Here is a 112,892-nt window from a genome sequence, read left to right on the forward strand (position 1 = left end):
CAGGAACCCGGTGACGCCGGCGGCCACGACGACCGCGAGGGCCGCGACGATCGCGGTCACCTTCGTGCGGTTGCCGCCGCCCCCGCCGCCGCCCTGCGCGGGTTGCGGAAGGCCCGGCGTGTCCCACTGCGTCGGCGGCTGCGGCGGCTGCTGTGCGTAGGGGTTGGGCTGCTGATAGCCGGGCTGCTGGTACGGGTTGGGTTGCTGGTACCCCGGCTGCTGGTAGGGGTTGTTCTGGTCCTGCGGGTTCTGCTCGCCCCCGGGCGGCTGCTGTCCTGGCCACATGGGAGGCCACCTTAGTGGCGCCTGTGCATCGGTTCGGTCACCGACCCTTGTCAGGGACGTAGCAAGAGACGTAACAAGTGGAACGGTCCCGGTCAGGAGTCCGTCGGTGTGAACACCCGTACCGTGCTCGGGATCTTCTCGGCCGTGGCCTGCGGAACCTCGTCCTCCACGCCCTTGGCGCCGACGACCGACCAGGAGGTGAAGCCGCCGGCGGAGTTCGTGAACGCGCATGGGGGCAGGAGAGCGCCGGCCGGGGGACGACACCGATCCGCAGCACCACGCGAACCCCTACCGGCAGCCGGGATACCAGCAGCCGGAACGCATGGATACGACGATCACCACGCGGCTCTGGTCAGTGGTGGCTACTCGTGGGTAACATGCCCGGCATGAGCGCAGACCAGATGTCCATCGGCGAGATGCTTGCCGCCACGGTGCCCATGGCCCGGACCCTGAACCTCGAGTTCCTGGAGACCACGCCGGAGAAGGCCGTGGTCGCCCTGCCGGACCGGAGCGACTTCCACAACCACGTGGGCGGGCCGCACGCCGGGGCGATGTTCACGCTCGGTGAGTCCGCCAGCGGCGCGATCGTGCTGGCCGCGTTCGGGGACCAGCTCTCGCGCGCCGTGCCGCTCGCCGTCAGTGCCGAGATCGCCTACAAGAAGCTGGCGATGGGCGCCGTGACCGCCACCGCGACCCTCGGGCGGCCCGCCGCCGAGGTCGTCGCCGAGCTGGACGCGGGGCAGCGCCCCGAGTTTCCCGTGTCGATCGAGATCCGGCGCGGCGACGGGGCGGTGACCGGCGAGATGACCGTTCTGTGGACACTGCGTCCCAACGGCTGACGGTCGCTGCGGTCGTGCGTGATCCGGTCAGGCCGCGAGCGGGTGCCGGTCGGCCGTGTCTCCCTCGGCCGTCGCCACGAACTCCTTGAGCCAGGCCAGGAATTCGGGGCCCAGATCCGGGCGGTCGCAGGCCAGCCGGACCACCGTGCGCAGATAGTCCGCCTTGTCGCCGGTGTCGTAGCGCAGCCCGTCGAAGACGACCCCGTGCACCGTGCCGCCGGCGGCGAGTTCCTGGAGGGCGTCGGTCAGCTGGATCTCGCCGCCGCGGCCCGGCGGGATGCGCTCCAGGATGCCGAAGACCGCGGGGTCGAGAACATAGCGCCCGATGACCGCGTAGGTGCTCGGCGCATCCTGCCGCGACGGCTTCTCCACCAGGCCGGTGACGCGGACGACCCCTTCCTCCGCGGCGGGCGCGACGGCCGCGCAGCCGTAGAGGTGGATCTGCTCCGGCGGGACTTCCATCAGGGCCACGACCGTGCCGTCGTGGCGGTCGCGGACCTGGAGCATCCGGCTGAGCAGGGTTTCGCGGGGGTCGATGAGGTCGTCGCCGAGGAGCACGGCGAAGGGCTGGTCGCCGACGTGGCGGCGGGCGCACAGCACCGCGTGGCCGAGGCCGAGAGGTTCGCCCTGCCGGATGTGGTGGATGTTCGCGAGCCGTGCCGGGTCGCGAACGGCGTCGAGGCGGACCGTGTCGCCCTTGGCGGCGAGCGCCTGCTCCAGCTCGAAGGCGTGGTCGAAGTGGTCCTCGATGGCCCGCTTGTGCCGGCCGGTGATCATCAGCACGTCGTCGAGACCGGCGGCGGCCGCCTCCTCGACGACGTACTGGATGGCCGGCTTGTCGACGACCGGCAGCATCTCCTTGGGTGTCGCCTTCGTGGCGGGCAGGAAGCGGGTGCCGAGCCCGGCGGCCGGTACGACCGCCTTGCGCACGGTGCGGGCCGGGGCGGGCGCGGCGGGGGATGCGGACGTGTGGTGGGGGGCGGTCATGCCGCTCATGCTGGCCGACGGGGATGAGAGCTTCCCGGGAGCAGCATGGGAGCGGCCTGTGCGTTCGGCGGGGACGGCGGGGGACGGCATGGCCCGGTGCGAAGGTTGAAGATTTCGTGCGCCAACCACCCTCGCCCGCACACAACTTGGCACCTCTCGGTTCGTGATATCGAATGCGGGCGCGGATACCGCCGGTAACTTATCTGAATGCTCGGTGTTTTGAACTTCGGTCACTCGAACTTCTTGTTCCCTGTGATTCGAATGTGCGAAAGTGAGCGCCCCCTGGTGACCGCCCAGTATCTGGCGCGGCATAGGTATGCACCAATCACGCACCTGCTTTTCCGACGTACGTGTTTCCCCGCGCGTCCGCGGCTTGGAAGGAAATGGTTCCGTGCAATCCCCTTACCCCCCACGACCCCCCTACCCGCCGCGGCCGGGAGTGAGCCCCGGAGAGTCCGACCGTAATCTCGTCGCGCAATTGGGCGGCGCCGACGGCGGCGCCCGCGCGGTCGCCCTGCTGCTGGCCCGGCATTGGCGGGCGACATATGACTACGCGGTCATCTGCCTGGCCTCGTCTTCCCGGTCGGCCGAGCTCGTGGCCGCCGCGGCGTTCCACCGGATGCTCGGCCGCGCGAACGGCGGTGCCGTACGTCCGCAACTTCTCGCCGCCGTGCGGGAGACGGTGAAGGACTGGGCCGCCGAGGACCGTATTTCCGCCGCTCTGCCGGAATTGGGCAAACCGACCGGAGGGCGCGGTCTGCGGGCGGCGCGCGGGGTCACTGCCGAAAGGCGCCGACTCGCCGAGCGCGCATTCCAGTCCCTTCCCGGAGCCTCCCAATGCCTGTTGTGGCACATCGAGGTCGAGGCCGAGCCCATATCCGTACCGGCCGGTCTGCTGGGCGTGGACATCGGCCGTGCGGCGGACGCGCTGGCACAGGCCCGCGAACAATTCCGGCAGGGCTGCGTCCGGGCCCACCGGGAACTCGCGCCGGGCAAGGAATGCCGCTTCCACAACCGCCTCCTCGACGTCCCCATCCGCCGTGGCGGCGCCCTTCTGCCGGATGTCCATCAGCATCTGATGGCGTGCCGCTACTGCCGGCACGCCGCCGAGCAACTGAGCCATTTCGACGGCGGCCTGGAGACCCTGCTCGCCGAGGCCGTGCTCGGCTGGGGCGCCCGGCGCTACCTCGACTCCCGCCCCGGCCGCGGCGGTTCCGTCCAGTCACCGGGCCCCCGTGCGCGCGGGGGCCGGCACCGCCCCGCACCGGCCCGCCGACGCATCGCCCCGCGGCGGCAAGCGAAGGCGGTCGCCGTGGTCGGTCTGGCCTCCCTCGCCCTGCTCGTGACCGTGCTCGCCGCCCGCGGCTGGTCCAGTGACAACGGTGTCCCCGAGCCGACCGTCACCTGGGGCGCCCCCAGCGGCCACGACACCACCCCCTCGGTCCGGCCGGCCCCCGCGAGCTCCCCGTCGGCCGCCTCGGCGACCGACCCCGTGCAGACCGGGCAGGGCAGGCTCCGCAGCCTGCGCGCCGGGCTCTGCCTCGACCTGCACGGGAACACCGCCGCGGACGGTGTCGCCGCGGTCCTCGCGGCCTGCTCGACGGCCGCCTCGCAGCAGTGGTCGTACCAGGACGACGGCCTGCTGCGCAGCCTCGCCGACCCCACGCTCTGCCTCGCCTCCGAACCCGGCGAGGGGCCGGTGGTCCTGGCCGGCTGCCTGGTGCATGCCGGAGAGGTGCAGTACGACCTCACGGCCCGTGGCGAGATCCTGCTGCGCTGGCACAAGGACCTCGCCCTGGCGCCCGGCAAGGACAGGCGTGTCGTGGTGGTGGACCGGGACGGCTCCGAGCAGCAGGGGTGGGTGCTGGAGACGGTGGATTCCGCGGGTACGGGAGAGTCGCGGACGAAGAGCGGGACGCGACAGGAGGGCGGCGGGACGGCGGAACCGGAGGAGAAGGCGGAGTCTGCGAAGCCGGGGGAGCCGGGCGAGGAGGGAGGGCGGTTCCCCACCCTCCCCGCGCCGTCAGCCTCCGCCGGGGAGGAGGGCCGGCCCGACGAGCAGCCCCCGGAGCAGTACGCGCCGCGAGTGGCCCAGGTCGGCCACCACGATGACCCCTCGCCCGCGCCGGATCTCCCGGCTTCGTCCGACACGGATCTCCCGGCCTCGGCCGACCCGGCCCGTCCAGTGGCGGTCGATCTGCCCGCCGCGGTGTCCGACAAGCCCGCAGCCGTCGCCGCCGCCCCCGCATCCGTCGTCCGCTGAGCGGCAACGGGGCCGTCCCGCCGGGGCGGCCCCGCACTCCTCGCTCCCGGTTCCGTTTTTCCGCCGCGCCCAGGGCGTTTCTGACTGAGTGTCAAGTCCGGTCTGTCGCATAGTGCGTGCACATCGTCGTGCCCGCACACCGAAGGAGTGACGGCTCATGACCGACACCGTCTCCCGGCGATCCGCCCTGCGTCTGCTGGGCGGTGCGATCACCGTCGCCGCGGCGGCCACCGGCGGACTCACACCCCCCGCCCACGCCCTGGACAGACCCGACCGCGGCGCGGGCCCCCGCGTCGAAGGCATCCTCGCCCGGCTCACCCTCGACGAGAAGATCAGCCTCTTGCACGGCGCGACCGACCCCGCCTCCCTCGGTCAGGCGGGCTATGTCCCGGGCGTCGCACGTCTCGGCATCCCCGCGCTGCGACTCGCCGACGGCCCCGCCGGTGTGCGCGTCGCCAAGCAGGCCACCGCCCTGCCCGCTCCCGTGCTGCTCGCGTCCGCCTTCGACCCGGAGCTGGCCCGCCGCTACGGCCGTGTCATCGGTCACGAGGGCCGGGCCCTGGGGCAGGACGTCCTGCTGTCGCCGATGGCCAACCTGATCCGCACGCCCTACGCGGGCCGCAACTTCGAGACCTTCAGCGAGGACCCGCTGCTCACCGCCGACCTGGTCGCGGCCGAGATCGAGGGCATCCAGGTCGAGGGGCTCGTCGCGACCGTCAAGCACTACGCGCTGAACAACCAGGAGAAGGACCGCATGTCGATCGACGTGCGCGTCGACGAACAGACCCTCCACGAGGTCGAACTGCGCGGTTTCGAGGCGGCCGTCGAGGTCGGCACCGGCGCGGTGATGGGGGCGTACAACAAGGTCAACGGCGTCCACGCGTGCGAGAGCAGCACGCTCCTCACCGGCATTCTGCGCGAACGCTGGGGTTTCGACGGCTGGGTGATGACCGACTGGTCCGCCGCCCACAGCACCCGCACGGCCCTCGCCGCGGGCCTCGACATGGAGATGCCGGACGACACCTACTTCGGCACGGCCCTGAAGACGGCCGTCGAGAACCGCAGCGTGCCCGAACACCACGTCGACCGGTCCGTGCGCCGGGTCCTGTCGGTCATGGACCGCTTCGGCCTCCTCGACGGCACCGCACCGGCCCGCCCCGAACGCGACCCGGAGGCGGGCGCGGCCGTCGCCCTGGAGGTCGCCAAGGCGGGCGCCACCCTGCTGCGCAACGAGCACGGCACCCTGCCCCTGTCCGACGGCACCGTCGCCGTCATCGGCCCGACCGGCGCCCTGCCCTTCGTCAGCGGCGGCGGCAGCGCCCATGTCGTGCCCGACCACGCCGACAGCCCCCTCGACGCCATCGAGGCACGCGCGGCGGCGGACGTGACGTACGCACTCGGCGAGGACCTGTACGGCAAGGCGATCCCCGCCGCCGCCTTCAGCCCCGCTCTCGACAGCGAGGGCCACCAGGTCGCGGCCGGTGAGGAATGGACGTACGACGGGACCCTCACCCTCGCCGACGCCGACGAGTGGACCCTCGTCCTCCACTGCACCGGCACGCCGCCGTCCCGCCCCACGGTGCTCCTCGACGGCGAGGACCTCTTCCCGGTGCAGCCCGGCTGGGCCGAGTACTCCGCGGGCGGCCTCGTCTCCGCCGCCCCCGACGGACTGGTCGTGCGCCGCAGGACGGTCCGACTGGCCGAGGGCGCGCACACGGTGCGGATCACCGCGCGGGGCGGCGACAGCGGGCAGACCTTCCGGTTGCGCCGGATCACCGGGGCCACCCGGGACGCGGACGTCGCCGAGGCGGTGGCGGCGGCGAAGGGGGCCCACCAGGTCGTGCTGTTCGCCCACGAGGACGCCACCGAGGGTCAGGACCGCACCACGATCGCCCTCCCCGGCCACCAGCAGCGGCTCATCGAGGCCGTCACGGCGGCCAACCCGCGCACGACCGTGGTCCTGAACACCTCGTCCGCCACCTCGATGCCCTGGCTGGAGCGGACAGGAGCCGTGCTCCAGATGTACTACTCGGGCCAGGAGGGCGCGGCCGCCACCGCCGCCGTGCTGTTCGGCGACACCGACCCCGGCGGCCGGCTCACCCAGTCGTTCCCGGCCGACGACGACCACCACCCGGTCGCCGGGGACCCGCGCCGCTATCCGGGCGTGGACGGCACCGAGGAGTACTCGGAAGGCATCCACATCGGCTACCGCTGGTACGACGCCGAGGGCGTGCGGCCGCTGTTCCCCTTCGGGCACGGGCTGTCGTACACGGCCTTCGCCTACGAGGACCTGACCGCGGACGCCACCGGGCGCGGCCTCTCGGTGCGCTTCACCGTCCGCAACACCGGCCTCCGGGAGGGGATCGCCGTGCCGCAGGTGTACCTGGGACCCTCCCCGCACCTGCGACTCGACCAGGCCGTCCGGGTGCTGGCCGGCTACCGCCGGCTCGCCCTGCGGCCGGGGGAGCACAGGCGGATCACCGTGCGCGTCGCCGTCCGCACCCTGTCCTCCTGGGACCCCGAGCGCCATGACTGGGTGCTCGGGACCGGGCGCCGGGACGTATGGGTCGGGGCGTCGGCGGGGGACCTGCGGCTGCGGACGCGGGTGCGGGTGATCGGGTAGCGGCCGACCGCTCGCGGACGGTCTACCGGGGCCGTGTGCAACCTCCGCGGCTCGGTCGCCGTCCCACTCAACGGGTAGGCTTTCCGGGGCGTCCGTTCGAGCGAGCGGACGCCCGGATCACAGGACTGGGGAGGAACCGGCGGTGCACGTCCAGGAATGGCTCGAGACCGTACCCGCGGTCAGCATCTACCTGCTGGTGGGCCTGGTCATCGGGCTGGAGAGCCTGGGCATCCCGCTGCCGGGCGAGATCATCCTCGTCTCCTCCGCGCTGCTCGCCTCCCAGCACGGCGACATCAACCCCGTCGTCCTCGGCGCCTGCGCCAGCGCGGGCGCGGTCATCGGCGACTCGATCGGGTACGCGATCGGGCGCAAGGGCGGACGGCCGCTGCTGGCCTGGCTCGGGAAGAAGTTCCCCCGGCACTTCAGCGAGGGGCACATCGCGACGGCCGAGCGGTCCTTCGAGAAGTGGGGCATGTGGGCCGTCTTCTTCGGCCGCTTCGTCGCCCTGCTGCGGATCTTCGCGGGGCCGCTGGCGGGTGTGCTGCGGATGCCGTACTGGAAGTTCCTGATCGCCAACGTGCTGGGCGGGATCATCTGGGCGGGCGGTACGACGGCCGTCATCTACTACGTGGGTGTCGTCGCGGAGTCGTGGCTGAAGCGGTTCTCGTGGCTGGGGCTGCTGGCGGCCGTGCTGATCGGGCTCACCTCGATGCTGGTGCTGAAGCGGAAGGCGAAGAAGGCGACGGCCGCGCACGAGGCGGCCGAGCCCGAGGTCGTCCCGGCCGCCGACTGAGGTTCACGGCGTCCCGTGCACCTCGCTGTGGGCCTTGGCGAGGTCCGCGTACAGCGTCCCGTTCAGGGTGACCCCCTCACGTTCCTCCTCCGTCAGCTCACGGCGGACCTTCGCGGGTACGCCCGCCACCAGCGACCCCGGCGGCACCTGCATCCCCTGCGGCACCAGCGCCTGCGCGGCCACCAGCGAACCCTCGCCGATCACCGCGCCGTTCAGGACCGTCGCGCCCATCCCGATCAGGCAGTCGTCGCCGACCGTCGCCCCGTGCACCACCGCGTTGTGCCCCACCGACACCCGCTCGCCGATGCGCACCGGGAACCCGGGGTCGGCGTGCAGGGTGCAGTTGTCCTGGATGTTGCTCCGCGCGCCGACGGAGATGCTCTCGACGTCACCGCGGACGACCGCGCCGTACCAGACGCTCGCCCCTGCCGCGAGCGTCACGTCCCCGATCACCGACGCGTTGGGGGCCACGAAGGCATCGGTGTCGATCTTCGGTTCTCTGCCGCCGATGCCCGTGATCAGCGCCTTGTGCGTCATGGCCGTCGCTCTCCTCGTCCGTCCTCGCTCCTCCCCGCACCGTAGGCGATGCCGGGCGGGAGAGTGTCGGCGGGGCCGCGCCTCACCCGTCGGGGGCGAAGCCGGGAGGCCCGACCCGGCCGAGAGTGACGGACCGACGAGATGCCGGGGCCGGAGGGGGCGCGATGACCTCGTTCGTGGATCTCACCCGCCCCCTGGCGGGCCGTGTCGGCCGCCAACTGGTGGTCGTGGGCGTCCTGGACATGGCGACGCGGCTCGCGGCGCAGGCCTTCCTGACCGCACTGCCCATGCTGTTCGCGATCGCCTCCTTCTCGCCCGCCTTCGTGCGCGACGAACTCCGCAGAACGCTGCGTCTGCTGCTCGGCGCCGGGGGGCCGGTCCTCGGGCAGGTCGACGAGGTGTATGCGGGCGGCGGCCAGATGCGGGAGAGCTGGGGCCTGCTCGGGGTGCTCATGGCGCTCGTGTCCGCCACCGCCTTCAGCCGGGCGCTGCAACGGCTGTGCGAGCGCTCCTGGCATCTGCCCCGCTCCGGGCTGCGCAGCGTCGCCTGGCGCTGGGGCGCATGGCTCGTGGTCTGGGTCGGGGCGCTGATGTTCCAGGGCCTGACGCGCGACGGCTTCGGGGCGGGACCCGTGCTCGGGGTGCCGCTCCAGCTGACGGGCGCGTGTCTGCTGTGGTGGTGGACGCAGCACCTGCTGCTGGCCGGACGGGTGGGCTGGCTGCCGCTGCTGCCCGGCGCGCTGCTCACCGGCCTGGGGGTCGTCGTCTTCTCCAGCGCCTCCGAGCTGTGGCTGCCGCGTTCCCTGCGGCTGAGCGTCGAGCGCTACGGGCCGCTCGGTTCGGTCTTCACCCTGTTGTCCTGGCTGATCCTGTTCTTCGCGACGGTGGTGGTGGGGGTTGCGGTGGGGCAGGTACTGGCCCACGACGAACGGATCGGGCGGTATTTGGGGGTCGCGCCGCCTACGGAGTGAGAGGGGGGAGCGGGTGGTGGTCGGGGCGACCCGGCCCCGGTCCGGCGGATCTTCGCCTCGCCTCAGGCCGGGTCCGCCGTGCCCCGGCCGCCGCGGACCGCCTCGGTCAGAACCCGGTGAACCCCGCGTGGCTGTCCCGTGGTGCGGCCGAGCAGGCCGCCCGGCCGCGAGCCGCCCGCTCCTCAGGGGGGAGAGGGGAGTGCCTGGTTCCGGTCCGGCGACCTCACTGTGTCGGCGCTACCAGTGGTGGCCCGGCCGGCCTTCGGACCGGCTCCCGGGCCGTGTGAAGCACAGCCCCGGACGGGCGGCGGGACCGGTCCCGCCGCCCGGGTCGCCTGCGGGGGGTGATGTGGTCCGGTGGAGCGGGCCCGAAGGTGGTGCCATGGACCCCTCCACGCGGCAGCAGCGCAGGCTGGCACGCGCTTCGCTGGCGGCTGCCACGGCGTCGGTGATCGTCCTGGCCGTCTTCGCGGGACTGCGGACCTTCGCCCTGGCGGCTGCGGGAATTCTCGGCACGGCGGTCACCGCCGCGGCCGTCTGGTGGGCTCTCACCCGGCGCAGGGTTTCGCGAATGCTCGCCCTCCTTCTCGCTGTGGCCGCACCGGTGTGGATGGTGGTGGAGTACACCAGCGCGCATCTGGCCTGGGTCGTCGCACTGGCCGGGGCGCTGTGGGTGTTCGCGGCCGGCACCGGGCAGCGCGCCCTCTGGCTCGCCGGTGCGCCCGTCCCCATGGCCGAGCGGCCGGCACCGACGGTCCGACAGGCAGTGCTCATCATGAACCCGCGCTCGGGCGGCGGAAAGGTGGAGCGCTTCGGGCTGGTGGCGAAGGCCGAGGCCCTGGGCGCCCAGGTGCGGCTCCTGGAGGGGCCCGGTGAGACCGATGTGGCCGAAGTGGCGCGCAAGGCCGCGGCGGAGGGCGCCGACCTGCTCGGCGTCGCCGGCGGGGACGGCACCCAGGCGCTGGTCGCCGAGGTCGCCGCCGCGTTCGGCCTGCCCTTCCTGGTGATCCCGGCCGGTACCCGCAATCACTTCGCTCTCGATCTGGGCCTGGACCGCGACGATCCCGCCAAGGCCCTGGACGCGCTCCGGGACGGGGTCGAGATCCGGGTCGACCTCGGTCGCGCGGGCGGTCGCCCCTTCGTCAACAACGTGTCGTTCGGCGCCTATGCCGAGGTCGTGCAGAGCCCGGCGTACCGGGACGGCAAGACCCGCACCACCCTGGAACTGCTCCCGGACCTGCTTCTGGGCCACCAGGGGGCCCGGCTCACCGCCCAGGCGGGAGACACGGCCTTCATCGGTCCGCAGGCCCTGCTGGTCAGCAACAACCCCTACGGGACCGGGGACATCGCGGGTCTCGGACGCCGGTCGCGTCTGGACGGAGGAGAACTGGGCGCGGTGGGCGTCGAGGTCGCCAACGCCGTGCAGGCCGTCGGCCTGCTGCGCGGACGACGTGCCGCCGGGCTGACCCGGGCGACGGCGACGCAGGTGGTCGTCGGCGCCGACCGGCCCGAGATCCCGGTCGGCGTCGACGGCGAGGCGCTGACGATGCGCGTGCCCGTGCGCTGTGAGGTGCGGCCACGGGCGCTGCGGGTGCTGGTGCCGCGTCGGCGCCCGGGGATGCGCCCGTCCCGTCCCCGGCTCGACTGGCGCGAGATCGTCCGGTTGAGCCTGCCTTCGTCCCCGTCCCGTCCCCGTCCCCGGCACCGGGCGTCGAAGAGCTGAACAGCCCTGCATCGGTGCTCCGTGAACCTCGTGGGCCCGGGGTGGCCATAGGTGGCCGGCGACCAGATGATCAGGACGTCGAGGGCGATGATGATCACCGACCACAAGGGGTAGTACGGCGAGAAGAAGAAGTTCTGGATCGCGCTCAGTCCCGCTACGGCGATCCCGACGGTCCGTGCCCATGTCTTCCCGTTGAACAGGGTGAAGGCCGCCGCCAGGACGACGACGCCGGCGATGAGATGGGTCCGGCCCCAGAAGCTGACGTCGTAGTCGTAGGGGTAGTCGGGCACGTCGTCGTAGAAGTCGTCGTCCATGATCACGGCCGTGCCGACGACCACCTGGTACAGGCCGACGAGGAACAACATGCACACGGCGAACACGATCCCGCCGACCATCACCGGCCTGATCTGCGGCTGCGGTGTCGCCGTGCTGGGGCTGTTGTGCCGATGTCTGCTCCGCCATGTCGGGCATCTCCTCCGGGAAGACACGAGCATGGTGCGGCGGTCGCGGCCGGGGTTCACCCCGGACGGATGACTCCGGGGACCCGTCGATGAGGAGAATGGTGGGATACCCCGAACCGCGGCAGCGGAGGTGACCTCCCATGGGAACGGCAGACGAACAGCCGGGACCCGAGCGGGGTGAGGCACGCGCCGCCGGTGGTGACTTCGAGATCCGGATCAAGGGCCGTGTCGGTGAAGCCCTTCGGACGGCTTTCGCCGAACTGACGGTCACGGTCAACCCGCCGGAGACGATCCTGCACGGCGCCGGGCTCGATCAGGCGGCCCTGTACGGGATTCTGGACCGCATCCAGGCCCTCGGCCTGGAACTCGTCGAGGTACGGCGGCTGCCCCGCGGTGGCGGAGCGGGCGACCCCTGATTCCAGTAGACGTGCCTAGACAGTCTTCACCGACATTCTCCAGTGCCGGGTGGAATGGCCGTATCGGTCTTTGCCATACCTGTGCCCTGCTTGCACTGTTGGTAGGTACCGCCTACCGCGGAGGAGGTGAGGGACATGCCTGCGGTGCTGAGGAGCGAGGGGAGACAAGCGCAACGGGCCGTCCGGTCGGCGGACCCTCGGCGAGTGGCCCTGCTGCACGGGCAGTTGCGTGCCCTCGGCGGAGACGGGCCGGGTGCGGACAGGGTGGTGACGGCATGCCTCATGTGGGTCGCCGACACGCTCGTGGACATCGCGGCCGCCGTGGGCGACCCGCGCAGCGCGGGTGTGTTGGTGGACGAGGCGTCGGCCGTGCTGGCCGCCCTGGCTCGGGACGGTCGGGGGCGCCCGGATGCTGTGACACCGACCGCTTCTCTGACGGAGCGTGAACGCATGGTCTTGGTTCGGTTGCAGGACGACGTGCCGCTGCGGCAGATCGGCTCGGATCTCTTCATCTCGTTCAACACGGTGAAGAGCCACGCGCGGGCGCTGTACCGGAAACTCGGTGCCTCTTCGCGTACCGAGGCGCTGGAACGGGCGAGGGAACTACGGCTCCTCTGAAGCCGACGAGCCTGAACGAGGGTCACAGCAGCTCGAGTTCGCGAGCTCGCCGTACCGCGGCTGACCGCCGTGTGACGGCGAGCTTCCGGTAGACGCTCTTCAGATGCGTCTTGACCGTGTTCGCGGACAGGTAGAGCTCCGCTGCGATCTCCTCCGTCGTCATCAGCTGCGCCAGCCGCTGCAACACGTCGTGCTCCCGCGGGCTGAGGGCCTCGACGGGCGGGCGCGGCCGGTCGTCGCCCTCCCGGCAGCCCGTCACCTCGGCGGGGGCCCCGGTGCGTTGCAGCGGGACCGCACGGTCCCGGAACGCGTCGACCGAGGCGGCGCACGCCTGGCGGACCGACCGGCGGAGCCCCTCGGGCAGCCAGTCGGCGGTGTCGACGAGGGCGTCCACGGACCGGGGCGGCGGCGGTGCGCCGCTCTCCACCACGGTGACGAGCCTGGCCACGAGCGAGGCCATCCCGGCCACGAAGGGGTCGGGCACCGAGTGCAACGCGGCGTACGTCCGGGCCACTTCACCGCGAGCCCGGCCCGGCTCACGCCGATTCAGGCAACTCCACGCCCGGACGAGGTGCAGTGCGGCCAGCGACGGGTCCTCGGGCATCGAGGCCGGCAGCGGTGGCCGCTGGGCCTGCCCGGCGAACTCGTTCGCGGCCCGGGAGCGCCCGCGCACCGTCTCGAGGAGGGCCAGCTCGGCCAGGCAGCCCCGGCGCAGCACACTGTTCTCGGCCGCGCCGGCGGCCCCAGCGGCACCAGCGGCCTTCAGACCGGCAGTCAGGGAGGCTTCGGCCGCTTTGAGACTGCCCTCGCGCAGTTCGGCGCGACCGCGGAGGGAGAGCTGGAGCGCTCTCAGCTCGGGGTGTTCCACCAGCAGGGCGCGCGGCACCTGGGCGAAGAGCCGCTCGCCGTCCACGGTGGCCGCTCGCGTGGCCCGTGGATCACGGCACCGGTCCTTCGCCATGCGCACGACCGCGGCGCAGAGCCGGCAGCGCGCGATCCGGTCGGCCTCTTGACCGGGGAGTTCCCCGATCAGCCGGTCGGCGAGGTCGAGCGCCTGTGCGCTCGCGGGTTCCTCACCGCGATGCAGGGAGGCCGCCGCGGCGACCAGGGCGCGTTCGGGGCCGTACGGCTGCGAGCCGGTCTCGAGGAGGTCGGTGGGTGTCAGGCGCCCGAGTTCGCCCGGCAGCCGGGTGCTGGTGAGGCCGAGGACCTGGCCGATGGCCAGATGATGCACAACGAGACGACAGACGTGGTCCCAGTCGCCCGCGAGCAGTGCGTGCCGGACCGCCTCCGCGACCAGTCCGTGCTCACCCAGCCACGCGGCGGCCCGCCCGTGGAGGCCCGGGACCGTCCCGGGCGCCTCGTGCCGCAGCCGTACCCGCAGCACGTCGGCGAACATCCGGTGGCAGCGGTACCAGCCGTTCCCGGCCGACTGGAAGAACGAGTTCTGCCGGACGAGGGCAGGGAAGCGGTCCGCCGCGTCCTCGCCCGCGAGATCGACGGCCAACTCCACGTTGAGATGGTCCAGGATGCTGGTCCTGAGCAGGAGTCGGCGCGTCACCGGGTCCTGACCGTCCAGGATCTCCTCGACGAGATAGCTGACGACGGCCTCGTCGTCGCCCGTGAACTGCGTGACGAACTTCTCCGGGTGGGGGTGCTCCTCCATCGACATGGCGGCCAGACGCAGGCCCGCCGCCCAGCCGTCGGCCCGTTCACGCAGCGCGGTGACCAGCTGCTGGCGCATCTCGATGCCGTGCTGGGCCAGCAGCGTGGCCGTCTCCCGGTCGCTGAAGGCGAGGTCCGCGGTGCGCAGTTCGGTGAACTCCCCGGCCAGCCGGTGGCGGTGCAGATGCAGGGGCGGGTCCCGGCGGGAGAGCACGATCAGGCGCAGTACGAACGACGTGTGCCGGAGCAGCCCGGCGACCCCCTGGGCCACCGGCGAGCCGCTCTCCGGCTGGAAGTCGTCCAGTACCAGGACGACGGGTTCTTCGCGGCCGGCCAGGGCGGTGGTGAGCGCGGCGACCTGACGGGGCCACTCGGACGCGGGCGCCCGGGCGGCGATACCGTCCGCGGGCTCAGCGGCGAAGGGGACCGACCCGGGGGAATCCGACAGGGGCAGGTCCACGCCTGCCTCGCGCAGGGCCGCCCGTACCCGGGACCAGAACACCTCCGGCTGTTCCTCCGTGCCGTCGCAGGTGACCCAGGCCACCGGACCAGGTGCGCACCCGGTGTGCGCCCACTCCACGGCGACCGCCGACTTGCCCGCTCCCACGGGCCCCACGACCACGGTCAGCGGTCGCAGGACACCGCGGGAGATGCGGCTCGTCAGGCGGGGCCGGGGCACGAGCCATGGTGGCAGGGGAGGCACGCCGACCCTGATGGGCGGGGCGGCCGGCGGGGACGCGGTGCCGGCGTCCGACAACCGCCGCTGCGTCCACTCGTCCATCGCGCCACCTCGTCTCGAAGCCGGCTGGTGCACGTCAGACGAGTGTGGCCCCGGCCCTGAGGGAGGCGCATGGCGTGTGCCTCATCTCACCCGGGTGACTTTTGTTCAATGCCGGATGATCAGTGGAGGGCCGCGATCAGCTCCTCCTCCCGGTCCTTGGTCAGCGACGTGCGCAGCACGGTGGGGTCGAACGGGCGCAGCGCATCCCGCACCCGGTCGGGGGTGGAACGCCGTACGAGGGCGAACACCGCGGCCCGGCCCGGCTCCAGCGTGCCCGCGATCTCCTTGATGAACGCGTCGTTGATGCCGACGTCCGTGAGTTTCCCCGCGACCGCGCCGGTGGCCGCGCCCACAGCGGCACCGAACACCGGCATCAGGAAGATCAGCCCGAACAGCGACCCCCAGAGCGCGCCGCCGGCCGCACCCGCCCCGGTGGGGCTGAACGACTGCTTCACATGGATCTTGCCGTCCTGGGTGCGCCAGGCGAGCGCGGCGTCCTCCAGGTCCAGCAGCTCCTGCCTGGACAGCTGCTGCGACAGGCGCAGCACCGCTTCGGCCTTCTCCCTGTCGGAGAAGCCGAGTACGACGAGATCGGTCATCAGGACCTCCTGGTCTTGCGGCCGGACGTCCGGCCTCGATGGCTTTGTTCCTCGGCTTCGTCGAGCCGCGCCACAGCGGCGGAGAGCTCCGCGGCCACGGACTCCAGGACCTCCTCCGTGAGGAAGCCCTCCGCCACGGGCACGCCGCCGGCGTCTCGGATCGCCTCCCGCAGGCGCTTGGCCCACCGGTGCTCCAGCAGCACGCATCCCGCCGCGGTACCCGGGTCCGTCTGCTGCGCGAGGTCGCGGATCTCCTCCAGGGTGAGACCGAAGGCGTTCCCCTCGGACAGCGAGGGGAACGTCGCCTCGGCCTCCCGCAGCGTGTCGCTCGGGATACCGAGCAGTGCGGCCACGGTCGCGCCCATGCCCTCCGCCTGGTAGTCGGCGGTCACGAGGTCGCCCCCCGGCTCCTTGAGCACGAAGAGCAGGTCGAGCACCCGGATCTGACCGGTGGACTCCAGCACCGCGAGCTCGTCGACGATCCTTCCTTCGAACTTCGCGTCGGGCCCGAACTCGACCATCAGCAGTTGTACCGGCCCGATCCCGGACATGGCCGCTCCCTTCGACGTCATGGCACTCCATCCAGCCGCGCCCCGCACCGGCGCGCGTCACCCGCCGCAGGTGAGGGCGGGACAGGCCCCCGGAGCAACGGTGGGGGCGGAGGTGCGATGCCCATGGACCAGGACGAGGCGGCACAGGAGGAAGCGTCGGCCCGCGCCCCCGACGACAGCGAAGTACGCCGGCTGCGCGCCGAGGTCGACGAGCTGCGGGGCCGTATCGCCGGTGAGAAGCGGCGCCGGGCCAGGCTGCAGGCCGCCCGCGGTGTCGTCGCCGCGGTGCTCGTCGCGCTCGTCGCGCTGCTGACGGTGACCTCGGTCATCGGCGTGTGGGGTGCGCGGACGGCCCTGAAGACCGACCGCTGGACCGCGACCGTGGGGCCGCTGCCGGAGAACCCGGCCGTGAACGCGGCCGTCTCCACCTATCTGACGGACCAGATCTTCGACCGGCTCGACGTCGAGCAGCGGTTGTCCGAGGCGCTGCCCGACCGGGCGTCCTTCCTCGCCGCACCGGTCACCGGCGCGGTGCACGACTACATGAAGGACATGGTGTCGAAGCTGATCAGGACGGAGCAGTTCCAGGACCTGTGGCGGGCGACCAACGAGTCCGCGCACGGGCGGATCATCGACGTGCTGGAGAACCGCGACGAGAACGTCCGCGTCGAGGGCGACCGGGTCACGCTGAACCTGCTGCCGATGGTCAACAACCTGCTGGTCGCCCTGGAGGAGCGCCTGCCCACGCTGTTCGGCAAAGAGCTGGACCTGCCCACCCTGTCGTCCGGAGAGGTCCCGCCGGGGCTGCGCGACCGGGTCGAGAAGGCCCTGGGCGTCACGCTCCCCGAGGACTTCGCGCAGATACGGCTCTACGATCGCCAGGAGCTCGGCCGGCTCCAGGACGCCGTCGTCCTGTTCAAACACGCCCTGGTCGGCCTGCTGATCGGCACCGTCGTGCTGCTGTCCCTGGCTGTGTGGGTCTCCCCGAACCGCCGCCGGACCGTGCTCCAGTTCGGGCTGTGGCTCGTCGTCTTCGTGACGGTGCTGGCGAGCGTGCTGCGCGCCGTGCGGGACCAGATCCTCGGCCAGATCCCGGAAGGCGTCTACCGCGACGGCGTACGAGCGGCTCTGTGGACGGTGTTCACCACCCTGCGCGAGCGCGGCGACCAGCTCCTGTGGCTGGGTGTCGCCATCGCCCTGCTCGCCTGGCTCATCGGTCCGGGCCGGCTGCCCGTGGGCCTGCGCCACTACGGCGCCCAGGGCGCCCGGGCCACCGGCCGGTTCGCCGCGAACAGCGGCCGGCGCCTCTCCCAGGGGAACACGGTACGGCCGTGGATTCGGGACCACGCCGACGTCCTGCGCGTCACCGGGATCGCGATCGCCGCGCTCGTCGCGCTCCTGCTGTCCTCCTGGACGGGCCTGCTCGTCGCGGGCGTCGTCCTGGCGGCGTACGAACTCGCCGTCACGCTCCTCGCGCGCGCCGGCGCCTCACCCCCAGCAGGTGAGGCGCCCGACAGCGGCCCCGAACAGGCTGGCGCCGCCTGACATGCCTCGGGGCAGGGAGGAAGCGGATGAGCGCGCGGACGAGCGGTGAACGGATCGGTGCGACCGGCGACGAAAGCGGTCGGTGGCGACTGTGGGGACCGTATCTGAGCGAGCGTCAGTGGGGCACGGTCCGCGAGGACTACAGCGACGGGGGTGACGCGTGGTCGTACTTCCCCCACGACCACGCGCGCTCCCGCGCCTACCGCTGGGGCGAGGACGGCCTTGGCGGCCTCTGCGACGAGAAGCAGCGGCTGTGCCTGGCGCTCGCCCTGTGGAACGGCCGCGACCCGATCCTGAAGGAACGTGCCTTCGGACTCACCAACAGTGAGGGCAACCACGGCGAAGACGTCAAGGAGTACTACTTCTACCTCGACAGCACTCCCAGTCACTCGTACCTGAAGTACCTGTACAAGTACCCGCAGGCGGAGTTCCCGTACACCGATCTCGTGGCCGTCAACCGGGACCGGACACGGCAGGACCTGGAGTACGAACTCCTCGACACCGGCATCTTCGACGGCGACCGCTACTTCGACGTGACCGTGGAGTACGCCAAGGCGGCGGCCGACGACGTGCTGGCCCGTATCACCGTCGCCAACCGTGGCCCCGACGAGGCGACCCTGCACGTGTTGCCCACCCTGTGGTTCCGCAACACCTGGTCCTGGTCCGCAGGCGAAGAGAAGCCGCGGATGAGCGCCGTCGGCGGCCCGGGAGGCACGGCCGTCATCCGTGCCGAACACCCCGGACTCGGCAGCTACGACTGCCGGTTCGATGCCCAGGTGCCGCTGCTGTTCACCGAGAACGAGACGAACAACGAGCGGCTCTTCGGCGTGCCCAACGCCTCCCCGTACGTCAAGGACGGCATCGGCAGGTACGTCGTCGACGGCGACGACAACGCCGTGAACCCTCAACAGACGGGCACCAAGGCCGCCGCGCACTACGTCCTCACGGTCCCCCCGGGCGGCGCCGGGACCGTGCGCCTGCGCCTCGCGCCCTCGGGCTCCTCGCGCACGCTGTCCCGCGGCTTCGACACCGTGTTCAAGAACCGGATCGCCGAAACCGACGCCTTCTACGCGGAGCTGACCCCCGAGGGCGCCGGTGAGGACGAGGCCCGGGTCATGCGGCAGGCGCTCGCCGGGATGCTCTGGACCAAGCAGTACTACTGCTTCGACCTGGAGACCTGGCTCGGCGAACACGGCATGGACCCCTGGAGCCTGCCGCGCCACGGCATACGCAACCGCGAGTGGTTCCACATGGTCAGCGACGACATCGTCTCCATGCCGGACAAGTGGGAGTACCCCTGGTTCGCCGCCTGGGACCTGGCCTTCCACACCGTGGCTCTGTCGGTCGTCGACATCCGCTTCGCCAAGGAGCAGCTCGAACTCCTCCTGCAGGACTCGTACCTGCACCCCAACGGCCAGATCCCGGCGTACGAATGGAACTTCGCGGACGTCAACCCGCCGGTGCACGCCTGGGCCGCCTACTTCGTCTACACGGTCGAGGAGCGCATCACCGGCCACGCCGACCACGCCTTCCTCGAACGCGCCTTCCAGAAGCTCCTGACCAACTTCACCTGGTGGGTCAATCGCAAGGACCCCAGCGGCCGCAACGTCTTCCAGGGCGGCTTCCTCGGCCTCGACAACATCGGCGTCTTCGACCGCAGCGCCCCGCTGCCCACCGGCGGCAGCCTCGAACAGGCCGACGGCACCGCCTGGATGGCCCTGTACTGCCAGTCCATGCTCCAGATCGCCGTCGAACTCGTCGAGCACAACCCCGCCTACGAGGAACTCGTCCTGAAGTTCGTCGAGCACTACCTGTGGATCGCCGCCTCCATGGACCGCGTCGGCGACCTCGGTGACGAACTGTGGGACGAGGAGGACGGGTTCTACTACGACGTGCTGCGCCTGCCCGACGGACAGGCCGTACGGCTGAAGGTGCGCTCCCTGGTCGGCCTGCTCCCGCTGTGCGCGGCCACCGTGTTCCGCCCGGAGCAGCTGGCGAAGATCGCGGGCCTGGGGGAGCGGCTGCGCCGCTTCGCGAGCCGGCACCCCTCGCTCTCCGTGACGCTCGCCTCGGCGCAGGCCGGCACGGCGGGCGGGCCACGCCTGCTGTCCGTCGTCGACGAGAAGAAGCTGCTCAGGGTGCTGGGCCATCTGCTGTCCGAGGACGAGTTCCTCAGCCCGTACGGCATCAGGTCCCTCTCCCGCCACCACGCCGAACACCCTTACACCTTCTGGGTGCACGGCGAGGAGTACCGAGTCGGCTATCTCCCCGCCGAGTCGGACACCGGCATGTTCGGCGGCAACTCCAACTGGCGCGGACCCGTCTGGTTCCCCGTCAACGTGCTCGTCGTCCGGGCTCTGCTCAACCTGTACGGCTTCTACGGCGACGAGTTCACCGTCGAGTGCCCGACGGGCTCCGGCACCCGGATGACGCTGTTCGAGGTGGCCCGGGAGATCTCCGACCGGCTCGCCCGGCTCTTCCTGCGCGACGAGGACGGGCGTCGGCCCGTCTACGGTGGGCAGCGCACATTCCAGGACGACCCGTACTGGCGGGACCTGCTCTCCTTCCACGAGTACTTCCACGGCGACAACGGCGCCGGCATCGGCGCGGCCCACCAGACCGGCTGGACCGGCCTGGTCGCCGCCCTGATGACGGTCTTCGGCCGTCTCACCCCCGGCGACTTCCACGCCGTCCCCGCAAGGAGGACGAAGCGATGACCGGTGCGCTGCCCGCCCAGCCCGTGGACCACGAGGTGAACATCCGCGTCTGGCCCGAGGGGCGGGCCGGCGCCCTGCCGCAACGACGCGCTGCGCGTGGCCCTCACCGGAACAGTCCCGGACCTCGGCGAGGAGGAGATTCGCAGGGTCCCCCTACTGCGTCCGCCGCCGAGAACTTCCACTTGCGCTCTGCGACGTCGATCCGTTTGAGGAACCGGGTGCACCCGCACCGCCAGGACCTCCTCGCAGTGCGAGCGGTTGAAGATGCCGTTCTCGCCGCGCCGCGGCAGCCGGCGGGCACAGCGCCAGAGGTGGTCGTGGTCGAGTTCCTCGGTGGAGGGCACCCTGAAGTTCGCCACGTGGACGCCGGCGGCGGCTGGCTGCCGGGAACCGCCACGGGGTGCTGATACGCCTCCACTTCCTGGACGCCGGCGGCGTGGTCGGCAGGCAGCGCCACCCCGGTGCCGCACCCGTAGCGGATCGATGGACTTCGCGATCCGCTCGGCCCTTTTGTCCGTCATTTCCCGCTGCCCCAGGCCCGCTACGACTCCGAGTCCGGCTCCACCACGCACAGGCCCCAGATCACGAAGCCGTACAGCGCGATCAGGGTGAGCGACCAGAACGGGTAGTACGGGATGGAGAGGAAGTTGACGATGACCAGCAGCGCGGCGATGAGCACGCCCATGACCCGCGCCCACTTGGCGGTGGCCGCGAGGCCGATGCCCACGAGCACGGCGACCGCGCCGAGGACGAGATGGATCCAGCCCCAGCTGGTCAGGTCGAACTTGAACGTGTAGTTGCGAGTGGTGAGGAAGACCTCGTCGTCCGCGATGGCCATGATGCCGCGGAAGATGTCGAGGGTGCCGCACATGATGAGCATCACGCAGGCGAAAGCCGTCAGTCCGCCGGCCGCCGCCCGGACGCCCGCCGAGCGCTGGTGTTTTGATGTCGAGGTGGCCATGACAGGGCCTCCGTCTTCGGGGTGGCCGCGGTGTGCGGCCCTTCGCCCATGGTTCCTACTCCGGCACCCACGCCCCCGACGTCACCTCGCATGGGTGATGACGAATGATCAGGGGCCGCCGACCATGGCCGGGTTGCAGCACTCGGAGCCGCGCTCAGGAGCCACCGGGGTTCAGCAGGGCTCAGGAGCCGTAGCCCAGGAGATCGTCATGGCCGTACCCCCCGTCCCCACCTCCGGGGACCGCCCGGCACTGTCGCGGAGGACCGCTCGGCGGATCCTCGCCCCGCTGGCGCTGGCGCAGTTCATCTGCAGCTTCGCCGGCTCGAACATGAACGTGATGATCACTGACATCAGCGAGGACCTGGACACCAGCGTCCAAGGCGTGCAGACCGCGATCACGGTGTTCCTGCTCGTCATGGCCGCTCTGATGATCCCGGGCGGAAAACTGACCGACCGCTACGGCCGCAAACGCTGTCTGGTGACCGGCCTTGCCGTCTACGGCGTCGGCGCCCTGCTCAGCGCGGCCGCCCCCGGCCTGGGCGTGCTCATCCTCGGCAACTCGATCCTGGAGGGCGTCGGGACGGCGCTGCTCATCCCGCCCGTCTACATCCTCATCACGCTGCTCTTCACCGAAGTGACCTCCCGTGCCCGGGCGTTCGGTGCGGTCATGGCATTCGGCGGCATCGGCGCCGCCGCCGGACCGCTGATCGGCGGACTCATCACCTCGGCCCTCAGCTGGCGGGCGGCCTTCGTGTTCCAGGCGCTCGTGGTCGCGCTGATCATCGTGCTGTGCCGGCACGCCGAGGACCCGCTGCCCGCCGACCCGGCCCGCGTCCTCGACACCGGCGGGGCGGTCCTGTCGGCCGTCGGACTGATTCTTCTGGTGATGGGAATCCTGGCCACCGACGACAACGGCCGGCTTTCCGCCGCCCTGCTCCTGGCCGGCGGGCTGGTGCTGGCCTGGTTCTTCCGCCGGACGGTGGTTCAGGAACGCTCCGGCCGTGAACCGCTGCTCTCCTTGAGCCTGTTCCGCAACCGCGTCTCCAATCTGGCCCTGGTCACCCAGCATCTCCAGTGGCTGCTGCTGATGGGCGTCTCGTTCACGGTGGCCGCCTACCTTCAGGTCGTGCGCGACTACGACGCCATACGCACCGGAGTCGTCTTCACGGCCGCCACTCTCGGTCTGCTCGCCTCCTCGCTCGGCGCCGAACGGTTCGCGAAGCGGCGGGAGCAACGCACCCTCGTGATGGTGGGCTTCGCGGTGTCGGTCTGCGGCATCGGGGTGCTCGTCGGCATGGCGGACGGCACCACGAGCGCCTGGGCCTTCACCCCCGGCCTGCTGATGATCGGCCTGGGACTCGGGGTGATGCTGACGCCGTCGGTCAACGTGGTGCAGTCGAGCTTCGGGGAGGACCGGCAGGGGGAGATCTCCAGCCTGTCCCGCAGTGTGTCCAACCTGGGCTCGTCCGTCGGTACGGCGGTCGCCGGCACCATCCTGGTGGCGGACCCCGCCTTCGGCGCGTACGCCGCCGCGATGATCGTGCTCGGAGTCGTCGGACTCGGAGGACTGGGCACCGCCGCGCTGCTGCCGCGGGAGAGGGGCGCACCGGCGCGTACGCGGGGGTGACCGGTGCCGGTGCGGGACGGATGGACGGCCGGCGCCCCGCCGCCGGTGGCCGTCCGCTCCTGCAGGCGCGACGCTCGCCGATCGTCCGTCAGAAGCGGTGATAGTGAACCGAGGTGGCGGTCAGCGCGTCCTGGACCGACGCGTGCCGGCGGCTGAACGGGATCCAGAGCAGGCCCACGGGCAAGCCGATGCAGAGCACGGCCCGCAGCAGGGCGCGAAGGACGCCGAGCAGCCGCCCGTCGCGGGTGGTGACCCGCAGGCCCAGCAGCCAGAAGCCGAGGGTGCCGCCCGTCGAGGTCCAGGCGAAGGTCAGATAGAGCACGGCGACGGCCCAGCTGAGCACGCCCTTCAGCCAGGTGGAAAGCTCGGGGATGCGCAGCGGCGGCCCGGTGACGAGCAGCCGCAGACCGCCGAAGGCGAGTTGTGCGGCGAGGCCGATGCCCGCCACCGCGAGTGCGTCGACCGCGGCCGCGAGGCAGCGCGAGACGACCCCCGCCGGGTCACCCTGCGGCGGCACCGCCCCGCCCCGGTCCTCCCGCGTCACGGCGGGCTCACGACGCGGGCCCGTGACCGTCGGCCCGCGCCGGGTCCGCGCCGGGTCTGTGCAGCAGCCGGTCGGCGACCCGGTTGACCATCCGGTCGGCCCGCATGCTCCGCGACCGAAGCGCGTCGACGCTCTCCTCGGCGATTCCCCCGCTCGTGTCCCGCACGATCCGGCCCAGGTCGACCTCCTCCAGGACGGCCCTGGTGAGCGCGGCCAGATCGATACGGGCGAGCACGGCGTCGATGTCGACGCGCGCGACGACCGGAGCGGTGTCCAGCCGCTCGGCGACCCGGTCCACGTCCACGCGGTCGGCGACCCGGTCCACGTCCACGCGGTCGGCCACGCGGTTCACGTCGACCCGGTCGGCGACTCGGTTCACATCGATCCTGGCGGCCAGGTCGTCGAGGTCGAGGCGGTCCACGACGGCCGCCGTGAGCGTCCGGATCAGCCGGTCGGTGACGGCGCGGGCGGCCCCCAGAGTGCGGCACGCCACACGTCCCGCCAGGTCGAGGGGGTTCAGCATGCCGCACCAGGTCATTCCGTCACCGCACCACGGCGCCGGCAGGGCCGCCTCATCCGTCGCGGGTGAGGCGCGCGGGCGGAGTGCGTCCGGGTGGGGCGAAGATCACAAGCCCCCGACCTCATGCGGAGGCCGTCCGGTCAGTACCGTGAGCGGGTGCTGAAGCGCAAGAACACGTTCTCGTCCTGGCGGCGCCGCATGGCGCAGCGTGCCGTCCACGCGGGCTGGGCCTGGGTGCAGCGCACGGGTTCCGTGACCGCCGAGCAGCCGGGTCGCTTCCGCTTCGGCGCGATGGGAACGAGTACCAGACTCGCCTTCCCGCTCGGCACGGTCTTCGGCGAGCCGTGGATCCACCTCGGGTCCCACTGCATCGTCGGCGAGCAGGTGACCCTGACGGCCGGACTCATGCCCGACCTGGACCTCGGCCCCGACCCGATCCTGCGGATCGGGGACGGAGTGGTGCTCGGCCGGGGCAGCCATGTCATCGCCGACACGACCGTCACCATCGGCAGCGACTGCTACTTCGGACCGTACGTCTATGTGACGTCGACGAACCACTCGTACGACGATCCGCACGAGCCGATCGGCAAGCAGTGGCCGCGCATGGAGCCGGTCGAGATCGGGCCGGGGTGCTGGATCGGGACCGGTGCCGTGATCCTGCCGGGGGCCCGGATCGGGCGGAACGTGGTCGTCGCCGCGGGCGCGGTGGTGCGGGGTGTCGTGCCCGACCACGCGGTGGTGGCGGGGGCCCCGGCTCGGGTCGTGCGACGGTGGACGCCCGAGGAGGGCTGGCAGCCGCCGCTCCGGACGCCGGCACCGGTGCCGCTGCCCGAGGGGATCACCCCGGAGCAGCTGAACGCGCTGGCGGAACTGGACGAGGAGACCGCGGCGAGGCTCGCCGAGCTGGACTGAGCGGGCCGCTCAGCCGGTCGCCAGGAGCAGCGTGCCCACCAGGGCCAGGCCCGCGCCCGCCGCCTGGACCGCGTGCAGCCGTTCGCTGAGGAAGCCGCGGGCGGCCAGCGCGGTCACCACCGGGTAGAGCGAGGCGAGTACGGCGGCCACGGTGACGGGTCCGAGCTGGGCGGCGACCGCGTAGGTGCCGTTCGCCGCGACGTCGGCCAGGCCGATGAAGGCCAGGGCCGGCAGGGAGGCCCAGGGGAAGCCGGTCGGGGGGAGGGCCGGGTTGCCCCTGCGCACGGAGGTGTACAGGGCCGCGCCGCCCACCGCGACGTTCGTCACCCGCTGGACGAAGAGGGCGAGGAACAGGCCGGTCACCGTCGTCGACGCCTCCGCGATCAGCGCGAACACCATGCCGAAGCCGAGGGCCGCGACCAGGCTGAGGACGATCGCCTCACGCTGCACGGGAGCGCCCCTGAGCTGCGGACCGCCCGCGAGGACGACGCCGAGGACCGCGACCGCGATCCCCGCGAACTGGGTCGGGCCCGGGCGTTCGCCGAGGAAGAGACCCACCCCGACGGGGACCGCGACGCTGAGGGTGCCGAGCGGGGAGACGACGCCCATCGGGCCGAGCGCCAGCGCCTTGTAGAAGGAGATCATGGCGACCGGGCCGACGACGCCCGCGGCGAACGCGAACCACAGGCGCGGTCCCGCCTCGCTCCAGCCGCCCGTGGCGACCACGATCGCGCCGAGCACGGCCGTCGCGATCGCCTGTGAGACGACGACCACCGTGAGGGCGGGGGTACGCCGGGTCAGCAGTCCGCCGCCGAAGTCGGCGAGGCCCCACAGGAGGCTCGTGGCCAGGGCGAAGAGTGCTGTCACGGGGTGCCTCGCAGTACAGTTCGATGAACAATGCGGTTCACCCCACCGTAGTTCAACAACGTGCACGCTGTCATACAAAATATTGGACGTGAAGTGTCGGACCTCGACCTGCTGACCCAGTCCCTGGCGCGTAACGTCAAGCGCTGGCGGACCGAGCGCGGCTTCACCCTGGACGTGCTCGCCGCGCGTGCCGGGGTCAGCCGCGGCATGCTCATCCAGATCGAACAGGCCCGCACCAACCCGAGCATCGGCACGGTGGTGAAGATCGGTGACGCGCTCGGCGTCAGCGTCACCACCCTGCTCGACTACGAGCAGGGCCCCAAAGTGCGGGTCGTCCCGCCCGAGCAGGTGGTGCGCCTCTGGCACACCGACGCGGGCAGCTACAGCCGCCTGCTGGCGGGCACCGAGGCGCCCGGCCCGCTGGAGATGTGGGAGTGGAAGCTGATGCCCGGCGAGAGCAGCTCCTCCGACCCGCACCCGGTCGGCACCGTCGAGATCGGCCACGTCACCGCCGGGGAACTGACCCTCACGGTCGACGGGGCCGAGCACCGCGTCCCGGCCGGTTCCAGCGTCACGTTCGACGCCAACGCGGCCCACACCTACGGCAATCAGGGCACCGAACCGACGGTGTTCGTGCTGGCCATCTCGGTCCCGCCCGCCCCCTGAGACACCCGGCGGGGCACGGTCGTACGGCTGTTAGCGTGCCGTCATGGACGCACCCATCGGACACTTCGACCACGCCACGCCCGCCCCCGACTGCCTCGACGAACTGACCGCGCCCGTCGCGGACGCCGTACGCCGCTGGAGCGGCAGCGTGCCCGCCGAGCAGATCGTCTACGTCGACACCGACCCCCAGTGGGCCGACACCGCCGTCTTCGTGGAGCACTACGGGCGGGAACTGCTGGAGCGGTCGGCGAACTGTGTCGTGGTGGCGGGCAAGCGCGGCGGCGAGTCCACGCTCGCCGCGTGTGTCGTGCTGTCCACCACCCGGGTCGACGTCAACGGCGCCGTACGCCGCCAACTCGGCGCCCGCAAGGCCTCGTTCGCCTCGATGGACATCGCCACGGGGGAGACCGGCATGGAGTACGGCGGCATCACCCCCGTCGGACTCCCCGCCGACTGGCCGCTGTTGGTCGACTCGGCCGTGGTCGACCTGCCCTACGTCCTGGTCGGCAGCGGGCGTCGGCGCGGCAAACTGCTCGTGCCGGGCAAGGCGTTCGCGGAGCTGCCCGGCGCGGTGGTGCTCGACCGGCTGGGGATCTGAACTCAGGCCGCCATGTGGTGGGCGAGGGCGAGATGCGGGTCCGTCTCGCCCGGGAGCGGGGCCGGATCGGCGTGCACCAGGGCGGCCGTCAGGCGCGGGACGGCGTGGACCAGCGCGTGTTCGGCGTCGACGGCGATGGCGTGCGCCTGCCGCACCGTCGCGTCGCCGTCCACGACGACCGCCACCTCGGCGCGCAGCCGATGGCCGATCCAGCGCAGCCGCAACTCGCCCACCCCGCGCACCCCTTCGACCTCCGACAGGGCCCGCTCGGCCCGGTCCACCAGGGCCGGGTCCACCGCGTCCAGCACCCGCCGGAACACCTCGCGCGCCGCGTCCCGCAGGACGAGGGCGATGGCGGCCGTGATCGCCAGCCCCACGATCGGGTCGGCGAGTTGCAGGCCCAGCGCCGAACCACCGGCGCCCAGCAGCACCGCGAGCGAGGTGAAGCCGTCCGTGCGGGCGTGCAGTCCGTCGGCGACGAGCGCGGCCGAGCCGATGTCCCGGCCGACGCGGATGCGGTAGCGGGCCACCCACTCGTTGCCCGCGAAGCCCACGAGCGCCGCGACCGCGACCGCGGGAACCTGCTGCACGGGGCGCGGATCGAGGAGCCGCTCGAGCGCGGTCCACCCGGCGAACGCGGCCGACGCGGCGATCGTCAGCACGATCGCGATGCCCGCCAGGTCCTCGGCCCGCCCGTAGCCGTACGTGAACCGCCGGGTCGCCGCCCGCCTGCCCACGAAGAAGGCGATCCCGAGCGGCACGGCGGTGAGCGCGTCCGCGGTGTTGTGCACGGTGTCGCCGAGCAGCGCGACCGACCCGGACACCGCCACGACCCCGGCCTGCGCCAGCGCCGTCACGCCGAGGACCACCAGCGACACCCACAGGGCGCGCATGCCGCGCGCCGATGACTCCAGGGCCGGGTCGAGCTTGTCGGCGGTCTCGTGCGAGTGAGGGGTGAGGAGGTGCTTGAGGCGGTGCCGGAGGGATGGCTTGTGCCCGTGCCCGTGCCCGTGCCCGTGCGGGGCGTGAGTGTGCTCATGGCCGTGTGCGTGGGGGTGCCGGTCGCTCACGTGCAGACCCCTTCCGGTGCGTGCGGTGGACGTCCGCCGCCCACTGCCGCCATTATGTGCGTATGAGCGCACGCATGCACCTATCACCTGCGCATCATGCGCACCCGCGTACCCCGGGCGACGAACAGTTCGCCCTGGCCGCCGAACTCCTCGCCCTCCTCGGCGACCGCACCCGCCTCGTCCTGCTGCACTCCCTCGCGGACGGCGAGGCGGACGTCACGACCCTCACCGAGGCCTGCGGGGCGGCCCGGCCCGCGGTCAGTCAGCACCTGGCGCGGCTGCGGCTGGCGGGGCTGGTGACCACACGCAAGGAGGGCCGGCGGGTCATCTACTCACTGCGCGACGGGCATCTGCGCCGCCTGGTCGACGAGGCGCTGAACGTGGCGGACCACCGGATCGGCGACCGGCCGGTGCACGACTGAGCCAGTGACTCAGCGGTCGGGGTCCATGCCCAGGTACTGCTCGGCGAACGCGAGCGCCGCCGCCGGGGAGGCGAAGAGGCGGCGCAGACGGGCCTGGGTGGTCCCGGCGAGATACGGATCGCCGGACGAGGTGCCGTGGTAGATCTCCGACAGCCACCAGGAGAACTCCTGGTAGTCCCAGACCCGGCCCAGACAGGCTTGCGAGTAGCGGGTCAGGCCGCTGGAGTCGCCCTTGGTGAGCTGGGCGACCAGCGCGTCACCGAGCAGGAAGGCGTCGTGCAGGGCGAGGTTCATGCCCTTCGCCGCGATGGGCGCGGTGAGATGGGCGGAGTCGCCCGCGAGGAAGAGACGCCCGAACACCATCGGTTCGACCACGTAGTTGTGCATGTCGAGGACCCGCTTCTCGATCAGGCGGCCCTCGGTGAGGCGCGGGGCGCCGTTCGCCCCCAGGCGCTGCTGCAGCTCCGACCACACCCGGTCATGCGACCAGTTGTCCGGGTCGTCGCCGGGCGGGCACTCCAGGTAGTAGCGGGTCACCTCCGGGCTGCGCGCCATGTGCCCGGCGAAGCCGTTGGGGTGGATGCCGAAGACCACGCAGTCGTTGGAGGGCGGCGCCTGCGCGAGCAGCGCCAGCCAGCCGATGCCGTAGTCGTGCCGGGAGACGAGCGCGCGGTCCGGGGTGAGCAGAGCGCGGGTCACGCCGCGCGCCCCGTCGGCGCCCACCACGAAGTCGCAGGGGATCAGCCGGTCTTCGCCGTCGGCGTCGACGTACTCCACGACCGGGTGGTCCGAGTCCAGGTCGTGCAGCCGGACGTCCCGCACGCCGAAGCGTATGGAGCCGCCGCGGACGTCCGCGTACTCGTGCACCAGGTCCGTCACCAGCAACGGCTGCGGATACACCCAGTGGTGACGGCCCGTCAGGCGGGTGTACTCGAAGCGGTACCGTTCCCCGCCGAGCCGGAACTCGCACTCCGTGTGCCGCTGCGCCCGCTCCAGCAGGTTCGCCGCGAGACCCCGCCGCTCCAGGCCGCGTACCGCCCACTCCTCCAACACCCCGGCCCTGGGCCGCTGTTCGATGAACGTACGGGTCTCCGTCTCCAGGACCACGCAGTCGACGCCCACTGCCCGCAGGATGGCGCCGACCGTGAGACCGGCCGGGCCGGCGCCGATGATGACGACCGGCTTGTGGAGCGGGAGCGCCCCGGTGGGGAAGGGGGAGGCCTCAGTCATCCGAGCATTATGTCCGCGCCCTGCGCCGCCCGGGAACGGAGTACCGTGGAAATCCGGGTGACGGGGTGAGGTGGGTGGGTGGTCGCGTGGGTGCCGGCGGACTTCTACCGCGCCGTCGACGACGGCCTCCAGTGCACGCTCTGCCCCTTCCGCTGCTGGCTGCGCGACGGTGACACCGGCGCGTGCAAGGTGCGGCGCCGGGAAGGTGATCGGGTGCTCACGGCGGCCTGGGGCACGACCGTCGAGCACTGGTCCACCGTGGAGCGCAAGCCCCTCTACCACTTCCGGCCCGGCCTGCCGCTGCTGACCCTGGCCCCGCCCGGCTGCTCGTTCCGCTGCGACTACTGCGTCAACCATCGTGTCTCGCAGTACGGCAGGGACCCGGACAGCCGAGTCGCGGCCCACGAGACGGACGTCGAGAAGCTGGTCGCGGCCGCCGCCGAGCGGGGCGGCGGCCTCGCCCTCTCCTACTCCGAGCCGTCCCTGGCGGCCGAACTCACCCTCGAACTCGGCGCCCGCGCAGAGCCGTTGGGCGTCCCCCTGGTGTGGAAGAGCAACGGCTTCCTCACCCCCGAAGCCGTGCGGCGCGTGAGCCCGGTCCTCGCCGCCGTCAACATCGACGTCAAGGCAGCCGACGAGGACGCGCACCGCCGACTGACCGGGGCGCCGCTCGGCCCGGTGCTGGAGACGCTGCGGCTGCTGAAGGCCGCCGGGGTGTGGGTCGAGGTGAGCACGCCGCTCGTCCCCGGCACCAGCGCCGAGGACGAACAGCTCGCGCGGATAGCCGAGTTCGTGGTTTCACTCGGCCCGGACACGCCCTGGCACCTCCTCCGCTTCACCCCCACCTACCGGCTGCGTGACGAGCGGCCCACGCCGCCCCAGCGGCTCGCGACCGCGGCCCGCATCGGACGGGACGCCGGACTGCGGTACGTGTACGTCGAACGCGCCCTCGGCGCCGGGGGACGGGCCACCCACTGCCCGCGGTGCGGTGTCGAGGTGGTGGCCCGAGGGGTATGGGGGCAGACGGAGAGCCGTCTGCGCGGCGGCAGTTGCCCGGCCTGCGGGGAACGGATCGCCGGGATCTGGACCATGGACGAGAGGGGTGGGGCATGAGCACCGAGTACCGCTTCGTGGAGGACCTGCCGGACCTGATCGACGCGTCCGAGTACGACGACCATCCCGACGGACGGCTCGTACGGCTGCGCATCAGCTGGGACGAGCAGGGGGTCGAGGTGCTCGGGGACGCCTTCCGGCCGGACATGCTGGAGGCCTTGCTGGAGAGGATGGGGCCCGAGGCGGTGGAGCAGATGCTCTGCGGGTGACCTGGACCGCCTAGAGCCTTCCCAGGATCTGTACGAGCACCCGTCGCAGCTCCTCCCCGCCCGGCTCCGGTGCCAGCACCCAGGTGTCCGGCCCGTCCGGCGGCACCGGGTGCCGCGGATAGTGGACCCGCAAGGCCAGCGCACCCGGCACGGGCAGCGGCGGCTCGTGGACATGGGTCAGCAGCAGGGTGCGGGGCTCGCCCGAGTCGACCGCGGCCAGCGCGCGTGCCGCCGCCCGGGCCAGCCCCGCCGCACGCACCGGGTCGGCGGGCTCGGGCAGCACCGGGGTCCACAGCCGGCGCAGATCCGACGCCGACGTCAGCCGCGCGGGCGCCCCGCGTCCGTCGAGGCGCACCAGCGCCACCGCGCGGTCGGCCTCCAGCAGCGCCGCCGCCAGCAGATGCGCGCACAGCCGCAGACAACTCCCCACCTGCCCCTGGGCCGCGGCCCCGGTGTCCAGGACCAGCACCGCGTCCCGTTCGGTCCACGGCAGCCGCCCGCGCCGGGTGCGGTACAGCAGCGCGTCCTGCGCCCACAGGGCGTTCAACAGGGGTGCGGGCAGCGCCATTTGGCCGGGCACGAGGCGGTCGGGCGGGCCGTGGCGGGCCCACTGGGCCGGAGCGCCGGCCGTGGTGGGGCCGGGGACGTCGTCACCGAGGAGGACGGGCAGCCGTGCGGGCAGGTCCGGGAGGCGGGCGGCGGCCTCCGCGGCCGACGTCCACGGTCCGTCCGCGAGGCGCAGCGGCAGCGCGGGGTCCTCGCGGACCGCGTCCGGCCCCAACAGGGCCAGCAACGGCAGCAGTTCGCGCTTGACGCGGTCGAGGGCGGCGGTCAGTCCCGCGGTCGTGACGGAAGGCCGCTCCGGCTGCTCGGCGCTGCCCCGCAGGCCCCACTCCAGTGTCGTGCGCAGTTCCTGAAGAGGGATGCCCGGCGGCGGGACGTAGCGTGCGTCCCTCGGCAGCCGCGACGCCACCAGTGCGCTGAGCGCCGGATGCGCGGAGCGCGGCCAGCCCAGGTCACGCAGCGCGCGGGCGGCCGGGCTCTGGTGCACGAGCCGTCGCCCCGCCGGGGGCGCAGGCCGCAGCAGCGCCGAGATGCCGGCGAGCACGTCCAGCGGGACGGCCGCGTCGACGGCGGCGGCCAAGGCGCCCAACTCCGCCAGGTAGTCGGGGGGTTCGGGCAGCCGGGGGCCCGGCTCCGTGGCCTCCGCGGAGGTCCGCAACTCCCATACGACCGTGCGTCCGCCGCTGTGGGTCACCACCAGCCGGTGGCCGTCCCGGTCCCAGCGCACCGCCCACACCGGCCCCTGCCCAGGGCCGCCCTCCAGGGTCATCGCCACCGTGCCCCGGCCCACGTCCCACACCTCGACCACCGCGGTGTCCGCACCGGGCCCCGGCGCGGCGAGCAGCGAACCGTCCGGCGACCAGGCCAGTGCCGGTGCCCAGCCGCGCCCGCCCGGCGCGCCGAACTCCCGCAGCACCCGCCAGGTGAGCGTCGACCACACCACCGTCGGCCCCTGCCCGGCGGGCGGGGTCGCGGCCAGCCGGCTGCCGTCCGGCGACCAGGCGACGCGGGCGGCGAACGCGCCCGAGGGCAGCGCCAGCCGCCGGGCCCGCTCCCGACGCGGCATGTGCCAGAGCATGACCGCGCCGAGGGTTCCGGCCGCCAGCGTCGTCCCGTCCGGTGACCAGCAGGGGCGGCCCGTGCCCTGCGGAAGATGCAGGCTCCTGCGCTGGTGCGCCGGGGCGCCCCGGGCGTCCAGGACGTGGACGAACAGGTGCGTCGGCGCGGGACCGGGCTCGGGCACGACGAGCGTCGCCGATCCCTCGGCCGGCGCCGGGCACCAGGCGGGGGCCTGGCCGCCCTCCAGCACGGCCCGGATCTCCCCGCTCTCCAGGTCGAGGACGGTCAGCCCGGCCTGCCCCTCGCGTGAGGCGCAGGCCAGCAACTCCGGTGCGGTGGGCGACAGTTCGAGGTCATGCGCGCCGCCCGGTCCGGTGACTGCGTGTGCCTGTCGGGTGGTGTCGATTCGGCTCGGGGTGATGCGGGCGGTGTGGCTTCGGCCGGTGTCGCTTCTGTGCGTGCTGTTCCGGCCGGAGCCGGTTGGGCCCGTGCCGCTCCGGCCGGTGTTCCCTCGGTCGGCGTCATCTCGCGTGGCGTCACCTCGCGTGGTGTCGCCTGGGCCGGCATCGCCTTGGCGGTCCTCGGCCCGGGCGGTGTGCAGCGCGGCGAGCGAACCCGGTTCGGTCTCCAGCACCCACCGGCCGTCCCGCGCCGACACCGCGACCGCCGGAGCCCACAGCCCGTCGCCCCCGTCGTGCAGCAAGGTCCGCCCGGTGACCCGCGGCGCCCGGTCCCGCAGCGCCGGCAGAGCCCGCCCCACCGACCGGCACATCGCCGCGGCCCAACTGCGCAGCAGCACGCCCACCCGGCGCTCCGCGCGATACGGGGCCGCGTCCGGCAGCTCCCACAGCTCCGTGCCCGCATCGGCGGTGCACAGCACCCGGCCCGTCGCCGAGATGCTCAGGTCGCGCGGCGCGGTGACCCGGGCGGGCAGGTGCGCGACCCGCTCCAGCGCGCGGTCGAGGACGAGCAGTGCCTCCCGGTCCGTGGCGGCCACCACGAACCGCCCGGTGCGGCTGAAGCCCAGCCCCACGACGGCACCGGGGACCGGGGCGTCCGCGAGGGCCCGGCCGGTGGCGCGGTCGACCAGGTGCAGTCCGGCCGCGTCGGCGAAGACCAGCGCGTCCCGGTCCGGCGACCAGGCGAGGGCGGTGATTCCGGTGCGGCCGGTGCACGGGGCGAAGTCCATCCGCACCGGCGAGACGCTCCACAGCTGGAGCGCGGTGGCGGTGGCCAGGCACAGCTGGCGGCCCTGCGGGTCCCAGGCCAGGGCGATCACCGGGTCGACGGTCGGCAGCGGGGACGAGACGAGGGTGCCCCGGTGATGGACCAGCACCCCGTCACCGGCGCAGGCCACCCACAGCCCGTCGGGTGACACCGTGAGCGTGTCCGCGCCCGCCGGCACCGGGAAGCCGTCGTCGGCGAGGGCCCCGCTGTCCCCGTCGTACACCTCGACCCGCCCGGCGCGCAGCACGAACACCTCGCCGCCGTCCGGTCCCCAGTCCACGGCCGCAGGCAGTCCCTCGCCGGGCGCCGACCACAGCACGCGCCCGGTGTCGTCCCGGCAGCTCAGGAGACGGTCGCTGAGATGCACGAACGCCGTGCCGTCACGGGAGAGTCCGGTGCAGGGCCCGGTGCCGGCGAGGGTGAGGAGCCTCCGGGGCGCGGGCGAGGCGGTGCTCTCGGGACCGGCCGTCACGGACGCCCCGCGCGGCCGGACCCGTCGTGGAGGCTCGCCGCCTCCGCTCTGCCAAGCCTTCCCGCGGGGCGTTCGCCGAGTTCTGCGGTCATCGGTCCGGTACGGCTTTGCGTGGGGCCTTCGTCCAGTTCTGCGGTCACCGGTACCGTGCGGCTTCCCGCGGGGTGTTCGCCGAGTTCTGCGGTCGTCGGTCCGGTACGGCTTTGCGTGGGGCGTTCGCCGAGGCCCGCCGTCACCGGTCCTCCGCCCCCTCCAGCGCCGCCTGCTCGAACAGGCGGGCCGCCTCCAGTAGGTCGCCCGCCGAGCGGTACGCCTCGGCCGCGGCCTCGTGGTCGCCCAACGCCCGCAGCCGTGCGGCCCGTTCGAGGGCCTCGCCGGGGTCCTGGCGGGATGTCGGAGTCGCTCCCGCGGGTGCGCCGCTCGCGCCCGCCAACGCGGCCAGGGCGTCCAGGAGTTCCTGGCCCGCCTTGGACAGCCCCGTGGAGACCTCGACCGGGTCCGGCGGCGCCCACAGGGTCCACAGCGGGACCATCGGGGCGAGCGGGAAGCGGTGCCGGCCGCCGTGCCAGCAGACCACCGCGGAGGTGCCGTCGAGGGCGAACAGCCGGGTGCGGGCCGTGGGCGGCAGCGGGGGCGTGAGGGTGTGCCCGGACTCCAGGTACAGGCTGCCGGGGCCGATCCGGTGCAGCGGCACCCCGAAGGGCAGGTCACGGGCCAACCCGGCCGGCTCCAGCAGCAGATGGTGACCGGGACCGGGCAGCAGGAAGCCCGCCTCGCCCAGGACGCGCCCCGGCAAGTACCGCCGTAACAGCGGGAGTTCGTCGTCGTGGACCAGGACCGCGTCGACCGAGGTGGCCGCGTGGGTGTCCGCCACCACGCGCACCCGTACCGTCGGCACTCGCGCGCCCTCCGGCAACGCGTGGGACGTGGACGCCGGTTCGGGGGCCACCCCGATCAGCTCGGCCGGTATCGGGGAGGGCGTACCGAGCGGCTCCAGTCGCAGCGGCGGGCACTCCTCGACATCGCCGACCAGCCACAACTCGCCGTCGGGCACGGGGGAGTACAGCAAGGCGTCATCGACGGGAGGGCGCAGCCGTACGTCCAGCAGCAGTCGCTCGCAACCGGCCACCGGCCGGCACACCGCGGTCCGGGGCAGCGCCGACAGCGCCACGACAAGGGCGTGCGGGAGCTCCTCGGGCGACGTCAACGACAGCACCGTCACCTCGTGTTGAGAGGCCTCCGGACTGTCCAGGGGGCGGGCGCGCACGACGAGCGTCGACACCTCCACGCCGAAGGCCAGCGCCTGGCGGACCACGGAGGACAGCAGTTGCGGAGCTGCCAGTACGTGCAGGGCGCGGTGGGTGGCGGGGCCGGGCGGTGACAGGGGGAGGCGGGCGACCAGGTCCACCGTGTCGAGGCGGGGCCAGGACAGCACCTCCGCCAACTGGTGCGGCCCGCCGTAGCGTTCGGCGAGCGCTCCGTGGCCGAGCAGCGGCCGGGGCTCGCCGCCGTGCAGCGTCAGCAGGTCGGTGCCGACGGCCGGGCCGATGACACTGAGCAGCCAGACGGCCCCGCCGCCCGGCTCCGCGTGACAGCTCCACTCCGCCGCCCCCGCCCGGTGCAGCGCCTCGATCGCGCCGAGGACCCGGTGGGCGGCGGGAAAACGGGCGGCGACCCGCCAGTCGACGGCGGGCGAGGAGGTGTACGACACCGGCGGCACCGGTAACGGGGGGTCCTCCTCCGGCGGGCGTGCCGGGCGCACGCTGAAGGGGACGCCGTGGTCGTGGGCGCCGTTCGCCTGGTGCGGCGGCCTCGGATGGGGGCGGGCCGACGGGGTCTGGGGGGCGGCCGGTGAAGCCGGTGTCGGTGCTCCGCGGGGTGCGGGGCGCGCCACGATCGGTGTCGCCGGGGTGCCGGGGGAGGGCGCGCTGTCCGGGGTGATGCGGTTCAGGAGGCGGCGCAGGGGGCTCTCGCTGCGTTCCATGGCTCAGGGTCCTCCCGCCCGGCCGGAGTCCGCCGCGACGTCCGCGGTGTCCCCCGTCTCGACGGGCGGCCCGGACGGCAGCCAGGCCGCGGAGCCGAGCCGCTCGGTGGCCCACTCCCGCCAGCGGTTCAGGATGTCGCTGCCGCCGCCCTGGCCGTCGTAGGCCGCGCGGAAGAGCCGCGCGCCCCAGTCGAACCGCTCGACGCGGTCCGCGGCCTCGACGCCCCAGTCCAGCATCAGGCGGCGCTCGGTGCGCACGGCCAGGGACGGCAGCCGGGCCTCGACGCGGGGGAAGAGGGCGAGGAGGGGGCCGGGCGGGCCGCCGCCGAGACGGTCGGCGAGGGCGCGGGCGAGCTCCAGGCGGAGCTGCTGGGGGCCCTTGCCGATGGTGTCGGCGGCGGCGAGCAGCCGGCGGGCCGGGGTGATGTCGCCGGCCAAGAGCAGTTCCCAGGCGGCTTCCAGCCGGCGCCCGCGCTCCTGCCAGCAGCGGGCGGCGAGTTCGGGGCGGCCGAGGAGCCGGTAGCAGTGGGCCGCCTGCTCCGGGTGGCCGGCCTGCCGGTAGGTACGCGCGGCGTGTTCCAGGTCGCCGGCGCGATGGTAGGCGTCGGCCGCCGACCACTGCCAGCCGAGCAGGTCGTAGCAGCGGGCGGCCTCGGTGTGCGCCTGGATCTCGGCGTAGCAGCGCGCGGCCTGGAGCAGCAGCCGGGTCCGCCGGCTCATGTGGTCTCCCGCTCACCCGGCTCGGGACCCTCGGTCTCCTCGTCCTGTGTGTGCCGTGGCGTCTGCGGCGTCGGATCGTGTCTCTGGAGGGGGCGTTCCTCGAACGGAGAGATCTCCTCGACGTCCGGTCTGCGCGCCACGACCTGTCCCAGCTCGGCGCTGACCCGGTCATGCTCGGCGTCATGGTCGGGGCCGGAGCCGGCGCCGATGTCGTCCACCTGGAACAGCTCGACCTCTCCGGTGTCCGCGTTGAACCGGAACCGCACCCGCACCCGCATCGATCAGTTCTCCATCCCGCGTCAGTGCCCCATGCCGCCGGAACCCGCCCGAGTCGGTTCCGGGGCCAGTGCCCCCTGCCGTCGGAGTCCGCAGCAGCCGGTCCCCGAGTCCAGTTCTCCATGTCGCCGGAGTCCGCCGCAGCCGGTCCCCGAGTCCAGTTCTCCCTGCCGTCGGAACCCGCCCCAGCCGGTCCCGGTCAGTTCTCCATGCCGTCGAAGTCGATCTCGAACTCGATGTCGATGCCGCCGTCGGACTCCTCCTGCCGGATGCCGGTGGCGCCGTGCTGCCGGGCGAAGTCGAGCAGCGCCCGCTGATAGGCCGTCGCCAGCACGCCGTTGACGGCCCGCAGGCCGTCCTGGCCGAGCCGGGTGATGCGCTCGTGGTTGCGGGCCTCCAGGTCGGCCCGCACTCGCTCGCGCTCCTCGGCCAGCCGGGCGCGCGCGTCGTCGTCGGCGGCCTGCTGGAGCCGGTCCTCGGCCGCGGCAGCCGCGGCGGTCGACTCCCGGCTCGCCTGCGTCCGCAGTCGCCCCACCAGCTCCTGCGCCCGGCGTACGGCGTCGGCCTCGGCGACCTGCTGCGCCTCGCGCTCGGCCACCTCGCGGGTGCGTCCGGCGAACCCGTCAGCGTAGTACCGCCCTTCACCGCTGCCGGTCGCCCGGTCGCGGACCGTGCCGCGCAGCGTCTCCGCGGCGTGGCCCTCGACGGTGACCTGGTCCTCCAGACGGGCGGTCACGACCAGTTCGCCGGTGGCGGGGTCGTAGCGGACCCGGCCGTCCGTCAACTCCAGGACATGGCCGCCTTCTTCGGTCCGCCAGCCGTCGGCCGTGATGAGCGTGCGTTCGAAGACCTGGCGGGTGGCCTGCCCGAGGGTGCCGCCGAACGGATGGCGCACCTCCAGCTCGCTGACCACGGAGTCACTGGCGCGGGCACGGCGCTCCAGGGCGAGTTCCCACGCCTCGACGACTTCCCTGGTGGCCTCGACACGGACCCTGCGCGGATTGCACATAGAGCTGCTGTCCCCCTGATTGCGCGGCCGGGCGCGGGCGCCCGGCGGTGTGCGTCAGCCCTGGTCCAGCAAGGCCAGAGTGTTGTCGATGATACTCGCGAGCTCCCTCTCGCCCTCTCTGTTGCCCGGAACCGCACGCCGCAACTCCAGCCTCAGGGCATTGAGTTGACGAAGCACGTGTTCCACGGAAGCGGGCGGCGACCCGGCCGAGACCTGGCGGCCGAGCACCCGCGCCTCGGAGACCAGGCGTTGTACGGTCCGGGCGGGCTCGTCGGGGTCCTCGGCGGGGCCGCCGGTGCGGCGGCGTACCGCCTCCTGTACCACCGGCGCGTGCGCCGGGTCCGACCAGAAGTGTTCCAGCGGCCACAGGTCGGCGGGCTCGGCCCGCACCCGCTCCTCCCGCAGCGCCGCGGCGGCCACCAGCCGCAGGCCCCGGATGATCCGCCGGTCGGACAACGTCACGCCCTGGCCGAGGAGTTCACGGACCAGCTCGGCGTACTCGGGGGTGACCACGCTCAGATCGGCGTGCGCCAGCTGCCGGCCCAACCGGTCCAGGGTGGCCGGGTCGATCCAGGCGTGCTCGTCCCCGGCGGACGTGCCGCGGGCGAGCGCGGTGCCCTTCTCCAGGAGCTCGTCCAGCCGGTTAGCGGCCACCGGCGGGATCGTCAGCCGCAGCAGGAACCGGTCGGCGAAGGCCAGCAACGAGGGGTCCTGCGGGAGGGAGTTGGCGGCGCCGACGAGCGTGATGAGCGGGACCGTCTCCACGTCGTGGCCGTTGTGGAAGACCCGCTCGTTCATCACCGTCAGCAGCGTGTTGAGGATCGGGCTGCCGCTCTGGAAGATCTCGTCGAGGAACGCGACATGCGCCTTGGGCAGCATGCCGTCGGTGCGGAACCGGTACTGGTCGCCGTTCTGGAACGCGGGCACGTCCACCGGCCCGAACAGCTCGGCGGGTTCGGTGAACCGGGTCAGCAGCCGCACGAAGGGACGGCTGCCGAGCCCCGCCGCGAACCGGCTGACGAGGTCGGTCTTGCCGGTGCCGGGCGGCCCGAGCAGCAGTACGTGCTCGTGCGCCAGCACCGCGACCTCCAGCAGGTCCAGGGCGAGCCGCCGCCCCACGAAGTGCTGGTCGATGCTGCGGCCGAGCGCCTTGAGACGCCGTACGGCGTTGAGGTCGTCGCCACTCCAGGTGGCCGTCGCGGTGGTCATCGGCGCTCCGAGATCATTTCCAGGCGGCCCTGCTGGAGCCGCCCTACGAGCCAGCCCAGCCGGCGGGCGTCCGGTTCGATGCCGTGCATGTGACGGCCGACGAACGCGTCCCGCATCAGGGAGCGCAGCTCGTCGCCGTTGCGGCCCGCGGTGGCCTCGGCGATCAGCTCCAGCACCTCGTCGTCCAGGGAGATGTGATAGCGCCCCGCGTGGTGGCGCAGGATGGCCCGGCGGGCGGTGACGTCGGGCAGTGAGATGGCGATGGAGCGGAACCGGCTCGGCCGCAGCAGCGCCTTGTCGATGATGTCGATGCGGTTCGTCGTGCCGATGACCAGCATCGGGACCTCGGGCCGGAAGCCGTCCATCTCCGTGAGGATCTGCGCGACCACGCTGTTGCCGGCCCGGCTGCCGCCGTCGGGACGGTTGCTGCGCTCCATGGTGATCGCGTCGATCTCGTCGAAGACGATCACGGAGGGCGCGCTGCGCCGCGCGGACGCGAAGATCTCCCGCACCTTGCGCTCGCTCTCACCGACGTACATGTCGGTGACCTCGGGTCCGGACACCACCTGGATGGTGGCGTTCATGCCGTTGGCGATGGCCTTCGCGAACAGGGTCTTACCGGTGCCGGGCGGGCCGTAGAAGATGATGCCGCGCGGGACGAGCTCGGAGCGCACCTCCTCCATGTCGTCGGGCAGGCTCTGCGCGCCGCTGATGATGGCGAGGGTCTGCCGGATCTCGTCCTTGACCTCGTCGTAGCCGCCGATGTCGTGCAGCGTGACGTTGGGTACCTCGAAGTGCGAGGACTGCTGTGCCTTGAACGTCAGCAGCGTCTCGCGCAGGTCCTGTTGGGTGGCCCGCTTCGGCTGGGTCCGGTGCTTCTCGTGCGCGTACCGCATGGCCTGCCGCAGGCGTACGGGGTTCATGCCGGCGACGTGCTTGTAGAACTCGCGCGGCTGGAACCCCTCGAAGGTCTCCGCCTCCTCCCGCGTCACCAGCGCGGCCCCCAGCAGGGTCTCCGCGGACTCCGGCGTCTTCACCTTCGGCGGCAGACCGCTCAGGGTGACGCGGGCGCTGAACCGCTCGGCCAGCACGTCCGGCAGCGGCAGGGTGGGGTCGGCGAAAGCGAGGACCAGCTGGTCGGGGAAGGCGTAGAGCAGCTCGACCAGTTCGCGTGCCTCCGCGTGCCGGCCGATGTCGGCGCTCCCGGCCAGCAGATCGAGGTGGGTGAGGACGATGACGTCGCCCTCCTTCAACTCCTCCAGCTGGGCGCGGAGTCGGGCCAGCCGGCGCTGGCGGGTGTTCATCGGGGCCCCGTTCATGTCGCCGACGGGGTCGCCGGAACTGCGGCCACCGCCCTCGCCCTCCGTGGAGTCGTCGTCGAGCCGGATGCCGCGGCACTCGGCCAGCGTGACCATCTCCTCCCACAGATGGGTGACGATCAGCTTCTCGCTGATGACGAGGACGGGCAGGCGGCTGCGGAGCAGGGAGGCGACGCGTTCGATCTGCGGGTAGTAGGCGAGGCGGACGGCCTCGGCGTCGGTGATGCGGTCCGGGTGCTGGGCCTGTTCGGGTTCGGTGGCCGCTTCCACACCGCCGTTGTCGTTCTCGGCGGGCGGTTTGGCCAGTGATGTCGGAGCGGCGGGGGCCGCGAAGCCGGGCGGCGCGAACAGGGGCGTCTGCGGCGGGAGTTCGGGCCGCAGCCGGATGTCGGCGGCGAAGTCCGACCACGGCCGGTCCAGCAGCTCCTCGTCCAGCGGGTCGAGCAGCCACACCTCGCAGGAGGCCAGCACCTCCCGCAGCGGGCGGTCGCCCGCGGTGCCGAGCAGGTCCATCCGGTCGCCGTGGTCCGCGGTGGCCAGGCGCAGCGCTCTGGTCATCGGTCCAGCACCTCGCGCAGCGCCTCGAACTCCCGGACGCGGCCGTACACGCGGTGCAGTTCCGTGCCCGTGCGGTAGCCGCTCAGCAGCGGGCGGCGGCGCAGTTCCTCGGGATGGCGCCGGGCCAGGACGGACAGGGGCTGCCACCAGTCGAGCGTGGCCCGCGCCCACTGGCCGGGCGCGTCGTCCCCCAGCAGCCGGGCCGGGTCCTCCCGGGCCAGCCGCCGCACGTCGTCGGTGCGTTCGCGGTAGTGGCCGCCGTGATGCAGCAGCGCCGTCTCGTACACGTCGTACACGACTGTTCTCTCCCCCGGGGTGAAGCGGAACCGGCGCAGCAGCGCCGCGCGGTGACGGGCGGTGGCGGGCGAGGCAGGCGGGGCGGCGAGGCCCGCCACGGCCGCGCGCCGGCCCTCGGTGTGTTCGAGGAACCTGTCGAGGAGCTGCCCGCAGCGCTCCTCCGTACCCGGCGGAGGGTGGTCGAAGAGGGCGGTGAGCGGTGAGGCGCGCAGCAGGTCGGCCCGCAGCCCGGCGTCGAGCGGAGTGGCGGACAGGGCGCGCCCCACCAGACCGTGACGGGCCATCAGGTCACGGACGGTGCCCGAGCCGCCCACGCCCTCGGCCATCTGCCGTGCCGTCGGCGGATCGTCCCGCAACGCCAGTGCCGCCGCGACCATCAGCGGCTCCAGGCCCGCCGGCCCGCGGTCGCCGAGCGGCGGGTCGGACAGGTGCAGCCGGGCCGCGGTGACGCGGGCCAGCCGTTCGAGGAGGACGACGGGGTCGTCGTCGGTCCCGTCCGGCCGGGCCGAGGTGGTCGGAGGCGGCACCGGGGTGCCGTCGGGCGCCGGTTCAGTGATGGCCCAGTGAAGGATGCGTACTACGGTGGCTGTCAGGGTCGTCATCGAGGTTCCGGATCGGACAGGGCGCCATCCAGTCGCCGGAGGAGGCGTAGCAGGTCAGCACCCGCCGACGCGAGGTCAGGTTGATCAGGGCGGCCACCTGCCAGGGCCGCCGAAAGGTGTCCCGGTGCAGGTCGATGTCGGTGCGGGACAGGCCGATGGTGCGCTCGGTCTGGAAGAGATGGGTGTGGTACCAGCCGACGAGCTGACGGTCGCCGAGCGTCCGGCTCATCGCGCGGAACGAGTCCCCGGTGAACGTGAAGTGCATCAGCGAGGCCCCCGAGTGCTCGGCGGGCAGCACCTCGTCGACGATCACCGCGTGCAGGCCGGGGTCGTCGGCCCGCCGGAAGGCCCGGCCGACCAGGAAACCGCCCTCCTCGATCTCGGTCGACAGCTCCATCTCCATCAGCCTGCGCTGGACCCCGGTGCCGAGCAGCACCGCCACCGGCGCCCCGGTGTCGCTGAGTGTCACCTTGTACTCGGCCAGGTCGAGCAGCGGGATCTCGGGCTCGACCGCCGGCCGGATGCCGAACGGCAGCCGGGTGGAGCGGGAGACGTCGATGTCGTCTGTGCCGTCCACCACCGGGGGCAGCCGCTGCGCCGACTCCCCGTCCTCCGGCGAGGGCAGCCCGGCGATCCGGAACGCCCAGCGGCGCTCCTCGGGGGCGATCTCCCGGGCGAGCCGGGCCAGTACGGGGCCGACTAGACTGTTGACGGAGTAGGGCTTCTGGTAGACCACGCGTCCCTCCATATGGATCGCGACATGGATGTACCCGAAGTCGGCGCGGAGATTGGTGAGATGCAGATCCCCGTCATAGGTGTCGGTGTCGTGGGTGTCCGGCTCGTAGGTGTCGGGTCCGGGGTCGTTGCGCAGCATCAGCACGAAGCGTGGACGGCCCTTGAAGGGGGCCGTCTCCGCCGCGAAGGCCGGCTTCAGCAGCGCGATCAGCGGTTCGGTGCGCACCAGTTGGCGTGACTCGCCCTGGAAGAGCTCGATGTCAAGTGCCATCGGCCACCCCGTCCGTCCGCCGTATCCGCAGGGCGCCGACGCGTAGCGCGCCGTCGTCGGGCGGCGGGGCCGGCAGCGGTGGCTTGCCCCCGATGGCCTCGATCATGGCCACTCCGTCCTCCGTCTGAGCCCAATATGCAGCGATTGGGTTGAAACTGTCCGAGATCTCGTAATTACGATACCCAGCCATGTCCACCAGCATTTGGCACAGTTGGCCGAAGTCCAGGGTGGGGCGCCAGGAGTGGGCCAGCACCCCCAGGCACACGGCCCCTTCGGCCTCGGGGTACTGCGGATCGGGTCCCTTGATGTTCGGGTGGAAGATCGGGCTCAGCCAGAAGACGGCCGGGGCGACCAGCGGGAAGTCCGGACCCAGCAGGATCAGCAGGTTGTGCTTGTCCTGCGCCTCCGGACGCGGCAGCGCGCTCGCGCTCTGCTGCTCGGGGAGCCGCAGACCGGGCCCCTTGAAGCGGATCTCGTAGTCGGTGGGGAACTCGGGGTCGTCGGTGTCGACGATCTCGAAGTCCTCGTGCTGGTCCGCGTAGCGGTGCATCTCCTCGCGGACCCGGATGATCGCCTGCATCCGCAACCCGGCGTGCCCGGCGGTGGCTTCGGGAAATACGTGGAGCGTGTCGCCCTCCCGCACCCCCGCGTCGTGCAGGGACTGCGCCGGATCGAGGCGGATGAGGCCGCCGCCCGGCTGCTGGTGGTCGACGACGGTGCGCGGTCGCCGCCCCATCCGGCCCTCGTAGTGCGCCAGCACGGCGGCGGCGATGTCCCGCACCGGGGTGATCGACGGCACACCCGCCAGGTCGTAGGGCTGCCGATCCGGGCCATTGACCCGGAGCGCCTCCAGCAGATACGGCCGGTGGTCATACACCTCCTGCAGGATCTCCAGGTCCGCCGGGGCGCCCGCGGCGATCAACTCACCCCGCACGTCCTCGATCTGGCCGGCCGTCAGTTCCCGCGTCAGGGACATCGCGATCTGCCCCACCTGGGCCTCCTCGCCCTGGCTGACGAAGAACAGCTCGGCACGGGGGTCGAGGCGGCGCACCTCCTCGATGAACGCCGCGTGGTGCGTGCTGCACACGAAGACCAGGGTCGGGTAGGTCTCCGGCTCCGTCGGCGCCGCCGCGTGCGCGGACACCGACGCCGGACCGGAGGGCGGCGGGCCGTGCTGCTCGGCGCGGGGCGGCTGCGGCGGCTCGGTGACCGGCTCCAGCGCCTCGACGGAGGCCCGGAACACCGCGTTGCCCGGGTACTCGTTGTGCGCCGCGCGGGCCAGCAGCGCCTCTCCGTCCACCAGCACGCCCGCGTCGATCAGACGGCGCACCTCCGACCAGTAGAAGCGGGGCGCCAGTTCCGTGGACGGCAGGCGGGCCTCGCGGAACCCGATCGACCGCAGGACGATCTCGCCCTCCTGGGGGTTGATCACCCGCTCCAGCTCGTTGTACAGCTCGTCCCTCACAGGACACCCTCCGTCGTCGCGCGCCGTGCCTCGGTCAAGTCGCCCTGTCTGCCGCCCGGTTCCGCGGGCGCGGCGGCCAACTCGACGTACCGCAGCCCCGATCCGTCCCGTCTGGCCACGGGCAGTACTTCACGCGGCGCCACCCCCAGTGCGCTCAGCCGCGCCGAGGCGGGCGCGGACCGCAGCCGGGAGGTGACGGCGCGCACCGCGGCCCGCCGCCGCACCGGCCTGCTGAATCCTGCCCAGGCGAGCGGCTCTTCGTGCACGTCCATGTGGTCCAACAGGTCGGCCACCGTGGCCTCGTGGTCCAGCGGCAGCACCGGCACCTCGGCGGGCAGCCGTTCGTGCAGCGGACAGTCCGGGTCGGGGCGGTCACGCGGCGGGGCGCCGGACAGCGGTACGGCGAACCCGGCGGCGTCGACGCGCAACGGCGCCTCCGGCACCGACAGCCCCAGCAGCAGCCGTACGGCGAAGTCGGCGAGCCAGGCGCCGACCAGCGCGGACACCGGAGCCGAGGCGCCGACCTCGGCGGCCGGATCGGGCGCGGCGCACGACCATGGGTCGTCCTGCACCGCGCGCTCCGCCGGACCGAGACCGCAGGCCCGGCACCGTCCGCCGGGCGGATACCAGGAGACCTCGCCGCCCCACGCGTGCGTGCCGCCGTCGAGCATGCCCGTCCCGGCGAGCGTGCAGCGCCCCGCCAGGGAGATCCGGGCGGCCCGGCTGTCCAGCGCGCTCACCACCAGGTCGGCCTCGCGCAGTTCGGCGAGCCCGGCCCCGGAGACATGCGGCGCCGTACGGGCGTCCACGACCGTGCCGGGCGCGAGGTCCGCCAGCGCCCCGGCCAGCACCCGCGCCTTGGGGCGCCCCGCATCCGCCGCGCGGAACAGCGGACAGCGGCTGAGGTTGCTCACCGCGACCGTGTCCGGATCGCACACCACCAGCCGGCCGACACCCGCCAACGCCAGCGTCTGGGCGACCGTGTTGCCCAGCGCCCCGGCGCCGACGAGGACGACCGTGGCCTCGGCCAGCCGCTGCTGGTCCCAGCCGGGGATCAGCGCGTGCCGGGCGAACCGGTCCCCGGTCACCGGGTGTCCCGCAGGGAGTTGAGCATCAGACACGGCACCCCGGGATGCTGGGCCTTCCAGTCGTCGTAGCAGACCAGACCGTGGTCCGGGTCGCGGTGCACGGCGCTCGCGCAGTTCGGGGTGTCCGGCGCGCAGGTGCAGTGGATGACCACCTCGTCGGGCCGGAAGGTGTGCCCGCACACCCAGCAGCGGTGCCGGGTGGGCGCCCCGTCGCCGGGGCCCGGGTGCAGCCGGAGCAGGGGATGTCCGCGGTGCAGCCGGACCGTGTTCAGCTCCGGCGGCGGTGGATTGGCCTCGTCGAGGCCCTGGTGGAACAGCTCGGCGGAGGCGGAGGACTGTCCGCCCGCGTCGGGGTTGAGGCAGTCCAGGCGGCGGCTGCGGTGCTTGAGGACGACACCGGGGCCGGCGTCGGCGCGCTCGATGGAGATCTGCTCGCCGAGCCGGAAGGAGTGGTGGCAGACCGGGCAGGTGGTGCCGGCCGAGCCGAGCTTGCGCAGCAACTGCGAGGTGACGACGGTGACTTCCTCGCCGGGTGCGCCGTCCGGCCGGGGCACGTCGACGGCCTCGCGGCGCCCGCCCGCCTGCCCGAGCAGGAAGTCGTACGCCGCCGGACTCGGCCCGCCCCCGGCGGCCTCCCGCGCCTCCGCCTCCGCCCGCTCCCGCGCCTGACTCCGGCGCCGCCGCTCGGCCACGTTCACCCCGGCGGGGACATGGACGCTGACGGTACGGGGCCGCTGCTCGGTCATACGGCGGCACCTGCCCCCACCCGCTGTCGGGTGGGGCCGCGCCGCCCTCGAAGCAGCCGTCCCGTCATACCGTGTCCCCCTCCCGCACCCGCACCACGCGCCGCAGGTCCGGCAGGCCGCGGCGGCCCAGCCCGACGCCCGCCCGGCCCAGGTCGAACGCCCTCGCCCAGGTCTCGCCGAGGGCCAGCGCCGCGTAGTAGTCCCGGCAGAAGGCGAGCGCGTCCTCGTCGTCCAGCTTCGCCGGGGAACCGATGACCTCGCCCACGGACGGGCCGACGACGTCCAGATAGCGGCCCAGATGGCAGGCGTTGAGGACGGCGACGGAGACGCCGCCCACCGCGTCGAGGACCGCGGCGAGTGCCTCCGCCGGGACCGGGGCGACCGAGCCGTCGTCCTCCTCCAGCAGCAGCTCGCCGCCGGTGGAGCCGTGCCCGCCGAAGTGCACGACGTCCGGCTTGTGCTCGACGAGCGACGGGACCAGGTCGCGGCGCCGCGTCGCGGCCGACAGCCGGATGTCGAGGGTGCGCCGGCGGCCCCGGCGGGCGGCCTCCTCGATGGCGCGGAACTCGTGGCGCAGCTGGAGCCGGGACGTCTCCCGCGGTCCCGCGAGCAGACACAGCACGGTCAGCCGGTCGTCCGGGGACCCGCCCGGTGCCGGCGGTCTCACGAACCGCCGCAGCACGTCGTTGGACGGGAAGTTGCGGTACGCCGCCGCCAGCAGATCCTCCAGGGTGAACGAGAACGCCCCGTGCTCGATCGTCAAACAGATCCGGAACCAGTGGGCCAGCGGTGCCTGCGAGCCCCCGAAGGGCGGCAGCCGCGTCAGGTCGGCACCGAGTTCGCGCAGCAGCAGCTCGGCGCTGAGCGGATCGGCGTACAGCTCCGCCAGCACGCGCAGTACCCCGTCCTGTTGCAGCTGACCTGCCGTCAGTGCCGCCATGCGCGCGCTCCCCCCAGCCTCAGGTGCTCCGACTGTACCGGGCCCGGTCGCGCCCCCGACTGGGCTTTGCTCAACCGGAGTTGATCAAGCGTCAGGAACGGGTGGACGGCTGATGCGCTCATCTTGACGGTCTGTCTGAAGCACCCGTCGACCGGGCAGCGTTCTGTGATAGTTGGTGTCCGGGAGGGCTACGGGGAGGAGACACGGGGGTGGTGGAGTTCCGGGGCCGACGGCCCGGTTCGGGGGACGGGGAAGAGGCGGTCTTCAGCCTCGTGGCGGACACCGGGGAGCAGGCCGGCCTGGAACTGCCGCCCTTCCGGGTGCGGCGCTTCCGCAGGTTGCCCGGCCGGCACCCCGTCATGGTGCAGGAGGCCGTCGACTTCGAGGCCGAGGCGCGGATGCGGCGCCACTTCGAACTCTTCGGCAGCCTCGTCGACTTCCACGGCCCGCAGTTGCCGCGCCAGCTGGCCCACGTCCTCGCCTACGACGACTCCGAGCGCCCGCACCGGCTGCTGCTGGACTGCCGCGGTGTCCCCCTGTCCGCCTTCGACTCCCCGGACCTGCTGCACGGGCCCCGGCTGCGCAGTGTGGTGCAGGACCTGTTCGAGGCCGTCGCCGGGCTGCACGAACCCCGCCTGGTGCACGGCCGGATCAGCCCCGACCACCTGTGGTGGGACGAGGCCGAAGGGCTGCAACTCGCCGGTCTGGACGGCGCCGTGTACGCCACCGAGCCACTGCCCGACCGGGCGGCGACCGAGTGGGACGCCCCCGGCTTCCGGCCCGGTCTGCCCGCCTCCGCCGATCAGGACGTGCTCAGCGCCGCCCTCGTGGCGTTCTGGATGGCCACCGGGGAGACCCTGCCGCGCGGCTCCTCCCGCGAACACCTCCACGCCCTCCTCGACCAGGGCCACGAGGACTGGCTGCAGGAACTCCTGCGCGCGGCCTTCCCGTTGGGCTCCGCCGTCTCCCCGCCCGCGCGCGAGCTCGTGCGCCGCCTGGTCGACGGTGCCACGCCGCACGGCCTGTTCGAGCGGCCTCTCGCGGAACAGGCCAAACGCCGCGAGACGCTCGCCCGCGAGGAGTTCCGCGCCCTGCGCGCCCGCCAGCGCACCGGCGCCGGCAGCCTGCGGGCCAACGGGTACGCCCCGCCCCCCGTACGCCCCCCCGGCTGGTGGCGCCGCACGGCGCGACGGCTGCGGCTCGTCGCCGACCGGCCGCTGCCCCTGCTCGGCCCCGTCGAGTGCCCCATGTGCCTGAGACCGCTGAACTGGGACATCGCCGAGCGGGTCGTCCTCGACGCCTCCGGCGGCATGCTGCCCGAGGCCGACCTGCCCACCCACTCCGACGCCGAGCGGGACGCCCAGCTCGCCCGCACCTATGTGGTCTGCCCCGGCAACGACGACGTGCCCCAGCATGAACTCCCTTACCGCTACCCGCTGTTCGGCACCGAACCGGTCCGCATCGGACTGGTCGGCGCCTCCAGCACCGGCAAGTCCCACTTACTGGCCGCGATGATCGACCAGGCCCGCAAATCCACCGTCATGGCCCGCTACGGCCTCCGCGTCGAGGCCCTGGACCCGCAGCGCTACCACCTCTACCTCAACGAGGTCGTCGCCCCCTTCATCGACGGCCGCCAGGAACTCGTCGCCACCGCCGACCGGCCCGAACTGCGCTACTCCACCGGCCTCGTCGTCACCGACGAGCACTCCGGCCGCTCGCACAGCGTCGTCTTCTTCGACGTGGCCGGCGGCCGGCTGGAACGCCCCGGCCGGGAGTCCGACTTCCTCAACCGGCTCAGCGCCCTGCTGTGCGTCGTCGACCCCACTCGGGTGCCCGGCCTGACTGCCCGGAGCGGTACGACCGGACGCGACCCGGCGTTCGAGCACGTCCGTCAGCGGCTGCGCCAGCAACAGGCCAACCCGGCCGTGCCCTTCCTGCCCGTCCCGTGCGCCGTCGTCGTCACCAAGAGCGACCTGCTGCGCTTCCGCGGCTACCGCGAGATCGACGGCTGGCTCCACGAAAAGCCGGACGCCGAAAGCGACTTGAGCACCGTCGAGCAGGAGAGCGAGGACGTCTACGCCTTCCTCGGCGCCCGCGGCGGCGGCGACTGGCTGCAACTCGCCGGCGAATGCCAGGGCTCCACCCTGCACCTCGCCTCCGCCACCGGAACCGGCCCCCGCGCCCAGGCCGACCGGGCGGCGGCCCGCCGCTTCGACGAGGCGCTCTTCCGGCAGCACCGGGTGCTGCGGCCCCTGCTGGCCCTGTTCGCCATGAAGGGCGTGCTGACCGGCCCGGCCGCTGACGCCCTGCTGTACGGACGGGGGCCCGGCGCATGAGCCTGCCCGCGCGCGGCGGCCCCCGTGCCGACATCACCGTCTACCAGTGGTCCGAACGCTCCCTCACCGGCCGCGGCGACGTCGGCCCGGTCGCCACCTCCCTCGACCGGGAGGAGCTGCTGCGCTGGAACAGCCGTATCGAACACCTGGTGTGGGCCACCCAGGAACACCCCGGGGACACCACACCCGGCTTCGTCTACTTCCGGCACGAGAACGAGGCCGCCGTCCTGCGCAAAGTCCCCGTCCGCGACCCCAACGGACGGGCCGGCTCCACCCTCACCCACGTCCTGACCGGCCCGGCCGCCGGCATCGACCTGCACCTCGCCCTCGCCGCCTGCCGCAGCGACTGGGACGACTGGCTGCCGCCGCCCGTGCGGCAGAGCGCCCTGCTCGACGGCCGAGGGGCCCGGGGGACCGGCGGCGAGCGCCTGGAGAGGGTCCCGCTGGACCTCGTACGGCAGTTGCTGGTGGAGGAGCAGCAGCTCCTCGACGCCCTCGACGCGGCGGCCGAGGACGTGCCCGACGACCTGCTCGTGCGACTCGCCGAGGCGCTCATGGAGCAGCCGGGCGCACCCCTCACGGTGGTGGGCTCGCCGGTCGAGGGCGAGGTCGTCGTCCACGCCCTGACAGGGCTGCTGGGCCGGGTCGTGCTCGGCAGCTGGGGGTTCGCCACCCGGGAGGAGAACGACACGGCGAAGGACCTGCCGCAGTTCGTGTTCGTACGCGGTGACGGCACCGGCACCCGCCACTCCGCCCGGCGCCGCGTCGACGCCAAGGCCGACCCCGGTCCGCCCGGACCCCTGCGCGACCAGGCCGCACGCCTGGTCGCCTTCCGGCGCCGACGGGGCACCGGCGCCCTCGGCCGGCTGCTGCCGGACCGGCCGATGGCCAGTGCCGCGAAGATCCGGGAATGGGCGGCCGGACACCAGGTGGCGCCCGGGCTGATGAGCGACGTCATGAGCCTGCTGGAGGCGGCCCCGCACGGCGACCTCACGGACCGCGAGGACGCCTACCTGCGCAGCGCCACCGCCGTTCCCCGCATCCAGCTGGAACTCGACCGGGCCACCGAGGGACAGCTGGCCCGCCTCCTGTCCCTCTGGCGCCCGGACTCGCCGGAATTGGAGCCCTACCGGCACCTGCGGGAGGAGATCCACACCTGGGCCCTGCACCGCGCCTTCGACGGCAGCGGCCGGGAATTGGTGCGCGAGCTGTCCCTCCAGCCGCCCGGCGGTCGTGCGGTGTACCGGGTCCTGGAGGAGCGGCTGGAGAGCGCCGCGCGCCGGCAGGCGGACTTCGACGTGCTGCCCCTGCTGCTGACAGCCCTGGAGATCGGCGTCTCGCAGACCGCGCTGGACGACATGATGCGGATGCTCGTCACCCGCTTCTCCATGGCCTTCCTGATGAGCGAGGTCGACCGGATCAGCCGGATCGCACCCGCCCAGGCCCGCACCCTGCTGGAGAGCTGCGCCCGGCGCCGCCCCGGCAAGGAACGCCGCAACCCCTTGGACGTCCTGCGCCGCACCCAGTTCCACGCCGACGCGGTGGACCGCATGGCGCCCCAGAACCCCTGGCAGGCAGTGCACCTGTACCGGCTGCTCCTGCTGTGCACCGCCGGGGAGCAGCTCGGGCAGCGCGAGGTGCTGGACGTCCTGGAGGCGGCGGGGCGCACCCCGTCGCCCGCCCTGCTGCAGGCGCTCCTCGACGGCTGCCGGCGCGGCAAGGCGCAGGACACCGTGCACGCCGTCGTCGTCCAGCAGTACTTCCGGCAGCATCTGCCCGCCCGGCCGCACGACGGAGACCACGGGCCCCGGCGCCACGGTCTCCGGGACTGAGGGAGAGGTCTTGTCCAGCAGGAAACCCGACACGCACCAGCCCGCGCCCCCGGCGCCCGAACCCTCACCGGCGCTGCGGGCCGCCGCCGACCGGCTGACCGAGCTGGCCGGCGAGTGCCCCGAGGAGAGCACCGGGCGCTCCGTCCTGAACTGGATCGCCGACGACGCCCGGGCCGGCGGCCGGGCCCTGTCCGGCGTCAATCTGCTGCACGCCTATCCGCCCGAGGCCCTGGTGCCGGACGCGGAGCCGCGCAACGGCGGGCTGATCGCCGTCGTGTCGACCGCGCGGGACGTGTCCGTCTTCCTGCCGATCGTGCTGACCTGGCTGTCCCTGTGGTTCGCCTTCGGGGACTTCGAGGACTCCGACAAGGGCACCAACTTCCTGAAGCTGTGGGCGTCGGGCTTCGGCGGCACCGCGGTGCTGCTCGTGGTGCTGCTCATCGGCGGGGTGGTCCTCGCCACGATGTGGCTGCAACGCCTGGAATGGGCCGCCGAGCACGAGGCGTCGCGGGAACGGCTGCGCGCACGGATCGGCGGACAGCTGACCGTCCTCACCATGGAGCTGGCCAAGCACGCGGTGCTGGAGGCACAGGTGGTGCCGGCCGGCCAACTCGTCGGCATCGCACGGGACATCACCCGCAGCACGGCCGAACTCTCCCGCACCCTCTCCGACAGCGCCGACCGCATGGAGAAGATCTTCGCGCCCGGCCCCGAGGGCAGGTTCGTCACCGCGCTCGACCAATGGACGCGCTCCGCGGGCGAGTTGGGCGAGATGGGCCGCTCCCTGACCGTGCCGCACCAACTGCTGCGCGACTTCGCCAAGATGCGCGACGACCTGCGCGGCGACGAACAGGCGACCCGCGAGTCCCTCACCCGCCTCCTCGCCGAACTGCGCCGCGCGGCGGGCAGCTCTCAGGAGGCCAACCGGGTGCACGCCACCGTCGCCGACGAGGTCACCGAGACCACCCGCAGGGTCGGCGAGGCCATGGGTGTCCTCAACGACAACAGCGAGCGCATGTACGCCTACATGGACGCCCTGGAGCGGGTGCTGGCGCTGCTGCAGAACGGCGGTGGTGGCGGGTACGGCCCCGGCCCCATGTCGAACTCCGGTGACCCGTTCACCGGGGCTCACCAGGGCCCTTACAACGGCAACGGTCACCCCGGCGCCGGCTCCCGCGGGCCCGCCGCCGCGTCGCCCCCGCCCGCACCGCCCCGCCCCGGCACCGCCGGGTCCGGGTCCGGCACCGGGGGCCCGGACACCGGGGGCGCGACGCCGCCGCCCCGGCGGCCCGGTGACGACTGGTACGGCGGGGAACAGCGGTGAGGCGACGCCCGCCGGGCGCCGGCATCGCCCCGCGGCACCTCGCGGGCTGGCTCTTCGCGGACCTGTTCCTGGTGCTGTTCCTCGTCGTGCTCGGCATGGTCGCCTCCGACGGCACGGGCGAGGCCGGCGCGAAGAAGTCCCCGAAGCCGTCCCCGTCCTCGCCGTCCGCCACGGCACCGTCACCGTCCCGCTCGACGAAGGGGCCGACGGGCCTCGACCCGAAACGGCACACCATCGCGGTGTCCCTGTCCTCGGGCGCCACCGGCCGCGCCTCCGGCCGCGGGGGGCTGAACGCGGCCGACCGCAAGAAGATCATCAGCGCCCTGGACAAGGAGATGCGCAAGAGCGCCGACGGCCGCCGCATCGGCATGGTCATCACCTTCGGCGTCGCCCCGCAGGCCATGCTCGGCGCCGCGACGGACCTCGCGGAGGACGTCAACGCCACCCTCAAGTCCCGCCGCCCCCAGGCTTTCTGCGGGGGAAACGTGGGCACGCGCCCCTTCTGGTCCGGGGGATCGGCGGACCGGGTGGAGATAGAGCTGTACTACATCAACGCCTGCGAGGCCGGCCGCTAAGGCGCCGTGCCCCTTATCCGAGGCGCGGGATCTCGATGGCGGGGCAACGATCCATCACCATGTCCAGGCCGGCGGCACGCGCACGCTCGTACGCGGCCTCGTCGACGACACCGAGCTGGAACCAGACCGCCTTGGCGCCCTTGGCGATCGCCTCGTCGACCACGGGGCCGGCGAGGTCGCTGTTGACGAAGACGTCCACGACGTCCACGTCGAAGGGGATCTCCGCGAGCGAGGCGTACCCCTGCTCGCCGTGCACGGTCTCCGCCTTCGGGTGCACGGGCACGATCCGCTTGCCGTGGCGCTGGAGCACCTCGGCCACGCCGTACGCCGCCCGCCGCCGGTTCGAGGACAGGCCGACCACGGCCCAGGTGTCGCCGCTCTCGGTGAGTATCTTGCGGACCGTCGCTTCGTCGTCGCCGTACACCGTGGGTCTCCTCGAGGGCCGGGGCTGAAGGGGGCGATGCGCACAACAGCGCGCCGCTCCCGCTGATTCCCCGCCGTGATAGCTTGCCGAGGCCAGTCGAACCCATGTACGTGGGTCAGGGAATCCGGTGCGAATCCGGAACTGACGCGCAGCGGTGAGGGTGACGGGCGGGGCCTTTCGCCACTGGAGGACCGTACGTGTCGTACGGCGTCCGGGAAGGCGCCCCGACCCGGAGGAACCCGAGTCCGAAGACCTGCTGGCGGCCCCCGCGGTCGGTGGACGGCGGGGGAGACCCGTACGACCGGGCTCCGCGTTCGAGCCCTCGACGACTGAGGACCGACTCCCGTGCCCCACGCACGCGCTGCCCTGCTGACCGCGGGCGCCCTGCTGCTGACCGCCTGCACCGCGACCGACGCGTCCGACGCGACCGACGCGTCCGACGCGACCGACGCGTCCGGCACCCCGAAGACCGCCGTCACCCTGAAGAACTGCGGCCACACCGTACGCGTCGACACGCCCCCCAAGCGGGCCGTCTCCCTCAACCAGGGCACCACCGAGATCATGCTCTCCCTCGGCCTCGCCGACCGGATGGCCGGGACGGCCACCTGGACCGACCCCGTGCTCAAGGGGCTGGAGAAGGCGAACGCCGGGGTGGAGCGCATCGCCGACAACGCCCCCTCCTACGAGCGGGTCCTGGAGGCCGAGCCCGACTTCGTCGCCGCCTCCTTCGTCTCCACGCTCGGCAAGGGCGGCGTGGCCACCCGGGAGCAGTTCGAGAGGCTCGGCGTCCCCACCTACGTCTCCCCGTCCGACTGCGCCGGCAAGGACAACTCCGGGGACGGCGACGGGGCACGACGGCAGGCCCTCGGGATCGACGCCGTCCACGGCGAAATCCGCGACCTCGCCGCCGTGTTCGGCGTGCGGGACCGGGGCGAGAAGCTGATCGCCTCCCTCAAGCAGCGGATGGCGAAGGCCACTTCGGGACTGGACGCCTCGGACGTCACCCTCCTGTACTGGTTCGCCAACTCCGAGTCGCCCTACATGGCGGGCTGTTGCGGCGCCCCCGGCATCATCACCCGGGCCCTCGGGGCGAAGAACGTCTTCGACGACACGCACGAGGAGTGGCCGCAGATCAACTGGGAGACCGTCGCCGACCGCGACCCGGACGTCCTCGTCATCGGCGACCTGACCCGCAAGTCCCAGACCGCGGAGTCGGCCGCGCGGAAGATCGCCTTCCTGGAGTCCGACCCGGTCACCAGGAACATGGACGCGGTCAGGCACAAGCGGTATGTGCTGCTCAGCGGCCAGGCCATGAACCCGACCATCCGCACGGTCGAGGGAGTGGAGAAGGTCGCGGCCGGGCTCCGCGAGTTCGGGCTCGCCAAGTGACCGTGCGGCCCCTCGCCCTGGGAGCGGCCGGAGCCCTCGTGCTGGTGGTGTCCGTCGCACTCGCCATCACCATCGGCCCGGCCGACATCCGGGTCGAGGACGTGTGGTCCACGGTCGCCGCCCATCTCGGGCTCGGCACCTCGGAGTTGACGCCGATCAGGGACGGCATCGTCTGGCAGCTGCGGCTGCCCCGCACCCTCCTCGCGGCCGTGTGCGGCGCCGGACTCGCCGTCTGCGGCGCGGTGATGCAGTCGCTGCTGCGCAATCCGCTCGCCGACCCGTTCGTCCTCGGCGTCTCCTCCGGAGCGTCGACCGGGGCCGTGGTGGTGGTCGTCCTCGGCGTGGGCGGCGGCGCGGTCTCCGTCCCGGTGGGCGCCTTCACCGGCGCCCTGGCCTCCTTCGCGCTGGTGCTGTTCCTCAGCCACACGCTCGGCGGCAGCACCGACCGGGTCGTCCTGGCCGGAGTCGCCGCGATGCAGCTCTTCTCCGCGCTCACCTCGTTCGTCGTGATGACCGCGGCCGACGCCGAGACCACCCGGGGCGTCCTGTTCTGGCTCCTCGGCTCGCTCGGCGGCGCGGGCTGGACGGACGTGACCGTGTGCGCCGCCGTCCTCGCCGCGGCCCTGCTGGTGTGCCTGTCGTACGCCCGCACGCTCGACGCCTTCGCCTTCGGCCAGGACGCCGCCGCCTCCCTCGGGGTGTCCGTCGCCCGCACCCGGCTGCTCCTGCTCAGCGTCACGGCCCTGCTCACGGCCGCGCTGGTCAGCTCGGCGGGCGCGATCGGCTTCGTGGGCCTGGTGCTGCCGCACGCGGTCCGGGCCGTGGCCGGGCCCGGGCACGCCCGGCTGCTGCCGCTGTCGGCGCTGGCCGGGGCGGTGTTCCTGGTCTGGGTCGACACGCTCGCCCGTACCGTCCTCGACCCGCAGGAGGTGCCGGTCGGGGTGGTGACCTCGCTGATCGGGGTACCCGCCTTCGTGGCGGTGCTCTACCGCACCCGGGGCGCGCGATGAGCCTGCACGCGGACCGCGTCGGCCGTACGACCGACGGCCATCTCCTCCTCGACGGCGTCACCCTCGCCCCCGAACCGGGCTCCGTCGTCGGACTCCTGGGCCCCAACGGCTCCGGCAAGTCGACCCTGCTGCGCCTCCTTGCCGGGCTCCTCGCCCCCACGGCCGGGGTGGTCACCCTCGACGGCACCCCCATGGCCGACCTGCCCCGCCGCGAGGTCGCCCGCCGACTCGCCGTGGTCGAGCAACAGGCGGACACGCAGGTCGAGTTGACGGTCGCCGACGTCGTACGCCTCGGCCGCGTCCCGCACCGCCGCGCGTGGACGCCGGCCACCGCCCGCGACGAGGACGCCGTACGCGCCGCACTCGCCCGCACCGGCCTCGGCGACCGCGCCCACCAGCCCTGGCACACCCTCTCCAGCGGCGAACGCCAGCGCGTGCAGATCGCCCGCGCCCTCGCCCAGGAGCCCCGCGAACTCCTCCTCGACGAACCCACCAACCACCTCGACATCCACCACCAGCTGGACCTCCTGAACCTGGTGGCGGGCCTCCCCGTCACCACGGTCGTCGCCCTGCACGACCTCAACCTCGCGGCGATGTACTGCGACCACGTCGCCGTCCTGCACACCGGCCGCGTCCACGCCTGCGGCGCCCCCGGTGACGTGCTCACCGAGGAGCTCATCGCCGAGGTGTACGGGGTGCGGGCGTCCGTGACCAAGGACAGCGAGACCGGCCGACCGCACGTGCGGTTCCTGGGCACCCTCACCTGAACGCCTGTTCGACGCGCGGGGCGCTGTGCCGTTCGATCGACGTCCAATGCGCGCCTCCCGCCGAGAGGTTCACGCCCCTCGCGGCGGGAGGCGCGCCCGTCGTCGACAGGTCCGCGTCCGTCGCGGAACCCCACCCCGCTGTCCGGATTTTGCGGCGCCTGCCTGCGGACGCCCCCCGCCCCGCCTACGCTCACCCCGTGCTGCGCATCATCGACGCCCGAACCGGCGAGCCCGTCCAGGCCGCCCCCGCCCGCCGTGGTCTGACCCGGGTCGAGGCACATGTGCCCGGCTTCGACGGCACCGCCCTGCGGGTCCTGCTCGTCGCCGACATCCTCGTCCGCGCCCTGGAACTCGGGGGCACCCCCGTGTGGCCCGTGCTGGACAGCGCGGCGCAGGGCCCCGAGCTACGGGCGGGCGCCGCGGCGCTCGGCATCCGGCCCTTCGAGGACAGCCGGGACGTCGGCCTGGCTCTCGGCGAGGCCCAGGTCGTCCACGTGGTGGCGGAAGGCGGCGCCGCACCCGACGGGGTCCGGGTCGCCGTCGCCCCCGTCGACCGGCCTGCCGAGGGCGCCGACCCCGACGTACTGCGGCTCGCCCTGCTGTCCCGGCGCCGTGGCCTGCCCGCGGGACTCGACGAGACGTCCCTCGCCGACGCCCACGACACCCTCGTACGGTGGCGGCGTGCCGTCGCCGACTGGGCGCGCGAGCCGTCCCGGCCGGTCCCCGACGAGGTGCGCGCGGAGCTGCGCTCGGCCTGGGAGGACGATCTCGACATGCCCGGTGTCCTGCGGGTCCTCAGGCGGGTCGAGACCTCCGACCTGCCGGCCGGCGCCCGTTTCGAGACGTACGCCTACGCCGACCGGCTCCTCGGCCTCGAACTCACCCGCGACATCGGCTCGCTCGCATGATCGCGCGCGCCGGAGCCGGTCCGCTGCGCCGCCTCGTCGTGCTGCGGCACGCGAAATCCGCCTGGCCGGAGGGCGTCCCCGACCACCGGCGCCCCCTCGCCCCGCGCGGTCTGCGCGACGCCCCCGCCGCGGGCCGCGCGCTCGCCGAGGCCGACTGCCTGCCCGACCTCGCGCTGTGCTCCACCGCCGTGCGCGCCCGGCAGACCTGGGACCTGGCCTCCGCCCAGTGGGGCACCCCGCCCCCGGTCCGCCACGACGCCCGGCTGTACGGGGCCGACGTGCCCGAGCTCCTCGACGTCGTGCACGAGGTGCCCGCCGAGGTCGAGACGCTGCTCCTGGTCGGCCACAACCCCGGCCTGGAGGACCTCGTCCTCGGCCTCGCCGGCGACGGCCTCGACGACACCCTGGACCGGGTCCGCGAGAAGTTCCCGACGTCGGCGATCGCCGTCCTGACCTGGCGCGGCACGGCCTGGGACGGCCTCGCCCCGGGCACCGCCCTGCTGACGGCGGTGACGGTGCCCCGGGGGAAGAAGGCGAAGTGAGCAAGCGGTGCGTCTTCCTGGACCCGGACGGCAGCGGAACCGAGCGGGGCTGGGCGTTCGTCGTCGTGGCGGCACCTACCGGCGTCGTCCACCGGACCCAGGGCGGCGGCTTCGGCCGCGTCTCCCAAGAGCAGGAGGGCTGTCTCATCCCGCTGTTCGGCCGGGAACTCGACGCCGACCTGAGGGCGTTCTTCGTGGGCGGGCTGAAGGGGCAGGGCGCACACGGCCTGGACTGGCCGCCGGAGCTCCTGGTCCGGCTCCGGGACGCGGTCGCGGAGTTCCGGGTGTACGGCGCCACGAACCACGACGACACCTGGCCCGCCGCCCTCGCTCTGGACGAGTCCCGGCTGGACGAGGCCGACGAGGCGTGGCTGCCGGTACTGACCCCTGACGGACCGGGCTGGCTGGCCTGGGAGAACTCCGACTGAGCCGGCTCGCGGCACCGCCCCGACCACGGACTAGGCTGGCCCGATGCAGGACGAGTACCGCACAGTCGCCCGCGCGGGCGTGCACGAGACCGAGGTCAACCGCTCCCGCTTCCTGTGCGCCCTCGCCCCGGCCGCCACGGAGCAGGAGGCCCAGGACTTCATCGCGGCCGTCCGCAAGGAGCACGCCGACGCCACCCACAACTGCTTCGCCTACGTCATCGGCGCCGACGGCGCGATCCAGAAGGCGAGCGACGACGGCGAACCGGGCGGCACCGCCGGCGTCCCCATGCTCCAGATGCTGCTGCGGCGCGACATGCGGTACGTCGTCGCCGTCGTCACCCGCTACTACGGCGGCGTCAAGCTCGGCGCCGGTGGTCTCATCCGCGCCTACGGCGGTGCGGTCGGCGAGGCCCTGGACACCCTCGGCACCATCACCCGCCGCCGTTTCCGCCTCGCCACGGTCACGGTCGACCACCAGCGCGCGGGCAAGGTCCAGAACGACCTGCGCGCCACCGGCCGCGAGGTACGCGACGTGCGCTACGGCGAGGCGGTCACCATCGAGATCGGCCTCCCGGACGCGGACGTACCGGCCTTCGAGGCGTGGCTCGCGGACGCGACCGCCGGGACGGCCGGGTTCGAACTGGGCGGAGAGGCGTACGGAGACGCCTGAGACACGGGTCACGGGTAACCACCCCTGCCGTCAGACCCGGCCGTCAGCCTCGGGATCAGGGGACTCACGTCTGCGGGGAGTCACGTCTGCGGGGGCTCGCGGTACCGGCGCCGGGGAGCCGTGTGCACGGCGATCACCTCAAGGCGGTCGCCCTCCTCGCGCCCCGCGCACGGTGCGACGGGTGCTGACCGGTCCCGCACCTGGCCGACGGGCCGCGTGTCCACCGGCTTCGGCGGGTCCGGTTTGCGGTTTCGGGTTCCGGCGGAGAAATGCGGCCGCAGCGCGCCGCAGCGGTGCCGGGTCAGGCCCTGTCGCCGCTGTGGGGAGGATGGTTGGCGGTCAGGAACAGCTCGCGGGCGAGGATGGCGCGGGCGGTCTCCAGCAGAGGGCGTCCGGTCTGGAAGGCGTGGGCGCGGATACGGACGAGGGCCTCGGCGGGGCTGACGCCGAGCTGTTTGGCGACCATGCCGGTGGCCTGGTGGACCTCGGCGCGGTGCAGATGGCTGGTCTCGGTCAGCCAGACGACGGGGTCATCGGGGGAGGCGGCCCGGTCGATGAGCAGCAGGGTCAGCCTCTGGGCCAGGGCGCGGGCGTCGGCGTCCTGTTCGCCGGAGAGGGCGCCGACCGTGGTGCGGTGGCCGGTGAGGACGCCCAGGCGGACGGTGCCCAGGGCGAGGGGGTAGGCGAAGACGGCGCGCACGCCCAGGTCGAGGAGTTCGGGGACGAGGCCGGGCCAGCGGGCGGAGTGGTTGACGGTGAGGTCGTGTTCGGTGACCGGCAGGCCGGTGCGGGCGGCCTCCGGCCCGGGGCCCTGGCCCTGCGTGAACTGGACGTCCTCCAGCTGGGCGGCACGCTCTCCGGTGTACCGCAGCAGTTCGGTCGAGTCGCCCGGCCGGGTCACGGACACCGCGAGGCCGTCCAGGCCCAGCACCTTGGCGCAGGCCCGCAGTCGGGTGAGGGGCAGGGGCTGGCCGGGGTCGCGGTCGGTGGTGAGGTCGTGCAGGAGCTGGGACATCTGCGGGCTGACCATGGTTCCTCCCCTCTTCCCCACGCCGGGGCCGTTCGTCGTTGTGCTCGGCGTGGACGCCGCGGTGGTCACTGTTCGGGCGCGGGCAGTACGTCGGTGCTGCCGTCCATCACCTCGCGGGCGACGTCGGTCAGCCGCCGACGGTGGTGGCGGGCGTAGCGGCGCAGCTGGTCGAAGGCGTCGTCCACGCTGATGGAGTGCAGCTGGGCGAGGGCGCCCTTGGCCTGCTCGATGACGATCCGTGAGTCGAGAGCGGCTTGCAGCTGGCCCGCCACGACGGCCTGTTCGTGCACCGCGCGCTGCTGCAGGATGCCGATGGCGGCGATGTCGGCCAGCGCCTGGCCCAGGTGCAGCTGGTCGGGTGCCAGGGGGTCGGGGTCGGCGCGGAAGAGGTTGAGTGCGCCGATGGTCTGCTCGCGCAGCCGCAAGGGGGCCGCGGCCACGGAGGCGAAGCCGAGCTCCTGGGCCTTGTGGGCGAAGCGCGGCCACTGGGCGCGCGCGTGCGGATGGACCAGGGGGATGCCGGGGATCGGCTTCCCGGTGCGGAAGCAGTCCAGGCAGGGGCCCTCGTCCCAGTCGATGCTGTCGGTCTCCAGCCGGCGGGTGCGCTCGTCGGAGGCGGAGGCGTCCAGGATGTCGCCCTGGGGGGTGGCCAGCATCACGCCGGCGGCGGTGATGTCGAGCAGGTCGACGCAGTGGTCGGCGAGGGTGTGCAGGAACGCGATGACGTCGAAGTCGCCGACCAGAGTGTCGGCCAGCTCGACGAACGCGGCGGCCAGCCGTTCCTGACGTGACTGCTCAGGCATGGGGTTCACCTCACTTGGGGGTGGGCCGGCAGCCGTTCGACGGGCCGCCGGAACGGGGGATCAAGGCGAACCCTGCCCACTGATGACTGGCCCGTGCCTCTTCGGGGAGGGCATCTCGGCCCCCACCGGGCACAGGACGGTGTTTTCGTCGCACGGGCGGGACAATATCGTCTGCGAGCGCCCCGGACGAACGGACGAAGGCGTTCCGCGCCACGCGATGACCAGTACCGACGCCGCCTGGAGCGGACAGGGGGGTCGGCAGGGCGGCGCGACGGGACGCCCCAGATGCCGGACAGGGACCGGCCGGTGGTCGGACGAGTACCACGGCAGAGCACGGAATCACATCGGCCGATCGTGCGCCGCGCCAGGGCGGAGGGCCCACGGGGAGGCGGGGGAGCGCGGTGACGTACGGCCAGGGCCGTTGCGGCCGTCGCGCCCGTGGTGACCGAGGTGGTGGCTTGCATCGGCATCTCCTCCCTCGTTCGCCCTGCCGGGCACCTGCTCCCCGGGGCTAGGGCCTGTGGGAAAGGCTAGGAACGGCGGAAAGACGCCGGGGAGGGGTCGAGCGGGCTGCCGCACGAGGCCGTACGGCCCTTGCGGGGTGCACACTCCGGCCTTGGGGGGGCGCGTGTCACCGTCCTTGGTTCAGGACCATCGGCCCCTGTCGCCCGTGGGCCGACGGGAGCATGCTTTTTGTTCGTTTGCACGCGGTTGATTCAGATATGTGCGCGGTTTGTTCCACCTCTTCGGTCGTGCTCAGGGGGGCACCATGACGTGGAGCGTTCCTCTTCCTCTCCGCCCGAGGGCGGTGACGGCGGCACTGCTGTCCCGGCGACGCTCGGCGTCGGCGTCACGGCCGCGGGCGGTCCGAGCCGCCGACGCCGACTCGCGGCCGTCACCGATCACGATCCGCCGTCACTCCGGGTGGCTGCTGATCGAGGTCCGACAGGAGATCGGTCCGGCCACCGAACCGCATCTCGGCCGTCTCCTGCACGGTGCCATCCGCCCCGAGGGCGCGGGGGTCCTGGTCGACCTGCGGCATACCGCCGACCTGGGCGCGGGCAGCATCAACGTGCTGCGGCTGGCACGCGCACTGGCGGATCGGCATGGGTTGGCGTTCGGCTGCGTCGGAGACTCAGCCGACGGCTCCCCCGGCGTCGGACGTGAGGATCTCCTCAAGGGTCGGTACCGTGGCGAGCCGGCTGCTCAGGCCCGCGAGGTGCACGATCTTCAGCGTCAGCGGGTGCGGACAGACCAGCAGGAGCCGCCCACCCCGCTCCCTGACCCGCCGCTCGGCGCGGTGCAGCAGTCTCAGCCCGTAGCAGTCGAAGAACTCGGTGGGGGTGAGGTCGGCCACCACCGTCTGTCCCGCGGCCGCGGTCGCGGCGTCCAGCCTGGGCAGGATCGTGAGAGCGGAGGCGATGTCTATCTCGCCGTGGAATGCGATCAGGACCAGTCCGTGAACCCGGTCGACCTGGATGTGTCCGACGGGCCACGCGGTCGTCTCCTGCATGGCGGCTCCCCCTGATGAGCCAGGCCCTCCGCATACTCCCCCCGGAGGGCGGCGATGACATGTACGGGCCACCAGGGACTGGGGTGACGACAGGCGGCCAGCCTACGGCGGGGCCGGTCACCCGCGAGGAGAAGGAACGCTACTTCGATTTCGATTCCCTCAATCGAAGGGTTTTTAACGTATTTTCTTGACACTCGCGCCCCGGTGATGCGAAGGATGCCCATGTCAATGGGCTGATTCACCCCCGGTGCGGGGTAAAGGGGCCCTCGCCAAGGTGTGCGAGGCCGCCGTAGGCTCTCCGGCAGTGCCCCGGACCCCGGCCGACGCAGTACGAGTGCGGCCGCGGAGGCGTTGAACTGGCCCCGTCTCTCGCGGCCCGCCCTCCGCCGATCAAGACGCCGACCGGGAGGCCACCGATGAGACAGATCTTCCTGCCTCGCCTGCCGTCGCACGACGGGCACCGAGCGCCTGATACCGGCTGAACCATCCCCGCCCGCGATCCTCCCGCATGGCGGGCGGGGAATCCGGTGCCCGGTCGACGGTGAGGAGGGGGGCGTCGGCCGGGCACAACAGCCCTCTTTGCGGCGTTGACCAGCAGTTCGGCCGACTGTCCGCTCCGATGGGCACTGGAAGTACGACTACGCCTGCGGGCGGGTGCCGTTGCCGTTGATCAGTCGGACGCCGGTGACCAGGTCGGGGCGGATGCGTACGACGTGATCCATCCGCTGGTCCGACCACGGGTGCAGCATCCGCTGGTAGCGCGCGATCTGTTCGGGGTCGGTGACCAGACGGCAGTAGCCGGTGACGACGACGCTCCAGCCGAGATGCGCGACAGGGTCGATGACGTCGGCCTCGTAGGCGACGACCACGCCGTGGTCGCCGTTCTGTTGCGCGGTCGAGACCAGGGCGGCGCCGTCGTGGGTGCGGATGACGATGTCGCCGTCGTCCAGGACATGGTTGACGGGGCGTACGGCGGGCAGCGCCTTCTGGGTGAAGACGACGCGGCCCAACGGCACACTGCCGAGCAGCCGCAGGGCCTCGTCGGGATCCAGCGCGACCGTACGGCGCGGCCCGACGGCGGTTGCCGCCCCCTGCGGGCAGCCCAGGGCGAGACGGCGGGCGGTCTCGTCCTTCACCGTGCCGTCCCGATGAGCGCGGGGACACGGCGTTCCGCTCGATCCGGACCGGGGGTACGTGACTGGTCAGCCATAGCAGGGGCCCTTCGCGCACGGCGTGCCTGTCCGCCGCACGGGGCCGGGGGCCGGGGCCGCTCGCAGGTCTGACGCCTCCATCGAAAGCGCCCCGGACCTGTTCGGCAAGGGCCGTTCGGCCCTCGTTGCCGCCGGGCATGCCGACATCACTGATCTCGCGGTCGCGCACGGGTGGCCGCACCGCCGGGTTAGGGGTCAGCCGTCTGTTCCGCCTGCCGCACGGTCGACGACCCCCCGGGCTTCGGTCGTTCTGCGGGTGTACGCGCATGTGCCACTGGGGTACGCGGTCACGTCGCCGCGCTCCGCTCCGGTGGCCGCACCGCCGTGCAGCCGGTCGGCGCCGGAGAGCTGACCTGCCCGTTCTTCGAGCCGGCGTGCTCCGGGGGCGGCGGCGACGCGGCCGTGCCGCCCTGCTAGGTGGCGGGGCCGGGCCCGGGCGTGGGACTGGCGTGATCTGGCGGGGGCGGGTGTCCCCGACGGCAGTGAGCGGTTACCAAACAGGTGTAGCAAGCGTGTCGGATCCGTGTTCGGAGTGGGGGGTTCGTGTGCTGAGACGCGTTGCTTTCCGGGTGCCCCGTCATCCGGCCTCGGTCGGTGTGGCCCGGCAGCGGGTCCGGCGGCATCTGGCCGCGTGGGGGCATGAGGCGGAGGGCGAGAACGTGGCGAATGCGGCCCTGCTGGTCTCGGAGCTGGCGGCGAACGTGGTCCGCCACGCGCCGCTTTTGGTGCGGGAGTTCGAGGTGGCCGTGACGGCCCGGGAGGACGGCTCCTGCCTCATCGAGGTCTGCGATCAGGGCCGCGGTCTGCCGGTCGTCGTCCGGGACGGCGAGGTCGGGGAGGCGGAGAACGGACGCGGCCTGCGCCTTGTCGAGGCCGTCGCCAAGGAGTGGGGTGTGCGGCCCGACCGGCACGTCGGCAAGACGGTGTGGGCCCTGATCGACCCCCCGTCCCGATACGTGTCCCACACCCAGCCCTGTCACCGCCCGGCCCACCAGGAAGGACGAGATGACTGACGCACCCGGTCGGAGCGCCCCGGTGATCGCCTTCTTCGCCATCGATCAGACCCTGCTGAGCACACGCGTCCTGGAGGACTTCCTGCGCCACCGCCTCCCCGAACGGCAGTTCGCCTACGAACGGGGTCAGCTGCGCGCGCTGACCGCCCTCGGCATCGGCCCCGCGGACATCCTCCGCGCCCACTACCGGCTTTACGAGGGCACCTTGTGGACCGATCTGATGGAACAGGGGCAGCACTGGTACGACGACCTGTGCCGCGGCCGGCAGACGAGCCGGCCGTTCGTCCCGTCCGCCGTCGCCGCGCTGCGCGCCCACCAGGAAGCCGGGCACCTCACGGTCCTGCTGTCGGAGGCGTTCGCGCCCTGCCTCATCCCCGTCGGCAAGGACCTGGGAGCCGACCTGGTCATGGGCACCGAACCGCTGCTGGACGCCGAGGGGCGCCTGACCGGCGCGGTACGCCGCCCGATGACCGCCGCGGCGAAGGCCCGCGCCGCCCGCACCACGGCCGCTGCCCACGGCGCGGACCTGCACCGGTGCTTCGGCTACGGCGGCCACGCCGGCACCCTTGCCCTGCTCCGCACGGTGGGGCGACCGTCGGTCATCGGCACCGACCCCGTCCTGACCGCCCACGCCCACCGCTCCGGCTGGCCCGTCCTGCCTTTTGCCACCAACACCTGAGCTGCACAGCCGGGGGGCGTTGAGAGGGCGGAATGGCACCGGATTCTGCGTAAGTCCGGCGGGCGAGGCGGATGAGGCGGTTGGTATTGATGAGGCGGATGCCAGCATCGTCATAGGGCTGATCGGCCCTAGCGGCCAACGCCACAAGCGAAAGATGATGAGAGGCGGGTGGCACCATTTAGCAGAATAGACTCTCGACTTTCGCTGCGGACGTCGGGATAGGGAAGCGATAAACTCGACAACCTTCCATTTTCAGGCGGTGCAATTTACCGAAAGGGGATGTTTTCTGATGATGTCAAAACATGGAGAACTGAACAAGGAGATCATCAAGGCGAGGCAGGAGAGGCAATGCCGCGATTACCTATATCTAAATGATGCAGAGGTTAAGAACGTAATCGCATCGAGTGTCGGAGCGGTGCACGGCGATATATCGATCGAAAATTCTGAAAAATATGCGGGCGCTCTTGGGGTGAATTTGTCTCTGTTGTTCTCCAGCATCTCTGGGGGCTTCCATGGGGGTTCGTCATATGTGAAGCGTTACACCCTTCAGCAGACTGCATATGGCTATGTTAATCAGCTCTTCAAATCGGTGCGTGGATTGATTAAGATTCAAAACCCGTCTGTGGATATCACCGCACTGAAGGGGGGCGACCTTGTGTTGTTCCCTGCCTACATTGACGCCGATACGAGCAATATTGTTCCGCCATGTAAAATTGATTCATCAGAAATCGAATCAGGTATTTCCGGCCGCTTGCGCTGGTTCAATATAATTGAGCGCCTGAAGGAGAAGAGGGAGCTAGTCAGAAGGCAAGAGAAGTATCGCGACCAAGTCTTGCTTGCTCATGTTACTTCTCCTGCTGGAGGGCTGGGCCATTTTGATGACGGAGAGCCGATAATTGCGGCCCTGCATCTTCATGGTCAATCGGTTGTGGCGAAGGAGGAAGAGGACCTCGTAGGGGAGGCGGTGATCCTCGGGTGGGTTGAGTGTGTGAATTCCTCTAATCCTGCCGTAAGGCTCACCATAGGCCAGAGTGGGGGCGGGAAAAGGAAGGTGAGGGTCGAGCGGGGATACTCGATTCCGAGAAGTTCTCCGACCGCGCTGGACGCCTCACGTAGTCTCGAAAGTGCTAGTCACGGTCGCGCTCTTTTCGAAGCTCGACAGGAAGTAGGTTCCCTTGCCTCTGGGTCAGAAGCGTCGGAACTTTTTCCGACTCTCGTGTCGGCCGAGTCTCAGGGATGTGATGCATCTGCCAATAGCGTGGACGATTCAGTACTCGCCTTGAGTGTGTATGTTAGGCCGATATGCATATATCGCTGACTTGCGGCGGCCTTACTGAACATGGCGGGAAACTATTGCGGTGCCATGGCCGTGGTCGACTCCAATGCAGCCCGCCTGGCACGCAAGCACTTTACTCAGGTTGAATCGGTGATGTCCGGGCTGTGGTGATGGGTCGTGATCCCTGCGGTACGACGTCCTCATGCGGTACGCGCAAGGGGGCGGGCTGACGCCTGCCGGGCAGGTGAAGCGGGAGGCCGTGCGGCTGGAGGCCGCCAGATGGTTCGAGGCCGGGGCGGCCACCGCCCGGATCGCGGCTGAGTTGCGGGTGACGGACCGGTCGGTGCGCCGGTGGCGGGCGGCCTGGCGGCACGGCGGTGCCGGAGCGTTGGCGTCGGCGGGCCCTATGGCGGTGGAGAGGCTGTCGGTGCAGCAATGGCAGCGGCTGGAGGCGGAGTTGAAACGGGGCCCGCTGGCGCACGGCTTCGACGACGAGGTGCAGGGCTGGACGCTGAAGCGGGTGAAGCTGCTGATCGGCCGGTTGTTCCACGTCGGCTACACCGTCCAGGGCGTGTGGCGGCTGCTGAAACGGCACGGCTGGAGCTGCCAGGTGCCGGTGCGGCGAGCACTCGAACGCGACGAGGCGGCGATCGAAGTGTGGAAGGCCGAGGTGTGGCCGCGGCTAAAAGTACTGCGCACGACCTGGGCGCCCATATCTGCTTCGCGGACGAGTCCGGCCAGTCGCTGATCCCGCCGAGGGGCCGGACCTGGGCGCCGCGCGGGGCCCGCCCGGTCGTACGGGTGGCCGGGAGGCGCGGTGGCCGGGTCAGCATCGCCGGCGCGGTGTGTTTCAAGTCCGGTCACCGGCCACGGATGTTCTTCAAACTGCACGTCCACCGTGGCCGCAAGGGCGAGCCGAAGACCTTCGCCTGGAGCGACTACCGGGACTTCATCCGCATGGTGCACCTGCAGCTCGGCACCCCGTCGTGTGGGTCTGGGACAACCTCTCCGTGCATCTTCAGCAGGAATTCTTCGACTTCGAGGCGCAGCACAGGGACTGGCTGGTCATCTTCCATCTGCCGCCTTACGCACCGGAGATCAACCCGCAGGAAGGCATCTGGAGCCTGCTCAAGCGGGCCCTGGCCGACTTCGCCGCCGCCGACCTCGCGCACCTGACCCGCGTCATCAAACGGAAACTGAAAAAAATCCAGTGCCGGCCTCACCTGATCAGCGGCTGCCTCCCGACCACCGGTCTGGACCTCACGGACCTGATCGAGACACCGGACATCACCGATTCAACCTGAGTAACGAGATCGGCTTCCCTCAGCCGCACCTGCACCCCCCGCTGGATGCGGCTCGGCATCGGGCCTTCGGGAACGTGGGGCCGGGAGCGCCTGCCAGGGCCGGGCGCAGTACCGGTGACCTTGGCTCGACTGACTAACTCGGCGGCCCGCAAAGATCGTCCGGTCCCTGCCACCGCCGAGCGGCCGATCCGACTCTGAAGAGCAGCCCCCTGAACGCGGCGCACATCGACGTACGTACTGCGCTCATCCTGCTCGACGGTGCAGGTCGGCCCCGGCACAGCCAGATATGGAACCCAACCGCGACACCGCCTTGCACCCCGCGGACATCAGACAGAGTCTGGTCGATTGCGTCAAGCACGGATCAGAAGCCTATCTGGGAACGAGCCATTCCAGGCTGAGAGCCCCCGGTCATGCACCCCCGGGTACCCTTTCGCCCTCGTCCGGGCTTCGGTTGCCGCGTCTTTCCGCCTCGCCGGTGTCCGGGATGGGCCACGGGCGGATCGCAGGACATTCCACACCTACAGCGGGGCCATTTACTGCAGCTCGGTGGCGGGCAGACAAGACACTGAGATTGTTCGCGCACGAGCTGCATCGCACGTCTCCCCCCGGTGCTGCAGGCATCCCTGCCCGCATCACTTCGGTGGACCCGGGCTAAGTTCAGGGGGCGCGCTTGGTCCACTGGAAGTCTCGGGGCATCGCTCTGTCCCGTCTCCAGCTTGGCCCGATTGCAAGATGTAGGTAATGAGCGGTCTGCTCCTCTCCTTGTCGCTGCAGAGAGAGCGTGTGACTATTCGATCATTGGGGATGTAGGACACCTTCTTCTCGTCACGATAGAGGAATGCAACTTCACTCTCGCCCGTCGCGACTACATATCCGACCACCCGTTTACCCCCCTTAAGAGTCACTACTTCACTAGGGAGCCATGTGGAGGTGTTGGTGATTGCACTGATGGTCAGCGCAATAACGGCCCAGAAGACAAACGATGAGGCGTTTACGCGAGTCGACTTCCTGTCCATCTCCCACATGAAGTAGGCGATGAAGATAGACCCATAGAGGAACATCCAGATGAACAGATCCACAGAAGCGAGAGCGGCTCCCACCAGAACTACGATGAGCGCCGATAGTTTGACGGCGGCTGACACTCGACCCGCCCCTCTGATCCTTTCGTACACGATCTCGGCAGTCAAATACATCCCGACAAGCAGAAGTGCTCTAGGTAACACCTGTAGGAATGAGGAAGAGAATATCGCCCAGATGTCAAGGTTCGCTGCGAGAACCTCCAGTGTTGCGGAGTCCCCGCCTGCTGTAATGTATAATCGCAGGGCGGCAACAGCTATCATTGTCAGGGGTAATGCGTAGGAGATATTTCCCAAAACCCATTCAAATAGCGGATCCGGCTTGCTGGATTTCGTAGTGGCGGAATCGCTCATTTCTTTGCCGTGCTCATGCTCGCTTGCCATGGTTCCCCTACCGGCAGCTGCGGCGCTTAATGGTTGGTCTACTACAAAAATCGCCACATGTCACGAGGCGGGTGGTGCCGCCTCTCGTGGTGCGGCCGATCATGACCCACCGCTTCCGGCTTGAGGCCGGCGAGCACGCTGCCGTCATGGACGGGGTGGGCGCCCTGGCTGGTTCGAACGGCGTGATGCCCAACGGGTCCTCCGGCGGCAGCGATCAGGGGGCGACCTGCGAGTTCCGACTGCTAAACGATTACACCAGGTGTTGGGGCCCCATCTGGCACCTGAGCCCCCGCCCAGCTGAAGGCGGTGACAACCGCAAAGCGCCTCGCCCTACCTCGGATGTATGGGACCGCTCAGCTCGTTGTCGAGGAGTGACCGTCGTCCGTTCTCGCACTTGATTCGGATGCCGCCTCTTCGGCGTCCTGCCCTCCATCTTGGTTTCCTTGACCTGTCGCGGATGGTTCTTGCAGCACAATCTTCTCCTCGGCGACGGCGGCCTTCTCTACGCTTTCCATCAGGGTCGACAGGGCGGTGACGTTCAGCGGCTGTGCGAGTCGTTCCAGCACTTCAGCTGTATTGGGCCTGTCCTCCACGATGTCCGGTGCGGCACCCTCTCCTGGCGTGAAATTGAGGTCAAGAGCGTGCAACGGGATTTCCCTGCCTCGGCGGTCAGCCTTCTGAGCATGGGACTTGTCGATCCGTCGGCGCCAGACAGGCGGTGCCCGTCCATGGAGTCGTGGGGCGACGCGTCGAGAGGCACTATGCAGACTGCTGTTCCCCTGGTGTCCAGGGGGCGGGCGGGGAGACAGCCTCCTATGCGGAGTCATGGACAATTCCACTGGCGCGATGGTTGATGTGAGAACGCGACGTGCGGTCCGTGGTGGATCAGGTGCCTCCAGGCGTTAGCGTGGTGGGTGCCGGCGCGGGGTTCTCGTGCTGGCTTGTGCTGGTTTTTGGGGCGTCGTCGAGAGAAACACGCAGGTCAGAGTCGTTTCATGAGAGTGCTGCACACTTCCGACTGGCATCTCGGCCGGGCGTTCCACCGGGTCAACATGCTCGGGGCGCAGGCCGAGTTCGTCGGCCACCTCGTCGCGACCGTGCGGGAGCGCGGCGTGGACGCCGTGGTCGTGTCGGGGGATGTGTACGACCGGGCCGTGCCGCCGCTGGCCGCGGTCGAGCTGTTCGACGACGCCCTGCACCGCCTCGCCGACCTTGGCGTGCCGACGGTGATGATCTCCGGCAACCACGACTCGGCCCGTCGGCTCGGAGTGGGCGCCGGGCTCATCGACCGCGCCGGCATCCATCTGCGGACCGAGCCGACGGCGTGCGGGACGCCGGTGGTGCTCCAGGACGCCTTCGGCGACGTGGCCTTCTACGGCCTGCCGTATCTCGAACCCGCCTTGGTGAAGGACGAGTTCGGCGTGGAGAAGGCGGGGCACGAGGCCGTGCTCGCCGCCGCCATGGACCGCGTCCGTGCCGACCTCGCCACCCGCGCGCGCGGCACCCGCTCCGTCGTCCTCGCGCACGCCTTCGTCACCGGCGGCGAGGCCAGCGACAGCGAGCGGGACATCACGGTCGGCGGGGTGGCCGCCGTCCCGTCCGGCGTCTTCGACGGCGTCGACTACGCGGCGCTCGGGCATCTGCACGGCTGCCAGACCATCACCGACCGCGTCCGCTACTCCGGCTCCCCGCTGCCGTACTCCTTCTCCGAGGCCGACCACCGCAAGAGCATGTGGCTCGTCGACCTGGACGCCGAGGGCGCGGTGACCGCCGAGCGTGTCGACTGCCCGGTGCCGCGCGCGCTGGCCCGGGTGCGCGGCACGCTGGAGGAGCTGCTGGCCGACCCCGAGCTCGCCCGGCACGAGGAGGCGTGGGTCGAGGCGACACTCACCGACACCGTCCGCCCCGCCGACCCCATGGCCCGCCTCACCGAGCGCTTCCCGCACACCCTCAGTCTCGTCTTCGCCCCCGAGCGTGCCCCGGACGACCCCGAGGTGTCCTACGCCAGGCGGCTCGCTGGGCGCAGCGACCAGGAGATCGCCGAGGACTTCGTGGCCCATGTGCGAGGGGCGGGGCCCGACACGGACGAACAGGGCGTGCTGCGGGACGCGTTCGACGCGGTGCGGGCGGACGAGGCCGTGCGGGAGGTGGCGCGGTGAGACTGCACCGGCTCGACCTGACCGCCTTCGGCCCCTTCGGCGGCTCCCAGAGCGTCGACTTCGACGAGTTGTCCGCCGCCGGGCTCTTCCTCCTCCACGGACCGACCGGCGCGGGCAAGACCTCCGTCCTCGACGCCGTCTGCTACGCGCTGTACGGCTCGGTCCCCGGCGCCCGCCAGACCGGCCAGGGCCTCACCCTGCGCAGCGACCACGCCGCGCCCGGCACCCGCACCGAGGTCCGCCTCGAACTCACCGTCGCCGGACGCCGGTTGGAGGTCACCCGCCAGCCGCCCTGGGAACGCCCCAAGAAGCGCGGCTCCGGCAGCACCCTCGACAAGGCCCAGAGCTGGCTGCGCGAGTACGACGCCCAGGCCGGCGCCTGGAAGGACCTCAGCCGGTCCCACCAGGAGATCGGCGAGGAGATCACGCAGCTCCTCGGCATGAGCCGCGAGCAGTTCTGCCAGGTCGTGCTGTTGCCCCAGGGCGACTTCGCCCGTTTCCTGCGCGCGGACGCCGAGGCGCGCGGCCGGTTGCTGGGCCGCCTCTTCGACACCCACCGTTTCGCCGAGGTCGAGAAGCGGCTCGCCGAGCGCCGCCGCGCCACCGAGGCGCAGGTCCGTGACGGGGACACCGAGCTGCTCGCCGACGCGCACCGCATGCAGCAGGCGGCGGGCGATGCCATGGCACTGCCGGACGCGGCTCCGGGGGAGCCGGGGCTGGCCGACGCCGTCATGAGCGCCGCCGCCGTCGCCCGCAGCACCGCGCGCGAACAGCTCACCATCGCCCACAGCCGCCTCACGGCCGCCGAGTCCGCGCAGGCCGCCGCCGAGCGCGCGCTGGCCGACGTACGCGAACTGGCCCGGCTCCAGCAGCGGTTCGAGGAGGCGCGGCGGCGGGCCGCACTGATGGAGGAGCGGTCCGACGGCTACCGCCAGGCCCTGGCGCGCATGGAGCGGGCCCGCAAGGCCGAGGCCGTGGCACCCGCGCTGGAGCTCAGGGAGGCCGCCGACGCCGAGCACGGCCGGGCGGCGGCCGCCGAGGCACGCACGCGTGCCCTGCTGCCGGACACCTTCGCGGACGCCGGGGCGGCCGGGCTCGCCTCCGCCGCCCGCCGGACCGCCGAGGAGCTGGGCGGGCTGGAGTCGGCGCGGCGGGCCGAGCAGCGGCTGGCCGACCTGGTCGCGGAGCGGGCCGGGCTCGACCGGCAGGAGCGTGCCGACGACGACGTGCTGCGCGAGGCGGACGACTGGCTCGCCGGGTGGGAGGCGACCCGCGCCGGGCTCCAGGCCCGCATCGACTCCGCGCAGGAGGCCGCGACCCGGGCCGAGCAGCTCTCGGTGCAGCGCGAGCCCGCACAGAAGCGGCTGGCCGCGGCCCGGATGCGGGACCAGCTGGCCGGTGACACCGACACGGTCGCCGCGCAGGTCCGCCGCGCCGAGGACGAGGCGCTGACGCTCAAGGCGCGCTGGCTGGAGGTCAGGGAACAGCGGCTCAACGGCATCGCCGCCGAACTCGCCGCCCAGCTCAAGGGCGGCGAGCCCTGCGCCGTCTGCGGGGCCACCGAACACCCGGCCCCGGCCCGCAAGGACGCCGGGCACGTCGACCGGGAGGCGGAGGAGCGGGCGCTGACCGCCTACCAGCAGGCGGAGGAACGCCACAGCGAGCAGGAACGGCGCCTGGGCGTCGTACGGGAGGCGCTCGCCGCCGCCACCGCGGAGGCCGGTGACGCGGCCACCGGGCAACTCGCTGACGGGGCAGAGGAGTTGGAGCGGCTTTACGCCGATGCCCGCCGCGCGGCCTCGGCCCTGCACCCCGCGCAGGAGGAACTGCGCCGGGCCGAGCAGGAGCACGAGCGGCGTACCGCGCTGCGGCAGGAGGCGGCGGTGCGAGCCGCCGCCCGGGTCGGGCACCGCGACCGCCTGGACCGTGAACGGGCCGCGCTGGAGGCGGAGTTGGCGCAGGCCCGCGGGGACCTCGACAGCGTCGCCGCGCGCGCCGGGCAACTGGAGGGGCAGGTCGCACTGCTCACCGACGCCGCCGACGCGGCCCGCGTCGCCGAGGACACCGCCCAGCGGCTCAAGGACGCCGACGCCCGGCTGGCCGACGCCGCGTTCCGGGCCGGCTTCGACACCCCGCAGGCCGCGGCCGACGCCCTGCTCGACGACGCGGCTCACCGGGACCTCCAGCGGCGGCTCGACGACTGGCAGGCGCAGGAGGCCGCCGTACGGGCCGTCCTCGCCGAGACCGACACCGCGGCCGCCGCCCAGCAGCCGCCCGCCGGCCTCGCCGCCGCCGAGCGGGGTGCGGCCCTCGCCGCCCAGCGGGTGCGCGAGGCGGCCTCCGCGCGCGACGCCGCCGCCCGGCGCTGCGCCGACCTCGACCGGCTCTCCGCGCGCGCGGCCGTCTCCGTGCGCCGGCTCGCCCCGCTGCGCGAGGAATACGACCGGGTGGCCCGCCTCGCCTCGCTCACCGCGGGCACTTCGGCGGACAACGAACGCAAGATGCGCCTGGAGTCCTATGTGCTGGCGGCGCGGCTGGAACAGGTGGCCGCCGCCGCGACCGTCCGGCTGCTGCGGATGTCCTCCGGCCGCTACACCCTCGTCCACTCCGACGACCGGGCCGGACGCGGCCGCAGCGGGCTCGGGCTGCATGTGGTCGACGCCTGGACCGGGCGGGAGCGGGACACCGCCACGCTGTCGGGCGGCGAGACCTTCTTCGCCTCGCTCGCCCTCGCCCTAGGCCTCGCGGACGTCGTCACCGACGAGGCGGGCGGGGTCCGCCTCGACACGCTCTTCATCGACGAGGGCTTCGGCAGCCTCGACGACCAGACGCTCGACGAGGTGCTCGACGTGCTCGACTCGCTGCGGGAGCGGGACCGCAGCGTCGGGATCGTGAGCCATGTGGCCGACCTGCGGCGGCGCATCCACGCGCAGTTGGAGGTCGTGAAGGGCAGGGCCGGGTCGGCGCTGCGGGTGCGGTCAGCGGCCCAGCGGTCGGCGCGGCAGGGGTGAGGAGTAGACGACGCTCGTCGTCACCGCGCCCAGCGCGCCGATCTTCCCCGACACCTCCTCCAGGTGCCGCATCGACCGGGCGGTGACCTTGATGACGAAGCAGTCGTCGCCGGTGACGTGGTGCGCCTCCAGGATCTCCGGCGTCGCCTCCAGCAGGTCGTGGAACGGCTTGTAGTTGCCGTTCGGGTAGCGCAGCCGCACGAACGCCAGGATCGGCAGCCCCAGCCGGTCCGGGTCGACGACCGCCGCGTACCCCTGGATCACGCCCGCCTCCTCCAGTCGGCGCACCCGTTCGGTGACCGCGCTCGGCGACATGGACACGGCGCGGGCGAGCTCGGCGAAGCTGGCCCGGCCCTCCCGCTGGAGGACGTCGAGAATGCGCCAGTCCGTGGCGTCCGGGGAAAACTCGGTCATGTCGGAGAGATACCAGGGGAATCACCGGCGGATCAAATGGAACGCCGGGGATCGCCACTTCAGTGACGTGATCGGCCCCCGTAGATTTCTGGGTGCGGGGAGGGCGACGAGGCCCGCCGAGAAGCCCCGCGCGTCGTGTCAGGGAAAGGCCAAGAGCATGAGCAGCGTCAGCACGCACACCGTCAACCCCGTCCTGCGGGTCGCCCCCGCGGCCCCGGCCGAGGCTGCCGCCTACTTCCGTGCGAGCCTCGTCTTCCACGCCGACGTCTCCGACGTCGCCGCCGCGCTCTCGGTCGAGGGCGACCCCGGCTTCGTCGTCCTCGACTCCCGCTCCACCGAGGCCTGGGACCAGGGCCACATCCCCGGCGCGGTCCACCTGCCGACCGCCCTCATCCCCGAGCAGGCCGAACAGCTCCTCGACAAGTCCGTGCCGGTCGTGACGTACTGCTGGGGCCCCGGCTGCAACGGCGCCACCCGTTCCGCGCTCGCCCTCGCCGAACTCGGCTACCAGGTCAAGGAGATGCTCGGCGGCTTCGAGTACTGGGCCCGCGAAGGCTTCGAGTACGAGACCTGGGAGGGCAGGCAGCGCCGCGACGCCGACCCGCTGACGGCGCCGGTGGACGCGGAGGACTGCGGCTGCTGAGCCGGGGGTCGCATCGCGGCCGAACGGCAGCGGCGCCGGGCCTGCCGCCGCTGCCGGCTGACAGCGGCGGCAGGCCCGTTGCCCCTGCTGAACGCCAGGGGATCCAGGCCCGCTGCCCCTGCTGAGTGCCAGAGGATCCATGCCTGGCACCGCCGCTGAATGGCAGATTCCGGATCTTCCGGTGAACGGACGACGCGGACTGTCATGTACCAGGTAGATTCCGCGCCATGGTGCGATACGCGGAGCCGGGCGTGGCGGAGTGGGTCGAGTCGGGTGGCGGGCCGCTGATAGCGGTTCCGGAGACCGTGCTGCCGTTCTGGGCGGGCGCCGACGGCGACGAGACGGCCTCGGACTACGACCGGGCCTGCGAGGTCGACGGGTACGTGGGCCTGCTGCCCGTCGGCGACAGCGCGGCCCTGGTGCTCGGCGACGAGCCCGCCTCCACCACGTATCTCCCGGACCGCGGCCTCTTCGTACGGTGGTCGGCGGCGGAGTCCGAGGAACAACTGCTCGCCGAGGTGCCGGCGGCGCTGGACGCGGCCGTGTGGGGACCGGAGGTCGCCTGGAACGTACCCGGACCGGTCCTGCTGTTCGACGCCGCCTGGCCGGGAACCGACTCCCTGCGCACGGACCACGTCTGGATCGCCCTCGACCCCGGCCGCTACGCGGTGCGCGCGGCACATGTGCGGCCGGGACCGGAGACGTGGCTGGGCCTGGTCCAGCTGAGGCCGCTGGCATACGGCTAGGCGTGTTGACCGGGTAGGTCGGTGACGCGGCTGCCCCGCGACGCCCGGCACGCACCCTCGCCGCACAACCGGCCCTGGCCGGTGATTCCCGTGCGCCGCGCGGGAGGGTTCCCCATCATGGTCGTCCATGCCCCGCCTTCCGCATCCCCGCCGGACGCTGGGGGATGCCCGACGACCCGGCCCGCCTCATCGCCTGGCTCGCGACGGACGAGGCGGGCTGGATCACGGGACAGGTGATCGACTCCGAGGGCGGCTTCCGGCGCTGACGCCGGAAGCCGCCTCCCGGTCTACAGCTGTGCCAGCTCGTCGACCAGGTCGTCCAGGCCCAGCGAACCCTGCGACAGGGCAGCCATGTGCCACGCCTTGAGGTCGAACGCGTCGCCGTGCCGCTGCCGGGCCTTCTCCCGGCCCAGCAGCCAGGCCCGCTCGCCCAGCTTGTAGCCGATGGCCTGGCCCGGGATCGTCAGATAGCGGGTCAGCTCGCTCTCCACGAAGTCCGCCGGACGGCTGCTGTGCGCGCCGAAGAACTCCTCGGCCAGCTCCGGCGTCCAGCGTTCGCCCGGGTGGAAGGGCGAGTCGGCCGGGATCTCCAGCTCCAGGTGCATGCCGATGTCCACGATCACCCGCGCCGCCCGCATCATTTGCGCGTCGAGGTAACCGAGCCGCTGCTCCGCGTCCGTGAGGAAGCCGAGCTCGTCCATCAGGCGCTCCGCGTACAGCGCCCAGCCCTCGGCATTGGCGCTGACGATGCCGATCGTGGCCTGGTAGCGGGAGAGGCTGTCGGCGACGTGCGCCCACTGCGCCAGCTGGAGGTGATGACCCGGGACACCCTCGTGGTACCAGGTCGAGACCAGGTCGTAGGCGGGAAAGCTGGTCTGTCCCATCGTCGGCAGCCAGGTGCGGCCGGGCCGGGAGAAGTCCTCCGACGGGGGCGTGTAGTACGGCGCCGCCGCACCGCCGGGCGGGGCGATCCGCGCCTCCACCCGCCGTACCCGCTCGGCCAGTTCGAAGTGCGTGCCGTCCAGCGACTCGATCGCCTGGTCCATCAGGCCCTGGAGCCACACGCGGACCTCTTCGACGCCCTCGATGCGGGTGCCGTGCTCGTCGAGGTGCTTGAGCGCCACCCACGGCGTCTCGGCACCCGGCAGGATCTTCTCCGCCTCCTGCTTCATCTCGCCGAGCAGCCGGTGGAACTCGGACCAGCCGTACGCGTACGCCTCGTCCAGATCGAGGTCCGTGCCGTTGAAGTAGCGCGACCAGCGGGCGTAGCGCTCCCGGCCGGCGGTGTTCGAGGAGCCCTCGATCGTCGGCGCGTACACGTCGCGCATCCAGTCCCGCAGCTCCACGACCGCTGCGGTCGCGGCGCGCGCGGCCTCGTCCAGCTCGGCGCGCAGCGCGTCGGGGCCGTCCGCCGCGAAGTCCTCGAACCAGCCGCGCCCCTCCCCGGTGTCCGCCCACTCCGTCAACTGCTCCACGAAGGTGGCCGTCGGGCGCGGCGCCGCGTACAGCTTGCGCTCCAGACCGAGGGCGAGGGACTCGCGGTAGCCGGCGAACGCGGCCGGCACGGCCCGCAGCCGCTCGGCGATCGCCGCCCAGTCCTCGTCGGTCTCGCTCGGCGTCACGGTGAACACCTCACGCACCGAGTGCGCGGCCGTCGCCATGTTGCCGACCGAGCGCAGTCCTTCGTCCGCGTCGTGCACGGCGAGTTCCGCGGTGAGCCGCTCGCGCAGCAGACGGGCGCAGCGCCGCTCGATGTCACGGTCCGCGCCGGGCTGCCGTTCGGCCTCGTCGAGGCGGGCGAGCGTGGCCCGTTGAAGCTCGGCGAGCTTCTCCTGGCCCGCGGGTGAGGTGTCGGGAAGGCGGCTCGAACTCTCCTTCATGCCGAGGTAGGTGCCGGTGACCGGGTCGAGGGCGATCAGGGCGTCGACGTAGGCGTCGGCGACCTCACGGGGCAGGCTGTTGGTCTGTGACATGCGGCCCATCCTCATACGAGGACATGCCGCACGTCACCCGGATTGAGCCGAGGGCGTAGGCGGGAGCAGGGGCCCGCAGTCCCACTGCTGGAAGATCAACCGGGTCTCGACCCGGGCCACTTCGCGATGGGCCGTGAACTCGTCGAGGACCAGCCGCTGCAGATCCGTCATGTCCGCGACCGCGACATGGACGAGATAGTCGTCGGGACCGGTCAGGTGAAAGACGGTGCGCGACTCCGGCAGCGCCCTGATCCGCTCCACGAACGGGCCCACCAACTCCCGCCGATGTGGCCTGACCTGCACCGACAGCAGTGCCTGAAGGCCGCGCCCGAGCTTCGCCGGGTCCAGCCGCAACTGATGGCCGAGGATCACGCCGGCCCGCCGCAGCCGGGTCACCCGGTCCAGACAGGTCGACGCCGCGACCCCCACCTGGGCGGCGAGATCGCGGTAGGTGGTCCGGGCGTCGTTCTGCAACAGCCGCAGAAGATGGAGGTCCACCGGATCCAGTACGACAGATTCGGCCATGGCCCGAACGTAACACGGCCCCCGGCCCTGGATGCCCGGCCGGTGTTCACCCTTTCCCGCATGGAGACGACGCCTGAGCCCACGAGAGCCCTGGCCACCGAGGCCGTCCACGCCGGCCGCGACGACCTCGCCCGGCAGGGACTGCACGCCCCGCCCATCGACCTGTCGACCACCTACCCCTCGTACGACAGCCGCGGCGAGGCCGCCCGCATCGACGCCTTCGCCGCCACCGGCGCCGACCCCGACGGCCCGCCCGTCTACGGGCGCCTCGGCAATCCGACCGTCGCCCGCTTCGAGACCGCCCTGGCCCGACTGGAGGGCACCGAGGCCGCGGTCGCCTTCGCCAGCGGCATGGCCGCGCTGAGCGCGGTCCTTCTGGTACGGGGAGCGATGGGCCTGCGCCATGTGGTCGCCGTCCGCCCCCTGTACGGCTGCAGCGACCACCTCCTGACCGCCGGCCTCCTCGGCTCCGAGGTGACCTGGACGGACCCGGCCGGCATCGCCGACGCCCTGCGCCCCGACACCGGGCTGGTCATGGTCGAGTCCCCGGCGAATCCGACGCTCGCCGAGGTGGACCTGCGTGCGGTCGCCCACGCCTGCGGCACGGTGCCGCTGCTCGCCGACAACACCTTCGCCACGCCCGTGCTCCAGCGCCCCGCCGAGCAGGGGGCCCGGCTGGTGCTGCACAGCGCCACCAAATACCTCGGCGGCCACGGCGACGTGATGGCGGGCGTCGTGGCCTGTGACGAGGAGTTCGCCGGCCGGCTGCGCCAGGTCCGCTTCGCCACCGGCGGCGTGCTCCACCCGCTGGCCGGCTATCTCCTCCTGCGCGGTCTGTCGACGCTGCCGGTCCGCGTCCACGCGGCCTCCGCGACCGCCGCCGAACTGGCCCGCCGCCTCGCCGCCGACCCGCGCGTCGCCCGCGTCCACTACCCGCGCATCGGCGGCGCGATGATCGCCTTCGAGGTGCACGGCGACCCGCACGAGGTGATCGCGAGCGTCCGCCTGATCACCCCGGCGGTGAGCCTCGGCAGCGTCGACACCCTGATCCAGCATCCGGCGTCCATCAGCCATCGCATCGTGGATGCGGACGACCGACGGAACGCCGGGGTGAGCGAGGGCCTGCTGCGGATGTCGGTGGGCCTGGAGGACGTGGAGGATCTGTGGGCGGATCTTGAGGGCGCGCTCGGGGGCATGCCCCTCAGGGGCGCGGGGAACCGCGCGACCAGCCAGAGCTCACCCGCGCCCGCCTTCCAGCCCTAGGGCGTGCCAGGCGTCGGGCGGCAGACGGCATTCTCGCGACACGCCCTAGTCCCCCCGGCGCTCGGGCGATCCCGCGCTCACCTGCTCCACCACATCCTGCGGAGCCAGCCGCGCGGTGATGACCAGGGTCCCCTCCTCGATCTGGTAGTCGAGGGGGAGGCCCAGCCCGCGCATGGCCGCCACCATCCCGGTGTTGGACGACTGCGTCACCGCATAGACGCTCTCGCACCGGGCCTCCACGGCCATCCCCACCAGCCTGCGCAGCAGCTCCGCCCCGACACCGCGCCCCTGCCACTCGTCCTCGACGAGGAGTGCCACCTCGGTCTCGTCCCCGTCCCACAGGAGGTGGCCGAGTCCGACCAGCCGACCCGACGCGGTCTGAACGGCCAGGGTCCGCCCGAACCGCGGGCTGAGCAGGTGGTTGAGGTACCGGTCGGCGTCACCGACCGGCCCGTGATAGCGCAACGACAGGGTCCGCGGACTGCACCGCTCGTGCATCGCCTTCGCGGCCTCCAGGTCGCCGGTGTCCGCCCGGCGCACCGTGATGTCGTTCCCCTCGGGCAGTGTCAGCACGTCCTGGCTGCGCGGCACCCGCGGTCCCAGGACCGTGTCCAGCTCCACGAGGGCCCGCGCCCGGGCGAACTCGGTCGGGGTGAACGGCAGATACGGCCGCTCCACGGTGATCACTCCGCCTTCCGGTGCCCGCAGCCTCATCACGGTGTCCTCCAGCACCCCTTCCACGGGCACGCTCTGCGGACCACGTCCCCCTCCGGCAGGCGTGCCGGGCAGCGACCTGATGGTGCACCGCCCCAGCAACTGCCGGAGGGCCAGCGGAAGTTCCGCCGCGTCCAAAGCGGTCCGCGCGGCGAGGCCGAGCACCCGTGTCGGCGCGTCGACCAGGTCGTGGGCGTCGGCCCGCTCGATCCACGTGCCGGCACCGCCGGCCTGCGCGACGGCCCGGGTGATCTCCGCGGCCGACAGCTCACCGGGGCCCCGCAGCAGGAACTCGTCCACCGTGCCCTCGGCCAGCGGATGCGTCTGGAGGCTGAGAATGTCGACCCGGTGTCCGGCCAGCGCCGTGCACAGCGCGGCCAGCGATCCCGGCTCGTCCTTCACTGTCGTCCGCATCCGCCACAACACGCTCTCCCCGGTGTCGGCGGACGGCCCGGCCTGCGCCTGCGAGGAGGTCGGCCGGGCACCGGTATCGCTCACCGGCGGCGCATGACCATGGCGGCGTGCCCACCATGTGTGGAACGCCGCCGTGGCGACCAGCACGACCGCCGACACCAGCAGCAGCTCCGGGCCGTCGGGCCCGTGCCCGATCACATTGGCGACGGCGTCCGCCACCGCGACGGCCGTGAACAGCGCGGCCAGTTCGATGACGTCCCGGCGCCAGTGGTGGACCGGACGGCCGTGCTTCGCACGCGTCACATCAGACATTTCTCGACTCATGCAGCCACTGTGAAGGAACGGTGTTGCGTGATCACGAACGGTTTGTGACCGGGCGGTAAAGACAAAATCTGGGTTTTTGCCGGTTTCCTTACGTCCATGTCACGCTGCCGCCTCCTCGGTCAACGCCCCGTGCAGCCGCCGCGCCTGCGTCACCAGCCGGGACGAACCGCGCCGGGCCGCCGCGCCGGCCAGATGCGGCAGTTCACCCCGCGCCCCGGACCGCTCGGCGCACTCCGCGGCCACCGCCAGCAGTTCCCCGAGTCCCCGGCTCCTGGCGGCCTGCCCGTCCGGCCCGCCGGTCGCGAGGTCGTCGAGCAGCGGCGGCAGGGTGTGACGCAGCAGCCCCCAGATGGTGGCGTTCGCCCCCGTCGACGCCGCCGTGCGCAGCGCGTCGGCCAGCCGCAGCGGCTTCACCGCCCCGCCCCGGACCAACGTCCCCAGGTCCGCGCCCAGCAGCTCCGTATCGAGCTGCCCCCGCGCGGCGAGCACCAGCAGCGCGTCCACCGCGGCGAGCCGGTCCTCCTCATGGCGGGCGCCGAGTCCGTACGCCACGCACAGGTGAACGGCGTCGCCCGCCTCGCCGCCGGACTCGGCGAGCAGCGGCAGCACGGCCGCGGCACCGCGTGTGTCCTCGACGGCGACCGTGGACAGGTCGCGGAGTATCCGGGCCGCGACGAGTTCCCGGCGCTCGGGGAGCAGGGCGAGCCAGTGCGGACGTATCGAGTCGTCCCAGTGGTAGCAGTGCCAGCGGTCGCGATAGACGCTCACCGGCCGTCCCAGGGGCCGGAACTCACGCGGGAAGTCGTCCTGCAACTCCTCGATCTGATCGAACTCGACCAGGATGCGGGCGTGGGGCGTACGCCGCCAACCGACCGGGAGCTGCGGGCCACCGGAGGCGAGCCAATCGGCGAGCCTGGTGCCTTCCGCGGTGCCGAGGGCCGCCGCGCGCTCCGCGGCCGAGGCCGCCGCCGTCCGGTCCCCGCGCCGCACCCGCAGCAGCGCCTGCGCGAAGTCCGCGTCCGAGGGGCGGGCCCCCAGCCGCCGGTAACCGTCGAGTCGCTCCACCAGCTCGTCGGGCTCCAGCAGACCCGTGCTCCAGGTCGGGGTGGACAGCAGGAACGGCAGCGGGTCGGTCCGCACCCGGTACGCCACTTCGGAGATCCGCGCCCGAAAGGCCCGGTCGAGGGCGCTGTGCACACAAGTCTGTCCCGGCGTCCCCTGGACGACGGCCGCGTGGAGCGCCGCCGTCCGGACCTTGCCCAGCAGCGTGGCGAGGACGAGGTGGAGGGGCGGGTAGTTGCTGAAATACGTGCTCTCCCGGACCTGTTCGACGTCGGCGGTGGCCCACCACAGCCGTGCCACGACCGGGCCGAGGGCCTCGACCAGACCCTCCCGGTCGGCGTGGGCATGGCGCACCAGCCCGTCCAGGGTGCGCTCGAACGCCGCCACGTCACCGCCGGACACCAGCAGCGCCCCGACCTCCTCGGCGAGTTCGGCCACCGACTCGGGAGCGGGCGCCAGCCGCACCGGCTCCGGCGCCGGTGGCAGCACCTCCTCGTACACCACCGGTTCCAGGACTACCGGGGCCGCGTCCAGCGAGACGAACGCCCTGGTGCGCAGGGTGGGAATCAACTGCTGTGCGGCCAGAGCGAGTTCGCGGCGTGCCTCGGTACCCGCCTTCTTCATGTGCCGTTCCACCAGCTTCAGGGCCCGCTCCTGGACGTCCGAGTCCTCGTGCCCGAACGCCTGCGCGGCGGCGGGAAGCAACTCGTCGGCGGTGGCGGCGTCGCGCGTCACGGCCTTGCCCAGCAGGACGAGCTGGGAGCGGACGAGCTTCTTCTCGGTGCGGAACAGCACCCCGCTCGACATCTCGGCCAGCAGGCGCGCGGACAACTCGCCGTCCAGAGCGAGGCGGCCCAGCACCGACTGCGCGTGCGCGGCCACCACCGAGGGGGCGTCCGCGGCCAGCGCCAGCCACTCCGCCGTACGCGCCCGCTCCTCGTCGCGGGTGAGGTCGAGGGCCTTGAGAAGACGCAGGAAGCCCCGGTGATCGGCGGTCGATCCGCCACGCAACAGCCGCGCCACGCACGCGTGGACCGTCACCCCGCGCTCCAGCGCACCCTCGGCGGTGAGCTGCGCCAGCGCGCCGGTCCAGCTGTCGGGGCCGTCCTCGGCGGGCCACTGGAGGGTGCCGCCGACGTCGTCCGTCTCGAACAGCGCGGCCACGAGCTCCGGCAGGTGCGGGTCCTTGCGCAGCCGGGCGAGCATCGTGTCGCCGCGCTGCCAGACGCTGCCCATGTGCCGCATCCAGCCCTCCACATAGGCCTGCGTCGTGGGGACCTGGCAGGCCGAGAGCCGGACCAGCCCCGCCATCAGCTCGTACGGCACCCGCGCACTCGGCGGGCGCTGGGCGAGCCGGTGCACCACATCGGCGAGCCAGTCGGGTTCGCGATCCGCCAGGACGTCGATCAGCACCGCCGGGGGCGCCTGCCACCAGCGCATGTCGGCGGCCGCCAGCCAGTTCGCGACCGCGGCCGCACCGGTCTGGCAGGCCGCCCCGGCCACCTGGAGCGCCGGGTAGGCGCGCCGGGCCTGCCCGCCCCAGCGATCGGCCCTGAGCTCCTTGCGCAGCTCCCTCACCTCGGGGAAGACCGCCCTCCGCTCGGCGTCCGTCATCCCGTCCAGCAGGCCCGGCAGCTCACTGGTCCGCCCCGCTCGCACCGCGTCCATCAGCGCGTTCATCGCGCACCCCCGTCGACTCGCACCGTCTCCCGCTGCACCGCGGCGCCCCGCCGCACCATCCGCACCGCCAGCGCGTGCTTGCACGGACCGCGCCCGCCCCGGTACTTCGCCCACCACACGCAGCTGCACGTCAGCACGCCCGCTGTGTCCCGCACCCGGTGCACATGGCCGTCCTCCGCCGTCACCGTGCCCCCGGCGCCGTCCAGCGCGACCGCGCCCGCCGCCACCAGCGCCCGGGCCGAGCGCAGCCGGGGGTTGTGGCGCTCGACGCGCTCGCCGTCGTACGGCAGCTCGCGGTGGAAGTAGGCCGCCTCCGCCGTGTCGTACCCGACCCGGCCCGAGGTGCCCAGGCGCACCAGGGCGCCGCGGACCCGCTCGGGCGTCAGACCCGCCGCCGCGGCGAGGTCGGCGACGTCGACGCGGGGCTCCCAGGCCAGCAGCACCGAGATCAGCTCCGCGTCCTCGGCGGCCTCGTCGGTGGCGAGCGCGTCCAGGACACCGCCTTCGCCGGAGAAGCCGCGCGCGGCGTCCGGAGAGAGCGTGAGCGTGAGCCGCATGCCCGGCAGGACGGCCTCCCAGGCGCCGGCCGTCGCGCCGGTACCCGACGCCACCGCGGGGCCGTACACCCGCAGGGCGGTCGCGTACCGGAGCACCCGCTGCAAAGCGATCAGCCGCTCCGGGCCGGGCAGGCACACGGCGCCCGGCACCGCGCGCGTCGTGGGACGCAGCCCGCCGCCCGCCGGCACCACCCAGCGGGGGCCGCTCCGCGCACTTCCGCGCGGCAGGGAGCGCAGGAACCGCACTGCCTCGGCGGCGGACAGCTCGGCCCGCAGGTCGAAGCCCGCCGCGATCACCTGCGCCTCCGCGAACCCCCGGAGCCAGCGGTCGGGGAGCGGCACCTTCTTCTCCACGACCGGACCGTCCAGCGTGGTCACGGCCAACTCCTCCGGTCCGACCCGCAGATAGAGCGGATCGTCCGCACCGATCCGTGACAGGGCCTCGCGCAGGGGGTTGTTCACGTCGACGTTGGTGGTGCCGTGCCCCACCGCGCCGCCGTCGAGGCCCGCCTCCAGGACGTCCAGCCGGGCGTACACCCCGCCGCAGCCCGAGAAGGACTCGAAGCGCAGCCGGTCGCCGTTGCCCGTCACCACCGGATCGAGCGAGGCGCGCAGCTGCCGCTGGTAGTAGCGGGCCGCCGCCACGTCCGCGACCGCGAGCAGGCCTGCGGACGCCACCTGAGGGGACGTCAGGAAGCCCGAGAAGAACCGAGGATGGTCGGTCACGCCCGACGGCGTCGCACCCCGTGAGGTCTCCAGTCCCAGGCGCTGTCCTCCCGGCACGGACTCCAGCGCGGAGGGTCGGCGATAGGCCACGGCCTGCAAAGATCGCGTCATGGAAAAACCGTAGAGGCGACCACTGACAATCGGCCCTGACCTGCGAGGACGCACGGGGAAGGGGCCCAGCGGGACGCCCCGCGGGAGACCCTGCGAAAACGCCCTGCGAAAAGGGCAGTTCACAGGCCGCGTACCGGGGGATGACGCCGGTACGCGGCCCGCCGTCGAGGGTACGGGAGCCGACGGGGGTTACTGGCCCACTCGGCCCGGCTGGAGCGTCTGCGTGAACAGCACGGTGCCGTCCTGTTCGCGCAGCCGGACCGTCAGCTCGCCGCTGTCGCCGTCGATGTCGACCTCGCCGAAGAACTGGTAGCCACCGGCCGGGGAGACGTTCGAGGCGGTCGGTGCCTTCACGAACACCCGCTCCGGGCCGAAGGTGTTGTCGAGCGTGCTCGCCGGGAAGGCACCCGCGTTCAGGGGACCCGAAACGAACTCCCAGAACGGCTCGAAGTCCGTGAAGGCGGCCCGTGACGGCTGGTAGTGCTGCGCGGAGGTGTGGTGCACGTCGGCCGTCAGCCACATCGTGCCGGTGATCCGCCGGTGCTTGATGTGCCGCAGCAGCTCGGCGATCTGGAGCTCACGCCCGAGCGGCGCGCCCGGGTCGCCCTGGGCCACCGCCTCGATGTTGGCCTTGCCCTCGGTGGTGTCCGGCACGACCAGCCCCAGCGGCATGTCGGAGGCGATCACCTTCCACACCGCACGCGACCGCGACAACTCCCGCTTCAGCCACTCCAACTGCTCGCGGCCGAGGATGCCCTGCGGGTCCGCGGTCTGGTCACCGGCCGAGTTGGCGTTGCGGTACGTCCGCATGTCCAGCACGAACACGTCCAGCAGCGGCCCCTGCCGCAGCACCCGGTACACCCGGCCCTCCCGGGCACCCGTCGGCAGCGTGGAGACCGGGAAATACTCCCCGAACGCCCGCCGGGCCCGCGCCGCCAGCACGTCGACGCTCTTCTCCGTGTACCGCGTGTCCGTGCTCGCGATCACCTCGCCGGGGTACCAGTTGTTGCGCACCTCGTGGTCGTCCCACTGGATGATCGACGGCACCTGCGCGTTGAAGCGCCGCAGGTTCTCGTCGAGCAGGTTGTAGCGGAAGTTGCCGCGGAACTCGGCCAGCGTCTCCGCGACCTTCGACTTCTCCTCGGTCGTGACGTTCCGCCAGACGCTGCCGTCGGGCAGCGCGGCCGTCGCCGAGATCGGGCCGTCGGCGTAGATGTTGTCGCCGCTGCACAGGAAGAAGTCGGGGTCGAGCGCGGCCATCGCGTTGTAGATCGTGAAGCCGCCGAAGTCCGGGTTGATGCCCCAGCCCTGACCCGCCAGGTCGCCCGACCACAGGAAGCGCACGCCGTCCCGGCGCCCGGCCGGCGCCGTGCGGAAGGTGCCGGTGACCGGCTCGCCGGTACGGCGCGGGTCGTCCGGGTCGGCGAGCAGCACCCGGTAGTGGATCTGCTCGCCCGCCGGGAGGCCGTGCAGCCGGGTGGTGCCGGTGAAGTCCGTGCCGGCGCCGAGCAGCGGGCCGTACCAGCGGTGGGCATTGCGGAACGACTCGGTCGCCGACGTCTCGACGATCATCCGCGCGGGACGGTCGGACCGCACCCACACCAGCCCGGAGTGCGCGGTCACGTCTCCCGTCTGCACACCCCACCCCGCCTCGGGGCGCCCGGACAGGGCGAACGCCGGTGCCGCGCCGACCGCGCCGGGCAGGGCCAGGGCCGCCGACGCGACCAGGGAGCCGCGCAGCACGCTGCGGCGGCCGGGGAACGGACGATGTGACATGGATGCGCCTCCAGGGACGGGATCCGGCCAGTGTGCGATGCCATGACTACTGGTGCGCCGCAGCGCACACGGAAACCACAAGTGAACAACTGACCGCATTCGCAAGGGAACCGCCGTTCGGGACACGGGACGCGCGCGTGTCCGGTCCTCGGCGCCGGGCGGTCGTCAGGAGCCCGCGCCGGCCATCAGCCGTATGCCCTCACGGATGCGTGCGGGGGAGAGGTGCGCGTAACCGATCACCAGCCGCACCTCCGCGGAGTCGCCGGCGCGCAGGTGCATGCACGCCGACAGGGGGCGCACGGTCACCCCGGCCGCCGCCACCCGGGCGAGGAAGCGCTCTTCGGGTCCGTACCGCTGCGGCAGCGTGGCGATGACGTGCAGTCCGGCGGCGATCCCGGACACCCGCGAGCCGGGGAAGTGCTCCGCCAGCGCGGCCACCAGCGTGTCGCGCCGCTCGCGGTAGGCGTGCTGGCAGCGGCGCAGTTGCCGGTCGTAGTCGCCGCGCTCCACGAACCGGGTGAAGGCCGCCTGGTCGAGGGTGGGGTGGCCGAGGTCCATGGTCCGCTTGCGCTCGATCACCTCGTCGGCGAGCGACTCCGGTACGAGCAGCCAGCCGAGCCGCAGCCCCGGGGCGAGGGACTTGCTGACCGAGCCCGCGTAGGCCACCCGCTCCGGGTCGAGCCCCTGGAGCGCGCCGACGGGGGCGCGGTCGTAGCGGAAGTCGCCGTCGTAGTCGTCCTCCAGGAGGTACCCGTCCACGGACCGTGCCCAGTCGAGCAGTTCGGCCCGGCGCCGCGCGGAGCAGGCGATGCCGGTGGGGTACTGGTGGGCGGGCGTCGTCACGACCGCGCGGACGCCCGACGCCCGCAGCGGCTCCAGCGCGAGCCCTTCCCCGTCCAGCGGTACGGGTACCGGGGTGACGCCGGCGGCCGCGTACAGGTCGTCGTGCTGGGGGCTGCCCGGATCCTCCACGCCCACCGTGCGCAACCCGCGCGCGTGGAGCGCGAAGCCGAGCAGGGTCGTCGCCTGGGCCACCCCGGAGACCACCACGATCCGTTCCGGATCGGCGACCACGCCCCGGCGGCGCACGAGCAGTTCGGCCAGCGCGGTGCGCAGCCGGGGCAGGCCGCGCGGGTCGGGATAGCCGAGCTCGTGGTGCGGCAGCTCCGCCAGCACCGCGCGCTGTGCCGCGGCCCAGGCGGTCCTGGGGAACAGCGACAGGTCCGGGCTCCCCGGCACGAAGTCGGCCCGGGCACCGGGCGGACGGGGTGCGAGGTCACGCGCGCGTGGCGGGGCGGCCCGTACGGCACCGCCCACCCAGGTACCCGCGCCCCGGCCGCTGCGCAGATACCCCTCCGCCGTCAACTGCTCGTACGCCTCGGTGATCAGACCCCGTGAGACCCCGAGGTCGGCCGCGAGATCCCGGCTCGACGGCAGCCGGGTCCCGGCTGCGAGCCGTCCCGACCGCACGGCCTCCCGCAGCGCCGCCTGCAACGACCGCCCACGCGCGCGTGCGGGCGCGGAAACAGCCGGAAGCAACAGCACCTCCCAGGCAACCGAGCCACCGGGTCCCTGCGATCCCGACTCCTGCGCCGGGTCATCTGCTCTTCCCGGGGTCGTCACCGGCCCCGGGTCATCTGCTTCTCCCGATTCCGGCACCCGCGCCGAGCCGCCAGGTCCTCCCAAGCCCGACACCGGCCCCGGGTCATCTGCTTCTCCCGATTCCGGCACCCGCGCCGAGCCGCCAGGTCCTCCCAAGCCCGACACCCGCACCGAGTCACCACGTCCCCCCGAGCCCGACACCCGCACCCGCCCTCCCCGTCACCGATCCCGATTGGTCCCCGATCATGTCCCGTCAATGGACCTTAAACCGGACCGCCCCCCTTCCTAGCGTCACTCTCATGAACGCCACCACCCGCGGAACCCTGCTCGCCGCATTCGCGTGCGTCCTCGTCGGCGCGTCCTTCACGGCCAACAGCAAGCTCGGCGACTACCCGTACGCGGGCGGCCAGTTCCTCCGCTACGGGCTGGCCTGTCTGCTGCTCCTGCCCCTCGCCGGCCGGGGTGCCTCGATCCGGCTGCGGGCGCTGGGGCCGCGCTCATGGGGCCGCCTCGCGCTCCTCGCGGCCATCGGCATGGTCGGCTTCAACATGGCCGTCATCGCCGCCGAGCGGACCGCGGAACCCGCCGTTCCCGGCGTCTTCGTGGGCTGCGCCCCTGTCGTGGTGGCCGTCGTCGTCCCGGCGCTCGACGGGCGTCGGCCGCAACGTACCGTCCTGTACGGGGCGTTGCTCGTGGCCGTCGGGGCCTTCGCCGTCCAGGGCTGGGGGCGTACGGACGGGGTCGGCCTCGCCTTCTCCGTGTGCGCGCTCGCCGGCGAGGTCGGCTTCGCGGTGCTCGCCGTGCCCGTGCTGCGTCCCCTGGGCCCGCGGCTGCTGTCCGCCACGGTGTGCGGCGTCGCCGCGGCCGAGTCCCTGGCGGCGGGGCTCCTCCTGGACGGCACCGCGTGGCTGCGCCGGCCCGGCGGCACCGAGGCCGCCGCGCTGCTGTGGCAGGCGGCCGTCGTCACGGTCGTCGGCTTCGTCTGCTGGTACATGGGCATGCAGCGGATCGGCGCGGAGCGCGCCACGCTCTTCTCCGGTCTCATCCCGGTCGCCGCCGCCTGCACCGCCCCGCTCGTCGGCACCGGGGCGTACGGCGCCGCCCAGGCCGTGGGCAGTGGCCTGGTCGGCGCCGGGGTCGCCCTCGGATCGGGTGCGTTCGCGAGGAACCGGAAGACCTCAGCGGCTGCCGTCGAGGATCACGCGCGCGACGAGCGCCGGGTCGTCGTTCATCGGGCAGTGGCCGCATCCGGGCAGCCGCACGAGGCGGGCCTTGGGGATGACGTGCTTGGCGCGGACCCCTTGGCGGCGCAGCAGGATGCGGTCCTTGCTGCCCCAGGCCACGGTGACGGGGATACCGGGAATGTCGTCCGTGAACCGGACGGAGCCGCCCGCGCGGAGGGTCTCGGCGAAGCCCGTCGCGTTCACCAGCGCGAGCGTCTCGGCGACGACGGCCTCGGGTGAGCGGCGGCCCGGACGGGCGTAGATGGTGCTCGTCAGCGCGGTCCGGCCGGCCGCCGACCGGGACAGCCGCTCGACCACGGGCAGCGGCATCTGCTGGGCGATCCCCCGCATGGCGAGCAGCACGCTGAAGGCGTAGCGCCGCTCGGCCTCCGACCAGAATCCCGCGGGAGCCAGTGCGGTGACGGACCGCACGAGCTTCTCCCGGCCGAGTTCCAGGGCGAGCAGACCGCCGAGCGAGTTGCCCGCCACATGCGGCCTTTCCAGTTCCAGCTCCGCGCAGAGGGCGCGGAACACGGCGGTGGTGGTGGCCAGGTCGTACGAGAGTCCGTCCGGGAGCGCCGGGGAGGCGCCGAAGCCCGGCAGGTCCACGGCGATCACCTCGCGCTCGGTCGCCAGGATGTCCACGACCGGGTCCCATGCCTGCCGGTGGTGCCCTATGCCGTGCAGCAAGAGCAGCGGCTCACCGCTGCCCACGCGCGCGTAGTCGACCGTCACGGACCGCGGGCCGTGCGGGGAAGGGACGTTGACAGAGACGGTGGCGGTCATGGGGGTGTGCTCCTCGTCCGGGGTCGCTGGCGGATGGCGCGTAGACAGCTTGTCAGCAATTGCTACCGGCGGGTAGCCCCTGTGGCGCGGACCCCCCGATTCCGCCTGGACAGGGCGGGGTGCGTCGGATGGGATGGTGCCGTGAGCGCCGACACCGTGACCGACGTATTCGAAGAGCACCGCCCCGTGCTGATGGGAGTGGCCTACCGCATGCTGGGGCGGGTGGCCGACGCGGAGGACGTGGTCCAGGAGGCATGGTTCCGCTGGTCCGGAGCCGACCGGGACGGCGTGCGCGAGCCGCGCGGCTACCTCGTGCGGATCACGACCCGCCTCGCCATCGACCGGCTCCGCCGCATCAAGGCGCGCAACGAGGCCTACGTCGGCCCGTGGCTGCCGGAGCCGTACGTCACCGACTTCGGGGACGTCGTCCCCGACACCGCGGAGCGGTCTGTCCTCGCCGACTCGGTCTCCCTCGCCGTCCTGGTCGTCCTGGAGTCGCTCTCGCCGCTGGAACGCGCGGTGTTCGTGCTCAGGGAGGCCTTCGGATACCCGTACGCGGACATCGCCGCGATGCTGGAGCGGGAGGAACCCGCGGTGCGCCAGCTCGCCGGGCGGGCCCGCAAGCACGTCGAGGAACGCCGGCCCCGCTACGAGGTGGACCCCGTCCAGCGCCGGGAGCTCACCGAGCGCTTCCTGGCCGCCGCCGCGGAGGGCGACCTGGAGGGGCTCATGTCGATGCTGGCCCCCGACGTCCGCCTCGTCGGCGACAGCGGCGGCAAGTCGAAGGCCCCGCTGCGGATTCTCGAGACCGCGGACAATGTGGGCCGTTTCCTGGTGGGCGCCGGCCGCAAGGGCATCCCGGACCTGTCCTGGCGCTTCGTGGAGGTCAACGGCGGCCCCGCGGTGCTGGTCCTGTCCGGCGGCAAGCCCGACTCGGTCTTCCAGGTGGACATCGCCGACGGCGTGATCCAGTCGGTCTACGTCGTCCGCAACCCTGACAAGCTGCAATCGCTTTCCGCCTAGCGGCCCGCCGGTCGACAGCCCCCGTCCGGTGCGACGGGGGCTTTGCCGTCATGTCACGAACACCGCCGCGTGCGAACGCTCGATGAACGCCGCGCGCCCCCGTCCCTGTGAGTGCTCCGGGGGATCGAGGATTGGTCTTGACCAAGGGTGGGGGCCGCCCTATGGTCGCAGAGAAGTGCAACAACCTTTAATAAACAAGGGCGCTAAAACGCCGCCGGACCACGGCGATTGCGGAGGACAGGGTGGGGACCACGCAACTGGAATCGGTGCCGGAACCGAAGTACTGGCATCTGAAGACCGTGCTGAGTGAGGCACTGGACTCCGAGTTCTCCGTGGGCGAGATCCTGCCCAACGAACGCGACCTCGCCGCCCGCTTCGGCGTCGCCCGCGCCACACTCCGCCAGGCCCTCGAACAGCTCGAACTGGAAGGCCGTCTCCAGCGCCGCCGCGGCGTCGGTACGACGGTCGCGCCGCCGCGCGTGGGGGTCGCCGTCGGCACCGAGCAGCACGCCTGGCCGGGCACCGCCACCGACGCCTGGCAGCTCACCGACAGCGCGCTGGAGATCCCGCCGGCCGCCGTCGCCGCCGCGCTGGAGACCGGCCACGAGGAGCCCGTGCACATCGTGCGCCGCTCCCGGATGACACACGGCCAGCCCGTCGCCGCGGAACTGCTCTACGTCCCGCAGTCGTCGGTGCCCGACCTGTCGGCCATCGACGCCCCGTCCGGGACCGCACGCGCGCGTGCGGTGCTGCGCGAGTTGCAGCGCCTGGAGCTGGAGGGACAGGACAGCGCGGTCGAACTCGGCTCGGCCCGCGCGGACGACGCCAAGCAACTCGACCGGCTGCCGGGCGCACCCGTCCTCGTCGTCACCACCCGCTTCCTGGCGGGGGGCCGCACGGCCGCGCTGTCCGTCGCCACCTACCGTGCCGACACGTGCCGGCTGACCTTCGGCGACTCCGGCAGCGTGGAGATCCACCCGGGCCCGCAGCGCCAGGCGTCCTGACCGGCCGCGCCCGCCGTCGCGCCGAAACGCCGCGCCCCGGACAGGCTCCGGGGCGCGCGCCATGTCCGAGGGCATGCCGCCGCGGCGGTCAGCGGCGTGCCGTCACCGTGCCCTCCACCGCGAAGAGCTGCTCCTCCACATGGTCCAGGGCCAGCCGCAGCGCCCCCGTCGCCACCGCCGCCTCGCCGAGCAGCGACAGGGTGACCTTCGGCGGCCGCAGACAGTAACGCGCCAACTCCCGGCGCAGCGGCTCCAGTACGCCGTCGAGACCGGCCGCCCAGCCACCGATCACGACCAGCTCCGGGTCGAGGGCCAGGGCGAGCGCCGCCACGTCGTGCACGAGCCGCTGGATGAAGCGTTCGACGGCCGCGCGGGCCCGCTGATCGCCCTCACGGGCCTGCGCGAAGACCTCGGCGACCGCCTGCTCGTCGAGCGGGTGCAGCGGCTCGTCCGTGGTGGACAGCAGCGTCTCCGGCGTCACCTCACGGCCCAGTAGATGCAGCGCGCCGATCTCCCCGGCCGCCCCGCCGAACCCCCGGTGCAGCCGCCCGCCGATCAGCGACCCCGCGCCCGGGCTCAGCCCGGCCAGCACGAACACCACGTCGTCGGACTCGGTCGCCGCGCCCTTCCAGTGCTCGGCGACCGCCGCGGCGTTGGCGTCGTTCTCCACCAGGACCGGGCACTTGAAGGAGCGGCTCAGCCGTTCGCCGAGCCGCAGCCCGGTCCACTCCGGCAGCGCGGCGCACAGCCGTACCGTGCCGTCCGCCTCCACGATCCCCGGTGAGGCCACTCCCACGGCCCGCAGCGAGCCGCGCGAGACGCCGGCCCGGCGCAGCAGCTCCGCCACCGCGGTCCGCAGCCGCTCCAGCCGCTCGTCGGCGGGGGCCGACTCGGCCACGTCCTTCGCGACGGCGCCGAGCACCCGGCCGTCCAGGTCCGACAGCAGCGCGGCCACCCGGTGCGAGCCGATGTCGAGGCCCAGCAGATGACCCGCCTCGGCCCGGAACCGGAACCGCCGCGCGGGCCGCCCCTGACGCCGTACGACGCTTTCGTCCGCCGCCTTCTCGACGACGTACCCGGCCTCGATCAGCCCCTCGACCACGCCCTCGACCGTGGGCCGGGACAGGCCCGTCACGCGGGTGATCTCGGTGAGCGTCGCGCAGTCCGTGGCGCGCAGCGCGTGCAGCACCACCGCGGAGTTGATCCTCCGCAGCAGCGAGGGATCCCCGCCGGTCAGCCGCCCCAACGTCCGTCCTCCCAGCTCGTGCGCGTGTTGGCCGGATCGTACCCGGCGCGCCACCGGGTGGGGCCGCGGCGGGTCGATTTCCGTCCGCGGCGCCGTCGCGGACGGGTGCGCCCACGCGGCGGAGCCGCATGGCGATACAGCCCCGCGCCCCCTTGGGGCGCTGCTCGGCCGCCCCTGTCGTGCCTCACCCCGGTGCCACGAAACCCGACTCGTACGCCGCGATCACCGCCTGGGTGCGATCCCGCGCGCCCAGCTTGGCCAGCACGGCGCTCACATGGGACTTCACCGTCTCGGTCCCCACCACCAGCCGGGCGGCGATCTCCGCGTTCGACAGGCCCCGCGCCATCAGCCGCAGCACCTCGGCCTCCCGCTCGGTCAGCTGCGCCCGCTCCATCACGGCCCGGGCCGCACGGTTCCCGCCGCCCTCGCCGTACTCGGCGGCGAGCTGCCGCACCGACGCCGGGAACAGCAGCGACTCGCCCTCGGCGACCAGCCGTACCGCGTGCACGATCTCGGCGGGCCGGGCCCGCTTCAGCAGGAACCCGTCGGCACCGGCCCGCAGCGCCTCGTACACGTACTCGTCGTTCTCGAACGTCGTCACCACGAGGATCTTCGGCGGCTCCGGCACCGTCCGCAGCACCGCGCGGGTGGCCTCGATCCCGTCCAGCAGCGGCATCCGTACGTCCATGGCGACCACGTCCGGCCGCAGCTGCCGCACCAGCGGAATCACCGCCGCCCCGTCCGCCGCCTCCCCGACCACCTCGATGTCGGGCTGGGCCTCCAACACCGCCCGCAGACCCGCGCGTACGAGGGGTTCGTCGTCGACGAGGAGAACGGTGACCGGCATCCGGCCAGCGTAGATCAGCGCACCGGCAGCTCCACACGCACCTGCCAGTCACCCTGGTCCGGCCCGGTGTGCGCCCGCCCGCCCAGCAGAGCCGCGCGCTCGCGTATGCCCCGCAGCCCGCTGCCCCTGCCGGGCCCGGCGACGTCGGCGGTGAGCGGATTGCGGACCTCCAGGAGGAGCGAGCCCGCGTCCACCGCGACCCGGACCCGGACCGGGACGGCCCCCGCATGCCGCAGCACGTTGGTCAGCGACTCCTGGAGGATGCGATAGCCCTCGCGGGAGACCGGCCCGGGCACGGTGTCGAGGGGGCCGGTCATGTCGACGTCGACCTTGGCGCCCGACACGCGCGCGGACTCCAGCAGGCGATCGGCGTCGGTGAGCGTCGGCCGGCTGCTGACCGGGCGCTCCGACTCGCGCAGGATGCCGAGCACGCGCTCCAGGTCCTCCAGGGCGGCCCGGCCCGTCTCCTCGATGGCGTCCAGCGCGCGGTCGGTGAAGGCCGGGTCGCCCGCCGCCCGCGCGGCGCCCGCCTGGACGACCGCGACGGTCAGGGCGTGGCCGATGGAGTCGTGCAGTTCGCGGGCGATGCGGGTGCGCTCCAGCAACTGTTCGGTGCGCTCCTCCATGGCGGCGAGACGGTCGGCGGGGGAGGGGCCGAGAAGGCGGCGGGCGAGCGCCGTGATCAGGTGCCCCGAACCGACCACGGTGGCCGCCAGCACGGCCAGCGCGGGCGGCACCAGCAGCAGGTGCCACCAGTGGTGGCCGTCGAGCAGGAACAGCACGCCCTCGTCGGCGTCGCCGCCGAACGGGGACAGCGTCAAGTCCAGGGCCGCGAGCAGGAGGTTGAAGGTGAACATGGAGATGGCGCAGCCCAGCAGCAGCCGCGCCTGCAGCCAGAGCACCACCCGCCCCCGGTCGCTCCAGGACACGGACGGCGCGACGACGATCTCGGTGTTCCGGCTGTCGTGCCGGTGACCGGTCAGCAGCAGCCTCGCCTGGAGCCCCTCCACGGTCCGCATCGCCGGCACCAGCCCGACCGGCACGAGGACCGCGCCCGCCACCACCCAGGTCCACCAGGCTTCCTCGACGAACAGCCACAGGGACGGCCACACGATCGCGATGTACAGGTGCAGCAACCGTGTGTACGTCACCGCCCGGCCGAGCGGGCGCAGCAAGCGGACCATTCCGTCATCCTGCCAGCCGCCACTGACAGCGAGCCTCCCCCGCACGGGGGAGACGATCTCCACCGGCGGGGGAGGCCCCGGCCCGGCCCGGGCGGCCAGGCTGCTGCCATGACCAGCATCGAAGTCCAGTCCCTCACCAAGGAGTACGGCACGAAGCGCGCCGTGGACGACCTCACCTTCACCGTCCTCCCCGGCCGTGTCACCGGCTTCCTCGGCCCCAACGGCGCCGGAAAGTCCACCACCATGCGGCTCGTCCTCGGCCTCGACCGGCCGACCTCGGGAACCGCCACGGTCGGTGGCCACGCCTACCCCGCCCTCCACGAGCCCCTGCGCCACGTGGGCGCCCTGCTCGACGCGCAGGCCGCGCACGGTTCGCGCACCGCCCGCGACCATCTGCGCACGCTGGCCACGAGCAACCGCATCACGGACCGCCGCGTGGACGAGGTGCTGGAGGAGACCGGCCTCGCCGCGGTGGCCCGGCGGCGGGTGAAGACGTACTCTCTGGGCATGCGGCAGCGGCTCGGCATCGCGGCCGCCCTGCTCGGCGACCCAGGAGTGGTCATGCTCGACGAGCCCTCCAACGGTCTCGACCCCGAAGGCATCATCTGGATCCGCGCGTTGCTGCGCCGGCTCGCGCGGGAGGGCCGCACGGTCCTGGTCTCCAGCCACCTCATGAACGAGACCGCGTCCTTCGCCGACCACCTCGTGGTCCTGGGCCGCGGCAGGCTCCTCACGGACACCCCGATGCGGGAGTTCATCCACGCACGCGTGCACCCGAGCGTACGGATCCGCACCACCGACCCCACCGCCCTCAAGACGGTCCTCGCCGAGCACGGGCACGACGCGGCCGAACACGAGGACGGCTCCTGGCGCGTGCAGCACGCGCGCGTGGACGACATCGGACGCCTCGCCTCCGCCGCGGGCGTCCCCCTCCTCGAACTGGCCGCCGAGGAGGGCACCTTGGAGCAGGCCTACCTGGACCTCACCGCCGCCGAGACCGAGTTCACCGCACAGCCGCAGGAGGCCTGAGATGCCGTTCGTTCCCGTCCTCCACGCCGAGTGGCTGAAGATCCGCTCGATGCGCTCCCTGCTCGGGGCGCTGGCGGCGCTGTTCGCGGCGACCACGGCGTTCTCCGCGATCGCCGGCGTCTCCGAGACGTCCGACCCCGAATTCGACCCGCTGTTCATGGCGCTGTCCGGGGCGATGCCCGGGCAGATCGCCGCGATCTCCTTCGGCGCGATGGCCGTGTCCTCGGAGTTCCACGGGGGTGGGCTCCGGCTGTCCCTCGCCGCGGTGCCGCAGCGCGGACGGTGGTTCGCGGCCAAGCTCACCGCCATCGCCGTACCGGCGCTGGCGGTCGGCCTGGTCACCGCCTTCGCCGCCCTCGTCGTCGCCCGCGCGGGCCTTGGCGACGCGGCGAGCGGACTCAGCGCGGGCGAACAGGCCCGCGGCGTCGTGGGCTGCGGCGTCTACCTGATGCTGATGGCGCTGTTCGCGGCGGGCCTGGCGGCACTGCTGCGCAGCGGGGTGGGCGCGCTGTCCCTGCTGATCCCGTTCATCCTCGTCGTCTCCTTCGTGATCGGGGACGTGCCCGGCGACCTCACCGACTTCATGCCCGACAGAGCGGGACAGGTGGTGCTGCACGAGACGTACGACGGTCCGCTGGGGCCGTGGTCCGGGCTCACCGTGACCGCGCTGTGGACCGCGGCGGCGCTCCTCGCGGGCGCCTGGAGCGTGCGGCGCAGGGACGCCTGACGGCACGCCAGTTGTCAGTGGGGCCCGGTTTACTGGATCACATGGACATCGCCGAGGACCTCGCCCTGATCGACCTGTTGTGCGCCCGGGACTTCCCCGCGAAGCGGGACCGCTACCACACGGCGTGGTTAGGGCCGGGGGACTGGCCGGACGCGAGCGACTGCTACGCCTACGAGGCTGCGCTCGTCGAGCGGCTCACACAGAGATGGGGAGAGGCGGCACGCTGGGGGACCGTGACCTTGGCGGAGCGCCTCGGGCGGGGCGAGGAGATACCCGAACCCTGGGCGACGCTCACGGCCTTGGCCATCGACGTGCGCACGTGGGACCTGTCCGACGGCATCCGCCGGGTCACCCTGGCGGTGGCCGACCAGGACGAGGAGAACCAGCCGCGGGTATGGGTCGCCGTCACGGAGACGGCCCCGCCGTGAGGTCTCAGACCGTCTCCGCCGCCACCCGCAGCCGGCCGAACTCCTCGGCCATGGTCGCCGCCGTCCAGTGCGCGTTCAGCCCGCTCGGATTCGGCAGCACCCACACGCGTGTGTCCCCGATCGTCCGCTCCTGCGGGCCCACCTGTGCCTTCTTGTCGTCGAACGCTGCCCGGTACGCCGTGACACCGACCACCGCAAGCCAACGCGGCCGCAACCGCGCCACCTTCAGCGCCAGTTGCCGCCCGCCCTCGCGGTACTCCTCCGCGCTCAGCTCGTCGGCCCGCGCGGTCGCCCGCGCCACGACATTGGTGATGCCGAGCCCGTAGCCCAGCAACTCCTGCTGCTCCGACGGCTTCAGGAGCCGCGGGGTGAACCCGGACAGATGCAGCACCGGCCAGAAGCGGTTGCCGGGGCGGGCGAAGTGATGGCCCGTCGCGGCGGTCATCAGACCGGGATTGATCCCGCAGAACAGCACGTGGAGACCGTCCGCGACGACGTCCGGTACCAGACGGTCGCGGGCGGCCTCCAACTCGGCAGCGGTGAAGCGCGTCAGAGGATGGCTCCGGGGGTGTAACCGGCGGCCTCCGGGTGCTGCTTCGCGATCTCCTCGATCCGGCCGACGACCACGCCGACCTGGTCGGCCGCGGCGCCCGTGAAGGACAGCTTGTCGGCCATCAGCGCGTCCAGCTGGGCCCGGTCGAGCGGGATGCGCTCGTCGGCGGCCAGCTTGTCGAGGAGTTCGTTGCGCTCGGCACCCTGCTCGCGCATCGCGAGGGCCGAGGCCACGGCGTTCTCCTTGATCGCCTCGTGCGCGACCTCACGGCCGACGCCCGCGCGCACCGCGCCCATCAGCACCTTGGTGGTGGCGAGGAACGGCAGGTAGCGGTCCAGCTCCCGGGCCACGACGGCCGGGAAGGCGCCGAACTCGTCCAGCACCGTCAGGAACGTCTCCAGCAGGCCGTCGAGGGCGAAGAACGCGTCCGGCAGCGCGACCCGGCGCACCACCGAGCAGGACACGTCGCCCTCGTTCCACTGGTCGCCCGCCAGCTCACCGGTCATCGACGCGTAGCCGCGCAGGATGACCATCAGGCCGTTGACGCGCTCGCAGGACCGCGTGTTCATCTTGTGCGGCATGGCCGAGGAACCGACCTGGCCCGGCTTGAAGCCCTCGGTCACCAGCTCGTGCCCGGCCATCAGCCGGATGGTCTTGGCCAGGGACGAAGGCGCCGCCGCCAGCTGCACCAGCGCGGTGACGACCTCGTAGTCCAGCGACCGCGGGTAGACCTGGCCGACCGAGGTGAACGCCTGCGAGAAGCCCAGGTGCCGCGCGATCCGGTCCTCCAGGTCGGCCAGCTTGCCGGCGTCCCCGCCCAGCAGGTCCAGCATGTCCTGGGCGGTGCCGACCGGGCCCTTGATGCCGCGCAGCGGATAGCGGCCGAGCAGTTCCTCGACCCGGCCGTACGCCACGAGCAGCTCGTCGGCGGCGGTCGCGAAACGCTTGCCCAGCGTCGTGGCCTGCGCGGCCACGTTGTGGGAGCGGCCGGCCATGACCAGCTCGCCGTACTCCCCGGCCAGCTTGCCCAGGCGGGCCAGCACGGCCACCGTACGGTCGCGCATCAGCTCCAGGGAGAGCCGGATCTGGAGCTGCTCGACGTTCTCGGTGAGGTCGCGCGAGGTCATGCCCTTGTGGACGTGCTCGTGCCCGGCGAGGTCGTTGAACTCCTCGATCCGCGCCTTGACGTCGTGCCGCGTGACCTTCTCGCGCTCGGCGATGGAGGCCAGGTCGACGGTGTCGAGGACACGCTCGTAGTCGGCGATCGCCGCGTCCGGGACCTCGATGCCGAGGTCCTTCTGGGCCCGCAGCACGGCGAGCCAGAGCTGCCGCTCCAGCTTCACCTTCTGCTCGGGCGACCAGAGCGTGGCGAGCTCGGCGGAGGCGTAGCGTCCGGCGAGGACGTTGGGGATGCGGGGCTTGGCGGGAGCGGAAGTCACGTGTACGGATTCTACTGGCGAATCGTGCAGGCCAGCGCCACGGGTGGCTTCGGCGGAACCTACGAGACCTGTGTCACGCCAGGTCAGGCCGTCGGGTCCTGGTAGGGCAGCAGCTCCGGCCGCTTCGGCGGCAGCCCGTCCCCGGACGACCGGCCCGTCAGCCGGCGCCCGATCCAGGGGAGCAGGTGCTGCCTGGCGAAGCGGGCGTCGGCGATGCGCCGGGCGACCCAGCGGGGCGGCACCGTCGCCGCCATCGGGGTGCGCCACTCGGTGTCCTCGGGGTCGTAGCCGAGTGTCTGCCAGACCGCCTCCGCGACCCGGCGGTGTCCCTCGGGGGTGAGGTGCAGCCGGTCCACGTCCCACATGCGCGGGTCGCTCAGCGACGGCGCCCCGTACAGGTCGACGACCACGGCACCGTGCCGCTCGGCCAGCTCGTCGACGCAGCCGAACAGCTCCTCCATGCGCGGGCGGAAGCGTTCCAGGACCGGGCCCTGGCGGCCGGGGCTGCGCATGAGGACCAGCTGCTTGCAGGACGGGGCGAGCCGCTCCACGGCCTCGGTCAGCAGATCCCGTACGCGGACCATGTCGCACTTGGGGCGCAGGGTGTCGTTCAGCCCGCCGACCAGCGTGATCACGTCGGGCTGCATGGCCGCCGCCACATCGACCTGCTCGTCGACGATCTGCTGGATCAGCTTGCCGCGCACCGCGAGGTTCGCGTAGCGGAAACCGGGCGTGCGGGCGGCCATCCGGCCCGCGAGGACGTCGGCCCAGCCGCGGTAGGAGCCGTCCGGCAGCAGGTCCGACATGCCCTCGGTGAAGGAGTCGCCGACCGCGACCAGGCTGGTGTGTGTGGGGTTCTTCTGCATGGCGACAGAAATGGTATCCCGTGCACATACCCGCCGGTCGGTCCCCCTCGGTGCGACCGCCGGCTCAGGCCCGCTGTCCGAACAGCCGCCGCAGCACGTCCTCCATCGTCACCAGCCCCGCCAGCCGCCCGTCGTCCCCGACCGCCGCCGCCAGATGGGTCCGGCTGCGCCGCATCGCGGTCAGCACGTCGTCCAGCGGAGTGCCCTCCCGCACGCGCGCGATGGGCCGCATGTCCCGCACCCGGAACGGCACGTCCCGCGGGGACGCGTCCAGCGCGTCCTTCACGTGCAGATAGCCGACGATCCGGCGGGTCTCGTCCACGACCGGGAACCGGGAGAACCCGGACTCCCCCGACAGCCGCTCCAGCTCCTCCGGAGTGACGCCCACGCGCGCGTAGACGACGCGTTCCAGGGGGAGCACCACGTCCCGCACCGGGCGGCGGCCCAGTTCCAGCGCGTCGTGCAGCCGCTCCCGGGTGCGGTCGTCGATCAGGCCCGCCTCGTCGGAGTCCTTCACCAGGCGGGCCAGCTCGGCGTCCGAGAAGGTCGCCGTGACCTCGTCCTTGGTCTCGATCCGCAGCAGACGCAGCAGGGCGTTGGCGAAGGCGTTCACGGCGAAGATCACCGGGCGCAGCGCACGGGCCAGGGCGACCAGCGGCGGCCCGAGCAGCAGCGCGCTGCGTACCGGTTCGGCCAGCGCGATGTTCTTCGGCACCATCTCGCCGAGCAGCATGTGCAGATAGGTCGCCACGGTCAGCGCGATGACGAACGACACCGCGTGCCCGGCGCCCGTCGGCACGCCCAGGGCGTGGAACACCGGCTCCAGCAGGTGCGCGATCGCCGGCTCGGCCACGACACCCAGGACCAGGGTGCACAAGGTGATGCCGAGCTGCGCGGCCGCCAGCAGCGCCGACACGTGCCGCAGCCCCCACAGCACGCTCTTGGCGCGCCGGTCGCCGCCCTCCGCATACGGCTCGATCTGGCTGCGGCGCACCGAGATCAGGGCGAACTCGGCGCCCACGAAGAAGGCGTTGACCACGAGGGTCGCGAAACCGATCAGCAGCTGGACGGCGGTCATTCCCCGGCCTCCCCTTCCAGGGCCCCGCCGAGCGGGGCGTGCAGCAGCACGCGCGCGGCCCGGCGCCCCGAGGCGTCCACGACGTCCAGCCGCCAGCCGGTGACCTCGACCGTGTCACCGACGACGGGGATGCGGCCGAGCTCGCTCGCCACCAGCCCCGCCAGCGTCTCGTACGGCCCCTCGGGTGCCCGCAGCCCCACGCGCGCGAGCTGGTCGACCCGGGCCGCGCCGTCGGCGGAGTACAGCACCCGGCCCTCGTCGTCGCGGCCGGCGGCGGCCAGGTCGGGCGTTTCGTGCGGGTCGTGCTCGTCACGGACCTCGCCGACGACCTCCTCGACGATGTCCTCCAGCGTCGCCACCCCGGCCGTGCCGCCGTACTCGTCGATGACCACGGCCATCGTGCGCTTGCCGGACAGCCGGTCCAGGAGCCGGTCCACGGTGAGCGACTGCGGGACGAGCAGCGGCTCGCGCATCAGCTCGGAGACGGGCACCCGGGGGCGCCGCTCGGCCGGCACCGCCAGGACGTCCTTGATGTGCGCGGTGCCCACCACCGCGTCGAGGCTGCCGCGGTAGACCGGGAAGCGGGACAGGCCGGTCGCGCGCGTGGCGTTCGCGACGTCCTCGCAGGTCGCCTGCGCGTCCAGCGCGATGACCTGCACGCGCGGCGTCATCACGTTCTCCGCGGTGAGGTCCGCGAGGTTCAGGGTCCGTACGAAGAGTTCGGCGGTGTCGGCCTCCAGCGCGCCCTCCTTCGCGGAGTACCGGGCCAGCGCCGCCAGCTCCTGCGGCCCGCGCGCGGCGGCCAGCTCCTCGGTGGGCTCCACGCCCAGGCGCCGCACGACCCGGTTCGCGGTGTTGTTGAGATGCGTGATGAAGGGCCGGAAGGCGGCGCTGAACCAGCGCTGTGCATTGCCCACCCGCCTGGCCACGGCCAGGGGCGCGGAGATGGCCCAGTTCTTGGGCACCAGCTCGCCCACGACCATCAGGAACACCGTCGACAGCGCCGTACCCAGCACCAGCGCGAGGGAGGAGGCCGTCGAGGCGGAGAGCCCGAGGGACTCCAGCGGACCGGCGATCAGCTTGGCGATGGACGGTTCGGCGAGCATGCCGACCACCAGGTTGGTGACGGTGATGCCGAGCTGCGCCCCGGAGAGCTGGAAGGTCAGATTGCGTACGGCCTTCAGGGCCCCGGAGGCACCCCGCTCGCCGCGCTCCGCGGCCCGCTCCAGCGCGCCGCGCTCGACCGTGGTCAGCGAGAACTCCGCGGCCACGAACGCACCGCAGGCCACGGAGAGCAGGATCGCCAGCAGCAGGAGGAGCACTTCGGTCATCGGGTCACCTCCGTCCCATGATCGGACAGGGCGTGGCAGCCCACACCTTTCGCCGGGAAGGCGGGTGACCCATCCCTGGCAAAGGAAAAGTAAAGCCGCCTAAACCGTGAGGTGCTTCACCCAGCGCCGCCACTGCTCCTCCGGCGCGTACCCGGCCGCCCGCCACGCCGCCTGCCCGGTCTCGTTGCGCACCAGCACCATCGCGTCCCCGCGGCGCCCGCCGAGCCGGACGAACCGCTCCTCCGCGGCGGCCAGCAGTGCCGAGCCGATGCCCTGGCGGCGCCGCTCGGGGTGCACCGCGAGCCGGTACAGATGGCAGCGCCAGCCGTCGAAGCCCGCGATCACCGTGCCCACCAGCTCGCCGTCCCGCTCAGCCAGGATCAGTGCCTCCGGGTCCCGGGCGACGAGCCGCTCGACGCCGTCCCGGTCGTCGCTGATGCTCGTGCCCTCGGCGGCGGTCTTCCAGAAGGCGAGCACGGTGTCGAGGTCCTCGGGCCCGGCGGCCCTGATGTGCGGATCAGTCATACGGCGATCCCATCACGCACCCCGCGCCCGGACCCGGAATTCCAGCATCCGGACGGCGGGCGGTCACGTGCCGCCCAGCTCCGCGACGACCGGAGCGAACGCCTCCATGTGCGGCTCCAGCACCGTCAGATAGCTGAAACCGTACTTCGCACGCAGAGCGAGCACCTTCGCGGTGATCTCCGCCTGGCTGCCGACCAGCAGGATGGGCAGCTCCAGCGCCCGTTCCACGGTGAGGCCCGGAACCCGGTCCACGAGGGGGCGTACGGCCGCCTCCGGATCGTCGGTGACGACCACCATCTGGATGAGCAGGTTCAGTTCCGCCGCTTCCGCGCGTCCGGCCGCCAGCTCCCGGTACCGGGCGAACCGCGCGTCGAACTCCTGGAGCGTGGTCGGCACCAGCTTGCCCTCCGTGTTCCCCGGGACCAGATACGCACCCGTGAACGCGGCGATGTCCGCGTGCTCGGCGGTGAGCCGCAGCATCCGCTCGCCGTTCCCGCCGAGCAGCAACGGCACCTCGGTGTCGAGGAGCCGGCCCAACTCCTCGACCAGGTGCCGCAGATGGTCCACGCGCGCGGGGGGCGAGCCGAAGGGCAGGCCCGCCCGGTCGTGCTCCGCCTGCACGTACCCGGTGCCCAGGCCCAGTTCCAGCCGGCCCTCTGTCAGCGCGGCCGTCGTCGCCACCTCACGGGCGAGCAACGCCGGGTTCCAGAAACCCGCGTTGAGCACGAACGTGCCCAGTCGCGGCCGTTCCGTCGCGGCGGCCGCCGCGACCAGCGCCGGGAAGGGCGCCGGCATGCCCAGATGGTCCGGGACGAGGATCACGTCGTAGCCGATCTCCTCGGCCCGGCGACTCTTGGCCCGCCACTCCCCGGCGGGCGCGGGGTCGATCAGGCTGGCACCGAAGCGGAACGGACGCGGCATGAACTCTCCCCGAAGGCACGCGACTTGAGATCACGCCGATTCCATCACTCGTGCGCGATGGCCGCCAGCACATTCATGCGGGATGCACGCAACGCGGGCAGCAGGGCCGCCACGATGCCCACGACCGCCGAGCCGACCACGACCGCGACGATCGTCGACCACGGGACCGCGAGCGCGTTCATGCCCTGCAACGCCAGCACCTGCTGCGTGCACACCCCCCACACCAGGCCCAGTGCCAGCCCCAGGACCGCGCCGAAGACGGCGATCACCACCGACTCCAGGCGGATCATCCGGCGCAGTTGCCGGCGGGCGAGCCCGATCGCGCGCAGCAGACCGATCTCCCGGGTGCGCTCCACCACCGACAGGGCGAGGGTGTTGACCACCCCGAGCACCGCGATGACGATCGCCAGGCCGAGCAGCGCGTACACGAGGTAGAGCAGGACGGCGATCTGGTCGTGGACCAGGTCCTTGTAGTCGGCCAGGTCACGGACCTGGACCTGCGGGTACGGGTCGAGGGACTTGTCCAGCCGGGACCGCAGCTGGTCGGCTCCGGTACCGGAGCTCGCGTTCACGTACAGCGCGGAGTCCTGGCCGCCCGGCACGTACTTCTCGACCGTGGCGATGCCGAAGAACAGGCCGCCCTGCATGCCGAACCCGTCGGAACCCTCCTGGTCGGTGAAGGCGGCGACCTTCATCTCGGTGCGCTGCCCGCCGGGGAACTCGACCGGGAGCATGCTGCCGATCCGCACGTCGTGGTCCTTGGCGAAGTCGACGTCCATCCCCAGGCTGCCGGGCGCCAGCGCCGCCGCGGAGTCGCCCTGCGCGTACGTGACGTGCGCGACGTCGTCCACCTGGTCGTCGTAGCCCGCGGCGGTCGTCTCGACGCGCTTGCCGTCCGGCAGCCGCACCGCGAGCGGCGCGAACCGCTGCCGGACGACGAGACCGACGCCCTCGGTGTCGCGCACGGCGTCGGTGACGGTCTGCGAGAACGGCACGAAGTTGCTGTTCTGGACGACGAAGTCGGCGCCCAGCGTCTTGTCGATCTGCTGGTCGAAGGACTTCGACATCGAGGCGCTCGCCACGGACATCCCGCCCACCAGCGCGAGGCCCACCATCAGGGCCGCCGCGGTGGCGCCCGTACGGCGGGGATTGCGCAGGGCGTTGCGCTGGCTCATACGGCCGATCGAGCCGAAGAGCGCCGGGAACGCCGCGCCGAGGACCCGGATCACCGGGCGGACCAGCAGCGGGCCCGCGATCACGGTCGCGATGAGGGTGAGGACGACACCGAGGCCGAGGAGGGAGGCCGCCGATGCCGTCTTCGTCGCCGTCGCACAGCCCACCAGCGCCGCCGCGCCGAGCACGCCGACGACCGAACCGACGACCGCCCGCGCCCTGAGCGGCTTCCCGATGCCCGCGGTCTCGGCGTCCGCGAGCGCGGCCATGGGCGAGACGCCCGCCGCCCGCCGCGCGGGCAGGTACGCGGCCACGAAGGTGACGCCGACGCCGACGGCGTACGCCGCCACCGGAGTTCCCCAACCGACCACCATCTCCGTGGTCTTGAGGTTCATCCCGAAGACACCCATCAGCTTGATCAGCCCGGCCGCGAGCCCGATGCCCGCCGCCAGGCCCAGCGTCGAGCCGACCAGGCCCAGCAGGATCGCCTCGGTCAGCACCGACCGGCGCACCTGCCGGCGGTCCGCGCCGAGGGCCCTGAGCAGGCCCAGCTCCCGGGTGCGCTGCGCGATCAGCATGGAGAACGTGTTGACGATCAGGAACACGCCGACCAGCACCGCGATCCCGGCGAAACCGAGCATCACGTACTTGATGACGTCGAGGAACCCGCCGAGATCCTCGGCGGCGGACTCGGCCTGCTCGTCGGCGGTCTTCACGTCGTAGGCGGCGGTGTCGAGCGTGGTGGTGATCCGGCTCTTGAGCTGCGGGTCGCTCACCCCCGGGCCCGCGTCGACCGAGATGCTCGTGGCCTTGTCCGCCGAACCGAGCAGCTGGGTCGCCGCGGTGGCCGGGTCGAGGAAGACGAGGGCCGCGCCCGGGTTGGTGGTGGTGAAGGTGGCGATACCGACGATCCGGACCTTGAACGTGCCCGGCTGGGCCAGCACGGTGAGCGTGTCACCGATCTTCACGTGCTTCTTGTCGGCGGTGTCGGCGTCCAGCAGCGCCTCGCCCGCACCGCGCGGGGCATGGCCCGAGGTGAGCTTCAGAGGACTGCGGTCGGTGACGAACCAGTCGGAGGCGATGGTGGGCGCGCCGCTGGTCGGCCCGACCGACTCGTTGTCGCTGTCGACCACCGTGATGTTCTCGACGCTCACGTCCGGGTGGGCCGAGGCCACCCCGGTCACCTTCGCCACCTGCTGGGCGAGTCCGGCGGGCAGGGTCCGTGCCTCGCCGGTCGGCACCTGGGAGGAGAGGTCGTCCTTCGGCTCCACCGTCACATCGGCCGACGTGGAGGCGAAGAGCCGGTCGAAGGTGCGGGTCACCGTGTCGGAGAAGATCAGGCTGCCCGCGACGAACGCCACGGACAGGACGATGGCCAGCGCGGACAGCAGGAGCCGTCCCTTGTGCGCGAGGAAGCTGCGGAGCGTCGCCTTGAGCACGGAGTCAGTCCTTGTCGAGGGAGACGTCGGAGGAGGCGTCGGAGGAAGCGCCGGAGGAGACGTCCGAGGAGGCGTCGGCGGACCCGGCGCCGGGGGAGCCGTCGCCCTCCACCGGGCCGCGGATCACGTCGAACCGCTTCATCCGCTCCAGCACCGCCTCCGCCGTCGGCCGCTCCATCTCGTCGACGATCCGTCCGTCCCCGAGGAAGAGCACCAGGTCGGAGTGGGCGGCGGCGCCGGGGTCGTGGGTGACCATGACGACGGTCTGCCCGAGGTCGTCCACCGCGTCCCGCAGGAAGGACAGCACCTCCAGACCGGCCCGGGAGTCCAGGTTGCCGGTCGGTTCGTCGGCGAAGATCAGCTCGGGCCGGGAGACCAGCGCCCGCGCGCAGGCGACCCGCTGCTGCTGACCGCCGGAGAGCTGGGCGGGGCGGTGCTTGAGCCGGTCCCGCAGCCCAAGGGTGTCGATGACCTGGTCCAGCCACTTCTCGTCGGGCTTCTTGCCCGCGATGTCCATGGGCAGCGTGATGTTCTCGGCCGCGTTGAGCGTCGGGATCAGGTTGAACGACTGGAACATGAACCCGATCCGGTCCCGGCGCAGCCGCGTCAGCTCACGCTCCTTCAACCCCGTGATCTCGGTGTCGCCGAGCCACACCTGACCGGCGGACACGTTGTCGAGCCCGGCCAGGCAGTGCATCAGCGTGGACTTGCCGGACCCCGAGGGACCCATGACCGCGGTGAAGCGGCCGCGCGCGATGTCCACGTCCACCGAGTCCAGGGCGAGCACCGTGGTCTCGCCCGAGCCGTACGCCTTGGTCAGTCCGCGGGCGCGGGCCGCGATCCCGTCGGCCGAGGCGTGGCCGGGGGCGTGCTCCGCAGCAGGTGTGGACAAGACTGCCTCCTCGCTCGCGTGGACGTACCGACTCCTTTGTCCCGCCCGAGCGTAATGTGACCCCGCCCACACCCGGTATCCCCCTGGAGGGCAGGGCGGTCTCCACCCCAGGTCGGGCCCCTGATACCGGTGTAAGGGGCAATCTCCACCCGCCGGTGGACACCTTGCCGGTGCTAGCGGTCCGGCGCTAGCTTCGACGTATGGCGAAGACCCAGCTGAACGTACGAGTGGACGAGGGCACCGCCCGCGCGGCCCGCGAACGCGCCCTGGCCCGCGGCATGAGCGTCAACCGCTACATCGAGGAGCTGGTCAGACAGGACGCCGGGGAGGTCGGTCAGACCTTCGTGGAGGCCGCGGCCGACTTCATGAAGCAGTACGAGAACGTGTTCGCCGAGGAGTTCGGCGCCGAGCGCGAGGGACGTCGCTGACCTCTTGAGCGACAACGTGCGAATCGACCTCGCCTGGCTTCTCATGCTCGCCGAACAGAAGACCCCGGGGGACCCCCAGGTCACCGACTGGGGTGCCCTCGTCGCGGCCGTCGCGCGCCACGAGGCCGAGATATTCGACGTGCCGGTCTACGACAGCCCGCACACCCGTGCCGCCGCCCTGCTCCAACTCCTGATCCACGTGCCGGCGTTGGAGCGCTCGAACGCGCTGTACGCCTCCTCCGTCGCCTATGCCTATCTCGTGGCCAGCGGCCTCAAGGTCATCACCTCGCCCGAACAGGTCCGTGATCTGGCCCGGTTGGTGAAGAGCGGGGAGGCGTCGCTGCGGGACATCGCGGAGGAGCTGCGGCAGTGGAGCCGGTGATGTGGGGCCTGTGACGTGGGGCCTGCGGCGTGGGGCCACTGGTGGGGGAGCGGTGACAGGGGGCTTGTGATGCGGGGGCCTGTGATCACTCGGCAGGGCGCCAGGCCGTGCCCAGCACGCAGAACGAAGCGGGCGTCCTCGGCCCCTTCTCCGGCATCAACACCTGCCGGTAGGGCCCGAGTTCGAACCCGGCCTCGCGCAGCGCGGCCACCGGTTCCCGGGACAGATGGCAGCCGCCGGAGAGCGGGGGCCACAGCGTCCGGTCCAGCGCCCGCTGGGTGAACCGCATCGCCGGTCCGCCGCCCCGGCCGTGCTCGAAGAACCGCACGACACCACCGGGCCGCAGCACCCGGCGCATCTCGGCGAGAGCCCGCGGCAGGTCCCGCACGCTGCACAGGACCAGCGAGACCACGGCCGCGTCGAACGCCTCGCTCTTCACCGGCAGTGCCTCCGCCGCGCCCGGCACCACGTCCACCGGCACCCCGGAGCGCAGCGCGGACTCCACCGCCAACTGCCGCAGACCGCGCTCCGGTTCGATCGCCACGACCTCCGCCACCGTGCGCGGGTAGTGCGCGAAATTCAGTCCGTTGCCCGCGCCGATCTCGATGACCCGCCCGGACAGCCCGGCCAGCAGCCGGTCACGCACCCCGGCCATACCCCAGCGGGTCTCGGCGAGCACGCTCACGCGCGCGTAGCGGCGGGCGAACAGCGGATGGTGCACGGGATCTCTCGGCGACCTGCCCGAGCCGGCGAACCGTAGTGGCATGGCGACCTCCCGAAAGGACGGGCCCTACCGTGATTGTCCCCCGGGACGCGATCCGTGCACCTCCCGCCCGCGCGCTACGCGACGAAGTCGCGCACCTGCTGGTAGACGCCGTAGTCGTTGTTCATGTCGGTGTGCGAGATGCAGCCGACCTCGACGTTGGTCGCGCCGCTGAGGATCGCCGTGGTGTCCGGGGTGAGCGCGTCGTCGCAGTTCGACCAGTAGCTGGCGTACGACACGCTGCCCGGGGTCTCGTCACCGGAGTTGAGCGAGGTCAGGAACGAACTGCCCGTGTACATCTCGGCACATGACGTGTACAGCCAGGAGCACCAGGAGGCGGTGGTCGTGCCGTGGTTGACGCCTGCCGCCGAGACGAAGTCGTCCACGTACGACGTCCCGCCGAGGTTCTTGAGGTAGTAGCGGGAGTTCAGCGCGCCCATGGAGTGCACGACCAGGTCCACCTTCGAGGCACCGGTCTGCGACAGCACGGTCTTGATGTAACTGGAGAGCTGGCTCGCGGTGGTGACGTTCGACTTGGACCAGTCGTACGAGAACGCGTACAGCTCCGCGGACGTGTAACCGTCGGCCTTGAAGTCGGCGATCCAGTCGTCCCAACTACTGGCGTCGCTGCTCAAGCCATGCACGAAGACGATCGGATTGTGGGTCGCGGCCCGAGCGGGGACGGCGGCGAGGGAGAGCGACAGAAGGAACGAGGTGGCGACGGCCGAGACCGCCGCTGACATGCGGCGCATGCGGCGTTGCATGAGGCCTCCTGATACGGGTGGGGTTGTCAGGAGGGTGCGGCCGGGTCTACGCGCGCCGCATCGGTGAAATCGCCGGTCTTTACGTGTCAATTAACTCGCCAGTAACGTCGATGGCGTGGTGACTCCGGTGAATCCCCCGTCCCTTTCCCCCACTTCGCCACCGCCCGTCACGGACGCGTGGCAGGACCTGGTCCCCGCCCTGCCCGAGGGCGTCCGGGTACGGCTTCTGCACGCCGTCCACGGCGATCCGCGCGCCGCGGCCGAAGCGGTACGCCGGCTCGGCGACCGCCGCTCCACCGGCCTCGACCCGCTGCCCGCCGACCCGGCCGAACTGGCGCCGGCGCTGCTGCGTGCCCATCGCGCGGAGATCCGTCCCCTGCCCGACGACACCCGCCTCCTGCTGCTCCTCGCCGCGGCCGACCAGTACCCGGTCGCCACCCACGCTTTCCCGCGCGCGGTCGCCGCCGCCCGCCTCGACACCCGCCCCCTGGAAGCCGCCGAGGCGGCCGGGCTCGCCCACGCGAGCGCCGACGGGGTCGTCTTCCGCGACGCCTGGACGAGGATCGCCGCGTACGAGACCGGCTCCCCGGGGGACCGGCGCGACGTCCACCGACTGCTGGCCCGCGTCCTGCGCACGGAGGACGAGACGCCGCTGCGCTCCTGGCACCGGGGCGCGGGCGCCCTCGGCCCGAGCGCCCGGCTGGCGGCGGAACTCGCCACGGCCGCGACCAGGGCCCGCGACGAGGGCCGCCTCGTGCTGGCGGCTGCCCTCGCCGAGCGTGCGGCCGTGCTGTGCCCCGACCGGGCCGAGCAGGCCCGTCTGGTGACACGTGCCGCCGCCTACGCCTGGCAGTCGGGCGCCGGTGACCGGGCGCGGGCCCTCACCGCGCGCACCGAGGACACCGCGCTGACCGGCGTACTCGCCCTGCGGGCGGGGAACGCGGCGGAGGCGTTCGACGCGTTGCTGACGGCTACGGTGCGGGAAGCGGGCGA

102 protein-coding genes, 5 pseudogenes and 1 riboswitch (1 of these 108 only partly in view) are annotated in these 112,892 nt (G+C 72.5%); of the genes and pseudogenes, 50 read left to right on the forward strand and 57 right to left on the reverse strand.

The genetic code is table 11. The features are described from left to right. Positions 1 to 285: pseudogene (locus DI272_RS45785) on the reverse strand (hypothetical protein); the annotation flags it as partial. Positions 286 to 686: 401 nt separating this feature from the next. Between DI272_RS45785 and DI272_RS41535 the strand changes: the two are divergent. Next, complete coding sequence (locus tag DI272_RS41535; RefSeq protein ID WP_109500312.1) at positions 687 to 1,124, forward strand: DUF4442 domain-containing protein; 438 nt, start codon at positions 687 to 689, stop codon at positions 1,122 to 1,124. A 27-nt stretch (positions 1,125 to 1,151) separates the two neighbouring features. Here DI272_RS41535 and galU read toward each other — a convergent pair whose 3' ends face one another. Next, a complete protein-coding gene (gene galU / locus DI272_RS41540) occupies positions 1,152 to 2,111 on the reverse strand; it encodes a UTP--glucose-1-phosphate uridylyltransferase GalU (protein ID WP_258314824.1) in 960 nt (319 codons plus the stop codon). A gap of 391 nt (positions 2,112 to 2,502) precedes the next feature. Between galU and DI272_RS41545 the strand changes: the two genes are divergently transcribed. The 3 genes from DI272_RS41545 to DI272_RS41555 all read left to right on the forward strand — a co-directional run bounded on the left by DI272_RS41545 (position 2,503) and on the right by DI272_RS41555 (position 7,790). Continuing rightward, positions 2,503 to 4,374, forward strand: a complete 1,872-nt coding sequence (locus tag DI272_RS41545) for a ricin-type beta-trefoil lectin domain protein (protein WP_258314825.1) — start codon at positions 2,503 to 2,505, stop codon at positions 4,372 to 4,374. A gap of 157 nt (positions 4,375 to 4,531) precedes the next feature. Next, a complete protein-coding gene (locus DI272_RS41550) occupies positions 4,532 to 6,997 on the forward strand; it encodes a beta-glucosidase (RefSeq protein WP_109500315.1) in 2,466 nt (821 codons plus the stop codon). Between the two features lie 142 nt (positions 6,998 to 7,139). Then, a complete protein-coding gene (locus tag DI272_RS41555) occupies positions 7,140 to 7,790 on the forward strand; it encodes a DedA family protein (RefSeq protein ID WP_109500316.1) in 651 nt (216 codons plus the stop codon). A gap of 3 nt (positions 7,791 to 7,793) precedes the next feature. Here the strand turns inward: DI272_RS41555 and DI272_RS41560 are convergent, their stop codons facing one another. Further along, entirely contained in the window at positions 7,794 to 8,327 is a 534-nt protein-coding gene (locus DI272_RS41560; RefSeq protein WP_109500317.1) for a gamma carbonic anhydrase family protein, read from the reverse strand. A gap of 164 nt (positions 8,328 to 8,491) precedes the next feature. Between DI272_RS41560 and DI272_RS41565 the strand changes: the two genes are divergently transcribed. From DI272_RS41565 to DI272_RS41590, 5 genes are all read left to right on the forward strand, one after another. Then, a complete protein-coding gene (locus DI272_RS41565) occupies positions 8,492 to 9,298 on the forward strand; it encodes a YhjD/YihY/BrkB family envelope integrity protein (protein WP_109500318.1) in 807 nt (268 codons plus the stop codon). Between the two features lie 382 nt (positions 9,299 to 9,680). Then, positions 9,681 to 11,021 carry a diacylglycerol kinase family protein gene (locus DI272_RS41570; protein WP_109500319.1) on the forward strand — a complete coding sequence of 447 codons (1,341 nt, stop codon included), beginning with the start codon at positions 9,681 to 9,683 and terminating at the stop codon, positions 11,019 to 11,021. A 324-nt stretch (positions 11,022 to 11,345) separates the two neighbouring features. Next, positions 11,346 to 11,555: a hypothetical protein gene (locus DI272_RS41580; protein WP_146238425.1), complete on the forward strand. Its 210-nt coding sequence runs from the start codon at positions 11,346 to 11,348 to the stop codon at positions 11,553 to 11,555. A gap of 67 nt (positions 11,556 to 11,622) precedes the next feature. Then, complete coding sequence (locus tag DI272_RS41585) at positions 11,623 to 11,898, forward strand: hypothetical protein (RefSeq protein WP_109500321.1); 276 nt, start codon at positions 11,623 to 11,625, stop codon at positions 11,896 to 11,898. 204 nt (positions 11,899 to 12,102) lie between these two features. After that, a complete protein-coding gene (locus DI272_RS41590; RefSeq protein WP_181387475.1) occupies positions 12,103 to 12,516 on the forward strand; it encodes a LuxR C-terminal-related transcriptional regulator in 414 nt (137 codons plus the stop codon). A 22-nt stretch (positions 12,517 to 12,538) separates the two neighbouring features. Here the strand turns inward: DI272_RS41590 and DI272_RS41595 are convergent, their stop codons facing one another. From DI272_RS41595 to DI272_RS41605, 3 genes are all read right to left on the reverse strand, one after another. Next, positions 12,539 to 14,962 (reverse strand): LuxR C-terminal-related transcriptional regulator, encoded by a 2,424-nt coding sequence (locus tag DI272_RS41595; RefSeq protein WP_109500323.1) that lies wholly within the window; start codon positions 14,960 to 14,962, stop codon positions 12,539 to 12,541. A 119-nt stretch (positions 14,963 to 15,081) separates the two neighbouring features. Beyond that, the gene (locus tag DI272_RS41600) at positions 15,082 to 15,561 is read right to left on the reverse strand and encodes a DUF1269 domain-containing protein (RefSeq protein ID WP_109500324.1); all 480 of its coding nucleotides are present in this window, start codon (positions 15,559 to 15,561) and stop codon (positions 15,082 to 15,084) included. Then, positions 15,561 to 16,133 carry a DUF1269 domain-containing protein gene (locus DI272_RS41605; RefSeq protein WP_258314826.1) on the reverse strand — a complete coding sequence of 191 codons (573 nt, stop codon included), beginning with the start codon at positions 16,131 to 16,133 and terminating at the stop codon, positions 15,561 to 15,563. The genes DI272_RS41600 and DI272_RS41605 overlap by 1 nt, the downstream gene beginning before the upstream one ends. A gap of 102 nt (positions 16,134 to 16,235) precedes the next feature. On the opposite strand from DI272_RS41605, the gene DI272_RS41610 reads away from it, so the two are divergent. Together DI272_RS41610 and DI272_RS41615 are read left to right on the forward strand one after the other, a co-directional pair. Further along, a complete protein-coding gene (locus DI272_RS41610; protein WP_181387476.1) occupies positions 16,236 to 17,657 on the forward strand; it encodes a hypothetical protein in 1,422 nt (473 codons plus the stop codon). A 26-nt stretch (positions 17,658 to 17,683) separates the two neighbouring features. Further along, positions 17,684 to 20,374: a glucosidase gene (locus DI272_RS41615; RefSeq protein WP_109500325.1), complete on the forward strand. Its 2,691-nt coding sequence runs from the start codon at positions 17,684 to 17,686 to the stop codon at positions 20,372 to 20,374. Positions 20,375 to 20,592: 218 nt separating this feature from the next. Here DI272_RS41615 and DI272_RS46345 read toward each other — a convergent pair. Continuing rightward, a pseudogene (locus DI272_RS46345) lies at positions 20,593 to 20,895 on the reverse strand (polyphosphate kinase 2 family protein); the annotation flags it as partial. Between the two features lie 20 nt (positions 20,896 to 20,915). Continuing rightward, positions 20,916 to 21,335: a hypothetical protein gene (locus DI272_RS41625; RefSeq protein WP_109500326.1), complete on the reverse strand. Its 420-nt coding sequence runs from the start codon at positions 21,333 to 21,335 to the stop codon at positions 20,916 to 20,918. A 208-nt stretch (positions 21,336 to 21,543) separates the two neighbouring features. Here DI272_RS41625 and DI272_RS41630 point away from each other — a divergent pair, with 208 nt between their 5' ends. Beyond that, on the forward strand, positions 21,544 to 22,962 hold the full coding sequence (locus DI272_RS41630) for an MFS transporter (protein ID WP_109500327.1): 1,419 nt from the start codon (positions 21,544 to 21,546) through the stop codon (positions 22,960 to 22,962). An 88-nt stretch (positions 22,963 to 23,050) separates the two neighbouring features. Here the strand turns inward: DI272_RS41630 and DI272_RS41635 are convergent, their stop codons facing one another. Together DI272_RS41635 and DI272_RS41640 are read right to left on the reverse strand one after the other, a co-directional pair. Beyond that, a complete protein-coding gene (locus DI272_RS41635; protein ID WP_109500328.1) occupies positions 23,051 to 23,506 on the reverse strand; it encodes an RDD family protein in 456 nt (151 codons plus the stop codon). Positions 23,507 to 23,513: 7 nt separating this feature from the next. Beyond that, on the reverse strand, positions 23,514 to 24,029 hold the full coding sequence (locus tag DI272_RS41640; protein WP_258314827.1) for a hypothetical protein: 516 nt from the start codon (positions 24,027 to 24,029) through the stop codon (positions 23,514 to 23,516). A 153-nt stretch (positions 24,030 to 24,182) separates the two neighbouring features. Between DI272_RS41640 and DI272_RS41645 the strand changes: the two genes are divergently transcribed. Continuing rightward, positions 24,183 to 24,938, forward strand: coding sequence for an acyltransferase (locus DI272_RS41645; protein WP_258314828.1), 756 nt, complete (start codon positions 24,183 to 24,185; stop codon positions 24,936 to 24,938). A gap of 9 nt (positions 24,939 to 24,947) precedes the next feature. On the opposite strand, the gene DI272_RS41650 is transcribed toward DI272_RS41645, so the two are convergent. Beyond that, positions 24,948 to 25,805, reverse strand: coding sequence for a DMT family transporter (locus DI272_RS41650; protein WP_109500331.1), 858 nt, complete (start codon positions 25,803 to 25,805; stop codon positions 24,948 to 24,950). 93 nt (positions 25,806 to 25,898) lie between these two features. On the opposite strand from DI272_RS41650, the gene DI272_RS41655 reads away from it, so the two are divergent. Further along, positions 25,899 to 26,471: a helix-turn-helix domain-containing protein gene (locus tag DI272_RS41655; protein ID WP_109500332.1), complete on the forward strand. Its 573-nt coding sequence runs from the start codon at positions 25,899 to 25,901 to the stop codon at positions 26,469 to 26,471. Between the two features lie 43 nt (positions 26,472 to 26,514). Next, positions 26,515 to 27,069 carry a YbaK/EbsC family protein gene (locus DI272_RS41660; RefSeq protein WP_109500333.1) on the forward strand — a complete coding sequence of 185 codons (555 nt, stop codon included), beginning with the start codon at positions 26,515 to 26,517 and terminating at the stop codon, positions 27,067 to 27,069. Between the two features lie 2 nt (positions 27,070 to 27,071). On the opposite strand, the gene DI272_RS41665 is transcribed toward DI272_RS41660, so the two are convergent. Continuing rightward, positions 27,072 to 28,139 carry a cation diffusion facilitator family transporter gene (locus tag DI272_RS41665; protein WP_109500334.1) on the reverse strand — a complete coding sequence of 356 codons (1,068 nt, stop codon included), beginning with the start codon at positions 28,137 to 28,139 and terminating at the stop codon, positions 27,072 to 27,074. A 62-nt stretch (positions 28,140 to 28,201) separates the two neighbouring features. Here DI272_RS41665 and DI272_RS41670 point away from each other — a divergent pair, with 62 nt between their 5' ends. Beyond that, the gene (locus DI272_RS41670; RefSeq protein ID WP_181387477.1) at positions 28,202 to 28,561 is read left to right on the forward strand and encodes a helix-turn-helix transcriptional regulator; all 360 of its coding nucleotides are present in this window, start codon (positions 28,202 to 28,204) and stop codon (positions 28,559 to 28,561) included. Between the two features lie 9 nt (positions 28,562 to 28,570). Here the strand turns inward: DI272_RS41670 and DI272_RS41675 are convergent, their stop codons facing one another. Then, positions 28,571 to 29,791: a 4-hydroxybenzoate 3-monooxygenase gene (locus tag DI272_RS41675; RefSeq protein WP_109500336.1), complete on the reverse strand. Its 1,221-nt coding sequence runs from the start codon at positions 29,789 to 29,791 to the stop codon at positions 28,571 to 28,573. A gap of 78 nt (positions 29,792 to 29,869) precedes the next feature. Between DI272_RS41675 and amrS the strand changes: the two genes are divergently transcribed. Together amrS and DI272_RS41685 are read left to right on the forward strand one after the other, a co-directional pair. Then, on the forward strand, positions 29,870 to 30,904 hold the full coding sequence (gene amrS / locus DI272_RS41680) for an AmmeMemoRadiSam system radical SAM enzyme (protein ID WP_219933876.1): 1,035 nt from the start codon (positions 29,870 to 29,872) through the stop codon (positions 30,902 to 30,904). Further along, the gene (locus DI272_RS41685) at positions 30,901 to 31,113 is read left to right on the forward strand and encodes a radical SAM-modified peptide, FtsH ternary system-associated (protein WP_109500337.1); all 213 of its coding nucleotides are present in this window, start codon (positions 30,901 to 30,903) and stop codon (positions 31,111 to 31,113) included. The genes amrS and DI272_RS41685 overlap by 4 nt, the downstream gene beginning before the upstream one ends. Positions 31,114 to 31,123: 10 nt before the next feature. Here DI272_RS41685 and DI272_RS41690 read toward each other — a convergent pair whose 3' ends face one another. The 13 genes from DI272_RS41690 to DI272_RS41750 all read right to left on the reverse strand — a co-directional run bounded on the left by DI272_RS41690 (position 31,124) and on the right by DI272_RS41750 (position 47,654). After that, entirely contained in the window at positions 31,124 to 34,435 is a 3,312-nt protein-coding gene (locus DI272_RS41690; protein WP_109500338.1) for a hypothetical protein, read from the reverse strand. A gap of 232 nt (positions 34,436 to 34,667) precedes the next feature. Continuing rightward, positions 34,668 to 36,419: a hypothetical protein gene (locus DI272_RS41695; protein WP_109500339.1), complete on the reverse strand. Its 1,752-nt coding sequence runs from the start codon at positions 36,417 to 36,419 to the stop codon at positions 34,668 to 34,670. 3 nt (positions 36,420 to 36,422) lie between these two features. Then, positions 36,423 to 37,139, reverse strand: coding sequence for a hypothetical protein (locus DI272_RS41700; RefSeq protein WP_109500340.1), 717 nt, complete (start codon positions 37,137 to 37,139; stop codon positions 36,423 to 36,425). Further along, a complete protein-coding gene (locus DI272_RS41705) occupies positions 37,136 to 37,417 on the reverse strand; it encodes a hypothetical protein (RefSeq protein WP_109500341.1) in 282 nt (93 codons plus the stop codon). Before DI272_RS41705 ends, DI272_RS41700 begins: the two co-directional genes overlap by 4 nt. A gap of 197 nt (positions 37,418 to 37,614) precedes the next feature. Then, entirely contained in the window at positions 37,615 to 38,424 is an 810-nt protein-coding gene (locus tag DI272_RS41710) for a hypothetical protein (RefSeq protein ID WP_109500342.1), read from the reverse strand. Positions 38,425 to 38,478: 54 nt separating this feature from the next. Then, positions 38,479 to 39,633, reverse strand: a complete 1,155-nt coding sequence (locus tag DI272_RS41715) for an AAA family ATPase (protein WP_109500343.1) — start codon at positions 39,631 to 39,633, stop codon at positions 38,479 to 38,481. After that, a complete protein-coding gene (locus DI272_RS41720; RefSeq protein WP_109500344.1) occupies positions 39,630 to 41,510 on the reverse strand; it encodes a 26S protease regulatory subunit in 1,881 nt (626 codons plus the stop codon). Before DI272_RS41720 ends, DI272_RS41715 begins: the two co-directional genes overlap by 4 nt. Beyond that, positions 41,507 to 42,409 carry a hypothetical protein gene (locus DI272_RS41725; protein WP_146238426.1) on the reverse strand — a complete coding sequence of 301 codons (903 nt, stop codon included), beginning with the start codon at positions 42,407 to 42,409 and terminating at the stop codon, positions 41,507 to 41,509. The genes DI272_RS41720 and DI272_RS41725 overlap by 4 nt, the downstream gene beginning before the upstream one ends. Beyond that, the gene (locus tag DI272_RS41730; RefSeq protein WP_109500346.1) at positions 42,357 to 43,415 is read right to left on the reverse strand and encodes a JAB N-terminal domain-containing protein; all 1,059 of its coding nucleotides are present in this window, start codon (positions 43,413 to 43,415) and stop codon (positions 42,357 to 42,359) included. The genes DI272_RS41725 and DI272_RS41730 overlap by 53 nt, the downstream gene beginning before the upstream one ends. Further along, positions 43,405 to 44,880, reverse strand: a complete 1,476-nt coding sequence (locus DI272_RS41735; RefSeq protein ID WP_109500347.1) for a ubiquitin-conjugating enzyme E2 — start codon at positions 44,878 to 44,880, stop codon at positions 43,405 to 43,407. The genes DI272_RS41730 and DI272_RS41735 overlap by 11 nt, the downstream gene beginning before the upstream one ends. Continuing rightward, the gene (locus tag DI272_RS41740; RefSeq protein WP_109500348.1) at positions 44,877 to 45,968 is read right to left on the reverse strand and encodes a ThiF family adenylyltransferase; all 1,092 of its coding nucleotides are present in this window, start codon (positions 45,966 to 45,968) and stop codon (positions 44,877 to 44,879) included. The genes DI272_RS41735 and DI272_RS41740 overlap by 4 nt, the downstream gene beginning before the upstream one ends. After that, a complete protein-coding gene (locus DI272_RS41745; protein ID WP_109500349.1) occupies positions 45,965 to 46,714 on the reverse strand; it encodes a hypothetical protein in 750 nt (249 codons plus the stop codon). Before DI272_RS41745 ends, DI272_RS41740 begins: the two co-directional genes overlap by 4 nt. A 64-nt stretch (positions 46,715 to 46,778) precedes the next feature. Next, positions 46,779 to 47,654: an effector-associated domain EAD1-containing protein gene (locus DI272_RS41750; RefSeq protein ID WP_109500350.1), complete on the reverse strand. Its 876-nt coding sequence runs from the start codon at positions 47,652 to 47,654 to the stop codon at positions 46,779 to 46,781. A 209-nt stretch (positions 47,655 to 47,863) separates the two neighbouring features. On the opposite strand from DI272_RS41750, the gene DI272_RS41755 reads away from it, so the two are divergent. From DI272_RS41755 to DI272_RS41770, 4 genes are read left to right on the forward strand one after another with little or no spacing between them, the layout of a single operon-like run. Beyond that, a complete protein-coding gene (locus DI272_RS41755; protein ID WP_109500351.1) occupies positions 47,864 to 49,990 on the forward strand; it encodes a hypothetical protein in 2,127 nt (708 codons plus the stop codon). After that, positions 49,987 to 51,822, forward strand: a complete 1,836-nt coding sequence (locus tag DI272_RS41760; protein WP_109500352.1) for a hypothetical protein — start codon at positions 49,987 to 49,989, stop codon at positions 51,820 to 51,822. Before DI272_RS41755 ends, DI272_RS41760 begins: the two co-directional genes overlap by 4 nt. A gap of 10 nt (positions 51,823 to 51,832) precedes the next feature. After that, complete coding sequence (locus DI272_RS41765; protein ID WP_109500353.1) at positions 51,833 to 53,146, forward strand: hypothetical protein; 1,314 nt, start codon at positions 51,833 to 51,835, stop codon at positions 53,144 to 53,146. Then, positions 53,143 to 53,721 carry a hypothetical protein gene (locus tag DI272_RS41770; protein WP_109500354.1) on the forward strand — a complete coding sequence of 193 codons (579 nt, stop codon included), beginning with the start codon at positions 53,143 to 53,145 and terminating at the stop codon, positions 53,719 to 53,721. The genes DI272_RS41765 and DI272_RS41770 overlap by 4 nt, the downstream gene beginning before the upstream one ends. Before the next feature lie 13 nt (positions 53,722 to 53,734). Here the strand turns inward: DI272_RS41770 and DI272_RS41775 are convergent, their stop codons facing one another. Continuing rightward, complete coding sequence (locus DI272_RS41775) at positions 53,735 to 54,145, reverse strand: CoA-binding protein (protein WP_109500355.1); 411 nt, start codon at positions 54,143 to 54,145, stop codon at positions 53,735 to 53,737. A 76-nt stretch (positions 54,146 to 54,221) separates the two neighbouring features. Then, positions 54,222 to 54,421, forward strand: a riboswitch (cobalamin riboswitch). A 69-nt stretch (positions 54,422 to 54,490) separates the two neighbouring features. Between DI272_RS41775 and DI272_RS41780 the strand changes: the two genes are divergently transcribed. The 7 genes from DI272_RS41780 (at position 54,491) to DI272_RS41810 (ending at position 59,859) form a co-directional block, all read left to right on the forward strand. After that, on the forward strand, positions 54,491 to 55,534 hold the full coding sequence (locus tag DI272_RS41780) for an ABC transporter substrate-binding protein (protein WP_109500356.1): 1,044 nt from the start codon (positions 54,491 to 54,493) through the stop codon (positions 55,532 to 55,534). Continuing rightward, complete coding sequence (locus tag DI272_RS41785; RefSeq protein WP_109500357.1) at positions 55,531 to 56,544, forward strand: iron ABC transporter permease; 1,014 nt, start codon at positions 55,531 to 55,533, stop codon at positions 56,542 to 56,544. Before DI272_RS41780 ends, DI272_RS41785 begins: the two co-directional genes overlap by 4 nt. Beyond that, a complete protein-coding gene (locus DI272_RS41790) occupies positions 56,541 to 57,311 on the forward strand; it encodes an ABC transporter ATP-binding protein (RefSeq protein ID WP_109500358.1) in 771 nt (256 codons plus the stop codon). The genes DI272_RS41785 and DI272_RS41790 overlap by 4 nt, the downstream gene beginning before the upstream one ends. A gap of 197 nt (positions 57,312 to 57,508) precedes the next feature. Continuing rightward, the gene (locus DI272_RS41795) at positions 57,509 to 58,219 is read left to right on the forward strand and encodes a hypothetical protein (protein WP_258314829.1); all 711 of its coding nucleotides are present in this window, start codon (positions 57,509 to 57,511) and stop codon (positions 58,217 to 58,219) included. Continuing rightward, positions 58,216 to 58,761 carry a histidine phosphatase family protein gene (locus tag DI272_RS41800; protein ID WP_109500359.1) on the forward strand — a complete coding sequence of 182 codons (546 nt, stop codon included), beginning with the start codon at positions 58,216 to 58,218 and terminating at the stop codon, positions 58,759 to 58,761. The genes DI272_RS41795 and DI272_RS41800 overlap by 4 nt, the downstream gene beginning before the upstream one ends. Then, complete coding sequence (locus DI272_RS41805) at positions 58,758 to 59,189, forward strand: DUF6210 family protein (RefSeq protein WP_109500360.1); 432 nt, start codon at positions 58,758 to 58,760, stop codon at positions 59,187 to 59,189. The genes DI272_RS41800 and DI272_RS41805 overlap by 4 nt, the downstream gene beginning before the upstream one ends. Positions 59,190 to 59,232: 43 nt before the next feature. After that, entirely contained in the window at positions 59,233 to 59,859 is a 627-nt protein-coding gene (locus DI272_RS41810; RefSeq protein ID WP_109500361.1) for a YigZ family protein, read from the forward strand. Between the two features lie 301 nt (positions 59,860 to 60,160). Here the strand turns inward: DI272_RS41810 and DI272_RS41815 are convergent, their stop codons facing one another. The 5 genes from DI272_RS41815 to DI272_RS41835 form a co-directional block, all read right to left on the reverse strand. Next, the gene (locus tag DI272_RS41815; protein WP_109500362.1) at positions 60,161 to 60,889 is read right to left on the reverse strand and encodes an ANTAR domain-containing protein; all 729 of its coding nucleotides are present in this window, start codon (positions 60,887 to 60,889) and stop codon (positions 60,161 to 60,163) included. 65 nt (positions 60,890 to 60,954) lie between these two features. After that, entirely contained in the window at positions 60,955 to 61,692 is a 738-nt protein-coding gene (locus DI272_RS41820) for a GAF and ANTAR domain-containing protein (protein ID WP_109500363.1), read from the reverse strand. An 895-nt stretch (positions 61,693 to 62,587) separates the two neighbouring features. Next, positions 62,588 to 62,800, reverse strand: a complete 213-nt coding sequence (locus tag DI272_RS41825) for a hypothetical protein (RefSeq protein ID WP_109500364.1) — start codon at positions 62,798 to 62,800, stop codon at positions 62,588 to 62,590. 27 nt (positions 62,801 to 62,827) lie between these two features. Then, positions 62,828 to 63,205, reverse strand: coding sequence for an anti-sigma factor antagonist (locus tag DI272_RS41830; RefSeq protein ID WP_109500365.1), 378 nt, complete (start codon positions 63,203 to 63,205; stop codon positions 62,828 to 62,830). A 638-nt stretch (positions 63,206 to 63,843) separates the two neighbouring features. After that, complete coding sequence (locus DI272_RS41835) at positions 63,844 to 64,341, reverse strand: pyridoxamine 5'-phosphate oxidase family protein (RefSeq protein ID WP_109500366.1); 498 nt, start codon at positions 64,339 to 64,341, stop codon at positions 63,844 to 63,846. 644 nt (positions 64,342 to 64,985) lie between these two features. On the opposite strand from DI272_RS41835, the gene DI272_RS41840 reads away from it, so the two are divergent. The 6 genes and pseudogenes from DI272_RS41840 (at position 64,986) to DI272_RS45790 (ending at position 68,688) form a co-directional block, all read left to right on the forward strand. Beyond that, complete coding sequence (locus DI272_RS41840) at positions 64,986 to 65,429, forward strand: ATP-binding protein (RefSeq protein ID WP_309221692.1); 444 nt, start codon at positions 64,986 to 64,988, stop codon at positions 65,427 to 65,429. Further along, positions 65,422 to 66,108 carry a haloacid dehalogenase-like hydrolase gene (locus tag DI272_RS41845; RefSeq protein ID WP_109500368.1) on the forward strand — a complete coding sequence of 229 codons (687 nt, stop codon included), beginning with the start codon at positions 65,422 to 65,424 and terminating at the stop codon, positions 66,106 to 66,108. The genes DI272_RS41840 and DI272_RS41845 overlap by 8 nt, the downstream gene beginning before the upstream one ends. Before the next feature lie 259 nt (positions 66,109 to 66,367). Beyond that, positions 66,368 to 67,426, forward strand: a complete 1,059-nt coding sequence (locus tag DI272_RS44300) for a hypothetical protein (protein ID WP_146238427.1) — start codon at positions 66,368 to 66,370, stop codon at positions 67,424 to 67,426. A 160-nt stretch (positions 67,427 to 67,586) separates the two neighbouring features. Then, positions 67,587 to 68,132, forward strand: a complete 546-nt coding sequence (locus DI272_RS41850) for a winged helix-turn-helix domain-containing protein (RefSeq protein WP_109500369.1) — start codon at positions 67,587 to 67,589, stop codon at positions 68,130 to 68,132. Further along, a pseudogene (locus DI272_RS46350) lies at positions 68,132 to 68,209 on the forward strand (IS630 family transposase); the annotation flags it as partial. The gene DI272_RS41850 and the pseudogene DI272_RS46350, both read left to right, overlap by 1 nt. 185 nt (positions 68,210 to 68,394) lie before the next feature. Then, a complete protein-coding gene (locus tag DI272_RS45790) occupies positions 68,395 to 68,688 on the forward strand; it encodes a transposase (protein WP_258314830.1) in 294 nt (97 codons plus the stop codon). A gap of 632 nt (positions 68,689 to 69,320) precedes the next feature. Here the strand turns inward: DI272_RS45790 and DI272_RS44305 are convergent. Next, positions 69,321 to 70,148 carry an MFS transporter gene (locus DI272_RS44305; RefSeq protein WP_146238428.1) on the reverse strand — a complete coding sequence of 276 codons (828 nt, stop codon included), beginning with the start codon at positions 70,146 to 70,148 and terminating at the stop codon, positions 69,321 to 69,323. A 353-nt stretch (positions 70,149 to 70,501) separates the two neighbouring features. Further along, complete coding sequence (locus tag DI272_RS44310) at positions 70,502 to 70,795, reverse strand: hypothetical protein (protein ID WP_146238429.1); 294 nt, start codon at positions 70,793 to 70,795, stop codon at positions 70,502 to 70,504. Positions 70,796 to 71,143: 348 nt separating this feature from the next. On the opposite strand from DI272_RS44310, the gene DI272_RS41860 reads away from it, so the two are divergent. Both DI272_RS41860 and DI272_RS41865 read left to right on the forward strand, forming a co-directional pair. Further along, positions 71,144 to 72,307 carry an exonuclease SbcCD subunit D gene (locus DI272_RS41860; RefSeq protein WP_109500370.1) on the forward strand — a complete coding sequence of 388 codons (1,164 nt, stop codon included), beginning with the start codon at positions 71,144 to 71,146 and terminating at the stop codon, positions 72,305 to 72,307. Then, positions 72,304 to 75,318: an AAA family ATPase gene (locus DI272_RS41865; RefSeq protein ID WP_109500371.1), complete on the forward strand. Its 3,015-nt coding sequence runs from the start codon at positions 72,304 to 72,306 to the stop codon at positions 75,316 to 75,318. Before DI272_RS41860 ends, DI272_RS41865 begins: the two co-directional genes overlap by 4 nt. Here the strand turns inward: DI272_RS41865 and DI272_RS41870 are convergent. Next, entirely contained in the window at positions 75,286 to 75,732 is a 447-nt protein-coding gene (locus tag DI272_RS41870; RefSeq protein WP_109500372.1) for an Lrp/AsnC family transcriptional regulator, read from the reverse strand. The two genes, DI272_RS41865 and DI272_RS41870, sit on opposite strands and share 33 nt — an antisense overlap. A 157-nt stretch (positions 75,733 to 75,889) precedes the next feature. Here DI272_RS41870 and DI272_RS41875 point away from each other — a divergent pair, with 157 nt between their 5' ends. From DI272_RS41875 to DI272_RS41885, 3 genes and pseudogenes are all read left to right on the forward strand, one after another. Continuing rightward, positions 75,890 to 76,375 carry a rhodanese-like domain-containing protein gene (locus tag DI272_RS41875; protein ID WP_109500373.1) on the forward strand — a complete coding sequence of 162 codons (486 nt, stop codon included), beginning with the start codon at positions 75,890 to 75,892 and terminating at the stop codon, positions 76,373 to 76,375. Between the two features lie 227 nt (positions 76,376 to 76,602). After that, positions 76,603 to 77,121 (forward strand): immunity 21 family protein, encoded by a 519-nt coding sequence (locus DI272_RS41880; protein ID WP_109500374.1) that lies wholly within the window; start codon positions 76,603 to 76,605, stop codon positions 77,119 to 77,121. 146 nt (positions 77,122 to 77,267) lie between these two features. Further along, a pseudogene (locus DI272_RS41885) lies at positions 77,268 to 77,387 on the forward strand (SDR family oxidoreductase); the annotation flags it as partial. A 21-nt stretch (positions 77,388 to 77,408) separates the two neighbouring features. Here the strand turns inward: DI272_RS41885 and DI272_RS41890 are convergent. Together DI272_RS41890 and DI272_RS41895 are read right to left on the reverse strand one after the other, a co-directional pair. Continuing rightward, positions 77,409 to 79,094, reverse strand: a complete 1,686-nt coding sequence (locus DI272_RS41890) for a DUF885 domain-containing protein (RefSeq protein ID WP_109500375.1) — start codon at positions 79,092 to 79,094, stop codon at positions 77,409 to 77,411. A gap of 33 nt (positions 79,095 to 79,127) precedes the next feature. Further along, a complete protein-coding gene (locus DI272_RS41895; RefSeq protein WP_109500376.1) occupies positions 79,128 to 79,619 on the reverse strand; it encodes an Lrp/AsnC family transcriptional regulator in 492 nt (163 codons plus the stop codon). Positions 79,620 to 79,679: 60 nt separating this feature from the next. Here DI272_RS41895 and DI272_RS41900 point away from each other — a divergent pair, with 60 nt between their 5' ends. Further along, positions 79,680 to 80,882 carry a PLP-dependent aspartate aminotransferase family protein gene (locus DI272_RS41900; RefSeq protein ID WP_109501316.1) on the forward strand — a complete coding sequence of 401 codons (1,203 nt, stop codon included), beginning with the start codon at positions 79,680 to 79,682 and terminating at the stop codon, positions 80,880 to 80,882. Between the two features lie 45 nt (positions 80,883 to 80,927). Here the strand turns inward: DI272_RS41900 and DI272_RS41905 are convergent, their stop codons facing one another. From DI272_RS41905 to DI272_RS41925, 5 genes are all read right to left on the reverse strand, one after another. Beyond that, on the reverse strand, positions 80,928 to 82,322 hold the full coding sequence (locus DI272_RS41905; protein WP_109500377.1) for a GNAT family N-acetyltransferase: 1,395 nt from the start codon (positions 82,320 to 82,322) through the stop codon (positions 80,928 to 80,930). Between the two features lie 111 nt (positions 82,323 to 82,433). Then, a complete protein-coding gene (locus DI272_RS41910; RefSeq protein ID WP_109500378.1) occupies positions 82,434 to 85,076 on the reverse strand; it encodes a DUF6493 family protein in 2,643 nt (880 codons plus the stop codon). After that, positions 85,073 to 86,470, reverse strand: a complete 1,398-nt coding sequence (locus DI272_RS41915; protein ID WP_109500379.1) for an SWIM zinc finger family protein — start codon at positions 86,468 to 86,470, stop codon at positions 85,073 to 85,075. Before DI272_RS41915 ends, DI272_RS41910 begins: the two co-directional genes overlap by 4 nt. A gap of 189 nt (positions 86,471 to 86,659) precedes the next feature. Next, positions 86,660 to 88,246, reverse strand: coding sequence for an alkaline phosphatase (locus tag DI272_RS41920; RefSeq protein WP_109500380.1), 1,587 nt, complete (start codon positions 88,244 to 88,246; stop codon positions 86,660 to 86,662). Positions 88,247 to 88,411: 165 nt separating this feature from the next. Further along, a complete protein-coding gene (locus tag DI272_RS41925; protein ID WP_258314831.1) occupies positions 88,412 to 89,791 on the reverse strand; it encodes a PLP-dependent aminotransferase family protein in 1,380 nt (459 codons plus the stop codon). Positions 89,792 to 90,147: 356 nt separating this feature from the next. Here DI272_RS41925 and DI272_RS41930 point away from each other — a divergent pair. Further along, positions 90,148 to 90,933, forward strand: a pseudogene (locus DI272_RS41930) (DMT family transporter); the annotation flags it as partial. 93 nt (positions 90,934 to 91,026) lie between these two features. Here DI272_RS41930 and DI272_RS41935 read toward each other — a convergent pair. Beyond that, positions 91,027 to 91,857, reverse strand: coding sequence for an alpha/beta fold hydrolase (locus DI272_RS41935; RefSeq protein WP_109500382.1), 831 nt, complete (start codon positions 91,855 to 91,857; stop codon positions 91,027 to 91,029). 141 nt (positions 91,858 to 91,998) lie between these two features. Here DI272_RS41935 and DI272_RS41940 point away from each other — a divergent pair, with 141 nt between their 5' ends. Both DI272_RS41940 and DI272_RS41945 read left to right on the forward strand, forming a co-directional pair. After that, positions 91,999 to 92,880, forward strand: coding sequence for an RNA polymerase sigma-70 factor (locus DI272_RS41940; protein WP_109500383.1), 882 nt, complete (start codon positions 91,999 to 92,001; stop codon positions 92,878 to 92,880). 242 nt (positions 92,881 to 93,122) lie between these two features. Then, positions 93,123 to 93,884, forward strand: a complete 762-nt coding sequence (locus tag DI272_RS41945; RefSeq protein ID WP_109500384.1) for a GntR family transcriptional regulator — start codon at positions 93,123 to 93,125, stop codon at positions 93,882 to 93,884. A gap of 88 nt (positions 93,885 to 93,972) precedes the next feature. Here DI272_RS41945 and DI272_RS41950 read toward each other — a convergent pair whose 3' ends face one another. The 3 genes from DI272_RS41950 to DI272_RS41960 form a co-directional block, all read right to left on the reverse strand. Continuing rightward, complete coding sequence (locus tag DI272_RS41950; RefSeq protein WP_097261073.1) at positions 93,973 to 95,130, reverse strand: ROK family transcriptional regulator; 1,158 nt, start codon at positions 95,128 to 95,130, stop codon at positions 93,973 to 93,975. Between the two features lie 184 nt (positions 95,131 to 95,314). Continuing rightward, on the reverse strand, positions 95,315 to 95,977 hold the full coding sequence (locus DI272_RS41955; protein ID WP_109500385.1) for a response regulator transcription factor: 663 nt from the start codon (positions 95,975 to 95,977) through the stop codon (positions 95,315 to 95,317). A 14-nt stretch (positions 95,978 to 95,991) separates the two neighbouring features. Beyond that, a complete protein-coding gene (locus DI272_RS41960; protein WP_109500386.1) occupies positions 95,992 to 97,161 on the reverse strand; it encodes a sensor histidine kinase in 1,170 nt (389 codons plus the stop codon). Between the two features lie 108 nt (positions 97,162 to 97,269). On the opposite strand from DI272_RS41960, the gene DI272_RS41965 reads away from it, so the two are divergent. Genes DI272_RS41965 through DI272_RS41975 form a run of 3 tightly spaced genes read left to right on the forward strand, consistent with a single transcriptional unit; the run spans position 97,270 to position 99,345 of the window. Beyond that, on the forward strand, positions 97,270 to 98,190 hold the full coding sequence (locus DI272_RS41965; RefSeq protein WP_109500387.1) for an ABC transporter ATP-binding protein: 921 nt from the start codon (positions 97,270 to 97,272) through the stop codon (positions 98,188 to 98,190). Between the two features lies 1 nt (position 98,191). After that, complete coding sequence (locus DI272_RS41970) at positions 98,192 to 98,917, forward strand: ABC transporter permease (protein WP_109500388.1); 726 nt, start codon at positions 98,192 to 98,194, stop codon at positions 98,915 to 98,917. Positions 98,918 to 98,958: 41 nt separating this feature from the next. Next, entirely contained in the window at positions 98,959 to 99,345 is a 387-nt protein-coding gene (locus DI272_RS41975) for a hypothetical protein (protein WP_109501317.1), read from the forward strand. 4 nt (positions 99,346 to 99,349) lie between these two features. Here DI272_RS41975 and mug read toward each other — a convergent pair whose 3' ends face one another. From mug to DI272_RS42020, 9 genes are all read right to left on the reverse strand, one after another. Then, positions 99,350 to 99,898 carry a G/U mismatch-specific DNA glycosylase gene (gene mug / locus DI272_RS41980; protein WP_109500389.1) on the reverse strand — a complete coding sequence of 183 codons (549 nt, stop codon included), beginning with the start codon at positions 99,896 to 99,898 and terminating at the stop codon, positions 99,350 to 99,352. Then, positions 99,895 to 101,337 (reverse strand): adenylosuccinate lyase, encoded by a 1,443-nt coding sequence (gene purB / locus DI272_RS41985; protein WP_109500390.1) that lies wholly within the window; start codon positions 101,335 to 101,337, stop codon positions 99,895 to 99,897. The genes mug and purB overlap by 4 nt, the downstream gene beginning before the upstream one ends. 83 nt (positions 101,338 to 101,420) lie before the next feature. Further along, positions 101,421 to 102,203 (reverse strand): SGNH/GDSL hydrolase family protein, encoded by a 783-nt coding sequence (locus DI272_RS41990; RefSeq protein WP_109500391.1) that lies wholly within the window; start codon positions 102,201 to 102,203, stop codon positions 101,421 to 101,423. Between the two features lie 64 nt (positions 102,204 to 102,267). After that, positions 102,268 to 103,281, reverse strand: a complete 1,014-nt coding sequence (locus DI272_RS41995) for a hemolysin family protein (protein ID WP_109500392.1) — start codon at positions 103,279 to 103,281, stop codon at positions 102,268 to 102,270. Further along, a complete protein-coding gene (locus tag DI272_RS42000; protein ID WP_109500393.1) occupies positions 103,278 to 104,612 on the reverse strand; it encodes a hemolysin family protein in 1,335 nt (444 codons plus the stop codon). The genes DI272_RS41995 and DI272_RS42000 overlap by 4 nt, the downstream gene beginning before the upstream one ends. 99 nt (positions 104,613 to 104,711) lie before the next feature. Continuing rightward, complete coding sequence (locus DI272_RS42005) at positions 104,712 to 105,137, reverse strand: GNAT family N-acetyltransferase (RefSeq protein ID WP_109500394.1); 426 nt, start codon at positions 105,135 to 105,137, stop codon at positions 104,712 to 104,714. A gap of 63 nt (positions 105,138 to 105,200) precedes the next feature. Then, a complete protein-coding gene (locus DI272_RS42010) occupies positions 105,201 to 106,058 on the reverse strand; it encodes a TIGR03621 family F420-dependent LLM class oxidoreductase (RefSeq protein WP_109500395.1) in 858 nt (285 codons plus the stop codon). Positions 106,059 to 106,102: 44 nt separating this feature from the next. After that, on the reverse strand, positions 106,103 to 108,670 hold the full coding sequence (locus tag DI272_RS42015; RefSeq protein ID WP_109500396.1) for an ABC transporter permease: 2,568 nt from the start codon (positions 108,668 to 108,670) through the stop codon (positions 106,103 to 106,105). Between the two features lie 4 nt (positions 108,671 to 108,674). Further along, entirely contained in the window at positions 108,675 to 109,562 is an 888-nt protein-coding gene (locus tag DI272_RS42020; protein ID WP_109500397.1) for an ABC transporter ATP-binding protein, read from the reverse strand. Between the two features lie 200 nt (positions 109,563 to 109,762). On the opposite strand from DI272_RS42020, the gene DI272_RS42025 reads away from it, so the two are divergent. Both DI272_RS42025 and DI272_RS42030 read left to right on the forward strand, forming a co-directional pair. Then, a complete protein-coding gene (locus DI272_RS42025; RefSeq protein WP_109500398.1) occupies positions 109,763 to 109,990 on the forward strand; it encodes an antitoxin in 228 nt (75 codons plus the stop codon). A 43-nt stretch (positions 109,991 to 110,033) separates the two neighbouring features. Further along, positions 110,034 to 110,372 carry a fic family toxin-antitoxin system, toxin component gene (locus DI272_RS42030; protein ID WP_109501318.1) on the forward strand — a complete coding sequence of 113 codons (339 nt, stop codon included), beginning with the start codon at positions 110,034 to 110,036 and terminating at the stop codon, positions 110,370 to 110,372. An 85-nt stretch (positions 110,373 to 110,457) separates the two neighbouring features. Here the strand turns inward: DI272_RS42030 and DI272_RS42035 are convergent, their stop codons facing one another. Beyond that, a complete protein-coding gene (locus DI272_RS42035; RefSeq protein ID WP_109500399.1) occupies positions 110,458 to 111,138 on the reverse strand; it encodes a class I SAM-dependent methyltransferase in 681 nt (226 codons plus the stop codon). A gap of 74 nt (positions 111,139 to 111,212) precedes the next feature. Continuing rightward, a complete protein-coding gene (locus tag DI272_RS42040; protein WP_109500400.1) occupies positions 111,213 to 111,899 on the reverse strand; it encodes a triacylglycerol lipase in 687 nt (228 codons plus the stop codon). A 115-nt stretch (positions 111,900 to 112,014) separates the two neighbouring features. On the opposite strand from DI272_RS42040, the gene DI272_RS45795 reads away from it, so the two are divergent. After that, positions 112,015 to 112,892: the start of a LuxR C-terminal-related transcriptional regulator gene (locus DI272_RS45795; RefSeq protein WP_258314832.1), read on the forward strand. 1,744 nt of this gene lie beyond the right edge of the window; the window shows 878 of its 2,622 coding nt (coding positions 1-878); the start codon lies at positions 112,015 to 112,017; the stop codon falls past the right edge of the window.

Origin of the sequence: Streptomyces sp. Act143, assembly GCF_003143935.1 — a bacterium.
Taxonomy (GTDB): domain Bacteria; phylum Actinomycetota; class Actinomycetes; order Streptomycetales; family Streptomycetaceae; genus Streptomyces.

What these genes read in the sequence shown, in the direction of transcription:
- DI272_RS41535 (WP_109500312.1), top strand. Translation starts at nt 687, where the DNA reads ATGTCCATCGGCGAGATGCTTGCCGCCACGGTGCCCATGGCCCGGACC.
- galU (WP_258314824.1), bottom strand. Translation starts at nt 2,111, where the DNA reads ATGACCGCCCCCCACCACACGTCCGCATCCCCCGCCGCGCCCGCCCCG.
- DI272_RS41550 (WP_109500315.1), top strand. Translation starts at nt 4,532, where the DNA reads ATGACCGACACCGTCTCCCGGCGATCCGCCCTGCGTCTGCTGGGCGGT.
- DI272_RS41560 (WP_109500317.1), bottom strand. Translation starts at nt 8,327, where the DNA reads ATGACGCACAAGGCGCTGATCACGGGCATCGGCGGCAGAGAACCGAAG.
- DI272_RS41565 (WP_109500318.1), top strand. Translation starts at nt 8,492, where the DNA reads ATGACCTCGTTCGTGGATCTCACCCGCCCCCTGGCGGGCCGTGTCGGC.
- DI272_RS41570 (WP_109500319.1), top strand. Translation starts at nt 9,681, where the DNA reads ATGGACCCCTCCACGCGGCAGCAGCGCAGGCTGGCACGCGCTTCGCTG.
- DI272_RS41585 (WP_109500321.1), top strand. Translation starts at nt 11,623, where the DNA reads ATGGGAACGGCAGACGAACAGCCGGGACCCGAGCGGGGTGAGGCACGC.
- DI272_RS41595 (WP_109500323.1), bottom strand. Translation starts at nt 14,962, where the DNA reads ATGGACGAGTGGACGCAGCGGCGGTTGTCGGACGCCGGCACCGCGTCC.
- DI272_RS41600 (WP_109500324.1), bottom strand. Translation starts at nt 15,561, where the DNA reads ATGACCGATCTCGTCGTACTCGGCTTCTCCGACAGGGAGAAGGCCGAA.
- DI272_RS41605 (WP_258314826.1), bottom strand. Translation starts at nt 16,133, where the DNA reads ATGACGTCGAAGGGAGCGGCCATGTCCGGGATCGGGCCGGTACAACTG.
- DI272_RS41610 (WP_181387476.1), top strand. Translation starts at nt 16,236, where the DNA reads ATGGACCAGGACGAGGCGGCACAGGAGGAAGCGTCGGCCCGCGCCCCC.
- DI272_RS41615 (WP_109500325.1), top strand. Translation starts at nt 17,684, where the DNA reads ATGAGCGCGCGGACGAGCGGTGAACGGATCGGTGCGACCGGCGACGAA.
- DI272_RS41625 (WP_109500326.1), bottom strand. Translation starts at nt 21,335, where the DNA reads ATGGCCACCTCGACATCAAAACACCAGCGCTCGGCGGGCGTCCGGGCG.
- DI272_RS41630 (WP_109500327.1), top strand. Translation starts at nt 21,544, where the DNA reads ATGGCCGTACCCCCCGTCCCCACCTCCGGGGACCGCCCGGCACTGTCG.
- DI272_RS41640 (WP_258314827.1), bottom strand. Translation starts at nt 24,029, where the DNA reads ATGCTGAACCCCCTCGACCTGGCGGGACGTGTGGCGTGCCGCACTCTG.
- DI272_RS41660 (WP_109500333.1), top strand. Translation starts at nt 26,515, where the DNA reads ATGGACGCACCCATCGGACACTTCGACCACGCCACGCCCGCCCCCGAC.
- DI272_RS41670 (WP_181387477.1), top strand. Translation starts at nt 28,202, where the DNA reads ATGAGCGCACGCATGCACCTATCACCTGCGCATCATGCGCACCCGCGT.
- DI272_RS41675 (WP_109500336.1), bottom strand. Translation starts at nt 29,791, where the DNA reads ATGACTGAGGCCTCCCCCTTCCCCACCGGGGCGCTCCCGCTCCACAAG.
- DI272_RS41685 (WP_109500337.1), top strand. Translation starts at nt 30,901, where the DNA reads ATGAGCACCGAGTACCGCTTCGTGGAGGACCTGCCGGACCTGATCGAC.
- DI272_RS41695 (WP_109500339.1), bottom strand. Translation starts at nt 36,419, where the DNA reads ATGGAACGCAGCGAGAGCCCCCTGCGCCGCCTCCTGAACCGCATCACC.
- DI272_RS41700 (WP_109500340.1), bottom strand. Translation starts at nt 37,139, where the DNA reads ATGAGCCGGCGGACCCGGCTGCTGCTCCAGGCCGCGCGCTGCTACGCC.
- DI272_RS41705 (WP_109500341.1), bottom strand. Translation starts at nt 37,417, where the DNA reads ATGCGGGTGCGGGTGCGGTTCCGGTTCAACGCGGACACCGGAGAGGTC.
- DI272_RS41710 (WP_109500342.1), bottom strand. Translation starts at nt 38,424, where the DNA reads ATGTGCAATCCGCGCAGGGTCCGTGTCGAGGCCACCAGGGAAGTCGTC.
- DI272_RS41715 (WP_109500343.1), bottom strand. Translation starts at nt 39,633, where the DNA reads ATGACCACCGCGACGGCCACCTGGAGTGGCGACGACCTCAACGCCGTA.
- DI272_RS41720 (WP_109500344.1), bottom strand. Translation starts at nt 41,510, where the DNA reads ATGACCAGAGCGCTGCGCCTGGCCACCGCGGACCACGGCGACCGGATG.
- DI272_RS41725 (WP_146238426.1), bottom strand. Translation starts at nt 42,409, where the DNA reads ATGACGACCCTGACAGCCACCGTAGTACGCATCCTTCACTGGGCCATC.
- DI272_RS41730 (WP_109500346.1), bottom strand. Translation starts at nt 43,415, where the DNA reads ATGGCACTTGACATCGAGCTCTTCCAGGGCGAGTCACGCCAACTGGTG.
- DI272_RS41745 (WP_109500349.1), bottom strand. Translation starts at nt 46,714, where the DNA reads ATGACCGAGCAGCGGCCCCGTACCGTCAGCGTCCATGTCCCCGCCGGG.
- DI272_RS41750 (WP_109500350.1), bottom strand. Translation starts at nt 47,654, where the DNA reads ATGGCGGCACTGACGGCAGGTCAGCTGCAACAGGACGGGGTACTGCGC.
- DI272_RS41760 (WP_109500352.1), top strand. Translation starts at nt 49,987, where the DNA reads ATGAGCCTGCCCGCGCGCGGCGGCCCCCGTGCCGACATCACCGTCTAC.
- DI272_RS41790 (WP_109500358.1), top strand. Translation starts at nt 56,541, where the DNA reads ATGAGCCTGCACGCGGACCGCGTCGGCCGTACGACCGACGGCCATCTC.
- DI272_RS41800 (WP_109500359.1), top strand. Translation starts at nt 58,216, where the DNA reads ATGATCGCGCGCGCCGGAGCCGGTCCGCTGCGCCGCCTCGTCGTGCTG.
- DI272_RS41810 (WP_109500361.1), top strand. Translation starts at nt 59,233, where the DNA reads ATGCAGGACGAGTACCGCACAGTCGCCCGCGCGGGCGTGCACGAGACC.
- DI272_RS41815 (WP_109500362.1), bottom strand. Translation starts at nt 60,889, where the DNA reads ATGGTCAGCCCGCAGATGTCCCAGCTCCTGCACGACCTCACCACCGAC.
- DI272_RS41820 (WP_109500363.1), bottom strand. Translation starts at nt 61,692, where the DNA reads ATGCCTGAGCAGTCACGTCAGGAACGGCTGGCCGCCGCGTTCGTCGAG.
- DI272_RS41825 (WP_109500364.1), bottom strand. Translation starts at nt 62,800, where the DNA reads ATGCCGATCCGCCAGTGCGCGTGCCAGCCGCAGCACGTTGATGCTGCC.
- DI272_RS41830 (WP_109500365.1), bottom strand. Translation starts at nt 63,205, where the DNA reads ATGCAGGAGACGACCGCGTGGCCCGTCGGACACATCCAGGTCGACCGG.
- DI272_RS41845 (WP_109500368.1), top strand. Translation starts at nt 65,422, where the DNA reads ATGACTGACGCACCCGGTCGGAGCGCCCCGGTGATCGCCTTCTTCGCC.
- DI272_RS41850 (WP_109500369.1), top strand. Translation starts at nt 67,587, where the DNA reads ATGCGGTACGCGCAAGGGGGCGGGCTGACGCCTGCCGGGCAGGTGAAG.
- DI272_RS44305 (WP_146238428.1), bottom strand. Translation starts at nt 70,148, where the DNA reads ATGGCAAGCGAGCATGAGCACGGCAAAGAAATGAGCGATTCCGCCACT.
- DI272_RS41860 (WP_109500370.1), top strand. Translation starts at nt 71,144, where the DNA reads ATGAGAGTGCTGCACACTTCCGACTGGCATCTCGGCCGGGCGTTCCAC.
- DI272_RS41870 (WP_109500372.1), bottom strand. Translation starts at nt 75,732, where the DNA reads ATGACCGAGTTTTCCCCGGACGCCACGGACTGGCGCATTCTCGACGTC.
- DI272_RS41875 (WP_109500373.1), top strand. Translation starts at nt 75,890, where the DNA reads ATGAGCAGCGTCAGCACGCACACCGTCAACCCCGTCCTGCGGGTCGCC.
- DI272_RS41880 (WP_109500374.1), top strand. Translation starts at nt 76,603, where the DNA reads ATGGTGCGATACGCGGAGCCGGGCGTGGCGGAGTGGGTCGAGTCGGGT.
- DI272_RS41890 (WP_109500375.1), bottom strand. Translation starts at nt 79,094, where the DNA reads ATGTCACAGACCAACAGCCTGCCCCGTGAGGTCGCCGACGCCTACGTC.
- DI272_RS41895 (WP_109500376.1), bottom strand. Translation starts at nt 79,619, where the DNA reads ATGGCCGAATCTGTCGTACTGGATCCGGTGGACCTCCATCTTCTGCGG.
- DI272_RS41900 (WP_109501316.1), top strand. Translation starts at nt 79,680, where the DNA reads ATGGAGACGACGCCTGAGCCCACGAGAGCCCTGGCCACCGAGGCCGTC.
- DI272_RS41905 (WP_109500377.1), bottom strand. Translation starts at nt 82,322, where the DNA reads ATGTCTGATGTGACGCGTGCGAAGCACGGCCGTCCGGTCCACCACTGG.
- DI272_RS41910 (WP_109500378.1), bottom strand. Translation starts at nt 85,076, where the DNA reads ATGAACGCGCTGATGGACGCGGTGCGAGCGGGGCGGACCAGTGAGCTG.
- DI272_RS41915 (WP_109500379.1), bottom strand. Translation starts at nt 86,470, where the DNA reads ATGACGCGATCTTTGCAGGCCGTGGCCTATCGCCGACCCTCCGCGCTG.
- DI272_RS41920 (WP_109500380.1), bottom strand. Translation starts at nt 88,246, where the DNA reads ATGTCACATCGTCCGTTCCCCGGCCGCCGCAGCGTGCTGCGCGGCTCC.
- DI272_RS41935 (WP_109500382.1), bottom strand. Translation starts at nt 91,857, where the DNA reads ATGACCGCCACCGTCTCTGTCAACGTCCCTTCCCCGCACGGCCCGCGG.
- DI272_RS41955 (WP_109500385.1), bottom strand. Translation starts at nt 95,977, where the DNA reads ATGCCGGTCACCGTTCTCCTCGTCGACGACGAACCCCTCGTACGCGCG.
- DI272_RS41960 (WP_109500386.1), bottom strand. Translation starts at nt 97,161, where the DNA reads ATGGTCCGCTTGCTGCGCCCGCTCGGCCGGGCGGTGACGTACACACGG.
- DI272_RS41965 (WP_109500387.1), top strand. Translation starts at nt 97,270, where the DNA reads ATGACCAGCATCGAAGTCCAGTCCCTCACCAAGGAGTACGGCACGAAG.
- DI272_RS41970 (WP_109500388.1), top strand. Translation starts at nt 98,192, where the DNA reads ATGCCGTTCGTTCCCGTCCTCCACGCCGAGTGGCTGAAGATCCGCTCG.
- DI272_RS41975 (WP_109501317.1), top strand. Translation starts at nt 98,959, where the DNA reads ATGGACATCGCCGAGGACCTCGCCCTGATCGACCTGTTGTGCGCCCGG.
- DI272_RS41990 (WP_109500391.1), bottom strand. Translation starts at nt 102,203, where the DNA reads ATGCAGAAGAACCCCACACACACCAGCCTGGTCGCGGTCGGCGACTCC.
- DI272_RS41995 (WP_109500392.1), bottom strand. Translation starts at nt 103,281, where the DNA reads ATGACCGCCGTCCAGCTGCTGATCGGTTTCGCGACCCTCGTGGTCAAC.
- DI272_RS42000 (WP_109500393.1), bottom strand. Translation starts at nt 104,612, where the DNA reads ATGACCGAAGTGCTCCTCCTGCTGCTGGCGATCCTGCTCTCCGTGGCC.
- DI272_RS42005 (WP_109500394.1), bottom strand. Translation starts at nt 105,137, where the DNA reads ATGACTGATCCGCACATCAGGGCCGCCGGGCCCGAGGACCTCGACACC.
- DI272_RS42010 (WP_109500395.1), bottom strand. Translation starts at nt 106,058, where the DNA reads ATGCCGCGTCCGTTCCGCTTCGGTGCCAGCCTGATCGACCCCGCGCCC.
- DI272_RS42025 (WP_109500398.1), top strand. Translation starts at nt 109,763, where the DNA reads ATGGCGAAGACCCAGCTGAACGTACGAGTGGACGAGGGCACCGCCCGC.
- DI272_RS42030 (WP_109501318.1), top strand. Translation starts at nt 110,034, where the DNA reads ATGCTCGCCGAACAGAAGACCCCGGGGGACCCCCAGGTCACCGACTGG.
- DI272_RS42035 (WP_109500399.1), bottom strand. Translation starts at nt 111,138, where the DNA reads ATGCCACTACGGTTCGCCGGCTCGGGCAGGTCGCCGAGAGATCCCGTG.
- DI272_RS42040 (WP_109500400.1), bottom strand. Translation starts at nt 111,899, where the DNA reads ATGCAACGCCGCATGCGCCGCATGTCAGCGGCGGTCTCGGCCGTCGCC.